This is a genomic window from Bradyrhizobium sp. SZCCHNRI3052 (assembly GCF_032484895.1).
Lineage (GTDB): Bacteria > Pseudomonadota > Alphaproteobacteria > Rhizobiales > Xanthobacteraceae > Bradyrhizobium.
The window spans coordinates 1-114,933 of record NZ_JAUETW010000016.1 but is presented as its reverse complement, the minus strand read 5'-3'; the positions used below and the strand labels follow the sequence as shown (position 1 = coordinate 114,933).

Here is a 114,933-nt window from a genome sequence, read left to right as displayed (position 1 = left end):
GTCCGGTTGTCACGCGGCGTACCCGCGCCCCGCAACAGCTGGCTTAGCTCTCGCGTCAGGCTCTCCAGCTCGGTCCGGAGGGTCGTCGGGTCGATGGCCATGTTTTGTCCTTGCGTCAAAATCACTGTAGAACGTAGCTCGGCACGATGCTTGATTTCGCTCAACCCGTTGCGCTGACGGGATTGACGCAGATCAAGCGAGGCAGATCGGCGCGATTTAGGAACGGGTGTGCCTCGGCACGCCGACTGAGGGAGACATCCAATTGCGTGCTCATCCGGGACTGACCGCGGCGACGACGGAGGATGTGCTCGAGCTTCGTCCGAGCGGATCATGGGTGTCCCTGAACGTGGCAGAGCTCGAGAGCTTGACCAGCTCTGTCGGCAACAGCATCAACAGCGCGACCGCCGTGAAGCTCGATCTTGGGGCCGTCAGCGAAATCGATACCGTCGGTGCTTGGTTGCTTGAGAAGCTCGGCCGCCGGGCTGCTGCGGGCGATCGTCGGGTCGAGATGATCGGGGTAGCAGAAAACTACATCGGCCTCGTCGAGGAGGTCCGGCAGGTCAATCGACGAGTCGTCGAGCCGGCACCGAGACTGAACCCGATCCTCGCCAAACTCACCGACCTCGGTCGTTCGAGTCTGGGGGCCGCCCAGGACATCAAGGTGTTTCTGGACATGTTGGCCGCGCTGTTCTTTGCGCTGCTGCGCACGCTGCGCCGGCCTCAATCTCTGCGCGTGACCTCCCTCGTCTATCAGATGTACCGCATCGGGTGGCAGGCCATTCCAATCGTGGTGTTGATCACATTCCTGATCGGCGCCATCATCGCCCAGCAGGGGATCTTCCATTTTCGACGTTTCGGTGCCGAGTCTTACGTCGTCGACATGGTCGGAATTCTGGTCCTGCGCGAGCTTGGCGTTCTGATCGTCGCGATCATGGTGGCAGGGCGGTCGGGAAGCGCCTACACGGCCGAGCTTGGATCGATGAAGATGCGCGAGGAGATCGACGCGCTGGTGACGATGGGACTTGATCCTGTCGAGGTGCTGATTCTGCCCCGTATCGTTGCGTTGATCTTGACCTTGCCAATTCTCGCCTTCATCGGCTCGATGGCTGGCCTGTATGGAGGAGGGCTGGTGGCCCAGCTCTATGGCGGCATGGGACCGGCAATCTTCATCGCCCGGCTACACGATGCCATCTCGGTGACGCACTTCGAAGTGGGAATATTGAAGGCGCCGTTCATGGCCCTGGTGATCGGCATTGTTGCCTGCAGTGAGGGACTTCGTGTGAAAGGTAGTGCCGAATCGCTGGGGCAACAGACTACGACATCCGTGGTGAAATCCATTTTCCTGGTCATCGTGCTCGATGGTCTTTTCGCCGTGTTTTTTGCGTCCATTGGAATGTAGCGATGGATGATCTTGGCGTGTCCAGCGCGATCCGCGTGACCGATCTCGTTGTCGGGTTCGGCCGGCAGCTCGTTCTGAACAATCTTTCGCTCGACGTTCGTCGCGGTGAGATTCTCGGGTTGGTTGGCGCGTCGGGCGGCGGAAAATCCGTCCTGATGCGGACGATCATCGGACTCATTCCTCGGCGCAGCGGGACCATTGAGGTCATGGGGACAACCGTTGGGGGCGCCGAGGAGCGGACGACGCAGGCTGCAGCGAAGCGCTGGGGAATTCTGTTCCAGCAGGGTGCTCTGTTCTCGTCACTGACGGTCAAACAGAACGTACAGTTTCCGCTGCGCGAGAGCCTGCAGATGTCGCAGGAGTTGATGGATGAGATCGCGATAGCCAAGCTCGAAATGGTCGGCCTTCGCGCAGAGGACGGTGATAAATTCCCAGCCGAGCTATCCGGCGGCATGACGAAGCGCGCCGCGCTGGCGCGCGCCCTCGCTCTCGATCCGGCGATCGTATTTCTTGATGAGCCGACCTCCGGCCTCGATCCGATCTCCGCCGGCGACTTCGACGCCCTGATCAAGACGCTCCAGCTGACGTTGGGATTGACGGTGTTCATGGTGACCCATGACCTCGCCAGCCTCAACACGGTCTGCGACCGTGTCGCTGCGTTGGCCGATGGCAGGATCGTGGCGATTGGTCCTATGAGCGACCTCCTCCGATCAGAACATCCATGGGTCAAAGCCTATTTTCACGGCAAGCGATCCCAGATGCTGCAACCAAAAGCGAGTTGAAAGATGGAAACCCGTGCGCCCTTCGCTGTCATCGGCGGCTTCGTGCTGGCGGCCATCGTCGCGATCTTTGGCTTCGTTTACTGGCTCAACAACACCGGAGGACTCGGGCCTCGCACGACCTATCACGTGCAGTTCGAGGGCTCGGTGCCCGGCCTGCTGGTCGGGGCTGCCGTTCTGTTCAACGGAATCCGGGTCGGCGAGGTGACTGAGCTCGGTCTGGCGCCGAACGATCCGCGTCGGGTCAACGCAACGATTTCCGTGGCGTCGACGACCCCGGTGCGCGCCGACACCAAAGTAGGGTTGGAATTTCAGGGGCTGACCGGAGTGCCGGTGATCGCGCTGGAGGGCGGCGCGTCTGCAGGAGCGGCGAGTGCCGTATCGACCTTGATTGCAGAACCAGGCGCCGGACAAAGCATGACGCAGGCCGCCCGGGACGCCCTGCGGCGTGTCGACGCAGTTCTTGCGGAGAATGCCGGGCCGCTCAAAGATACGATCGCCAACCTCAAGACATTCTCGGACGGCCTCGCGCGGAATACCGGCAAGCTCGATGGAATCGTCTCGGGTCTGGAGAAAATGACGGGAGGCGGTGCTCCAGCACAGAAAGTCACCTATGATCTGAGCGCGCCAAGAGAACTGGGGCCGGTCAACAAGACCATCAAGGGTCAGCTCTCGATACCTGAGCCCACGGCCGTGGCGATGCTGCAGACTCAGCGCATGCTGTTCACGCCCACAAAGGACTACCCCGGGTTCGGTGATTTCCTGTGGGCTGACAGCATCCCCAAGTTGTTGCAATCACGTCTGATCGATGCCTTCGAGAACTACGATGTGGCCCACGCTCCGCTGCGGACATCCGATCTGGGCCAGCCGGATTTTCAGCTGCTGATCGATGTCCGCCGTTTCCGGATCAATGGCGATACCGCCGCGGTGGAAATTGGCCTGTCGGCTCGCCTCGTCGACAAGAACGGCAAGGCCATCGCGTCTCGGCTGTTTGACGAAAGCCAGCCCGTTGCCCGGCTTGATCCTGCTGATGCCGTGTCCGCCTTCGATGAGGCCTTCGGCCGGATTGCCAAATCGATTCTGACCTGGACGATACAGGCGCTCTGAATCGATCGGGCTATTCCAAGCTCTTCAAATACGAGAGCAGATCGTGGATCTGCGGCGGCGCAAGCTGGAATTGGGGCATGGCCGGGTGACCAGTCATGATCCCCTCCGCGAGCGCTTCGCCCAAAGATTCGATCGGGTAGCGGAGATGGAGGCTTCGGAACGGAGGAGCCGGTTCGAACGGGCTATCTCCCGTTCGACCAATGGCGTGGCATCGTGCGCAGTGGGCCTTCGCGAAAGCCTGTCCGCGTTGCTGCGCCGTCGACGCCGCGTATGACGGGGTCGCTAACGCAATCGCGGCGAGAAGGTGGCACAGAACAAGCCGCTGCATTCACGATATCCATTGGTTGGGAGTGGCGGCCACGATAGGGCCCGGATTGTTGGTTCGTTTGATTTGAATCAATCGGAACTTCGAGCGTCCGTTAGAATGCAATCATTCTCTTTGCGCTTGGCCCACCGGAGCCCCCGTATGAAGACGTCTCTTGTTGCAATCGATTTCCACGGGCAGGCCTGTGCCGATTGTGCCGTGCGGGGATTCAGTGTCTGTGCGTCGCTCGACCAGTTCGAAATGCGCGAATTCGAGCACCTCAGCCGCCGAGCGCATTTTGCGACCTGCGAGACGGTTTTCGCGCAGGAAGACACATCGTCCTGCTTCTACAATTTATTGGATGGGGTCATGAGGCTCTACAAGCTTCTCCCCGACGGACGCAGGCAGATCGTCGGATTTGCGCTCCCCGGTGACTTCGTCGGCATGACGACGGAGGAACGGCACGGATTTTCGGCTGACGCGATCGGTCCCGTCACCGTCTGCCAGTTCGCGAAGGGACCGTTCGGACGCTTTGCCGAGGACAAGCCGAATCTGCTGCGCCGGATGAACGAACTGGCCGTGCAGGAGCTGAATCAGGCGCGTGATCACATGGTACTTCTTGGGCGCCGATCAGCCGAGGAGAAGGTCGCGACATTCCTCGTTGGCTGGAGGGATCGGCTGGTGGAGCTTCGGGGACCCTCTAACATGGTACCGTTGCCGATGAGTCGGCAGGATATCGCCGACTATCTCGGGCTCACCATCGAGACCGTCAGTCGAACGTTCACGAAGCTCGAACGGGAGGGCATCATCGCGATCCTGCCCGGGGGCGTCTCGCTTCGGGACTCGGCACGAGCCGAAGCAATGGCTGCTGCCTGACATCGTTGGCGAAATCCGCATTGCATTGATCTGGATCAAGGACTGTCGCGCAGCCGGTAGGGAACTGTATCTCAAACTCGAACAGGGGAGAGAGACATGCCGCTCGACGCTATGTTGGTCAGCTTTGCAGTTGTGGGGGTCTTTGTCGGGTTCGCCGCGGTCCTGCTTTGGGCTGATTCACAGACAAGGCATCGGGTGTGAGGTACAGGCTACCCTTGGACTGCGGCATCTTGCGCTCAGAAGAGTAGCGCTGCTGGTCCGACGGGGCGGCTGGACGATTCCCACGCGCTGCACAATGTATGCCGGGCCCGTATCGGCGGCGGAAACGCCTCCGGCGTCGATTGGCACATGGCTTCGCCGTTGAGCGTTCGCCGCATTTTCCTGGACAATCCGCCGATCTGCCGTATTCCGAGGTGCAATGAAATCGAGGATCGGTGGTCGCAAGTCTGAGGGATCGTCTTTGCTGGTGGCTGTAGGCGTGTCCATAGTCCCCTGACATTCGCGGGGCTTTGGCCACCGGCTTTGGACCTCTCCCTTGGGCGGCGGTATTCGGACGCCTGGGAGATGCGGTGTGGCTGAGGAAAAGCGGGCGAGCGTCCGACCTACCAACAACGGCAAGCTGTCGGTGCTGCGTCAGCATCCGATTTTTCGTGAACTCGAGGCTGATGCGGTCGATCAGCTCTGCCGCTACGCCAAGCCGACATCGCTCAAGCGCGGTGCAACCATCTTCTCAAAAGGCGATCCCGGCTCGAGCTTGTATGCCGTGATCAGTGGCACCGTCAAAATCAGTGTCTCGTCGCCCGACGGCCGCAATGCTATCCTGAACCTGATCAGCGCCGGCGAGATATTCGGCGAAGTCGCCGTGCTCGACGGACGAGAACGTACAGCCGATGCAACGGCCAATACGAACTGCGAGATCCTGGTCATCGATCGGCGCGAATTCCTGCCGTTCGTAAAGAGCCAGCCGGTGCTGGCAATGAAGTTCATCGAGCTGCTTTGCGATCGGCTGCGCTGGACCAGCGACCAGGTCGAGCAGGTCATCCTTCAGGATCTTCCCCGCCGCCTTGCCAGTGCGCTGCTCGGCCTGACCGACAAGCGCAAGCTGGATGCCGCGAGCCGCACCATTGCCATCACGCAGCAAGAGATCAGCGAAATGGTCGGCATGACGCGGGAGAGCATCAACAAGCAGTTGCGTGCATGGGCGGCGCGGGACTGGGTCCGCCTCGAGCACGGGGCGATCGTGCTTCTGAACCCCGAGCCGCTACGCGGATTGGCGGAGGCTGGTCAAGACGAAGACGAGTAGGGGCGGCGAGGCATTTTCCGGCGTCCTACCTAGCCGATGATGGCCGTATCTCGCCGGCGGCGAGCTGGATTTCGGGGGCGGCGGACGACCAAATCCTTGGCCGGACCCGCTGGCCGTGGGGGATGGCCCTCGCGATAGGCGATCACGATGCAGAGCAGGATCAGCGAGAAGCCGAGCAGCGGCCCCGGGAATACACCCGCCATGAACAGCGCGCTGATCGAGATCGTCCCGCCGGTCGCGAGCGCGTGAAGGACGGCGTTAGGGCTTGGTGGCACCAGCACAACAGGACGGCCATCGCCTCGGGCCAGGAAGCGGCGCCGTTCAGGACGTAGCGGGTGAAGACCGCCCAAGGGATGACGGCTGAGATCAGCACGAGCGCCGTTACGCCCACGATGACGCAAGCGGGATACAGTGCATCCATCGCCCGGCGATAGAGTCCGGCCATCGTAAGCCTCCTGATCGTCCGAACCGAGCGTGCGGTCTATGCGATGTCCTGAATGCGCTTGATCATTTCTTGGTACTTCGGACCGTATTTGTCCCAGACCGGCTTCACGGCCTTCTGGAACGGCGCCTTGTTGGCGATTTCGACGATCTCGGAGCCACCGGCCTTGGCCTTCTCAATCGCTTCCCGCTCGTAGGCCTTCCAGAGTTCGCGCTCCTCCATCTGCGCTTCGCGCGCGAACTTCTTGATCAAGGTCTGGTCGTCGGTCGACAGGTTTGCCCAGGACCGCTTCGAGAACACGAGGATTTCCGGAATGACGAGATGCTGGGTGAGCGAATAGTACTTCGCGGCCGTGCAATGATTGCTGGAGACGTAGCTCGGCGGATTGTTTTCGGCCCCGTCGATCACGCCGGTCTGCAGCGCGCTGAAGACCTGATCGTAGCCCATCGCGACGCCGTTGCCGCCGAGCGCGTTCATCATGTCGATGAAGATGGGATTGCCGATCACGCGGATCTTCAGCCCCTTGACGTCCTCGACCGTCCTGATGGGCTTCTTGGTGTTGTAGATGCTGCGCGCGCCAGAATTCATCCAGCAGAGTGCGACGAGATTTGCGCTGGCATTGGCGCTGACGCGGTCCAGAAGGTCCTGACCGATCGGACCGTCCATCATCTTTTCAGAATGTTCGATGCTCTTGAACAGGAAGGGCATGTTGACGACGTTGACGTCGTCGACGATCGGGCCGAGCGCGCCGGCGCTGACCCGCAGTATCTGGATCGCCCCGATCTGGGTCTGCTCGATAGTCTCTTTCTCGCCGCCGAGCTGAGCGGAGGGATACATCTGGATCAACAGCCTGCCGTTGGTTGCCGCTGCAAGCTTCTTGCCGAGGTTTTCTGTTGCTGCAACCGTCGGATAACCCGGCGGCTGAACGTCGGATGCCTTGAACACCGCCTTCGATTGCGCAAGGGCGGCCGAGATCGGCGGCAGCGTTGCAACGCCCGCAAAGCCCACGCTCAGTCTGATGAAATCGCGTCTTTTCATGGCGTCTCTCCGACGGAATGATCGTGTCGCCGCAAGGTTCGATGCGATCATCTCGTTAGCCTGGTTGATCGAAATACTCTGGATTCTTGGTCTGAATTTCAGAGATGTCGTCGAGCAGGCGTTCCAGATGACTCGCCATGGCAGCCCTGGCACGATCCGGATCGCGCCGTTCGATGGCCTGGAGAATTGGTTCGTGCTCTGCGATCACTTCGGCCATCCGTCCGATCTGCGGCAGGGTCAGTCGACGATAGCGGTCGACGTGAACCTTGACCTGAACGATCAGCTTCCAGATCCCGGGATAGCCGGCGACCTCGGCGATGCCAGCGTGAAACATCTCGTCCGCCTGGTGGAAGGCTTCGCGATCCTTTGCGGCGCAGGCCTCGCGCTGACGTTCGAGGGTCGCATGCAGGTTGAGCAACTGGCTCGATGTCGCATGCTCGGCCGCCATCCGTGCGGTCGTCTCTTCGAGAGACTTTCGGATGATGATGGTCTCGGGGAGTGCTGCGACCGGAATGCGCGAGACGAAGATGCCGGACTGCGGAAAGATCTCGACCAGCCCTTCGTCCGCGAGTTTCAGAATGGCCTCGCGGACCGGTGTCCTGCTGACGCCATAGGCCGTCGCGATCTGCGCTTCCGAAATCGGTTCGCCCGGCAGGCGCACGAGCGACACGAGTTCGGACCTGAGATCGGTGTAGATGCGTGACGCTGCTGTCGCGCCGCGGGGGCGACCATTGCGGCGCATGCGGGCGACCACGGGCCGTGGCGCTGCGGCCAATTTCCTCGGGGGTCGACCGGACATCTTCGTTTCCTCAGCTGATATATTAATATATGAAACTGGCTTTGCAATCGAAATTGCCGTCAGCTGAGGACTCGTGATGGTGCACTGCGCTGTACGCAGGCAGCAACCACGAGCACGCAACAGAGCCTATCGTCTTTTCTTGCCGTCTTCATCTCGCCCCTAACGCCGGATCGGCCGTTGTCGGCGGCGACTTGTCCACATCCAGAAGCAAATCTGCGGTGGAGCAGACACGCACGAATCTCGTTCGTGCGAATGCCTCGCGAATGCTCTCGGCGGATGCATTCTTTGATGCTACCAATCGGGCATGAACCAGCAGACTCGGGTCGATATCCGCCATTCTACCTGCCCGCACGATTGTCCGTCGGCCTGCGCGCTCGACGTCGAAGTGCTCGATCGGAAGACGATCGGCCGCGTTCGCGGCTCGAAACGGCAGACCTATACGGCTGGCGTGGTTTGCGCCAAGGTCGCGAGATATGCCGAGCGGATTCATCATCCTGAAAGGCTGATGCATCCGATGCGTCGCATCGGTCCGAAGGGCTCAGGGCAATTCGCACGCATGTCCTGGGACGAGGCATTGGACGAGATCGCGGAGCGATTTCTCCAGGCGGAGCGCGACTTTGGCGCTCAGTCGGTCTGGCCGTATTATTACGCGGGCACGATGGGGCTCGTGATGCGCGATGGCCTCAATCGTCTCACCCATGTGAAGAAGTATTCGCGGTTCTACTCGACGATCTGCGCCAATGTCGCGCGTATCGGCTTTGCCATCGGCACTGGGAAGATCGCCGGCGTCGATCCGCGGGAGATGGCGCTCTCGGACCTGGTCGTGATTTGGGGCACGAACCCGGTGAACACGCAGGTCAATGTCATGACTCATGCCGCGCGCGCCCGAAAAGAGCGGGCCGCCAAGATCGCGGCGATCGATGTCTACGACAATGAGACGATGAAGCAGGCCGACATCAAGATCATCCTGCGCCCGGGCACAGACGGCGCCTTTGCCTGCGGCGTGATGCACGTGCTGTTTCGCGATGGCTTTGCCGACCGCGCCTATATGGAGAAGTACACGGACTGCCCTGCGGAACTCGAAGCGCATCTGCAGACGCGGACGCCGCAATGGGCATCGCAAATCTCTGGCGTTCCCGTGGCCGAGATCGAGGCGTTCGCCCGTCTGGTCGGAGAGACGAAGCGGACCTTCTTCCGACTGGGTTATGGCTTCACCCGCAGCAGGAACGGCGCGACGCAGATGCATGCGGCATCCTGCATTCCCGCCGTGACGGGCGCCTGGCAATACGAAGGAGGCGGTGCCTTCTTCAACAACGCGGCGCTGTGGCATTTCGACGAGTCCATCATCGAGGGCCACGACGCCGTGGATCATTCCACTCGCTTTCTCGATCAGTCCCAGATCGGGCGCATCCTAACGGGAGACGCGGTGGCCCTCTGTGGCGGCCCGCCAGTCAAGGCGATGCTGATCCAGAACACCAATCCGATGACGGTGGCACCCGAGCAGGAGCTGGTTCGCAACGGATTTGCGCGCGAAGACCTTTTCGTCGCCGTCCACGAGCAGTTCATGACCGAGACGGCGCAGATGGCGGACATCGTGCTGCCCGCCACGATGTTCATGGAGCATGACGATCTCTATTACGGCGGCGGCCATCAGCACATTTCGGTCGGACCGAAGCTGATCGACCCGCCCGGCGAGTGCCGGTCCAATCATGAGGTGCTGCAGGGCCTAGCGCGCCGGTTGCGGGCGGTGCATCCGGGCTTCGAGATGTCGCCGCGCGAGCTGATCGATGCGACGTTGAAGAAGAGCGGCCATGGCGATATCGCCGGGCTCGAGGCCGATGTCTGGCGTGACCTTCAGCCGGACTTTCGCACCTCGCACTATCTCGACGGTTTCGCGCACAGGGACGGTAAATTCCACTTCAAGGCCGACTGGGCTCATCCGCCATTCGGCCGCGTCATGGGCAATCCGGAGCGCATGCCGTCATTGCCCGACCATTGGGCGGTGACCGAAGAGGTCGATCAGCAGCATCCGTTCCGGCTTGCGACAAGTCCGGCTCGCTCGTTCCTCAACACCTCCTTCAACGAGACGCCATCGTCGCAGGCGCGGGAAGGGGGCCCCTCCGTCATGATCCATCCGCTGGATGCAGCCCCGCTCGGCATTGTCGACGGCGACATCGTCACGCTCGGCAATGAGCGCGGACAGACCTCGCTTGCCGCCCGGCTGTTCGACGGAGTTCAACGCGGGGTGCTGATCGCCGAATCGATCCATCCCAATCGCGCCCATATCAGTGGACGGGGCATCAACGTGCTCACCGCAGCCGACACCGTCGCTCCGATCGGGGGCGCTGCCTTCCACGACAACAAGGTCTGGCTGCGCAAATCGGCGGGCTGACCAGCTCGGCAAAGCCGAGTTATCAACATCCCTTTTGCTTCCAAGGCGTTATTCACCTCTCACGCCTAGGACGGGCCGTTCATAGGATTATTTTACCTTTATCTGGCCTCTTGCATTCTCCGCTTGAGCGTCGCTCAAATTTGTTGTAAGTATTTTTGAGCAACGCTCAAAAATATGGAGAAGTCCCATGCAGGTTCTCAGCTCTCGCGCTCCGCAACTTTTTTCGATCAATCCCATGGTGATGCTGAACGGTCTGGCCCGGTCCGCGTCTCACCTTTTGACGGCGCGTGTCGAGCGCATCGCAAATGCCTGTGATGTTGCCGGTCTGCTCGCTGCGCGACGAACGAGGCGGCTGGCCGGACAACGTCTTTTTCGTGCCGCCGGGCGCGAAGGGCACCGGCTTCGCCGTGGCGGCCTATTCGGCTGCTTCCGTTACCTGAGCGAACTGACCTGACCTCGTCTCGAATCACCATCTCAGGCGCAACGAAGCGGTCACCATGTCCTTGCGTTCCATACATCCCCTCCAGCTCCCACAGGTCTGGATAAGCCTTTTGCACACGACCTTCGCGCTACTCTTCGTGCTGGTCGGCGACCAACAGAGAACGCGAAAACGCATGACCGCGTCTAACGGGATGCATCACCGGCACCACCTCATTTCATCACCAACCAAGGCTCTTGCGGTCCTTGCGGCCAAGCCGCTGCAGCACACCAGGAATCGATCGTGATCAAGCAGTTGATGTCGTCGCGTCGTTTTGCCCCGCTGTTCTGGGCCCAATTCTCCTCGGCGCTGAACGACAACGTTCTGAAGAATGCGCTGGTCATCATGCTGCTCTACGGCGCCGTGGCAACGCATGGCGACGCGCTTGTGACCGTGGCGGGCGCCGTCTTCATCTTCCCATTCTTCATCTTGTCCGGGCTCGGCGGCGAGCTGGCGGATCGATACGTCAAGGGAATCGTGGCGCGCCGGCTCAAGTTCGCGGAAATCTTTGCCGCAGGCTTCGCGGCGCTGGGCTTCTTTCTGCATTCGATCCCGCTTCTGTTCGTCGCCCTCGGCATGTTCGGTGTCATCGCCGCGCTGTTCGGCCCCGTGAAATACGCGATGCTGCCGGATCAACTGACGGTCGGTGAACTCGCTACTGGCAACGCGCTGGTAGAAGGTGCGACCTTCATGGCCATCCTGATCGGCACCATCGCCGGCGGCCAGCTCGTCTCCGGCTCGTCGCATATGGGATGGGTCGCTCTCGCCGTCATCGGTCTCGCGGTGATCTCCTGGGCTTCGGCGTCGCGCATTCCGCACACTTCGCCGTCGGCACCGGATCTGCGCATCACGGCCAACCCTTGGACATCGACCTCGCACCTTCTGAAGTCGTTGCATGCCATGCCCCGGCTGTGGGACGGCATGGTGATCGTGTCGTGGTTCTGGCTGGTCGGCGCCGTCGTGCTGTCGCTGCTGCCCGCGCTGGTCAAGGATGTCGTCGGCGGCACCGAGGGTGTGGTCACCTTGTGCCTCGCCGTCTTCGCGATCGGCATCGCCATCGGCTCGCTGTTCGCGGCGCATCTCAGCCACGTCAGGCCGAATCTCGCGCTGGTGCCGATCGGCGCAATCCTCATGGGCGTGCTCGGTCTCGATCTGTCCTGGACGATCGGGACGACAGCGACCGCGAAGGACCTCTCGCCGCTCGCCTTCGTCGGCTCCTGGGCGGGAGCGCGCATGCTGATTGATTTCGCGGTGTTCGCCTTTGGTGGCGGCCTGTTCGTGGTTCCTGCCTTCGCCGCGGTGCAGGCCTGGTCGGAGCCGACTGAGCGCGCCCGGGTCATCGCTGCCGGCAACGTGCTGCAGGCCGCCTTCATGGTGGTCGGCTCGCTGGGCGTGGCCGGTCTGCAGGCCGCAGGCCTCTCGATCGCCTGGATCTTCTTCGGTCTGGCTTTGGCGAGCTTCGGCGCCGTTTGGTTCGTGCTCAACAAATGGGGCAGGGAGGGCGTGCGCGACTTCGGCGCGATGCTGTTCCGCGCGCTGTTCCGCACTGAGGTGCGTGGGCTGGAGAACCTGCCGCCGGCCGGCACCCGCATGCTGATCGCGCCGAACCATGTCAGCCTGATCGACGGTCCGCTGCTCCACGCGGTGCTGCCGATCGATGCCACCTTTGCCGTCGACACCGGGATCTCCAAGGCCTGGTGGGCGAAGGTCTTCCTGAAACTTGTAAGCCACATCACGATCGACCCGACCAAGCCGCTCGGTGCTCGCGATCTGATCAAGCTGGTCGCCAGCCAGGAACCGGTGGTGATCTTCCCAGAGGGCCGCATCACGGTGTCGGGCTCGCTGATGAAGGTCTATGACGGCACCGCGATGATCGCCGACAAGGCCGACGCCGTCGTGGTGCCGGTCCGCATCGAGGGCGCGCAGCGCTCGCATCTCAGCTATCTCAAGGATGGCCAGATCAAGCGCTCGTGGTTTCCCAAGGTGACGGTGACGATCCTGCCGCCGGTGAAGCTCACCATCGATGCGGCTCTCAAGGGCAAGACCCGCCGCAATGCAGCTGGCGCTGCGCTGCAGGACGTGATGATCGAAGCCATGGTGAAGAACGCCATGCTGGATCGAACGCTGTTCGAGGCGCTCGCCCATGCCCATCGCGACCACGACACCGGCAAGGTGATGATCGAGGATCCGCTCGGCACCAAGCTGACCTATCGCAAGCTGCTGCTGGGCTCGCAGGTGCTCAGCCGCAAGCTCGAGCAGGGCACGATGGTGGGCGAGAACATCGGCCTGTTGCTGCCGAACTCCGCCGGCGTCGCCGTGGTCTTCATGGCGCTGCAGTCGATCGGCCGCGTGCCGGCAATGCTGAACTTCTCCGCCGGCCCGGTGAACGTGCTGGCGGCGATGAAGGCGGCGCAGGTCACGACCGTTCTGACGTCGCGGGCCTTCATCGAGAAGGGCAAGCTCGACAAGCTGATCGCGGCGATCGAGGGGCAGGCCCGTCTGGTCTATCTCGAGGACGTCAAGGCCTCGGTCAGCCTGGCCGACAAGATCAAGGGAATGATCGACGGCACCAGGCCGCGCGTCGCCCGCAATGCCGACCACCCCGCCGTGATTCTGTTCACGTCCGGCTCCGAAGGCACGCCAAAGGGCGTCGTCCTGTCCCATCGCAACATTCTCGCGAACGCCGCCCAGGCATTGGCGAGGGTCGATGCCAACGCTAACGATCTTGTGTTCAATGTTTTGCCGGTGTTCCACTCCTTCGGCCTCACCGGCGGCATGATGATGCCCATGTTGGCGGGCATTCCGATCTATATGTACCCGTCGCCGCTGCATTACCGGATCGTGCCCGAACTGATCTATCAGACTGGCGCCACGATCTTGTTCGGCACCGACACCTTCCTGACTGGTTACGCACGCTCCGCTCATGCCTATGATTTCCGCACGCTGTGGCTGGTCATCGCCGGCGCCGAGCCGGTCAAGGATCGGACACGGCAGATCTACATGGAGCGTTATGGCATCCGCCTGCTCGAAGGCTATGGCGTCACCGAGACCGCGCCGGTGCTGGCGATGAACACGCCGATGGCCAACCGGGTCGGCACCGTCGGGCGCCTGTCGCCGCTGATGGAGTACCGGCTCGACAAGGTGCCGGGCATCGAGGAGGGCGGGCGGCTTTCGGTCCGGGGGCCCAATGTCATGCTCGGCTATGTCAGGGCCGAAAATCCCGGCGTGCTCGAGGCGCTGCCGGAGGGCTGGCACGACACCGGCGACATCGTCACCATCGACGCGCAGGGCTTCATCACGATCAAGGGCCGCGCCAAGCGCTTTGCCAAGATCGCCGGTGAGATGGTGTCGCTGACGGTGGTCGAGCAGATCGCCGCGACCTTGTGGCCGCAGGCGGCTTCGGTCGCGGTGTCGATCCCCGATCAGCGCAAAGGCGAGCGCATCGTGCTGATCACGACGCAGAAGGATGCCGAACGCTCCGCGATGCAGCGCCAGGCCAAAGGCCAAGGTGCGCCGGAGCTTGCGGTGCCGGCCGTCGTGATGGTGGTCGACAAGATCCCGCTGCTCGGTTCCGGCAAGACCGACTATGTCGGCGCCAAGGCACTTGCCGAGGCGAGTGCGGCAACCGCTACGACGGAGCGCGAGCCGGAGGAGCGGGAAGTCGCGTGATTGCATCGCTGCGCCGGCGTTCTCAGCACAGTGGCCCCCGCGGCGCGGGGGTTGTGCTGCTGCATGGCATCGCCGGCCGATCATTGATGCTGCGTCCACTGGAAAAGCGGTTGCAGCGCGCAGGTTTTGCGACGCTGAACCTCGACTATGAAAGCCGCAAGAAACCGCTCGAGTTTCTTGCCGACGACATCCGCCCGGCGATCGCCGATTTCACCGCCGGGATCGACGGTCCGATCCACTTCGTGACCCACTCGATGGGCGGGCTGCTGGCACGGGTCGCGATTGCGAAGCATCGGCCGGCGCGGCTCGGCCGTGTCGTCATGTTGGGAACGCCCAATGGCGGCAGCGAGCTTGCCGACCGGCTGCAGAACGTCGGGCTCTATCGCGCTTATTTCGGTCCAGCCGGCCTGCAATTGGTGACCACGAAGGACGTCACGCTCGCCTCTCTGCCACCCGCCGACTACGAGATCGGCGTGATCGCCGGCAACCGCTTCCTCGATCCGATCGCCGGGCTGTTCCTGCTGCCGTGGCCGAACGACGGCCGCGTCTCCGTCGAGAGCTGCAAGCTCGCCGGGATGACGGACCACACCACCATCAAGGCGTCGCACATGGGCCTGCTGGTGCATCCGACGTCGTTCCGGCAGACCATCGCGTTCCTGCGCACTGGCCAGTTCGAGCCGGTGCGTCCGCTGCTGCACGGGGTCATCGCCGAGATCGGCCGCCGCGCGGCCTCTTGACGCAAGTTTTCCTTGCCCGCGGCAGCTATCCCGCGACAATCTCGCATCCGACATCAAGCGACAGGCAAGGCGATGACCGACGACAGCGTGATTCTCGACAAGCGCGGGCAGGCCCTCTGGATCACCATCAATCGTCCGGAGAAGCGCAACGCGCTGAATGGCGACGTGATCGCCGGGATCTCGCGCGGCTATCGCACGGCGCATGACGATCCCGAGGTGCGCGTGATCGTGCTGACCGGCGCAGGAGACAAGGCGTTCTGCGCCGGCGCCGACCTGCAGAACTCCGGCGCGGCCTTCGCGATGGATTTCTCCCGCCCGAATGTCGATTACGCGGACTTGCTCCGGCTGTCGCAGAATTCCACCAAGCCGGCGATTGCGCGCGTCGGCGGCGTCTGTATGGCCGGCGGCATGGGCTTGCTGTGCATGACCGACATGGCGGTCGCAGCCGATCACGTCGTCTTCGGCCTGCCGGAGGTGAAGGTCGGCGTGTTCCCCATGCAGGTCCTGAGCCTCTTGCAGAGTATCGCGCCGCCGCGTCTCGTCAACGAATGGGCGCTCACGGGCGAGCCGTTCGACGCCAAGACTGCACAGGCTGCCGGGCTGCTCAACCATGTCGTTCCCGCCGCCGAGCTCGACGGCAAGATCGACTGGCTGATCGGCCGCATCGTCGACAAGTCGCCGACCGCCATCCGCCGCGGCAAATACGCCATGCGCGCCATCGCCTCGATGTCGTTCGACGAGTCCATCGCCTATCTCGAAAGCCAGATCGCGCTGCTCGCGATGACCGAGGACGCCAAGGAAGGTCTGAAGGCGTTTGTCGAGAAGCGCAAGCCGGTGTGGCCGGGGAAGTAGCTCGCTGCGGGTAGAGTGTGTGACGGCGGCTCTGTTGTTGCCGCTGTCATGCTCCGCGAAGGCGGAGCATCCAGTACGCCGAGGCCTCCCGGTTCGATGACCACGGCCTCTGGAATACTGGATAGCCGGCTTTCGCGGGCGATGACAGTGGAGGGGTGGAAAGGTTCTTTGCTCCAACAATATTTGTCCACATAGGGTGATACATGGATCCGCGATCTCGCGACGCTTCGCGTCCGAGTCTTGCGTCAGATTTCGCCCTCTGAACGAAGAGGGCGCAGGGAAGGCCGGGCGCTCGCCGCCCCCATGCCCGCCTGCAGGAAGAAAAGCAGGCGGCAGTGACCACAGGTTTGGCCGCAACTACCGGCCTTCCCTGCGCGACGGGCTTACGGCTTATACGTGGTCTCCCTGGTGCGCCGGGCTTTCAGACCACCATCCTCGCGCGAAGCAAAGCCTCGTCGCGAGTTGACATCAGCGTCGGGATGTCAGGACCACACGATTTCGCCGTCCGCCACGCCACCAGTCTTGCGCAAACGCGCCTGACGCCGCGACGGCCATCGCATCACCGGCCCAACGCTCGTGACGATCGCGAGGCGCCCCTCTCGTAGGCCGTGACGCCGGGAAATGAGCAGCTGATTTGCCCGACGGCGCAACACCCGTTGGGGTGCGACATAGTAACCCGACGGGTAAAGTCGCGTCAGGAGTGCGGCCGAAGCCGCATCGGCTGCAGCTTATTGTACATCAGGCTGCGCCACAGCCATTCGATGGGGCCGAACTGAAACAGCCTCAGCCAGCACCAGCTCGCGATCACCTGGAGCACATAGACGACCACGCCGATGCCAAGTGCGAGCGAGACGCTGAGCCGGCCGAACAGGCCGAGGCCATAGCCGTAGAACACGACGCCGAAGATGACGGACTGCATGAGATAGTTGGTGAAGGCCATCCGGCCGACGGGAGCCGCCCAGCCGAGCAGGCGGGCGCCCCAGATGGTGCTTGCAGCCGAAAGGATCAGCGCACCATAGGCAAGCGCCAGGCTCACAGTCGCAAGCGATGCGCCGGCGTCGATCGTGACAGCGAGTGCGGCCAGGGCCGTCAGCAGCAGCATGACGCGGTGATGCGGCATATCGCGCAGAAGGCCGGATCGCCAGATGACGATGCCGGCGAGGAAAAGTCCGAGCGTGCGCGGAAAGATCCACAAATGCAGCGGCGCGATGGCGCTGATTTCGGACAGCCGGAACACCAGGATCTGCGAGAAGTTGCCATTGGCATAGATGCGATTGGCATCGACAACATGCTGCATCATCCAGGAGGAGCTTAGTAGCGGCAGCACGGGAATAAGCCAGCTGGTGAAGTACAGCCCGAGCAGGGTGAGGCTGCTCGCGATCACCAGCCAGCTTGGCGCGAACAGGAACGGCAGCACGAGCAGTCCGGCAAGCGCATATTCGGTCAGGATGTCACCATTCCACAGCAGCGTCAGGTGCAAAATGCCGATCGCGAGCAGGACGAGCAGCCGCCGGAGCAGCAGGGGGATACGTCGCTCCGGAGCGATCCGGTCGAACTGCATGGCCAGCCCGATGCCGAACAGCAGCGAGAACAGGGCAAGCGCCTTCATGGAGACGGCGCGCGCGAGACCATCTTCGATGGACCGATTGAAGGGCGAGTCGCCGATGATGGTCCACAACAGATCGATCATCTCTGGCGACAATGAACCTCCGAAGAAGATTGTGCTGGTCTCATGCGTTGTCGTTGCCGGCAGAAATTGCTGGAAGATCGAGATACGGAACTCAAATACGACGTTGATGGCCATTACCCCGAACAAAGCGAGGCCGCGGAGGATGTCGAGGCTGACAAGACGGTCGGTGGTCGCGACGGAGGGAGGCGGACTTTGCGCGATGTCTCTGCTAGGAAGGGCTGTCAAATCGACCTCGGTGATACGACGTCTCATCGGCGCGGCGATGCCGACGGTGAAGCAGGAGCAGTGGAGATGGCCTCAGTCAAGGCTTCGTTGCTGATGCGCGGCTGTGTTCAAGGCATGAGGATGAGGACATGACCTCGTCCCATGCAGCCGACGGCCTCCTCATCCGAACGATGCGGCCTGACGAGATTCCACTAGTCCTCGACTGGGCGGCGGCCGAGGGCTGGAATCCCGGCCTGTCCGATGCCGCGTGCTTTTCCGTGGTCGATCCGCAGGGATTTCTCATCGCCGAACGTGACGGTGTGCCGGTCGCGACGGTGTCCTGCGTCAACTACGACGAACGCTTCGCGTTTCTGGGCTTCTACATCGTACGTCCTGATCTGCGCGGGCATGGCTATGGCCTGCGGCTCTGGCAGGCTGCGATGGCGCATGCGGGATCGCGTGTCGTCGGTCTCGACGGTGTCGTCGCGCAGCAGGACAATTATCGAAAGTCCGGCTTCAAATATGCCTATGCCAATGTCCGCTATGGCGGGAAGGCCGCTACGGTGCTGCCGGCTGCTGCGCGATCGGACTTCGTTGCGCTGAGCGACGTGCCGCTGGCCGGCATCGAGGCCTCCGACGCGGCTGTGTTTCCGGCGTCGCGCCGCGCGTTCCTGCAGGCCTGGATCGGAGCCCCCGGCCATGTCGGCCGCGCTGTCATCCGTGATGGCGCGCTTGCCGCCTGGGGCGTGATCCGGCCGTGCCGCACCGGCTCTAAGATCGGTCCGCTGGTCGCGCACAGCCGGGCCGATGCCGAGGCCATCGTCTCGGCGCTGCTGAGCGAGATCGGCGACTCCGAGGTCTTCCTCGATGTGCCGGCGATCAACCCGGAGGCGGTGGCGCTGGCGGAGAGTCTCGGGCTGAAGCCGGTGTTCGAGACCGCGCGGATGTACACCGGCCCGATCGCGCCACTACGCATCGAGCGGCTGTTCGGCGTCACCACTTTCGAACTCGGCTAGCTCATTTGCCGAGCGGCCGCGCGAAGCTCAATTCGTGACCGTCGGGATCGGTGAGATGGAAGTAGCGCTCGCCCCATTCGGCGTCGCGCGGCGCGGTGGAGGGCGAGAAGCCGGAAGCCAGCGCCTTGGCGTGGACGGCGTCGACGTCCGAGACATGAAAGATGATGCGGCCCCACCAGCTCCACTGCTTGTCCTCCGGCGTGGCGATCAGGTTGAGATAGCCCGCGCCGACTCGGAAGGTCGTGAACGGGGTGTCGGCGCCGCCATACGGGATGTCGTCGAAGCCGAGCGCGCGATAGAAGGCGACCGCGCGGGCCATGTCATGGGTGGCAATGGTGATCGCGCTGATGCTTTCGATGGTCATGCAGGCGCTCCGGACGGGAATGGATAGCGCGGAGCAGAAAAGCGCATCTCGCCGGTGTCACGCAAGCACCGCGTTGCAACGCGCGGCCTAGCGCCTCCCCCGCCGGCTCAGCGCCGCTCCCAGCGCAAAGAAGACAGCGGCCCCGATTGCGACGGTCGCGGCGCGGGCCACATCGCCGGGCACGAGCATCGCGTGCAGGGCCGCGCCACGGCTGAACGAGCCGCGGGTACGGTGCAGGCGTGTAACCGGGTGATCGAGATTGTCGGTGCGGTCGGGCACCAGCGGCACGTCGGTCTGCTGCCCGGCGATCGCCTTGGCGGCGAGGTAGCGGTCGAGCAAAGCCGGGGCGATGGCGTTGCCGAGGATGGTCAGCAGCGTCGGCCAGCCGATCCAATATTCGCGGAAGCTGCCATCGGCAACGCGATAGACGGCGTCAGCGATCACCTCAGGCTCCACCGGCCGGCCCATTGGCCGTGGCGTATGCGCAAGGTGCGCGCGAGCCCAGTCGAATTGCGGTGTGTTCACCGCGGGCAGATCGACGATGCAGAGCGTGATGCCTGAGCGCTCGTGCATCAGCTCGGCCCGCAGCGAGTCGGTGAAGCCCCGGATCGCATGTTTGGCGCCGCAATAGGCCGCCTGCAGCGGAATGCCGCGATAGGCGAGCGCCGAACCGATCTGGATGATGCGGCCTTCGCCGCGTCGGCGCATCGATCGCAGCGCCGCCATCGTGCCGTGCACGAAACCGAGATAGGTCACCTCGGTGACGCGGCGGAATTCCTCCGGCGTGATGTCGGCCACGGTCGAGAACACCGTTTCCATGGCGTCATTGATCCAGATGTCGACCGGACCCAGGCGCTGCTCGAGCCGCTCGGCAGCGTCGAACAGGGCCTGCGCATCGGCGACATCGACGGCCTCGTATTCGGCATGGGCAAACCGCGCCTGTAGCTCGCGCTGGACGTCGCGCAGCGCATGCTCATCGCGCGCGATCAGGCCGATGCGATCGCCGGCCTCGCCGAAGCGGTTCGCGATGGCACGGCCGACGCCGGCGGAGGCGCCAGTGATGATGATGGTGCGAGTTCGTCTGCGAGGCATGTCCGGTTCTCCACGCGCCCCGTCGTACAAACGTGCAGCAGCCGGCAATGTTTCGGGCCGGTCAAGCCGGCCGAATGAATTCTCCGTCAGCCGCGATCTGAGCCGTGGAATTCGACGCATGATCGATCAGGCTTCGAGAGGGCGGCCAGCCCCCTCGAGATTGTGGGACGGAAAAGCTCGCTGAGCTTTGCAGGTGCGACCGGAGCTCAGCCCGGATTGGCCTTGAGGCCGGCGGCCTCGATACCGGCGACGGCGCAGATCTCGTCATTGTCGGAGCTGTCGCCGGAGACGCCGACGGCGCCGACGAGCGTCGTGCCGTCCATGATCAGCACGCCGCCGGGCACCGGGACCATGCGGCCCTGGGCCAGCGTGTTCACGGCGTCGATGAAATAGGCCTGCTCCTGGGCGCGCTGGAACAGGGCGCGGGAGCCGAGGCCGAGCGCCAGCGCGCCATAAGCCTTGCCATGCGCGACCTCGGCCCGCATCAGGCTGGTGCCGTCCTGGGCGGCGGCCGCCTTCAGGCAGCCGCGGGCGTCGAGCACCATCACGGCGAGCGGCTTGAGCTTCTTCTCGATGCCCTTCGCGAGCGTGGCATCCAGAATCTTGCGAGCGGCGTCGAGCTTGAGATCGGCCATGTCGGTGTCCTTTGCGATTTGTGATGAAAAGTCGGCTCTATCATCCGTCATTGCGAGCGAAGCGAAGCAATCCAGGACGAAAGAAAAGGTCTGGATTGCTTCGTCGCTACGCTCCTCGCAATGACGAACATTGAGGTCGCGCTCCGCGGCGTCCGGTCTCTCGTGACCTACGTTGATGCTTGCGCCCGCTCCAGGCTCATCGCCAGGAGCTGCGCGGCGTGAACGGCACCGCGGGCGGCGCCGTCCTGGATCTGGTGGCGGCAGGAGGTGCCGTCGGCAACGATGAACGTTGCGGCGTCGGCGTTGCGCACGGCGGGCAGCAGCGACGCCTCCGCCATCTGCTGCGAGACCTCGTAGGTCTCCGCGCCATAGCCGAACGCGCCGGCCATGCCGCAGCAGGAGGATTCGATGGTCTCGACCGTGAGCTCCGGAATGAGTCGTAGCACCTGCTCGACAGGCTTGAAAGCGGCGAAGGATTTCTGATGGCAATGGCCGTGCAACAAGGCCTTACCGGGCAGGGGGGCGAGCGGCAGCGCCAGCCTGCCGCTCTCGGCCTCGCGCGCCAGAAACTCTTCCAGCAGCAGCGCGTGTGCGCTGATCGTTTTCGCGGTGGCGTCGTTGCGCAGCGACAGCAGTTCGTCGCGCAGCGTCAGCAGACAGCTTGGCTCGAGGCCAATGATCGGCACGCCGCGCGAGGCGAACGGCGCGTAGGTCTCGACCAGGCGCTGCAGCTCGGACTGGGCCTCGTCGACGAGGCCGGCGGAGAGGAAGGTGCGGCCGCAGCACAGGGCGCGGCCGCCATCGGCCGGCTTGGGCACGTAGACGCGATAGCCGCCGGCGATCAGCACGCGCAGCGCGGCGTCGAGATTTTCGCGCTCATAGACGCGGTTGAAGGTGTCGCCGAACAGCACGACCTCGCGGCCATCAGCCGGACCGAACGCGTCGGCGTCGACGCGGAAGGTGTCGGTGCGGAAGGCCGGAAGCTTGCGCTTGGCGCTGATGCCCGCAACGCGCTCCATCAGCACGCGCAGGGGCGCAACATGATTGCGCAGGTTCACGAGCGGCGCGATGCGGGCAGCCATATCGGCATAGCGCGGCAGATAGGCGACGAGCCGGTCGCGCAGCGTGAGGCCATGCGTCGTCGCCCGGGCCGCCAGCACCTCGATCTTCATCTTGGCCATGTCAACGCCGGTCGGGCACTCGCGGCGGCAGGCCTTGCAGGAGACGCAGAGCTTCAAGGTCTCCATCATCTCGTCGGACGACAGCGCGCCGGGACCGAGCTGGCCGGAGATCGCGAGCCGCAAGGTATTGGCACGGCCGCGCGTGACATCCTTCTCGTCGCGGGTGGCGCGATAGGACGGGCACATCACGCCGCCGTCGAGCTTGCGGCAGGCGCCGTTGTTGTTGCACATCTCGACCGCGCCCTGGAAGCCGCCGGCGGCACCCGGATAGGCCGACCAGTCGAGCACCGGCTTGATGTCGTCGACGATGCGGTAGTCCGGCGGATAGCGGAACAGCGAGCGGTCGTCCATCCTGGGTGGATCGACGATGCGGCCAGGATTGAGCACGTTCGCCGGATCGAAGCGCTGCTTGACCTCCTTGAAGTCGGCGACGATGCGGCTGCCGAACATCTGCTCGTGGAATTCCGAGCGCACGATGCCATCGCCATGCTCGCCGGAATGCGAACCCTTGTACTCGCGCACCATGGCGAAAGCTTCCTCGGCGATGGCGCGCATCGCCTTGACGTCCTTCTCCAGCTTCAGGTTCAGCACCGGGCGCACATGCAGGCAGCCCTCGGAGGCGTGCGCGTACATCGTGCCGCGCGTGCCGTGCCTGGCGAACACCTCGTTGAGCCGCGCGGTGTAGTCGGCGAGGTGGGGCAGCGGCACGGCGCAGTCCTCGACGAACGACACCGGCTTGCCGGCCTCCTTCATCGACATCATCACGTTGAGGCCGGCGGCGCGGAAGTCGGCGACGGCGGTCTGAAGCGCAGGGTCTGATATCTCGACGACGCCGCCCCATTTGCAGATCTCGTTGCTCCAGGAGAAGCCGAGATCACCCATCAGCTCGGAGAGCTGCTTCAGCTTGGCGAGGTTCTCGTCCTTCGTCTCCTCCGCGAACTCGACCACCAGGATCGCGTCGGGATCGCCGCGCACCGCCGCCGCGATCACCGGCTGGAACATCGCGATGTCGCGGCCCAGCCCGATCATGGTGCGGTCGACCAGCTCGACCGCGATCGGCTTCAGCTTGACCAGATGCTGGGCCGCATCCATCGCCTGATAGAAGCTGCCGAAATGACAGACGCCGAGCACCTTGGTGCGGATCAGCGGCCACAGCTTGAGCTCGATCCGGGTGGAGAAGGCCAGCGTGCCCTCGGAGCCGACCAGCAGATGCGCCAGGTTGTTGGCGGCGTTGCGCGGCGTCAGTGCGTCGAGATTGTAGCCGCCGACGCGGCGCTGCACCTTGGGAAACCTGTCGGCGATCTCCGCGGCCTCGCGCTCGCCCAGCGCCAGCATGTCGCGAAACAACCTGCGCGCGCTGTCCGGCGCGCTGACGTCACGAAGGTCTCGCGCCACCTCGCCGAAATGCGCCAGCGTGCCGTCGGCCAGCGCGGCGTCGATGGCGATGGTGTTGTCGCGCATCGTGCCGTAGCGCAGCGAGCGGCCGCCGCAGGAATTGTTGCCGGCCATGCCGCCGATCGTGGCGCGGGACGCCGTGGAGACGTCGACCGGAAACCAAAGGCCGTGCTTCTTGAGCTGGCGGTTGAGGTCGTCGAGCACGATGCCCGGCTCGACCACGCAGGTCCGCCCCTCGACATCGAGCGAGACGATGCGGTTCAGGTGCTTGGAGAAGTCGACGACGATCCCCTCGTTGACCGTCTGGCCGCATTGCGAGGTGCCGCCGCCGCGGGGCGTGACGATGCGGCCGTCGTCGCGGGCGATGGCGAGCGCACGCAGCGCCTCGTCCATCGTGCGCGGCACGACCACGCCCGCCGGAATGACTTGGTAGAACGAGGCGTCGGTGGCGTAGCGGCCGCGGTTGAAGCGGTCGAAGAAGACGTCGCCTGTCATCTCGGCGCGGAGCTTCTGTTCGAGCCTGGACGGACCGGCTTTGGCGTTCGGCATGGTGATCCCTGGTGGGGCCCGGCTGTCGTCCGGCGGGCGCTGTTCCGCCCGGTGTCATTCATTTCCGCAAATGCGTCAATCTGATTGCATGCAAATTTGCGCAATCCCCGGCGTTATTCGACCTTGTCTGGCTTGGCTCCCGCCAGCGGCGGCTGGCTCTCGGCGAAGTACGCGATCGCAGCCGCGCCCTTGTTGCGCAGATGCTGGAACAGGATGTCGGACAGCTCGCTTCCGGCGCGCCGGCGCAGGGCATCGAGGATCAGCTCATGCTCGCGCATGGCCTCGCTCCAGCGTTCGCGCTTGCGGGCGAAATTGGCCGAGAAGCGAACCCGGCGGATGCGGCCCGCCAGGCTCTCATAGGTCGCATGAAGGGTGGCGTTGGCGGCGGCGTCGACGATCGCCCGGTGGATCAACTGGTTCATGCGGAAATAGCCCTGCATGTCCTGCCGCATGTAGAATCCGTACATATCATGATGAAATTGCTCGATTTCCGCGATCGCTTCATCTGAAATCTTCTCGCAGGCGAGGCGTCCGGCGAGGCCTTCCAGGCCTCCCATCAGGTCGAACAATTCGTGGATGTCGGCGGCGCTGAGGGGGCGCACCCGGGCGCCGCGATTGGGCAGCAGCTCGACCAGCCCCTCGGCTGCGAGCACCTTGAGCGCTTCGCGCAAGGGGGTGCGGGACACCCCCAGCATTTCGCAAAGCTGCCGCTCGGACAGGCGTCCGCCGTCGGCGACATGGCCCTCGACGATGTAGTCGCGCAGCCGCGCCAGGATCTCGTCATGCAGCGAGGTCTCGTCCCGCGCAGGCACGGATCGACCGCTTGGCCCTGCCAAGGGTGGCGTCTCGATATCGGGAATCGTGGAATTCATCTTACGCATTGTAGCGGTAGTTACAGATGTGGTCGACCTCGTGCGTGCATGCGATTGAGCTCTTGCATGCTGAAGGATTGAATGCAATCATGGGTGCCAGAATGCCGTCGTCGCCCGGAGCTCTGTCGTGACCCGTCCCCAAGGCCGTCATTTCTTGCATATTCCGGGCCCGAGTCCGGTGCCCGAGCGGGTGCTGCGGGCGATGGATATGCCGGTGATCGATCACCGCAGCGCCGAGTTCGCCGAACTCGGCAAGGCCGTGCTCGGCGGCTCGCAGGCGATCTTCAAGACCACGAGCCCGGTGATCATCTATCCGTCTTCGGGCACCGGCGCCTGGGAGGCTGCCATCGTCAACACGTTGTCGCCGGGCGACAAGGTGCTGATGGTCGAGACCGGCCACTTCGCCACGCTGTGGCGGCAGATGGCGGCGCGGTGGGGAATCGAGGTCGACTTCATTCCCGGCGACTGGCGCCGTGGCGTCGACCCTGCCGTCATCGAGGAGACGTTGGTCGCCGACGCCGGTCATCGGCTCAAGGCGGTGATGGTCGTGCACAACGAAACCTCGACCGGCGCGACCAGCCGGATCGGTGAGGTGCGCGCCGCGATGGACCGCGCCAAGCATCCGGCGCTGCTGATGGTTGACACCATCTCCGGTCTCGCCTCGGCCGACTTCCGCTTCGACGAGTGGAAGGTCGATGTCGCCGTGTCCTGCTCGCAGAAGGGCTTCATGCTGCCGCCGGGGCTCGGCTTCAACGCCGTCTCGGACAAGGCGCGCCTTGTTGCCAAGGCCAACAAGATGCCGCGCTCGTTCTGGGATTGGGAGGACATGCTGAAGCTGAACGCGAACGGCTTCTTCCCCTATACCCCGGCGACGAACCTGCTCTATGGCCTGCGCGAAGCGATTGCCATGCTGCTCGAGGAGGGGCTCGACCAGGTGTTCGCGCGCCACCAGCGGCTTGCGGCCGCGACCCGCGCCGCGGTCGAGCATTGGGGTCTCGAGGTGCTGTGCCAGGAGCCGAAGGATTTTTCCCCGGTGCTGACCGCCGTGCTGATGCCGCCGGGCCATGACGCCGATCAGTTCCGCCAGGTCGTGCTCGACAATTACAACATGTCGCTCGGCTCGGGCCTGTCCAAGGTCGCGGGCAAGGTGTTTCGCATCGGCCATCTCGGCGAGTGCAATGCGCTGACCCTGATGGCGGCGCTGAGTGGAGTCGAGATGGGGCTGCGTGCGGTCGGCGTGCCGCATCGCGCGGGCGGTGTCGATGCCGCGATGGTGCTGCTGGATGAGCCATCGCAGGGCAATGCGCCGCGCCAGCTTGCGGCGGTGAAATGAGGCCAAACCGCGTGCAGCAAGCTGGGGCGTCCCGCTATGCCGCACTGCACAGAAGAAGGGGATTTGTGTGCATCTGAGGGATGTCAGCCCGGAGCGATCGGTGCTTGCGTCTTCTTTATTGACGCCAGCGGTCTGGCGGGAGAAAAGCGCGGCCAGCGCGTGGGATGCCACGTCCGCGCACCAACCAAATGACCGGGGATGGACGCCAATGACTGTGCACACGGGACGGCATTTTCTTCAGATTCCGGGACCGACCAACGTGCCCGACCGCGTGCTGCGCGCGATGGACATGCCGACCTTGGACCATCGCGGTCCGGAGTTCGCGGAGCTCGGCTTCGCCGTGCTGGCGGCCAGCCAGCGCATCTTCCGCACCAAGCAGCCGGTGATCATCTATCCGTCGTCGGGCACCGGCGCGTGGGAAGCCGCGATCGTCAACGCGCTCGCGCCCGGCGACAGGGTGCTGATGGTTGAGACCGGCCAGTTCGCTGTGCTGTGGCGGGGCATCGCCGACAAGTTCAAGCTCGACGTCGACTTCATCCCCGGCGACTGGCGTCATGGCGCCGACGTCGCGGCGATCGAGCAGCGTCTGGTCGACGACAAGGCGCACAAGATCAAGGCCGTCTGCGTCGTGCACAACGAGACCTCGACCGGCTGCCTGACGCCGCCGCTCGAGGTGCGCAAGGCGCTCGACCGGTCCGGCCACCCGGCACTCCTGATGGTCGACACCATCTCCGGCCTCGGCTCGATGGAGTATGAGCACGACGCCTGGGGCATCGACGTCTCCGTCGCGGGCTCGCAGAAGGGCCTGATGCTGCCGCCGGGCCTCGGCTTCAACGCCGTCTCGGAGAAGGCGCTCGCCGCCGCCAAGGCCAATCCCGGCATGCGCTCCTACTGGGACTGGCAGGAGATCATCACCTTCAACAAGCTCGGCACCTTCCCGTACACGCCGGCCTGCAATCTGCTGATGGGCCTCAACGAGGCGCTGAAGATGCTGGAGGAGGAGGGGCACGAGAACGTGTTCGCCCGCCACCGCCGCCACAGCCTTGCGACGCGCGCCGCCGTGAAGGCGTGGGGCCTCGACACGCAATGCGCCGATCCGCAGGCGCATTCGCCGGCGCTGACCGGCGTGGTCATGCCCGAAGGCCATGACGCCGATCAGTTCCGAAAGACCGTGCTGGAAAACTTCGACATGTCGCTCGGCACCGGCCTCAACAAGATCAAGGGCAAGGTGTTCCGCATCGGCCACATCGGTCATTTCAACGACCTGATGCTGATGGGGACGCTCGCCGGCGTCGAGATGGGCCTTGCGCTCGCCAATGTGCCGCATCGTGCCGGTGGCGTGCTCGCGGCAATGGACGTCCTGAAGGCGCGCGAGGCGGCGCCAATCCCGAAGGTGGCCTGATGACCGCGCCTGTGACCGGCTCCGACGATCTGATCTATGCCGTCGACGACGGCATCGCCAAGATCACCTTCAACCGGCCGCAGGCGCGCAACGCGATGACCTTCGCGATGTACGACCGGATGGCCTCGATCTGCGAGGCCATCAATGCCGACCGGTCGATCAAGGCGCTGATCCTGACCGGGGCCGGCGACAAGGCGTTTGCCTCCGGCACCGATATCTCGCAATTCCGCGCCTTCAAGACCGCGCAGGATGCGCTCGACTACGAGGCGCGGATCGACCGCGTGCTCGGCACGCTGGAGCTGTGCCGTGTGCCGGTGATCGCGGCGATCGCGGGCGCCTGCACCGGCGGCGGCGCCGGCATCGCCGCCTGCTGCGACATCCGCATCGGCACCGAGACGGCACGTATCGGTTTTCCGATCGCGCGCACGCTCGGCAACTGCCTGTCGATGTCGAACATCTCGCGCGTGGTCTCCTTGATCGGACCGGCGCGCACCAAGGATCTGATCTTCAAGGCACGGTTGGTCGAGGCGCCGGAGGCGCTCGCGCTCGGTCTGCTCAACGAGATCGTGCCTGACGTCGAGACGCTGCAGACACGCGCGCTGGAGACCGCGAGGCTCATCGCCTCGCACGCGCCGATCACCCTCGAGGTGACCAAGGAGGCGGTGCGCCGCATTCGCCGGACCCTGTCGCGGGACGAGGGCGAGGATTTGATCCTGCGCGCCTATATGAGTGAGGATTTCCGCGAGGGCATGGAGGCGTTCCTCAACAAGCGGACGCCGAACTGGAAAGGCAAGTAGTCCAATGCCGTGCTTGCGACCTTATGCCGAGGAACATGAGGCCGCATCATGCTTGTGTTCTTGAACTGACCACAATAAGCCAGCAGTATCCTGGTAGGATGCAAGCTGGCGCTTCGAACGGGGAAGAAAACACGTGCGCAAACTCATCAAGATCGCGGCCGCAACGGCGGCCTTTTTTGCAACTGCGCCCGCCTTTGCCGGCTGGGAGCCGACCAAGCCGGTCGAGATTGTCGTCGCCGCAGGCGCTGGCGGTGCATCAGACCAGATGGCGCGGATGATGCAGGCTGCCATTCAGAAGAACAATCTTCTGAAGCAGCCGGTTGTCGTGTCGCTGAAGGGCGGCGCGTCGGGCGCCGAAGCCCTGATGTACATGAAGTCCAGCGACGGCGATCCGAACAAGATCCTGATCGCCTATTCGCTGATCTACATGCTGCCGCTGTCGGCCAAGCTGCCGTTCGACTGGCACGAGCTGTCGCCGGTCGCGGTGATCGCACTCGATCAGTTCGTGCTGTGGGACAACGTCAACGGCCCCAAGACGGTGAAGGAGTTCATCGAGGCTGCCAAGGCGTCGAGCTCGCCGTTCAAGTTGGGCGGCACCGGCTCCAAGCGCGAAGATCACGTGCTCACGGTCTTCATGGAGAAGAAGACCGGAGCCAAGTTCTCCTATCTGCCCTACAAGTCGGGCGGCGAGGCTGCGACCCAACTGGTCGGCGGGCACACCGAAGCGAACGTCAACAATCCGTCCGAGAATCTCGAAGTCTGGCGCGCCGGCCAGGTGCGTCCGCTCTGCGTGTTCGACAAGGAGCGCATCTCCTACACGACCAAGGTCACGGAGACGCAGTCCTGGAACGACATTCCGACCTGCAAGGAGGAGGGGCTGGACGTGCAATACCTGATGCTGCGCGCGATGTTCCTGCCGGGCAAGGTGACGCAGGAACAGCAGGAGTTCTACGTCGACCTGTTCAGCAAGCTGGTGCAGACACCGGAGTACAAGGACTACATGGAGAAGCAGGCGCTGAAGCCGATCTTCCTCACCGGCAAGGACATGCTGCAGTTCCTCGAAGAGGACGGCTCGCTCAACAAGCAGCTGATGACGGAAGCCGGCTTCGTCGCCAAGTGAGGCTGGGCGGGGCGAGGGGATGAGGAGGATCGATGTCCAACGCTGAGCTCGAGATTGCCGTCGACGATCCGACCGCGCCGGAGGAGAATTCTCCGGCCGTCACCTCCACCCGGACCGTCGACGTCGCGGTCTCGCTGCTGCTGCTCGCGCTCGCGGCCGTACTCGCCTGGGACAATTGGCGGACCGGCGCGTCCTGGGACTCGACCGGTCCGGAGCCCGGCTACTTTCCGTTCTATCTGTCGGTGATCCTCGGCGGCGCCAGCCTTTACGGGATCGGCGCGGCGTTTCTGTCCAGCAAAGAAGCGGTCGAGACTTTCGTGACGCGCGCGCAGCTGCGCCGTGTGATGGCGGTGTTCGTGCCGACGCTGCTGTTCTGCATCGCCATGCAGTTTCTCGGCATCTATGTCGCGAGCTTCCTGCTCATCGCCGGGTTCATGCGTCTCGTCGGCAAGATCGCGATCTGGAAATCGCTGCTCACGGCGTTCCTGTTCAGCGCCGTGATGTTCGTGACGTTCGATGTCGTGTTCGACGTGATCATGCCGAAGGGCCCGCTCGAAGCGGCGTTCGGGTACTGACACCGGTCTCTCCGCCGTCATTGCGAGGAGCAACGCGACGACGCAATCCAGGGCTGCGCACTCGACTCTGGATTGCTTCGCTGTGCTCGCAATGACGAGGAAACAGTTGGAATGAAATCATGGAAGCCTTGGGTCTGCTGCTGCACGGGTTCGCGGTCCTCCTGACCTGGAAGACGCTGCTGCTGATGATGGTTGGGCTCGTGCTCGGCGTCTTCGTCGGCGTGCTGCCAGGGCTGGGGGGGCCCAACGGCGTCGCCATCCTGCTGCCGCTGACCTTCTCGATGGACCCGACCTCGGCCATCGTGATGCTGTCCTGCATCTACTGGGGCGCGCTGTTCGGCGGCGCCATCACCTCGATCCTGTTCAACATTCCCGGCGAGGCGTGGTCGGTGGCGACCACTTTCGACGGCTATCCGATGGCGCAGCAGGGCAAGGCGGCGGAGGCGCTGACGGCCGCCTTCACCTCGTCGTTCATCGGCTCGCTGGTCGCGGTGATGCTGATCACCTTCCTGGCGCCCTGGATCTCGTCGTTTGCGTTGAAGTTCGGTCCGCCTGAATTCTTCGCCGTGTATCTCCTGACCTTCTGCTCATTCGTGGGCTTGGGACGCGAGGACAAGCACAAGACGGTCATTGCGATGGCGCTCGGTCTGCTGCTTGCCGGCGTCGGCATGGACACCGTGTCCGGTCAGTTGCGGATGACCTTCGGCTCGACCGATCTGTTGCGCGGCATCAACTTCCTGGTCGCGGTCATCGGCCTGTTCGGCATCAGCGAGATCCTGCTGACGATGGAGGAACGCCTGGCGCTGCGCGGTCACGCCGCCGCGATCTCCTTGCGCACGGTGCTCGCCGTCTGGAAGGACCTGCCGAAATACTGGATGACCCTGCTGCGTTCCTCGGTGATCGGCTGCTGGCTCGGCATCACGCCGGGCGGCGCGATCGCGGCCTCCTTCATGGGCTACAACCTCGCCAAGCGATTCTCCAAGAATCCGGACAGTTTTGGCAAGGGACGCATCGAGGGCGTGTTCGCGCCTGAGACGGCCGCGCATGCCTCGGGCACCGCGGCGCTGCTGCCGATGCTGGCGCTCGGCATCCCCGGCTCGGGCACCGCGGCGATCCTGCTAGGCGGCCTGATGGTGTGGGGCCTCAATCCCGGCCCGCTGCTGTTCGTGGAGCACAAGGACTTCGTCTGGGGCCTGATCGCGTCGATGTATCTCGGCAATGTCGTCGGCCTCGTGCTCGTGCTTTCCACCGTGCCGATCTTCGCCTCGATCCTGCGCGTGCCGTTCGCGGCCGTGGCGCCGATGATCGTGGTGTCCTGCGCCATCGGCGCCTACGCGATCCAGAACGCGATGTTCGACGTCTGGCTGATGCTCGGCTTCGGCGTCGTCGGTTATGTCTTCAAGAAGATCAAGATCCCGCTGGCGCCGTTCACCTTGGCGCTGGTGCTCGGCAGCCGTGCCGAGGACGCGTTCCGGCAGTCGATGATCATCTCCGGCGGCAACATGAAGGTGTTCTGGGCGAACGGGCTGGTGGGCACCATCACGACGCTGGCGATCGTGCTGCTGTTCTGGCCGCTGATCGATCGTGTGATCGCGACCTTCAGCAAGTCGGGAGCGCCGGCCGCGAAGGCCGAGGCTTAGTACGGTTGTCGCTGATCACCCCTGCCAGCTGGACGCCTGCGCTCGATCGGCTACGCCGCTCCTACCACGAGTAGCGCACGCTGCCCTTGCCGGCATAGGAACGGGTGACGCTCGAGAACTCGCCTTCGAACGTCGCCATGGCGCTCCAGCCGTTCTGCCAGCTCATCTCGACCGAGGTCGTCGTCAGCGCGGAGTCGCGCGCCTGCGCGGCGCCGTTGACGACGAAGCTTGCGCCCTGCAGCGTCTGGAACGTCGCCGCGACCGAACGATCGGGATTGAGGTCGTGCGCCCAGGCGAGGCGGCCGCGCAAGGTGAGGGCGCCGTCTGCCAGCGCGTAGGACTTGTCGGTGCGTAGGCCGAACTCGGTGCGTGTGTCGGTGACGGTCTTGCCGGTGTAGCTCAGTGCGAAGGTCGACGTGCCGGAGATGGCCTGCTCCACATAGGCCGGTAGGCGCAGGCTCGTCACCTGCGCAGCCGCGTAAGGCGTCAGGCCGATGCCGCCTATGGGAGCGACGAAGCGCGTGCCGCCCTCGATGCGGCCGATCCAGGCATTGGCTTGATAGGTCGCGCGCAGCCGGTCGACACCGGAGATGGTGACGGTGCGATCCGCGGTGACGTCCTGCCAGCCATAGGCCAGGGCCGCTCTCAGATAGCTCGGGCCGATATGATGATGCAGATAGGCGCCGGCCTGGAACAGGTCGGAGCGGCCGGAGCCGAGGCCGTTGACGCTGAAGCTGGTGCCGCCGCCGCCGAGCGCGAAGCCCGCAATCGTGCGCGGTGCGATCCGGTAGTCGGCGCCGACGGCGGTGCCGGCGATGCGGCTGGTGGTATCGTTGGAGCCGACGACTGCATTGCCGCTGGTCGTTTGCGAGCCGCCGAAGCCTGCCGCCCAGACATTCCAGCGCTGCGCAAAGTCGGCCGGCCTGTCGTCAGTCAGCATCGCGAAAGCATCGGTGCGCTTGCGGGATGTGTCAGCATAGCTGATCGCGCCCCCGCCGCTGGCTTGACGTTGTGCGAAGGGATCGGTCAGCAGGCTGGCGAACTGGCTCATGGCGTTGAACGTGGTCTGTTGCACGCCGGTGGCGCTCTCGCCGGACGCCTGCGTAAGGCCCGCCTGGTTCAACTTGCCGAACACGACGGGAATATCGCCGGTGCGATCGAAGAACGCCGACAGCGTATCGCCGACCGTCTTCTGATTGCCGTTGAGTCCGCCGGGCACGGCGAAGGCGAGGATCAGATCGAGATAGACGTTGTTGGCGTCGTAGCTCAGGCTGGTCTTGAAGCCGGAGGGCAGGTTGGTCTTCACCACCGATCCGAAGCCGCCCGAGATGCCGCCGCTCGTGGTCAGGATGGTGTAGCGCTTGTCGATATAGCCGCCGCCGGTGCCGAACACGGCGTTGACGGTGGCGCCGCCGAGGGTGGCCGTTCCGGTGACGCTCGCGAATGAGGCCGTGGTCGGATCGAGCTGCACCAGATAGTACGCACCGGACTGGAAGGCGAGATTGCCGACGATGGTCATCGACGAGCCGGCGGTGCCATTGCCCGGCGCCAGCGTGCCGCCGGCATTGATGCCGACCGTCATCGGCGGATCGACGAGACCCGCACCCGTCAGGGTGCCGCCGGCATTCACGGTCACCCCAGAGGTGTTCGTGATCGCACCTTCGACGTCGAGCACGCCGCCGTCGATGGTCGTCGCCCCGGTGTAGCTGCTGGTGCCTGACAAGGTCAGGATGCCTACGCCGACCTTGGTGAGCCCCCCCGTGCCCGAAATCGTCCCGCTGAGTGTCGCGTTGTTGCCGTTGGTATCGAACGTGCCGCCGCCGGCATTGAGGGTCACGGTCCGGCTGGAGCTGAAGCCGGCGAGATATTGCAGCGTGCCGCCACCGAACGACATGCTGCCGGAAGCATCGCCGAGATTGGCATCTGATGACACCGCGAGCGCGCCCTGGTTGATGCTCCACGGCGTAACCGCGGTCGTCGTGCCGGCCAGCGTCCAGGTCGCGGTGCCCGTCTTCACGAAACTCGAGAAGCCCTGGAATTGTGCGGTCGCGCCGATCGTGGAAACGTCGAAGCTGCCGTTCGCGGCGCCACCGAGCCGGAACGTATCGGTGCCGGTGCCGACGACGTTGCCATTGATGATCGAGCTCGCCCAGATCTCCAGCACGTTGCTGCCGCCGGTGAAGCTGATGGCGGCGGGGGCTGCGAACAATCCGAAGCCGTTACCGCGCGAGATCGTGCCGCTGTTGATGATCGCGAGATTGGCGCCGATGACGCCCGCACCGGCCGTTCCAGCCGTGCCGGAGTGACTGGTATCCGTCGCGCCGGCCACGCCTGCGTCGCCGCCGGTGATGGTGCCGGAGTTGATCAGCGTGCCGCCCGCGGCGAAGGCGACGCCGGCGGCACCACTACCACCGTCGCCACTCGCATTCGGTTGGGTGCTGGATGGCGCGTCACCACCATTTCCGCCGCCACCGCCTTTGATGGTGCCGGCGTTGTTCAGCACGACGCTGCTTCCCGTCAGAAAGATACCGTAACCGCCCTGGCCGCCGTTGCCGCCCCAGCCATTCACGACGACATTTAGCGAGGCAGCCGCGCCGCCATTGCCGCCCTTGCCTCCCGTGATGCTGCTGCCATTGCTGTAGGTGAGCCCGTCGCCATCGACGACCACCCCGTATCCGCCGGCGCCGCCGCCGCCACCGCCGAAATCCCCGGTGGTGGCGCCGCCACGTCCACCATTGCCGCCGGACAGCGCTGCGGAGTTGCTCGTGTCCGTGGTTACGACGGCGCCATGTGCGCCACCGCCACCTCCGCCTCCGCTGTGAATCGAGAAGCCGCTTTGACCGCTTAGTCCGTTGGCGCCCGGACCGATCCCGCCGCTGCCACCCGGTGCGGCACCGGTCGAATCGCTGCCGCCGGCCCCGCCGAGTGTGCCGGCGCCGCCACCGCCGCCGCCTCGGGTAGGAATAGGTGCATTGGCGCCGACATTTCCAACGGCCGTGGCCGAGCTGGCACCGCCATTGGCGAAGGTGTCCTGGCTGCTGCCGCCGGCGCCGCCTCTGGTGGCCTGCGCAACGGCTGGCGCCGCCGCAAGCACCGGGGTGACCAGCGCGGCCGCTGACAACCAGCACAACCGCCTCGAGCGCGAGACCGTATGGGAACCGGATCGGTTTGCGATCAGCACGTCAGCCTTTGCATCTTCGCGATTGAATCCATGTCGTGCAGGCGCCGTCAGGCGCCTCCAATCGTGCCAGACGGCATATCGCAGCCAAGATCGCCTCGGCGGGTACTGTGATTTTTTGGGTGGATTTCGAGACGGCCTAAGTTCGTCGCTGCCTGTGACCGTCGTGCAACATTCGATACGAACCAGCCTCCGCGTCCGGTTGTGCGTGGTCGTTCCGCAACCGAATGGCGCGCATGCGGCGGGCTTGTGCAGCATGGGCTGTGGCATCAGCGATCCTGCCTCAAACGCTGCGGATAGACCGCGACGAGCACCTGAATTGCCCAGATTCTCCCTGCGCGTCAGCCTCGCGGACCGAGCAGACCAAACGCGGCGGGTGAACAGGCCACACGCTGAGGCTCCCACGACCATCGGCATCAGTTGCGAGTTTCTGATTGGGACCATGCCGTAATTGGTTCGCGGATTGTGGTGGATAGGACTTGGCTGGGAACACCAAAACAATCGTACCGATGTTCGAAGCCGTCCGGTGCTTCTCCAGAGGTTGTGTCTTTGCGATGACAGCATTTTAGGCAGAGCGGTGATAGGCTCCATTCATGGGCAGATATCGTTCTGCTCACGCGCGGTGCCTGATCTCTGGTCATCGCGCCCTGATGTTTCCTCCCGAGACGATCACCTTGCCCGGCGCGTGCGTCGGGCTTTTTTTTGCGTTCGGTGGATCAGAGTTCGCAGCTCATCCCGTCGCCCTCGAAAAGAAAAAGCCTCCGTCCGGCTTTCGGAACGAAGGCTTCGAGCAAAGATGATGCAGGTCAGCGGGCGCGCGGACCCGAGGCGAGTCAGCCTCAGTGGGCCTTCTCCGCAACCGGCATGTGGTACCAGTCGGACTCGTTGTCGAGCATCGTTTCGTCGAACGGCAGAACGCCGACGTGATTCAGAGCGGCCGCGTTGACGTCGCGCACCATGTCCATCGCCGTCAGAAACTCGTTCAATTCCGTCGCGCTCATGGAAGGCTACTCCTCACACGCGCGGGCCGAAGGGGTCCGCGATCAACTGATGCGAAGAGATTAACGCGGTCTCCCTCTGGCCTCAATCCCGCCCAGGTCGAAGTTCCAACGTGGTGACATCTGGGCCACAGCGGCGGGATGCCGCAGCTTGGTCATATTGCACCTGCTCACACGACGCGGTGCAGCCGGAGATCGGCGATCTCGCCATCGGTGAAGCCGAACTCGGAGAGGATCTCCTCGGTCTGCTCGCCGAACTCCGGCGGCCGTGCCGCCATCCGGCTCGGCGTGCGCGACAAGGTGAAGGGCTGCGCCACCAGCGTGATGTCGCGGCCGTCGTCGCTGGCGACCTGCTGCGCCATGCCGAGATGCTTCACCTGCGGGTCCTCGAACATCTGATCGATCGCGTAGATCGGCCCGCAGGGCACGCCGGCGGCATTGAGCTCGGCGACCCATTGCTCGCTCGTCTTCGCCAGCGTGCGCGCATTGATCTCGGCGTTGAGCGCATCGCGGTTCTTGGAGCGCGCCGGCGCGGTCGCGTAGTCCGGATTGTCGATCCATTCGGGCGCGCCGAGCGTCTGGCACAGCCGCTCCCAGATCCGCCCCCCCGTGGCGGCGATGTTGATGTAGCCGTCGGAAGTCTTGAACACGCCGGTCGGAATGCTGGTCGGATGGTTGTTGCCGGCTTGAGGGGCGACCTCCTTCTCCATCAGCCAGCGTGCGGCCTGGAAGTCGAGCATGAAGATCTGCGCCTGCAACAACGACGTCTGCACCCACTGGCCCTCACCGGAGACCTCGCGCTCGAGCAGCGCGGTGAGGATGCCCATCGCGCAGGACAGGCCTGCGGAGAGATCGGCGATCGGGATGCCCGCGCGCATCGGGCCCTCGCCGGGCGCGCCGGTGATCGACATCAGCCCGCCCATGCCCTGCGCGATCTGATCGAAGCCCGGCCGCTTCGCATAGGGGCCGTCCTGGCCGAAACCGGAGATGCTGCCATAGACGATGCGCGGATTGACGTTGCGCACGGCCTCGTAGTCGATGCCGAGCTTGGTCTTCACATCAGGGCGATAGTTCTCGATGACGACATCGGCCCGCTTGGCCAGCCGCATGAACACCTCGACGCCCTTTGGGTCTTTCAAGTTGAGCGTCATCGCGCGCTTGTTGCGATGCAGGTTCTGGAAGTCGGAACCGCGGCGCGGGCCGCCCAGGGCCTCGCCACCATCCTCCATCATGGCGTCGATCTTGATGACGTTGGCGCCCCAATCGGCGAACTGCCGTGCGCAGGTCGGGCCGGCGCGCACCCGCGTCAAATCGAGGACAGTGAAGCGGGACAGGGCTTTGGACGCGCGCGGAAAGGCCATGCGGACGAACTCCGAGAGAACGTGACATGGCTGTATAGGAGAGCGCGCGGGAGGCGACAATTGCGTGCGGGTGGTGCGGGCCGCCCCGCTCATGCCGCTGGCGCAGGGCTTCCTGCTACGGGAACAACACGAGGAATTCACCGCTCGTCGGCGATCACCTTGCCGTCGTTGGGCAGCGTGCCTGGTGCGATCAGCTCGATGCTGCCGCCGAGCTTGGTGATGTTGCGCAGGCTGGCGGCGAGCGCGTCCTGCAGGCCATCTGATGGCGAGGCGCATTCCGCCTTCAGCGTCATCGCATCGGTCTCGCCGGCGCGGGTGACGACCAGGCGGAGGCGGCCGAGCTCCGGGTGGCGCTTGCCGATCTCGGCGACCTGCTCGGGGCGCACGAACATGCCCTTGATCTTGGTCGTCTGGTCGGCGCGGCCCATCCAGCCCTTGATGCGCATGTTGGTGCGGCCGCAGGCGCTGGTGCCGGGCAGGGCGGCGGTGAGGTCGCCGAGGGCAAGGCGAATCCAGGGATGGTGGGGATCGAGCGAGGTGACGACGATCTCGCCGACATCGCCTGGCGCCACCGGATCGCCGGTGCCGGGGCGGACGATCTCCAAGATCAGGTCCTCGTTGACGACCATGCCGTCGCGCGCTGCGGTCTCATAGGCGACGATGCCGAGATCGGCGGTGCCGAACGCCTGATAGGCATCGATGCCGCGCGCCTTCATCTCGGCCTGCAGTGACGGCGGGAACGCCGCGCCCGACACCAGCGCGCGCTTGAGCGAGGACACGTCGCGGCCGGCGCTGGCGGCGCTGTCGAGCAGGATCTTCAGGAAGTCGGGCGTGCCGCTGTAGCCGATCGGGCGATAGGCCTCGATCAACTCGAACTGCGCCTCGGTGTTGCCGGGGCCAGCCGGGATCACCGCGCAGCCGAGCGCGCGCGCCGAGGCGTCGAAGATGAAGCCGCCGGGCGTGAGGTGATAGCTGAAGGTATTGAGTACGATATCGCCGCTGCGGAAGCCCGAGGCGAACAGGGCGCGGGCGCCGCGCCAGGGATCGCTGTGCGCCGCCTCCGGTTCGAAGATCGGCCCGGGCGACGTGAACAGACGCGAGAACGCGCCGGGCGCCTGCGCGACGAAGCCGCCGAATGGCGGGGCCGCCTTGTGCAGGGCAGGCAGCTCGGATTTGCGCAGCACCGGCAGTTGCGCGAGCGCAGCGCGCGTCGTGATGTCCTGGGGATCGATGTCCTGCAGCAGCGCGGCATAGGCCGGCGCCTTCATCGCCGCGTGCAGCACGTCGGGCAGGCGGCCGAACAGATCCTGCTCGCGGGCTGCGGGATCACGGGTTTCGAGGGCGTCGTAGTGGGTCATCGTACCCAGTCCTTGAATCTTGCGGTCGTCATGCCCGGGCTTGTCCTGGGCATCCACGTCGTTCATCGTTGCGGCTCGTGCGTGGATGGCCGGGTCAAGCCCGGCCATGACGAGGAGAGAGTTCGGCTACAGCCACCGCTTCCGCCGCTTGAAGCTCTTCAGGTTCTTGAAGCTCTTGCGCTGGTCGCCGGCGCCGCCGAGGTAGAATTCCTTGACGTCCTCGTTGTCGCGCAAGCTGTCGGCGGTGCCGTCGAGCACCACCTTTCCCTGTTCCATGATGTAGCCGTGGCTGGCCACCGACAGCGCCGCGCGCGCATTCTGCTCGACCAGCAGGATGGTGACGCCGAGATCCCTGTTGATCTCCTTGATGATCGCGAACACTTCCTTCACCAGTAGCGGCGACAGGCCCATCGACGGCTCATCCATCAGGATCATCTTCGGCCGCGCCATCAGCGCCCGTCCGATCGCCAGCATCTGCTGTTCGCCGCCGGAAAGATAACCCGCAAGGCCGGTGCGTTCCTTCAGCCGCGGGAAATAGTTGAACACCATCTCGATGTCACTGTTGACCTCGCGATCGGATCGCGTGAACGCCCCGAGCTTGAGGTTCTCCAGCGACGTCATGTCGGAGACGATGCGGCGGCCCTCCATGACCTGGAAGATGCCGCGGCGGACGATCTTCTCCGGATCGATGCCGTCGATGCGCGTGCCGTCGAACATGATCTCGCCGCGCGTGACCTCGCCGTCCTCGGTCTTCAACAGGCCGGAGATCGCCTTCAGCGTCGTCGACTTGCCGGCGCCGTTGGCGCCGAGCAGCGCAACGATCGCGCCCTTGGGCACGTCGAGGCTGAGGCCGCGCAGCACCAGGATGACGTCGTCATAGACGACCTCGATGTTGCGGACGGAGAGCAGGGGGGCTGCGCTCGCGGTCGCATTTGCATTGGGCTTATCGAGGGTCTCAACCATATCCGTTCACCTCACTGTCGTCCCCCGCGGTAGGCGGGGGGCCCAGTATTCCAGAGCCGCCGATGCTCGGTGGAGAAGCCGCGGCGTACCGGATCCCCCGCTTTCGCGGGGGATGACGATGGCGTGCGGAGCGGCTGCTGAGTTGATTCAGCGGCCGCCTGGCAACCTACCAACCCGCCCATTCCGCCTTGCGCGGCAGCTCGATGGTCTTGACCTTCTCGAGCTTGATCGTGCCCTTGGCCATGAGATCGTTGAGGTCGCCATCGGTCGGGCCGGTCACCTTGGCGCGATAGAGGTCGACCTTCATCGTGCCGCGGTGATCCTTGTCGGTCCAGGTCGAGGGGCTGCAGACGCCTTCCATCCCTGCGGGCACCCAGTCCTTCTTCTGGTAGAAGCCCTTGGCGACGTTCTCGCCGGTGGCGCCGCCATTCTTCGCAGCCCACTCGATCGCCTCCTTCATGTAGAGCGACGAGCAGACCGCGGCGACATAGTGCACCGGTCGATAGACCTTGCCGGTCGGGTCGGACATCTTGGAGATCTCCTGCACCGTCTTCATGCCCGGCGCATCGCCGCCCCAGGCCACCGAGGTGCGCAGCGGAAAGACGACGCCGTCGGCGGCATCGCCCGCGGTCTTGGCGGCGTTCTCGTCCATGCCCCAGACGTTGGACAGGAATTGGACGTCGACGCCGGCATTCTTGCAGGCCTTCATCACCGAGATGTTGGAGGCCGCGGTGTTGCCCAGATAGGCGTAGTTGGCGCCGGAGCTCTTCAGGCTCAGGCACTGCGCGCTGTAGTCGCCGGGCGCCAGCGCGAACACCAGCGGCGGCAGCACCTCGAAGCCGAGCTCGGTGGCGAGCGCTTCGCCCGCGGCCTTCGGCGCGTTGGGATAGGGATGGTTGGCGCCCATGTGCACGAATTTCGGCTTGCCGGGCTTGCCCTTCGACTTCCAGTCCTCGGCCGCCCAGGTCAGCTCGGCGCGCAGTGCGTCCGAGTAGCTTGGGCCGTAGAAGAAGTTGTACGGCGCGGCCTTGGCCTTGCCGCTGGTGCCTTCAGGGTCGGTCAGCGCGGCGGCGTAGGAGCCGGACATGTCAGGGATCTTGTCGTTGGCGAGGAAGCCGGTCAGCGCCTCGGTGTCCGCGGTGCCCCAGCCCATGATCGCCGCGACCTTGTTGTCCGGGGCCGACCACTTCTTGTACAGCGCGATCGCGCGCGGCACCTGGTAGCCGTAGTCGTTGCTGTCGACCGCGAGCTGCTTGCCGCCGATGCCGCCGTTCTTGTTGACCCAGGCGAAGGTGTCCATCACGGCCTGGCCATAGGGCGTGCCGACGTCGGACGTGCCGCCCGAGAGATCCTGCAGATGTCCGATTGCGATCTGCTGCGCCTGCGCCGTTGAGGCGAAGGCGCCTGCGAGCAGCGCCAGCGCCGCCGAGCCGAGCAATGATTTCATCGTCATAGTGCTTCCTCCTGTGATGCGTTCGGGCCGGATTGTCGCCGGTCCCTGTTGGTTGAGTTCAATGTGAGAACGGATAGAGCTTCCAGTATGTCTTGATCTGGCGCCAGCGATGCGCCAGCCCGTCGGGCTCGAACATCAGGAAGGCGATGATGATCAGGCCGATCGCGATCTCGCGCAAAAAAGTGATGTTGTTGTTGAGCGCGAGCGCCTTGTCGATCGCGCCGCCCTTGAGGTGGTGGCTCAGCCATTCCATCGATTCCGGCAGCAGAACGACGAATGCTGTCCCCATCAGGGTGCCCATGATCGAACCGGTGCCGCCGATGATGATCATGGCGAGAAACAGGATCGAGCGCTCGATGCCAAAGCCTTCCTGCGAGATCACCAGCTGGTAGTGCGCGTAGAGCGCGCCGGCAATGCCGGCGAAGAACGCGGCGAGGCCGAACGACAGCGTCCGGTACTTCGTCAGGTTGATGCCCATGATCTCGGCCGAGAGATAGTGGTCGCGGATTGCGATCAGCGCGCGGCCGTCGCGGGTGCGCATCAGGTTGGTGACCAGGAGGTAGCACACCACGACATAGGCCAGCACGACGTAGAAATATTGCCGGTCGCCGCGCAGCGTATAGCCGAAGATCGAGAACGGATTGGCGGAGGCCGGCACCGAGCCGCCGGAGAACCACTCGGCGCGAGAGAAGAAGTCGAGCAGGATGTATTGCGCGGCGAGGGTGGCGATGACGAGATAGAGACCCTTCAGCCGCGCCGCCGGAAGTCCGAAAATCAACCCGACGAGTGCTGTGATCACCCCGGCGAGCGGGATCGCGAAGAACACCGGGATCGCGTAGGTGTTGTTGATATAGGCCGAGGTGAAGGCGCCGAGCAGGAAGAAGCCGGCCTGTCCGATCGAGATCTGGCCGGTGAAGCCGACCAGGATGTTGAGGCCTAGCGCGGCGATGGCGAAGATGCCGATCTGGATCGAGACCGACAGCCAGTATTCGGAGAACACCTGCGGCGCGAAGCACAGGAGGATCACGCCGGCGATCGCGAAATTGCGGCTGGTTCTGGTCGGGAAGATCGTGGTATCGGCCGCGTAGGAGGTGCGGAAGTCGCCGGCGGGTATCGTGGAGCGCGCAACCATGATTCAGATCCGCTCGATGTCTTTGGTGCCGAACAGGCCGTAGGGCTTGATCATCAGGATGATGATCAGCACGTAGAATGGCGCGATCTCGTACAGATTGCCCCAGTGCAGATACTGGCTGTCGACATACTGCGCGATGTTCTCGAGGAGGCCGATGATGATGCCGCCGAGCACGGCGCCACCGACCGAGTCGAGGCCGCCGAGGATCGCCGCCGGAAAAACCTTGATGCCGTAGGCCGACAGGCCGGAGGAGACGCCGTTGACCACGGCGACGACAACACCGGCCACGGCCGAGACCGTTGCCGAGATGGCCCAGGCCATCGCGAACACGTTCTTGACGGAGATGCCGAGCGATTGCGCGACCTGCTGGTTGAAGGCGGTCGCCCGCATCGCGAGGCCATATTTGGAGGCCTTGAAGAACCAAGCCATGCCGAGCATCATCAGGATCGATACCACGAGGCTCATGACGTAGACCGTCTGGATTTGAAGTCCGAACAGGTCGACGGACGTGCTGGCGAACACTGGCGGGAACGGCTGGGGGTTGACGCCGAACATCCATTTCAGCGCCGCCTGGAACACGGTCGACAGGCCGATCGTGACCATGATGACGGAGATGATGGGCTCCCCGATCATCGGACGGAGGATCACGACCTGGATCGCGATGCCGAACGCGAACATGAAGACCAGCGTCAGCGGCATGCCGACCCAGAACGGCACCTGATATTTCGTCAGCAATGCCCAGCACACCCAGGCGCCGATCAGCAGCAGCTCGCCTTGCGCGAAATTGACGACCTGGGTCGCCTTGTAGATCAGCACGAACGACATCGCGACCACGCCATAGAGCGTTCCGACGACGAGGCCGTTGACGAGGAGCTGGATGAGGAAGGCGGTGTTCATGACGATGCGCGAGGTGCTAACCTCTCCCCGCTTGCGGGGAGAGGTCGGATTGCATCGAAGATGCAATCCGGGTGAGGGGGACCATCCACATGCGCCCTGGTAATGAGGTCAAGACGGAGCGCGCGAGACGATTGCGGGAAAACTCGACCGACGCGGAAAACGCGCTCTGGTCCCGCCTTCGTGGGCGAAGGCTGGGTGGACATAAGTTCGTTCGGCAAGAACCGATTGGGGTTTATACGGTCGATTTCGTTTGCCGGGAGAGCCGCTTGATCGTCGAAGTCGACGGTGGGCAGCACGCGGAAAGTCAGACGGACGTCGCCCGCGACAATTGGTTTCGCGCTCACAACTATCGAGTGTTGCGCTTCTGGAACAACGACGTGCTCGGTAACATTGGGGGTGTTCTCGAGACGATTGTCAGCGTCCTCGCGGAGGCTCCCCCTCACCCGGAGCGCTGACGCGCTCCGGCCTCTCCCCGCAAGCGGGGCGAGGCGAGGGCCGGCACCATTCTCTCCCACAAGGGGAGAGGGCGTAGTCATGCGCGGCGCAGCTTCGTGAAGCATCCGCATCACTCCGCGGCCTCCGCCATGGCGCCATGTCCACCCAGATCCACCACCTTCAGCGTCGTGCGGATGCGCTGGGTGGTGCCGTCCTGGAAGCGGATGACGGTATCGACGGGGATGGCAGGCTTGCCGCCATAGATGCCGTCGATGATATCGGCGTACTTCTCGTTGATGACGCTGCGACGCACCTTGCGCGTACGTGTGAGCTCGCCGTCGTCGGCGTCGAGCTCCTTGTAGAGCAGGAGGAAGCGGGCGATGCGCTGCGCCGGCGGCAGGTGGGCGTTGACGGTCTCGACCTCCTTCTGCAACAGCGCGTAGACCTCGTTGCGCGAGGCGAGATCGGAGTAGGTGGTGAACGCGATGCGGTTCTTCTCCGCCCATTTCGAGATGATCGAGTAGCGGATGCAGATCATCGCGGCGAGATGCTCGCGGCCGGCGCCGAGCACGACGGCCTCGGCAATATACGGCGAGAACTTCAGCTTGTTCTCGATATATTGCGGCGAGAAGCGTTCGCCGCGCGCGGTCTCGGCGAGATCCTTGATGCGGTCGATGACGACGAGCTGCTTCGCCTCGTTGAAATAGCCGGCGTCGCCCGAATGCATCCAGCCGTCCTTGACGTCGGCGGCCGAGGCTTCCGGGGCCTTGTAGTAGCCCAGGAACATGTTCGGATGGCGTACCAGGATCTCGCCGATCCCCTGGCTGTCGGGCTGGTCGATCTTGATCTCGATGTCCTCAGCCATCGGCACGCCCGTCGTGTCCGGATCGACCTCGTCGGCCGGGTGCAGCGTGTAGGCCCCGAGCAGCTCGGTCTGGCCGTAGAGCGTGCGCAAGGGCACGCCCATGGCGCGGAAGAACTTGAACGTGTCGGGCCCGAGCGCGGCGCCGCCGGTGGCGGCCGAGCGCAACCGGGTGAAGCCGAGCCGGTCGCGCAGTGCCCGGAACAGCAGCATGTCGGCAAGGCTCGAATGCTGGCCCCTCTCCAGCGCGGCAAGGCCGGTCGACATGCCCAGATGATACAGCCGCTGCTTCAGCGGCGAGGCGTCCATGACGGCGGCACGGACGTCGGCCGCGATCTGCTCCCACACCCTCGGTGCGAACAGCACGAAGGTCGGCGCGATCTCGCGGAAGTCGTTCATCATCGTATCGGGCTCTTCGACGAAGTTGACCTTCATCCGGCAGAGCAGACCTTTGCCGAGCACATAGACCTGTTCCATGATCCAGGGCAGCGGCAGCACCGAGACGTATTCGTCCTCCGGTCCCTTGGGATCGAAGGCGAGATAGGTGGCGCAATGCTTGAGCACGCGCGCGGCCGAGAGCATCGCGAGCTTTGGATGCGAGGTCGTGCCCGAGGTGGTGCAGAGGATGGCGACGTCGTCGCCGACGGTTGCATCGACCATGCGGTCGTAGAGATCGGGCTCGCGCGCCGCCCGGTTGCGGCCGAGCTCGGCGAGCTTGTCCGCCGGCAGCAGCCTGGGATCGTCATATTTGCGCATGCCGCGCGGATCGGAATAGACGATGTGCTTGAGCGCCGGCACGCGCTCGGCGAGGTTGAGCAGCTTGTCGACCTGCTCCTCATCCTCAGCGAACACCAGTCGCGCCTCGCCGTAATTGAGCAGGTAGGCGGCCTCGTCGTCGAGCACGTCCCGATAGAGCCCGAGGCTCATGGCCCGGATCGCATGCGTCGCGACCTCCGCGGCAACCCAGTCCGGCCGGTTGTCGCCGATGATGCCGATCACGTCGTCCTTGCCGAGGCCGAGCTCCACCATGCCGAGCGCGAAATCGCACACGCGCGCCTGGTAGTCGGCCCAGGTGAAGGTGTGCCACAGCCCGAGATTCTTCTCGCGCAGCGCGATCTCCGTCCCGTGCTCTTTCGCGTTCAGCCGTAGCAGCTTCGGATAGGTGTCGGCCTGCTTGACGCGACCCGCATAGTCCATCATGCCGCGTCCTCCGCGATGGACGGCGCCTCGTCGGGATCGACCAGCAGTTCGTCCTCCTCGCCGAGATAGGCACGCTTGACGTGAGGATCGGCGAGCACGGCGGCCGGGTCGCCCTCGGCGATCTTGCGGCCGAAATCGAGCACCATGACGCGATGGGAGATGTCCATGACCACGCCCATGTCGTGCTCGATCATCACGACCGTCATGCCGAATTCCTCGTTGAGGTCGACGATGTAGCGCGCCATGTCCTCCTTCTCCTCGAAGTTCATGCCGGCCATCGGCTCGTCGAGGAGGATCAGATGCGGCTCCAGCGCCATGGCGCGCGCCAGTTCGACGCGCTTGCGCAAACCGTAGGAGAGGGTGCCGGCGGGCGCCTTGCGCACCGACTGCAGGTCGAGGAAGTCGATGATCTGCTCGACCTTCTCGCGATGCTTCAGCTCCTCGCGCCGCGCGCCGGTGAGCCAATACAGAGAGCCGGTGAGGAAATTGTTCTTCAGCAGGTGATGGCGCCCGACCATGATATTGTCGAGCACGCTCATGTGGTGGAACAGCGCGAGGTTCTGGAAGGTGCGGCCGATGCCGATGTTGGCGCGCGCGCTCGGTGGCAGGCCGGTGATGTCGCGGCCGCGATGGAACAGGCGGCCCTCGGTCGGCTTGTAGCGGCCGGAGATGCAGTTGACGATCGAGGTCTTGCCGGCGCCGTTCGGGCCGATGATCGAGAACAACTCGCCCTCGCGCACGCCGAAGCTGACGTCGGTCAGGGCTCGCACCCCACCGAAACGCAGCGACACTCCGCGCGCTTCCAACGTATAGTCCAAGTCGTCCTCCCGAACTGTCTTCGGCGCTTGGCGCGCTCTTCAAGGCATCGTGTCGCGCGACGTTGAGTTCGTCGCATTGGGTGCAATCCTATCCCGGGCATCGGTTCCGCGCCATCCGACGAATGACGGGCCACCCGGGCGGGCGCATTTTGCCGCATCTCGATGCGCCTCGTCCGTGTCCAGAGGCGCGAGTCGAAGACGGTGGTCCTCGATAGGGGAAAGCGCTATCAGGAATTGTCTTGCGCCTGACAATTCCCAGGCAATATTCACTGCAGGATTGTTGCGATGCAATATGGTCGCCGCGAGCTTCGACGAGACGAGATGCCGGCTTGATCTCTCCCGATACCCTTCTGCGCATCGCGCCCTGGTCCCGCCATCTGAAGCCCGAGGAAATCGACACGGCTGCGGCCGGCATCGTCGAGCGGTCGTTTGCGGCCAACGAGCACATCTTCCTTCGCGGCGATCAATTCGACTACTGGACCGGGATCGTCACCGGTCTTGCGCGGATGAGCACGGTGTCGCGCGGCGGCAAGGCGACGACATTCGCCGGCATGTCGGCGGGCGCCTGGTTCGGCGAGGGCAGCGTGCTGAAGAACGAGCTGCGCCGCTATGACGTCGTGGCGCTGCGCGATACGCGCGTCGCGCTGATGGAGCGGCCGACCTTCATGCGGCTGTTCGAGAACAGCGTCGGCTTCAACCGCTTCCTCGTCACCCAGCTCAACGAGCGGCTCGGCCAGTTCATTGGCCTCGTCGAGGTCGGCCGCACGCTGGATGCGACGGCGCGGCTCGCCCGCAGCATTGCCTCGCTGTTCAATCCGATCCTCTACCCGAATACGACCCGCCATCTGGAGATCACCCAGGAGGAGATCGGCGCGCTGTCGGGCCTGTCGCGGCAGAACGCCAATCAGTGTCTCAAGACGCTGGAGCGCGAGGGCCTGCTGCGGGTGGAGTACGGCGGGGTGACGGTGCTCGATCTCGACCGCCTGCGCTGCTATGGGGATTAGGTCCTGCTTTTCGTTGCGCCGATACGGGATTGATCCAACGCCTGTTTTCCGTCGAGCTTGACCGGCGGCTTCGGCTGTGGACTGCTCGCCGGGAACTTCGGCCCGAGGGGGCGCGACGGTGTTGGAGTGAGCATGGCGGGGAAGGACTGCAGCGGCCGCGTGGCGCTGATCACGGGCGTCACGGGCCAGGACGGCGCGTATCTGGCCGAATATCTGCTCGGTCTCGGCTACACGGTGCACGGGATCAAGCGGCGGTCATCGTCCTTCAATACCGCGCGGATCGACCATCTCTACCAGGATCCGCACGAAGGCAACGTGCCGTTCCTGCTGCACTACGGCGACATGACCGATTCCACCAACCTGATCCGGCTGGTGCAGCAGATCCGCCCCGACGAGATCTACAATCTCGCCGCCCAGAGCCATGTCGGCGTCAGCTTCGAGAGTCCGGAATACACCGCCAATGCCGACGCGCTCGGGGTTCTGCGCTTGTTGGAAGCCGTTCGCATTCTCGGCATGGAGAAGCAGACGCGCTTCTACCAGGCCTCGACCTCGGAGCTGTACGGCCTGGTCCAGGAGATTCCGCAACGGGAGACCACGCCGTTCTATCCGCGCTCGCCCTACGGCTGCGCCAAGCTCTACGGCTACTGGATCACGGTGAACTATCGCGAGGCTTACGGGATGTTCGCCTGCAACGGCATCCTGTTCAACCACGAGAGCCCGATCCGTGGCGAGACCTTCGTGACCCGCAAGATCACCCGCGGCGTCGCCCGCATCGAAACCGGCCTGGAGGAGACGATCTATCTCGGCAATCTCGAGGCCAAGCGCGACTGGGGCCATGCGCGCGACTATGTCGAGGGCATGCATCGCATCCTGCAGGCCGATACGCCCGACGATTTCGTGCTGGCGACCGGTGAGACCCATTCGGTGCGCGAACTGGTCGAGCTCGCCTTCGCCGAGGTCGGTCGCCGCATCGAATGGCGCGGCGAGGGGGTCGAGGAGACCGGGATCGACGCTAAATCCGGCAAGGCGGTGGTGCGGATCGACCCGACCTATTTCCGCCCGACCGAGGTCGACCTCTTGATCGGCGATTGCAGCAAGGCGCGCGACAAGCTCGGATGGAAACCAAGGACGAGCTTCGCCCAACTGGTCAAGGAGATGGTCGCCAGCGATCTGTGCGCCGCGCGGCGGGAGGCGAGCAGTGGCCACGCCGTTTGATCTCCGCGGCAAGCGTGTCTTCGTCGCCGGCCATCGCGGGATGGTCGGCAGCGCGCTGGTGCGGCGGTTGGCGAGCGAAGGCGTCGAGTTGCTCACGGTGCCGCGTGGCGAGGTCGATCTGCGCGACCAGGCGGCGGTGTTCGCATGGTTCGCGCGCGCCAGGCCGCAGGTCGTGTTCCTTGCTGCGGCGAAGGTCGGCGGCATCGTCGCCAACAACACGCTGCGCGCCGAGTTCATCTACGACAACATTGCCATTGCTGCCAATGTCATCCACGCCGCGCATGTGAATGGCGCCGAGAAGCTGATGTTTCTCGGTTCCTCCTGCATCTATCCGAAGCTTGCCGCGCAGCCACTGCGCGAGGACGCCATGCTGACCGGGCCGCTGGAGCCGACCAACGAGCCCTATGCGATCGCCAAGATCGCCGGCATCAAGATGGTCGAGGCCTATCGCAGCCAGTACGGCGCCGACTTCATCAACGTGATGCCGACCAATCTCTACGGTCCCGGCGACAACTACCATCCTGAATACAGCCACGTCGTCGCGGCGCTGATCCGCCGTTTCCACGAGGCCCGGCTCGCCGATGCGCCCGAGGTGGTCGTCTGGGGCACGGGAACGCCGCGGCGCGAATTCCTCTATGTCGACGACATGGCGGATGCCTGCGTGCACCTGATGAAGACCTATTCCGACGCCGGGCTGGTCAACATCGGCACCGGCGAGGACATCACGATTGCCGATTTCGCCCGTGTGGTCGCGGCAACGGTCGGCTATCAGGGACGGATCAGCTTCGACACCTCGCGGCCAGACGGCACGCCGCGCAAGCTGCTCGACGTGTCGCGCCTCGCCGCGCTCGGCTGGCGCGCGACGACGTCGCTGAAGGACGGCATCGCGCGCGCGTATCAAGCGTTCCTGCAGGAGAGGGGGCACGCGCAAGCGTAACCCTCCGCTGTCGTCCCGGCCTTGAGCCGCGACCCATAACCACCGAATGCTGTGAGACGCGCGGAATGTGCCGTTTGCCCATGTCAGACATCACGCGGTACGGGTCCCGGCGTTCGCCGGGACGACACCATTAGTTTGGTGAAGCGCGTGGCACTTTCACGCCCAGCGCCGTGGCCATCGCCGAAATCAGCGGCTTCATGAAATAGGCCTCGCCCGCCGGCGTGATCGACGGCGCCAGCCCATGCGCAGCCAGCTCCTCCGTCACCACGGGCCCGACCGAGGCGATCTGCGTGCGTGCCAGCCCCTCGCGCAGGCGTGCCTCGACGCCGTGCGCCCTGGCCACGTCGAACAGCCGCCGCGGCTGGCCGGAGCTCGTCAGCGCGATCGCATCGACCTTGCCGGCGATCATCTCGTCGATCGCGGTGAGGATGTTCGCATCCGCCGCCTTGGCGTCATAGACGTAGGGCAGCACGGGATCGACCTCGGCGCCCGCGGCCTTGATGGCGCCGATCAGTGCCGAATGGTCCTTGTCGGGATAGAGCTGCAGGCCGAGCCGATGACCCTGGAGATCGTAGCGCGACAGCAGCTCAGCCACGCCTTCGGATGTCGGCTTCTCGGTCGTGACCTGCGGCTCGAGCCCGAGCTCGCGCAAAGCGCGACCCGGCTTCGGGCCACGGGTGAACTTGCGTGTTTTGCCGAGCGCGGCGATGAACTCCGCTTGGAGGCCGATCCGGCGCACCACGGTCATCAGCCGCCGCAGGCCTTCGCCGGTCATCAGCACCACGTCATCGAACGGCCGCTCGATGCAGCGGCGGATCCAGGCCTCGATCGGCACCGGGTCCGGCGCATCCTCGATCGTGAACATCGGACATTGCAGCACGTCGGCGCCCTGCTCGGCGAGCAGTCGCGAGAACTGCGCCTCCTCGCGGGTTTCCAGGATCAGGATGCGGTTGCCGGTCAGCCTGTCAGCCATGGCGATGCTCGAAGTTTGAGAGTTGATGTTTTGTTCATCCTGCCCCCGCGCCGGGCGTTGGCGCAAGCGCGCGGAGGGTGGTAGAGCAGGGCCCGAACGGGCGCCAAGCCTGCCGCATCATTCCCCTCATATCATCCGCCCGGTACGTCATCGCCATGTCCGACCACCAATATGTCCTGACCCTGTCCTGCCCGGATCGTCCCGGGATCGTCTCGGCCGTTTCGACCTTCCTCGCCCACAATGGCCAGAACATTCTCGATGCCCAGCAGTTCGGCGACTTCGAGACGGGTCACTTCTTCATGCGGGTGGTGTTCACGGCCGCCGATCTCGCCGTCAACCTGCCGGCGCTGCAGACCGGCTTCGCCGCGATCGCCGAGCGCTTTGCGATGGACTGGCAGATGCGCGACCGCGCCGGGCAGCGCCGGGTGATGCTGCTGGTGTCGAAGTTCGACCATTGTCTGGTCGACATCCTCTATCGCTGGCGCACCCGCGACCTCGCGATGATTCCGACCGCCATCGTCTCCAACCATCCGCGCGAGACCTATGCCGGGCTCGATTTCGGCGACATCCCGTTCCACCACATGCCGGTGACCAAGGACACCAAGCGCGACCAGGAACAGGCGATCCTGAAGCTGGTCGATGAGACGAAGACCGATCTCGTCGTGCTGGCGCGCTATATGCAGATCCTGTCGGACGAGATGTCGGCGAGCCTGTCGGGCCGCTGCATCAACATCCATCATTCGTTCCTGCCGGGCTTCAAGGGCGCAAAACCCTATCACCAGGCCTATGAGCGCGGCGTCAAGCTGATCGGCGCCACAGCTCATTACGTGACCCGGGATCTCGACGAGGGTCCGATCATCGACCAGGATGTCGAGCGCATCAGCCATCGCGACACGCCGGAGGACCTCGTGCGCAAGGGCCGCGACATCGAGCGGCGCGTGCTGGCGCGGGCGATCCGTTATCACCTCGAGGATCGCGTCATCCTCAACGGGCGCAAGACCGTCGTCTTCATGGATTGATGTCGCGACCGCCCGTCAGCGGCCGGGGACGGTCGCCTGCGCGTTGGCGTTCGACTGCGTCTCCTTGTCGCGTTCGGCGGCCGGCATCTGCCGCTGCCGCTCGCGCTCCTGCATGAAACGGTCGTATTCCGGGGTTCCTGGACGGGGCGGCGCACCGGCCGGCAGGCCGCCGGCCCATTGCGGCATCAGGTCGCCCATCCCCGCGCCGACCTTCTCATTGATCGACGAGCAGCCGGCGAGGATCGGCCCAGCCATGGCCAGAAGCATCATCGCGGCCGGAAACAGTCTGGTCCGGTGGGGGTGTCTGGCCGGCATTGACGGGGGACCTTTCGTGCTGCGGGAGATCCGCGGCCCGGACCCTAACGACTTGCCATCAATTGGCAAAATTTGGCCGTTCGATGATTGGGGTATTAATATACCTATCACGGATTGGTGGTCCGTTGCGGAAACCTACCGTTCACGAAGCCTCCCATGATCGCCATTGACAACGGGGTCCCGAGTCCGCAGCGATGCGCCCGCGATATCGCGAACGAGATCGCACGGTTAAGACAACAATGGCCGGGGGCTGCGGTCCTGATCCGACCAGGGAGGTAGTTTCAATGTTCGTGCGAAACAAGACACTGACGCTCGCCAGTGCGGCTCTTGCCGCGGCTGCGCTCGCGTCGGGTGCGGCGCGGGCCGAAGACGTGTTCAAGATCGGCCTGATCGTGCCGATGACCGGCGGCCAGGCGTCGACCGGCAAGCAGATCGACAATGCGATCAAGCTGTACATGCAGCAGAACGGCGACACCGTCGCCGGCAAGAAGATCCAGGTCATCCTCAAGGACGACGCGGCGCTGCCCGACAACACCAAGCGTCTGGCGCAGGAGCTGATCGTCAACGACAAGGTCAACGTGATCGCCGGCTTTGGCGTGACGCCGGCGGCCTTCGCCGCCGCGCCGCTCGCCACCCAGGGCAAGATCCCGGAAGTCGTCATGGCGGCCGGCACCTCCATCATCACCGAGAAGTCGCCCTACATCGTCCGCACCAGCTTCACGCTGCCGCAGTCCTCCACCATCATCGGCGACTGGGCGGTCAAGAACGGCATCAAGAAGGTCGCCACGCTGACCTCGGACTACGCGCCCGGCAACGACGCGCTGGCCTCGTTCAAGGAGCATTTCACCGCTGGCGGTGGCGAGATCGTCGAGGAAATCAAGGTTCCGCTGGCGAACCCCGACTTCGCTCCCTTCCTGCAGCGCATGAAGGACGCCAAGCCGGACGCCATGTTCGTGTTCGTGCCGGCCGGCCAGGGCGGCAACTTCATGAAACAATATGCCGAGCGCGGCCTCGACAAGAGCGGCATCAAGGTGATCGGACCGGGTGACGTCACCGACGACGACCTGCTCAACGACATGGGCGACGCCGTGCTCGGCGCCGTCACCGCGCACATCTATTCGGCGGCGCATCCGTCGGCGAAGAACAAGGAGTTCGTCGCGGCCTACAAGAAGGCGTTCAACAGCCGTCCAGGCTTCATGGCGGTCGGCGGCTATGACGGCATCCATCTGATCTACGAGGCGCTGAAGAAGACCGGTGGCAAGACCGACGGCGATTCCCTGATTGCTGCGATGAAGGGCATGGCGTGGGAGAGCCCGCGCGGTCCCATCTCGATCGATCCGGAGACGCGCGACATCGTTCAGAACGTCTACATCCGCAAGGTCGAGAAGGTCGACGGCGAGCTCTACAACGTCGAGTTCCAGACCTTCGACGCCGTCAAGGATCCGGGCAAGGCCAAGAAGTGACGCGATAGGCGTCATCGAGGGACGCGCGGCACGACAGGTGCCGCTCCCTCTCCCGCTTGCGGGGGAGGGCTGGGGTGGGGGCGCCCCACGGCGCGCTGGTCGTGTGCAGAGAGATCCTCCACCCGGATCGCATCTTCGATGCGATCCGACCTCCCCCGCACGCGGGGGAGGCGCAGACCGAGCGAAGCGTGACATGTGTGCCCTTCCCTGGAAGGGATAGGACCGGGGACCGACGTACACTTCAATGACCGCCATCCTCACCAACCTGTTCGACGGCGTCGCCTACGGCATGCTGCTGTTCGTGCTGGCCTGCGGGCTCGCCGTGACGCTCGGCCTGATGAACTTCGTCAACCTCGCCCATGGCGCCTTCGCCATGGCCGGCGGCTATGTCTGCGCCGTGCTCGTCAACCGGATGGGATGGCCGTTCTTCGCGGCGCTGCCGCTGGCCTTTGTCGCGAGCGCCATGATCGGCGCGCTGCTGGAGCGGACGCTCTATCAGCATCTCTATGCGCGCAGCCATCTCGACCAGGTGCTGTTCTCGATCGGGCTCGTCTTCATGACGGTGGCCGCGGTCGACTACATCATGGGCTCCTCGCGAATCTTCATCAATCTGCCCGACGTGCTGCAGGGCCAGTTCGACGTCTTCGGCGTTGGCATCGGCCGCTATCGGCTGATGATCATCGTGATCTGCGGGCTGCTCACGGTGGGGCTGCAGCTGGTGCTCTCCAAGACTCGGTTCGGCAGTCGACTGCGCGCCGCCGTCGATGATCCCCGCGCGGCGAGCGGCCTCGGCATCAACGTGCCGCAGGTGTTCGCCTTCACCTTCGCGTTCGGCTGCGGGCTCGCTGGCCTGGGCGGCGCGCTCAGCGCCGAGATCCTCGGCCTCGATCCGTACTTCCCGCTGAAGTTCATGATCTACTTCCTGATCGTGGTCACCGTGGGCGGCTCGTCCTCGATCACCGGGCCGTTCCTGGCCTCGCTGCTGCTCGGCATCGGCGACGTCGCCGGCAAATACTACGTGCCGAAGCTCGGCCCCTTCGTCATCTACACCATCATGATCGTGATCCTGATCTGGCGTCCGAACGGCCTGTTCGGTCGCACGGCGACGCGGTGAGGATCGCATGACCACGAACGCACAAACCGAGGTCGGATTTCACGCCAGGCAGCATGGCCGCTGGCACTGGAGCGAGTTCGCCTTCTGGATCGTCGTGCTGGCGGTCGGACTGGCGTTTCCCTCGCGCTACCTGATCATGACCGAGATCCTGCGGCTGGCGCTGTTCGCGCTCTCGCTCGACCTGATCCTCGGCTATGCCGGCATCGTCTCGCTCGGCCACGCCGCCTTCTTCGGCGTCGGGGCCTATTGCGCGGGCCTGCTCTCGGTGCACGGCATCATCAACGAGCCGGTGCTGGCGCTGATCGTGGCCGGCCTCGCCGCCACCGTGCTTGGCTTCGCCACCAGCTTCCTGGTCATCCGCGGCGTCGACCTGACGCGGCTGATGGTGACGCTCGGCATCGCGCTGTTGATGGAGGCGCTGGCGGAGCGCTTCTCCAACATCACCGGCGGTACCGACGGTCTCCAGGGCATCGACATCCAGCCGATCTTCGGCGTGTTCGCCTTCGACATGTTCGGCAGGACCGGCTTCTTCTATTCGCTTGCGGTGCTGTTCGTGCTGTTCCTGCTGGCGCGGACCATCGTCCACTCGCCGTTCGGCCTGTCGCTGCGCGCGATCAAGAACAATCCGTTGCGCGCCGCCGCCGTCGGCATTCCCGTCAACAAGCGCCTGATCGCGATCTACACCGTAGCCGCGTTCTATGCCGGCATTGCCGGGGCGCTGTTCACCCAGACCACGGCACTGGCCTCGCTCGACGTGTTCTCGTTCGAGCGCTCCGCCGATCTGGTTCTGATGCTGGTCATCGGCGGCTCCGGCTATCTCTATGGCGGGCTGATCGGCGCGGCGGTGTTCCGGATGTTGCAGGAACTGTTCCAGTGGATCACGCCACAATATTGGATGTTCTGGATCGGCCTGGTGCTGGTCGTCATCGTGCTGGTCGGCCGCCACCGCATCCACGCCTATGCGCTGTGGCTGCCCAACCTCGTCCTGCGCCAGATCGCCGGCCGCAAGGCCGCGGTGGCCCTCACCGATAACGAGGCGCCATGACCTACGCATTGGAAACCCGCGGCCTCGACAAGCATTTCGGCGGCCTTCACGTCACCCGCGACCTGTCGCTGCAGATCGCGCCCGGCGCGCGCCACGCGCTGATCGGTCCGAACGGCGCCGGCAAGACCACGGTCATCAATCAGCTCACCGGCGTGCTGGAGCCGAGCGCGGGCCGCATCCTGCTCGAAGGCCAGGACATCACCGATCTGCCGGTGCACAAGCGCGTGCTGCGTGGCCTGTCGCGCACCTTCCAGATCAACCAGCTGTATCCCGACCTGACGCCGTTGGAGACCATCGGGCTTGCGGTCTCCGAGCGGCTCGGCGGCGGCGGCAATTGGTGGCGGCGCATGGGCACGCGCGACGACATCAATGCCGAGATCGCCGAGACGCTCGAGCGCTTCCGGCTGCTCGACGTGATGAACGACCGTACCTCGACCTTGCCCTATGGCAAGCAGCGCCTGCTGGAGATCGCGGTTGCGATCGCCGCGCGCCCGCGCGTGCTGCTGCTCGACGAGCCCGCCGCCGGCGTGCCCGAGGGCGAGCGCAAGGACATCCTCGCCGCGGTCGCCGCGCTGCCGCGCGACGTCACGGTGCTGCTGATCGAGCACGACATGGACCTCGTCTTCTCCTTTGCCGACCGCATCTCGGTCCTGGTCTCCGGCGCTCTGCTGGTTGAAGGCACGCCCGACGAGGTTGCGCGTGATCCGCAGGTCAAGGCGGTCTACCTCGGCGAGGCTGCGTGATGACCGATCTGCTCGCGATTGAAAATCTTCGCGCCGGCTACGGCCAGGCGGTCGTGCTGCCGAACATGTCGCTCAAGCTGCCCGAGGGCCAGGTGCTGGCGCTGCTCGGCCGCAACGGCACTGGCAAGACCACGTTGATCAACTCCATCGTCGGCGTCACCCGCCGCTTCTCCGGCAAGCTTGCGCTCGCCGGCACCGACATCACGGCTCTTCGCGCCGACCAGCGCGCCCGCGCCGGCATCGGCTGGGTGCCGCAGGAGCGCAACATCTTCCGCTCGCTCACGGTGGAGGAGAACATGACGGCGGTGGCGCAGCCGGGACCCTGGTCGATCGAGCGCGTCTACCAGATGTTTCCGCGGCTCAAGGAGCGACGCAACAATTTCGGCAATCAGCTCTCCGGCGGCGAGCAGCAGATGCTGGCGATCGGCCGCGCGCTCACCCTGAATCCCAAGGTGCTGCTGCTCGACGAGCCGACCGAGGGCCTCGCGCCGATCATCGTCGAGGAGCTGCTGGCCGCGATCGGCACCATCAGCCGCGCCGGCGGCCTGTGCTCCGTGATCGTCGAGCAGCACGCGCAGAAGCTGCTCGCGCTGGCTGACCGCGTCGTCATCCTGGAGCGTGGCACCATCGTGCATGACGCGCCGTCGAGCGCCTTGAAGGCCGATCCGGCGCCATTGGAGCGGCACCTCGGCGTCGCGAGCGCGGCCGCGCATTGACCTGATCGTCGGGCTTGAACGCTACAGGGCGAAGCGTCATCCTTGGTTGCAGGGACGGTGTGGCTCGCGCAGTCAGCGTGAAGGCCATGCCGGAAGATCCGGCGGTATGGTGCGGCCGCCGTGGACACCGGTATGCAGGATCCGGTCGTTACAGCAGGAAGGCTGGCCAGCGCCGTTGTCGCGATGGCACTTCACCTGGAGGCGGATTTGATGGGTTCACCTCAGGATGCCCCATTGAACGAGGTCAGGGTAGGTCAGCCCATTGCTCGGGCCATGGATTGCGCCATGCCCCTCCACGATCTCTCCTCGATAGAATTGTATACCGACCGGATACGGGGTAGGGGATGGACCCAGTCCATCACGCTTTGCCCAGGTAACCAGCCAGGACAGATCGCAGCCGGTCCAACAACCCTATCCAACGAATCGACGCCTTCCAAGGAGTGAGCACATGCAACGCACCAAGCCCCCATTCCGCGCCGACGAAGTCGGCAGCCTCTTGCGGCCGCAGAAGATCAAGGAAGCCCGCGCCAAGCTCGAGAAGGGCGAGATCTCGGCCGACGATCTCCGAAAGATCGAGGACATGGAGATTGAGAAGGTCGTGCATCGCCAGGCCTCGACCGGTCTCAAGCTCGCCACCGACGGAGAGTTCCGTCGCTCCTGGTGGCACTTCGACTTTCTCGCCAAGCTGACCGGATGCGAGCTGTTTCACCCGGACACCGGCATCCAGTTCACCGGCGTGCAGACTCGTCATGACGCGGTGCGCGTGATCGGCAAGCTCGACTTCCCGGATAGTCATCCGATGCTCGACCACTTCCGCTTCCTCAAGAAGCACGCCGACACCGCGCATGTCACGGCGAAGATGACGATCCCGTCACCGGCGGTGCTGCACTTCCGTGGCGGCCGCAAGTCGATCTCCAAGGACGTCTATCCCGATCTCGACGCCTTCTACGAGGATCTCGGCAAGACCTATCGCAAGGCCGTGAAGGCCTTCTACGACGCCGGCTGCCGCTACCTGCAGTTCGACGATACGGTCTGGGCTTATCTGTGCTCGCAGGACGAGCTCAAGAAGGCGCGCGAGCGCGGCGACAATCCCGACGGTCTGCAGCAGATCTATTCGCGCATCATCAACTACGCGATCGCCGAGCGGCCCGCCGACATGACGATCACCACGCATGTCTGCCGCGGCAATTTCCGTTCGACCTGGATCTCCTCGGGCGGCTACGAGCCGGTCGCCGAGACCATGCTCGCCAATACCAATTACGACGGCTATTTCCTGGAGTATGACAGCGAGCGCGCCGGCGGCTTCGAGCCGCTGCGCTTCCTGCCCAAGGGCAACAAGGTCGTCGTCGTCGGTCTCGTGACCTCGAAGGTCGGCGAGCTCGAGAAGAAGGACGACATCAAGCGCCGCCTGGAAGAGGCCTCGAAGTTCGCCCCGCTCGACCAGCTCGCGCTGTCGCCGCAATGCGGCTTCGCCTCGACCGAGGAAGGCAACATCCTCTCCGAGGAAGAGCAGTGGGCCAAGCTGCGCCTCTGCGTCGAGCTTGCCGAGGAGATCTGGGGGAAGTAAGCGCGCCGTGAACACTGCACGCCTCGACATGGGGCGTGCTGATCAGTGATGCGGAAGCGGGGCCGGAGCAATCCGCTCCGCTTCTTTTTTGCGCAGCAGCGCGCGGCGGATCAGCCGCTGTGCCGGGGCCTCGAACCCGGAATAGGTGAGATACGCCGCGGTCAGGGTCAGCCCCATGAAGCCGACCCAGAACGAGGGGCTGCCGTAGGGGATCGCTCGTCCAAGCGCGCCGAAAGCCAGCGCGATCGTGAGCTGGATCGGGAAGTGCAACAGGTAGCACGAATAAGTCATGTTGCCGGCGGCCTGCAGCAGGACTTCGGTGCGCCGCGGCAGCGTGATGGGCGTCGCGCAGACGAACAAGAGGATGGGTGTATAAACGAGCAGGAGCGCTGCGGAGCGCTCGGCAAGCTCAACGCCGGAGAGCCAGAGGGCCGGCGGAATTGTAACGACGGCGCACGCGGCGAACGCTTCCAGCCGCGCGCGGTACGGGGCATCGGCGACGCTCTGCCGCACCATGGCGGCCAGTCCGCCGGCATAGAAGAACACGAAACACTTGCCGACCAGTGTCCCGCTCGCGATGCCGGCCAGGATCATCGCCAGGTTCAACAGCGGCGATGTGGTGACGAAACGCAGCGCCAGGAAGAAGGCCGCATAGACCAGAACCTCGATCGAGACCGACCAGATCGGGCCGTTGAAGCTGACCCCGGTCGGCGGCAGCCAGTCGCTCGCCATGAAAAGCTGGGCGACGAAATGAGCGAGATCGTTGCTCTGGTAGACGAAGAAGACGCCGTGCTGCGCGGCATAGAGGGCCTGCAGCCCCGCGACCAGCAGCAGCGTTGCGAGATGCAGCGGATAGAGCCGCGACACCCGGTTGACGAAGAAGGTCCAGCCATCGACCGTGCCATCCGGGATGATCGCGCTGTACTTCCAGAAGAAGATGAAGCCCGAGATGCACCAGAAGATCACCACGCCGTATTCGCCGAGCTCATAGAACGGAAACAGGACATTGTAGAACGGCAGCTCGCTGCGGACGAGATCGACAGGGGCATCGGCGATGTAGGCGAAGTGCGGGTAGTGCCACAGCAGCACCGAGATCGTGGCGAGGAAACGCAGCAGCTCCAGTCCGAGCAGCTTGTGAGTCCCAGGCGATGTCGATGTGTGAAGCGGGGCCATGCGGTGATCGTTAACCGTCTCGACGGGATGTGCGCCCCCATCCTAGCCGGCGCGAAGTGAAGGATTGTTTTCGCAGCCTGCGGGATCAGCGGCAGGCGAGCTCGGTTCCCTGCAGGATCGCCTGGTCCCAGGACCGATAGCCCATGGCATTCAGGTGGATGCCTTCGAGCGTGAACGGCGATTCCATCGGCGGCAGGGGCAGGAAGGTCGCGCCGGTGCGCCTCGCGAGGTCCGGCAGCATGGCGCGATAGCCGGTGATGTTCGCCATGGCGGCCTTCTCCATGGCCGGCGTGAATGGCCCGCGCGCCTCGACGGAGGGAAACTCGGTGACGAAGATGCGCGTGGTGAGGTTTGACAGCTCGCGCAGCAGGGCCTCGTAGCGCCCGGCGAAGGCCTCGCCGGAGTCGGACTTGGCGGTCAGCGCATCGTTCACGCCGAGGGAGACGATGATCGCGAACGGCCGTTTCGGGCCGAGTGCGGGCTTGAGCCAGCCGGCCAGGTCGCTGCGCGTCCCGGCGCCGGCGAGACCGGCGTTGACGATCGGATGTCCGCAGGCGCTGGCCGGCAGCGTCGCCGCCTCGACGATGCTGTCGCCGAGCACGACGATCGGGTCATCGGAGCGCGCCATCAGGTTGTAGTGGACGATGAGCTGGCGAACCGTGCGGTGGTCGCTGCCCGACGGCGTCGCGGAGCGGCGCGCCAGCACGAACGTCGCGGCTGCTGCGGCAATCACCGCAAACAGCACGAATCCCAGCCGCGCCTGCGTCTTTGCTGCCATATGGACGATCGATGCCTTGATGCGACCCGACCGTAGTCTGAATTCGCAAACGGAGCTCTAATTCGCCCGCGTCCAGGTCGAGGAACGGCAGATGACGCCGCCAAAGGCGCAACCGGCGGTCGTCAGGGTGCCGCCGGTGAGCGTCATCTTGGCATCATAGGTCTTGCCGTCATCGGGATTGCTGTAGCTGCCGGCCCAGGCATTGGGGCCGGTCGGCTTCATCCCGGAGAACAGCCGCTGTCCGACCTTGGCGGGAGTGTCGGTGCCTTCCTTGATCCAGACCAGCGTGCCGCAGACGGCGCCGCCGCAGGGCGCGAATTTGACCTTGGAGGCGCCGCTTTCGCGCAGCCAGACGCCGGTGACATCGTCGGCGAGCGCCGGGCCTGCGGCCAGCACGACTGACAGACCAAGTCCAACAACGAAACGACCGATCATGCGAGCCTCCCTGATCCTTCGAGACGAGCTTGTTGCCGGCGGATCGTGTCGGCGATTGGGCGGGCCGACGGCGATACGCTTCGTCTCCATTGTGCGGCAGCATATCAGGATTCGGGCATGCTGCACCTGACTCCCCGAGGGCCGTGACGGTCGGGCTGGAGCAGCGCCTGCCCAGCCGCAGGTCTATCTCGCCGCCAGATAGACCTCACCGAGCAGCGAGGAGTTCGACCACGGCACCTGCTTGTTCTTGGTGCCGGCCACGACCTCGGCGCGAACGCGCGTCAGCATCTGCTGCACCTCGAGACCGGGCGTGCCGATGTGGCGGGTCAGCGCCGCCGAGAACGGGCTGTTGTCGCCGTCGCCGTCGAGCGCGACCTTGCCCGGCGCCGTCGCGAACGCGATCAGCGTGCCGGCCCCGGACGTTGCGCCGGTACCGAGCGAGGTTGGTGCGGCGAGCCCGCTGGCGCTGAGACCCCGGCCGGGGCCGGCGCCTGCCGTCTCCGGCGGGGCGAACGGATTGTTGCGGCAGGCATCGAGGATCAGGATGTTGGTGCGGACCTGGTCGTCGAGCCCGGCCAGGATCTGGTCCATGTCGACCATCGCCGTGACCACGTCGCTGCCTGCAGACGGCGCAATGTCGGTGGGGACGAGATAGTTGCGGCCGTCGATCTGCACGCCGTGGCCGGCATAGAACACCACGGCGACCTGCGCCCGCGCCGCCTCGCGCAGGAAGTCGCGCGTCTTCGCCTGCATCGCCGCGCGGTCGAGATCGAGGCCCTCCGTCACCGTGAAGCCGATGTCGCGCAGGCTCCTGGCGATGGCTCGCGCGTCGCGCGGCGGATTGGGCAGCGGCTGCACGTGCGTGTAGGCGCCGTTGCCGATGACCAGCGCCATGCGCTGCCCGGTCGGCACCGCTGCGGCCGAGGAGGGGGCCGGGGATTCCGGCCGCTGCTGGGGGCGCGCCGCCGGCTCCGACAGCAGCGACAGCCGCACCCTGGCGGTGGCCTGGCTGGCCTTGCTGCCGGCATCGGATGCGGTGGGCTTCAGCGCCGCGGCGTAATCCGCCTTGGCCGCATCGAACTCGCCCTTGGCCTCATAGGCCAGCGCGCGATGCACGTGGGCTGAGATGACGACGCTGCCCGGCGGTGTCATCACGTTGGCCGGCGGATTCTGCGCCAGCCGGACCGCCTCGGAGGCGTCGGCAACGGCGCGGTCGAGATGGCCCTTGGCGCGCCAGATCACGCTGCGGTTGATCAGCGGCGAGGCCAGCGCCGGATCGAGCCGGATCGCCTCGTTGATGTCGCCGAGCGCGCCGTCGAGGTCGCCGGTCGCTTCCTTGGAGATGCCGCGATTCTGCCAGGACAGCGCGGATTTCGGCGTCAGCCTGATCGCCTGGTCATAGTCGGCAATCGCCCTGGCGTAGTCGCCGGTGCCGCGATAGGCGTTGCCGCGGTTGTGGAAGAGCGTGCCGCTCGGCGCGCCGCTCTTGATGGCGTCGTTGAAGTCGGCGATCGCGATCTCGTACTCGCCCTTGTCGTAATAGGCCGAGCCGCGCAGATTGTAGATCGCCTGCGCCGGCTGCAGCCGCAGCGCCTCGGTGGCATCGGCGATGACGTGGGTGTAGTCGCCCTTCTTGTTCCAGCCGACCGCGCGCCAGAAATAGATCGTGGCGAGCTGGCTGCCGGAGAACACCTTCAGCGCGATGATCTTGGTGCAGGCGGCGATCATCTGGTCGGCCGGCGTCGTCTCGGTGGTACAGAGGGGGCCAAGCTGGGACTTCGACTGGGCGAGGCCGGGAGACGCCCAGAGGGTAGCCAGCAGCGGTATCAGCAGCAGGAGGGAGCGGCGCATCGGCACGGACCGTGGGGGACGAGAGGCGGGAACCTATCCGGTTTGTTGCGTCCGGAAGGTTCCGGGTTCAGGCTCTTTCCAATGGTGGGCAGATGGTGCTAGGAGGTTGGGCCAAGGGCGCGTTGCCCACTCCTATTTCCCACCCGTCGGGCCGAATGAAGAACGACCAGCTGCTCGCCCAGATCACGGAGTTCTGCCGCCAGTCGGACATGGCGGAATCGACGTTCGGCCGGCGCGCCGTGAACGACGGCAAGCTCGTGCAGCGGCTGCGCGAGGGCAAGCGCATCACCATCGACACGCTGGATCGCATCCAGGCCTATATCGCGGCCTCGACTGGCACGCTGCCGCCGCCGCGGCTCGACGTCGTGCCCGAAAAGCGCGATCCCAAGAGCAATTTCCGCTTCTTCGAGAACCGTCAGAAATACCTGCTGTTCGTGCACACCTGCAGCGAGAAGCGGGTGGTGGCCGAGCGCGTCGGCCTCGAGCTCGCCAGCATCCATCCGCGGCCGCCGGCGCTGCGGCTGTTCGACGCCGGCGTCGGCGACGGCACCGTGCTGTCGAAGGTCCTGCGCACCATGCACGGCCGTTTTCCACACATTCCGTTCTATGTGGCCGGCAAGGAGCTGAGCCTCGAGGATGTCAGGCTGACACTGGAGAAGGTCCCGGACCGGCTGTTCGAGCATCCGGCCAGCGTGTTCGTGTTCACCAACATGAACTATGCCGAGGCGCCCTGGCTGACGCCGGCGTCGCCTTCGGTAGCCGCCTCGATGATCTGGCACGAGGTCGTGCTGCAGGGCGATTCGTCCGGGGATTTCGAGGCCCAGATCACGGCGCTGAAGCCGTTTCTGGAGCAGAACTGGCGCGCCAACGTCTCCCAGCGCACCGGCATGCCGGTCTATGAGCGGCCGATCGCCCTGGTGCTGTATCGCGAGGATCACCGCTTCCTGCTCGACGGCATCATCCCGCGGGCCGGTCGGGTCGAGGCCAATTTCGACCTGATCATCGCCTCGCAGCCCTACCGGGCCCGGTCCTCGGTCAATTTCCGCGCCAAGCGCATCATCGCACCGCTGGCGCGGGCGCTGAAGCCGGGCGGCCGGCTGATCGGAATCCACTCCCACGGCCAGGATCCGGGCCTGGACATCATCCAGGCGGTCTGGCCGGGAGAAAATCCTTTCTCGGTGAGCCGCCATGAGCTATTGCGCGCCGTGAAATACGAGCTCGGCTCCAGTGGGCGGGACTTAAATTTTAACGCCTATGCGGACAATCGCTCGATTTTCAGGTATGAGATGGAGGCTCTGCCCAACGAGGTCACCGGTGCGATCGGAACCTCGACGGCCTTTGCAGCCTGGAACGCGGCGGTGTATGTCGCGCAGATCGAGGAAGACCGCCTGACCGAGGTGGCCCACTCGTCCCGCGCGCTCGACGCCGCCAGAGAGGTTCTGCGAAAGCACAACGGGCTGTGGTTCTACGATGAATCCTACGTCATCTCGCGGCGTCGCGACTGACATTCCTTAGGGATCAATACAAACGACCGCCGTGGGCGGCGAAGAAGGGGTTGCTTGATGCGCGCGTCATATCTGTTCACCTCGGAGTCGGTGTCCGAAGGCCACCCGGACAAGGTCTGCGACCGTATTTCCGACGAGATCGTCGACCTGTTCTACCGTGAAGGGCCGAAGGCCGGCATCGACCCCTGGCAGATCCGCGCCGCCTGCGAGACGCTCGCCACCACCAACAAGGTCGTGATCGCCGGTGAGACCCGCGGCCCGGCTTCGGTCACCAACGAGCACATCGAGCACGTCGTCCGCGAGGCCATCAAGGACATCGGCTACGAGCAGGAAGGTTTTCACTGGAAGACCTGCGATATCGAGATCCTGCTGCATCCGCAGTCGGCCGACATCGCCCAGGGCGTCGACGCGCTGCAGCCCGGCGAAGTCAAGGAAGAGGGCGCCGGCGACCAGGGCATCATGTTCGGTTACGCGACCAATGAAACGCCGGATTTGATGCCGGCGCCGATCTTCTATGCCCACAAGATCCTGCGGCTGATCTCGGAAGCCCGCCACGCCGGTGTCGAGAAGGTGCTCGGTCCGGATTCCAAGAGCCAGGTCACCGTGCAGTATGAGAACGGCAAGCCGGTCGGCGTGCGCGAGATCGTGGTGTCGCACCAGCATCTGGTCGAGGACATGACCTCGGCGCAGGTCCGCGAGCGCGTCGAGCCTTATGTGCGCAAGGCGCTGCCGGAAGGCTGGATCACGTCGAAGACGATCTGGCACATCAACCCGACCGGCAAGTTCTACATCGGCGGTCCCGATGGCGATGCTGGTCTGACCGGCCGGAAGATCATCGTCGATACCTATGGCGGTGCGGCCCCGCATGGCGGCGGCGCGTTCTCCGGCAAGGATCCGACCAAGGTCGACCGCTCCGCCGCCTATGCCGCGCGCTACGTCGCCAAGAACATCGTCGCCGCCGGTCTCGCCGACCGCTGCACCCTGCAGCTCGCCTATGCGATCGGCGTGGCGCGGCCGCTGTCGATCTATATCGACACCCACGGCACCGGCAAGGTGCCGGAGGAGGTGCTCGAGAAGGCGGCCGCTCAGGCGATGGACCTGACGCCGCGCGGCATTCGCACCCACCTCGACCTCAATCGCCCGATCTATGCGCGCACCTCGTCCTACGGCCATTTCGGCCGTACGCCGGACAATGAGGGCGGCTTCTCCTGGGAGAAGACCGACCTCGTCGAGGCGCTCAAGCGTGCGGTGTAGCTCTTAGTGCCGTCATTCCGGGGCCGCGCGACAGCGCTGAACCCGGAATCTCGAAGTGATGGATTCCGGGTTCGCGCTGACGCGCGCCCGGAATGACGCCTTTTACAGACAGGAACCCCACATGACCGCCAAGCCAGGTTTCAACGACTACATCGTCAAGGACATTTCGCTCGCCGAGTTCGGACGCAAGGAGATCTCGCTCGCTGAGACCGAGATGCCCGGCCTGATGGCGACGCGCGAGGAGTATGGCCCGAAGCAGCCGCTGAAGGGCGCGCGCATCGCAGGCTCGCTGCACATGACCATCCAGACCGCGGTGCTGATCGAGACGCTGAAGGCGCTCGGCGCCGACATCCGCTGGGTCTCCTGCAACATCTATTCGACCCAGGACCACGCCGCCGCCGCGATCGCCGCCGCCGGCATTCCGGTGTTCGCCGTCAAGGGCGAGACGCTGGTCGACTATTGGGACTACACCGCCAAGCTGTTCGATTGGCACGGCGGCGGCCATCCCAACATGATCCTCGATGACGGCGGCGACGCCACCATGTACGTCCATCTCGGCCTGCGCGCCGAGAACGGCGACACGGCGTTCCTCGACAAGCCGGCGTCCGAGGAAGAGGAGGTGTTCTTCGCGCTGCTGAAGAAGCAGCTCAAGGAGAAGCCGAAGGGCTACTTCGCCGAGATCGCCAAGTCGATCAAGGGCGTCTCGGAAGAGACCACCACGGGCGTGCATCGTCTCTACGACATGCAGAAGGCCGGCACGCTGCTGTGGCCCGCGATCAACGTCAACGACAGCGTCACCAAGTCGAAGTTCGACAACCTCTATGGCTGCCGCGAGTCGCTGGTCGACGGCATCCGCCGCGGTACCGACGTGATGATGTCGGGCAAGGTCGCGATGGTCGCCGGCTTCGGCGACGTCGGCAAGGGCTCGGCCGCCTCGCTGCGCCAGGCCGGCTGCCGCGTCATGGTGTCCGAGATCGACCCGATCTGTGCGCTGCAGGCGGCGATGGAGGGCTATGAGGTCGTCACGATGGAGGACGCCGCGCCGCGCGCCGACATCTTCGTGACCGCCACCGGCAACAAGGACATCATCACCATCGAGCACATGCGCGCGATGAAGGATCGCGCCATCGTCTGCAACATCGGCCACTTCGACAACGAGATCCAGGTCGCCTCGCTAAAGAACCTGAAGTGGACCAACATCAAGCCGCAGGTCGACGAGATCACCTTCCCTGACGGCAAGCGCATGATCCTGCTGTCCGAAGGCCGCCTCGTGAACCTCGGCAATGCGATGGGCCACCCGTCCTTCGTGATGTCGGCGTCCTTCACCAACCAGACCTTGGCCCAGATCGAGCTCTACGCCAACAACAAGGACGGCAAGTACAAGAAGGAAGTCTACGTGCTGCCGAAGTCGCTGGACGAGAAGGTGGCGATGCTGCATCTCGCCAAGATCGGCGTGAATCTCACCAAGCTGCGCCCCGACCAGGCCTCCTACATCGGCGTCAAGCCGGAAGGCCCGTTCAAGTCGGACCACTACCGCTACTGATATCCGGCGCACCGCGCGGCGAAACGACGAAGGCCGGGGCATTGCCCCGGCCTTTTGCTTGCTTTGGCGTAGTTGTGAGTTGAATCTGCGCCTGCCTCCGATCGGCATTGCGAGCCACCTTGTCCCCGCGGGTGCGCGGCCCGATGACAAGCTCCGCGAAGCAATCCAGAGTCGTGGACGGGACTCTGGATTGCTTCGTCGCTTTGCTCCTCGCAATGACGGAGATCGCGGCGCGCTCTATGAAATCAGCGGAACGCCGCGACCTGCGGTGAACGTGACAATCAGCTCGTTCGCCGCGAGGCCAGCGCCGACGCGCGGATCGCCTTCGTACGCTTCGCCGCATGATGCTCAGGCCGTGCCGCGATCCGCTTGTGCTTCTTCGTCTCCGCCGCTGCCACCTTCACGGCCGGCGCGCGATGCTTGGCATATTCCTCGCCGTCGACCGGGCCGACATGCGGCGGGTCGTGATCGAGATAGGGCCGGCCGATGCCGAACGTCTTGCCGTTGGCATCGACCCATTTCCACAGCGCCTCGGTCGCCACCCAGCGCTGTGCGCGCGTCGCGCCGTTGACGCTGACGATGTCGGCCGCGAGTCCGTGGCCGTAGCCGCCGCGCAGGCTGCCGCCGTGATAGGAGCGGTTGCTGGCGGCCTTCAGGCCGCTCGCGATCTCCTGCCGGTAGTCGTCGCGGAAGCCGCTGGTGATGCCGGGCGCGAGCCCTGCGGCCTCGGCGGCATGCAAGGTGTGAAACAGCTTCAGCTTGAAGCCGCGGTCCATGCCGCCGATCACATACTCCATCATGCTGCGGCCGACGCGCTCGGCCGCCTTCGGATCCTTCCAGGTGAAGTCATTGTCGACGAGCTTGGTGAAGCTGCGCGTCACCTTCACCATGCGCCCCTTGCGCTTGACCGTGACGACGCGGCGCTCGGTCTCGCGGATCTTGTCGAGCTTCGGCGCGCGCTCGTACAGCGCCCACAGATAGCGGTCGATGCAGGCATCGATGTTGGGGCACTCGTCGAGGATCTCGATGCGGTCGGCGCTGGCGACAGTGGGCCGGGGCGGTTCGGTCGCCGCGCCGGGCGCGGCCTGTTCGTCCGCCGGCAGAACAGCCGATGGAGTGATCGACGCGGTCGTCAGCGCAGTCTCGGCTGCGGTCGGCTGCGGCGACGTCGCGATCGGCTCCGCGGCGACGGGCGGCGTCGCTGCCTCGATCTCGGCGGCGGCCGCGGGCCATGCCGCCGCACAAGCTACCAGGACAACGGACCGACACAACGCACGCGCCAAAAGCTGCTGCGAGCTCATCATCCGGCCTCCCCAAAATCCGAGCCCCTGCTGGTGAGGGGCGGTCAGGCATCCGATACCTGCGATTGTTCGGCGCAAGACGGCCCGGCGCAATAACGCATCTCCGCGCCCGCGCAGCTTTTGCGAGAACTGTGGCCTGCGTGCAACGCTCGTGAGTTCCGTGTGTGGCGCGATTCGCCGCGAACGATCGTTCGGCGATGACAGATGCTGGAGACCGCAGGGCCTCTGGCTGACGCTCGGTTGCCACCGCCAGCCGCGCCGCGTACTCTCTTGAAACTGGTTCGTGGAGCTGACGTCATGAGCACCATCGAGATCATCGTCGGCGGCACGAGGTTGATCCGGGACTACGCGCCCGAGGACTCGATCTGGTCGCTGCCCGAGGAAAAGCGCGAACGCAAGGCGCTGGCCGATGCGCAGCGCGATCTCGCCATGGGCGCCGACCATCTGGCGCAGACGCCCTACGCCGTGCGCGGCTGAGCCGCCCGGTCAGCGCGAGCCGCGCCGCAGCAGCTTGCGCCCCGTCAGCATGGCGCGGGCGAGATTCTCGCGCTGCAGGCGGCTCACCAGCACGACGCCGGCGACATGCAGCACCACCAGCGGGATCAGGAGATATGACGTCACCTCGTGGGTGTCCTCGACCCACCAGATGCCGAAGAAGCGCACGGTCACCTGCATCGCGCCGGTCATCGCGGAGACGATGAGCAGAAGCAGCAGTGCGAGCTGCATCGCCGTGCCCGCGGGATTCAGCCCGAGATAGCGCCCGGTCTTGCCGCGCCGCAGATTCCACAGGTAGGCCGGCGTCGCGCGCAGCCGGAGCTTGAGACTGCGGAAGCGCGAATGGCGGGTACCGATGATGCCCCAGATCAGGCGAAAGGCGAGCAAGCCGAGGATCGCGTAGCCCGCGATCCGGTGCAGGCCGTCATGGACGTTCGGCGTCACCCAGGCGATGAGCACCAGCACGGCCAGCATCCAGTGCCACAGCCGCAGCGGCAGGTCCCAGACCTGCACGGTGTCGGCGGTGTCCTGGCGTTTCAGGCCGGCTCGGGGGGCTGTGCCGTGCATGGCTCTCACGTCACGTCGTCCAGCACGCTGGCCGACGCCTGCGCCAACTACTTGGCGATCGTGTGCTTCAGGCTGAGATCCTCCGGGCTGTAGAACAGCTCATGGAGCTTGCCGCCCTTGACGCCGTAGACCTCGTAGCAGGAGCCTTCGACCTTCGAGCGGCGCACCTCGTAGCCCGCTTCCTTGGCCTTGGCTTCCGCCTCGGCGGCCGGCTTCCACTGGGCCTTGTCGAGCTTGGTGCAGTCCTTGTAGCCGTCGGCCAGAGCCGGCGAGATGGCGAAGCCGGCGAGTGCGGCACCGATCACGGCCGCGATGGTCAGTCTCATCAATCCCTCCAATGAGAAAATTCAAATACGATGCATCGTGGGATCAGTGGAGACGGCAACCGCCCCGATGTGTCAACGGAGCGGCGGCTGGAATCGCTCTTAGAGCTTTTCCAAGTTCGTGAGAGCGGCGATTTTGACCGAGAATCGCAGACGGCGTGATGCGCGACGTTACGTCTCGCTCGTGCCGCTCGTCGCGACGCCGTGTCGTCTGGCTCCCGCTCTCGCCCTGTCCCGCTGGCGGGACAGGGCGAGATGCGAATGCCGGCGTCAGAATTCCAGGTTCGCACCCAGATAGAACGAACGTCCGGGGCCGGGAACGGCGGTGCCCCACATCGTCGCGGTGCCCGATACGCCGCCGCCGGTGGCAGCGACGGTGCCGGCCTCCTTGTTGAACGACATCGATGCGCCCTCGCCGATATAGGCGCCGCCGAGCGGTAGGTAGTAGAGCTTGTTGAACAGGTTCTCGACGCCGAAGCTGATGCGCAGCCTCTGCCAGGTGTAGTTGCTGCGCAGGTTCACCAGGCTGTAGCCCGGGGTCTTGAGCTCGTTGCGCGCGACGGAGACGTCGGACTTGCGGCCTACCATCACCAGCTCGAGGCCGCTGTCCCAGCCGTCGAGCCGGTGCGTGAGCGTCAGCTTGCCATTGATCGGCATGATGTTGTAGAGGCCGCTTCCGGTGTCGAGATTCCGGCCGTTGGTATAGCTCAACACTCCTTTCAGGCCGAAATCGCCGATCGACGTCGTGCCCAGCGGCGCTTTGCCGGACAGATCGAACCCGTACAGCCGCGCCTGCTGGTTCATGTATTTCATGATCACGAACTGGTTGGCGACGGCAGGCACGGGGGCGGTGTTGGTGGCGGCCTTCCACTGCACCGCATCGATGTAGTCGCGTACATGGGTGTAGTAGGGCGTGAGCCGGATCTCGGCCTCATGGTCGGCGCTGTGCCAGGCGCCGGTGAAGCTCACGGTATGGGCGACCTCGGGTCTCAGATTGGGGTTTCCGAGATAGCCGTTGCCGTCGCCGACGAAGTTGTTCATCTCCAGCGCCATGGTGTTGCGCGACCAGGAATAACGCTCGTAGAGATTCGGCGACCGGGTCTTCTGCATCGCGCCGAACTCGAAGGTGAGATGGGCGCTCGGCGTGTTCCGGAACAGCGCCGTCAGATCGACATTGTTGTCCTTTCGCGAGCGATCCATGGCGTTGAACGCCGCGCGGGAGCCGACCGAACTCGTCTCGTACATGCCGGACATGAACCCCGATGTCAGCGGCGTGGTGCTGGTGTTGTAGCCGACGACCGGTCCGGTGTCGGTCTCGACGCGTTCGAACCGCACGCCCAGCAGCGACAGCCAGGACGGGCTCCACTTCGCCTCCCACTCGCTGAACACGCCGGCCCGGTCGCGCTTGCCGCCGTTGATGTTCCAGAACGTCAGTGGCGCCATGCCGCCGATGCAGTTGCCGACGCCGCAATCGGGGGCCGGCGGCCACCAGTCGTCGAGACGGTAGGTCTGCAGGTCGACGCCGACGCGGACCACGTCGCGGGACGACAGCGTGATGTCGGCCTTGGAGGTCAGGCCGTTGGTCTTGGTGTGCGTATACATCGGCATGCCGTTGACCGGATAGCGCGCACCCGTCGTGTTCGGCGGGCTGAGTGTGCCATACGAGAACAGCCGATCGCCGCCGAAGTCCATGTAGTGATCGACGGACTGGTGATAGAGGCGGGTGTCCAGATCTCCCCAGTCGAACCGGCCGAGATGGTGCAGGTTGAAGCTGTAGGCATCGTTGCCCAGCATGTCCATGCGCTGGTTCGGGTAGAGCTGATAGGGGACCTCCTGCACTCCCGCCTTCAGCTCGATGAGCTGGCCGTCCTTGTTCCAGGCGATGCCCATCAGATGATTCCTGGTCTCGTAGGCGGACGAGCCGACCTGATCGAGGGGAAGCACCGGCGTGATCGAACTCCTCAGGGTGAAGTTCTTGAAGTTGCCGCCGGCCGTATAGTTGTCGGCCTTGACCGCAGCGCCGCTGTAGCTGACGCTGTAGTTCTCGGTGGCCATGGTGGCCGACAGGTTGACGCCGCGCACGTTGCCGTTGCTGCGGTAGAACGTGCCGATGCTGCCTTTGGTCAGCAGGCTCTGCCCCGGCGCCGCGAACAGGGCCGCCGGCGAGCTGACGGCGACGGTGCCGCCGATCGAGTCGCCGCCGACGCTCACGGGCGTGATGCCCGCCCAGACCTTGGCCGCGGCGACCTGGGCCGGATCGATATAGGACAGCGCCGGGTTCATGTGATTGGGACACGAGGCGATGGTGTCCATGCCGTCGACCTTGATGCGCAGGCGGTCGTCGGCGAGGCCATGGATCGCCGGCAGGCTGGAGACCCCGCCGGCCGAATAGAGGCTGACGCCGGGGACATCGGCAAACAGCGCAGCCGTGTCGTTCGTGGTGGCCCGCTTCGCCAGGATGTCATCCGGTGCAACCGAAGTGGCGCCGGGAGGCGCGGCGACGCCGTCGGATGAGGCCGCCTGCGGCGGTGGTGCGCTTGCGGGATTGGTCGTCGCCGCATGTGCGCCCCTGCGGCGGACTGCCGTTCGGGCGGCCGGGCGGGGCTTCGGGACAGCGACCGTCACCTGCGGCAGCGTGGCGGCGGAGCGAGCCTGCGATGGGTCCTGCGCGAGCACGGGACTCGAAAGGGCGAATGCCAGCAGCGCCGGCGATGTGAGCACGGTGGTTGAGCGGAGCAACCGCCGCCGGACGGGTGTCGAACAATGGTCCATGAGGGGATCTCGGAATAGGAATGGGAGAGGCGCCCGGCTGCGAGCGCGCCGTGGCCTCGTGAACATGTCGCGACGAGGCGGCTCCGGGCACGGCTGCGGCGACCGCCGGACGGCAGCCCACAGCGCGCGCGGACGAGACCGGCCGCATCGTGACGGGATGAGATGTCTGGAGTATCGGCCTAGAGGGCCGCCGGTGGTCCGCGAGCGACCGGCAGTTCGAGCGCAGGCAGAGGCGCCGCAACGAGGTCTGTCCGCTCGATCAGGATCGCCACGACCACCGGCATCGGCCGCGCCACGGCGGGGACGTGCGGGACAGTGACGCCGCGCCCGAGCGCACAGAACGGACAACTCGCGCATTGCTTGGCCGCAGTGCCGATGTCGTCCGACGTTGGATCGTCGGCGGAGCTCTGACAGATGATGGCGACGGCATCGGGGGTCGCAACCGCAGCGCTCATCGCGGAGAGCGCCAGCGCGGACTGGAAGATCAGGGCCCATGCCGCGAACCAGACGAGAGCGCCGCCGAGCCGCGACAGCGCTGCGCGCCGCCGCGCCGAGCGCATGCGCGCCTCACGTCGTGCTGATGCGATGCCTTGTAGTTGACGCCCTTGACGAGCCACCGACTGACGCCCCCGTCCCTCGCAACTACCTACAGGAGCGGACATCCGGTTGGCAATGGACGACACGCGGCCGGCTCGACTCCCGTCGCAGTGGATCAATTCGGCCACAGTGAAGTGACTTCAACTCATTCGCGAGCGGCCGGTGCGACTGAAATGCGCGCGGGCCATTCTTGCGAGTCGAACTCAATCGCGGTGCGGTCTCGCAACGGATGACGGCCGGGCCTGGACGCCGTCAGCGACATCTGTCAAATATATCCTCATGACCTTCCGCATTCGCATCGCAGGCGCTGCCGTCAGCAGCCGAATTACCGACCCGGCCTGATCCGTCGGGCCGGGCGCTTCCGCCTGCGAGAATTGCCTGTGAATGCTCTTGGCGCCCGAAGCGGCGCCGTATGCGAGGTCTGTATCCGTGTCTCCCAACCAACCGACGCTGCACCTCGTGTGCGGCAAGATCGCTGCCGGCAAATCGACGCTCACCGCGGAGCTCGGCCATCGCCCGGCCACCGTCGTGGTCGCCGAGGACGACTGGCTGTCGCGGCTCTATCCCGGCGAGCAGAGCAGCCTGGCGGACTACGTGCGCAATTCGTCACGGCTGCGCAGCGTGATGGGGCCGCACGTCGTCGCGCTGTTGCGGGCCGGCGTTTCGGTCGTGCTCGACTTCCCCGCCAACACGCCGGCGAGCCGCGCCTGGATGCGCGGTCTGTTCGAAGCCGCCGGCGTGCCGCACCAGTTGCACCATCTCGACGTGCCCGACGAGGTCTGCAAGGCGCGGCTGCGCGCCCGCAACGCGGAAGGCCGCCACGCCTTCACCGTGACCGACGAGGAGTTCGACCTGTTCACTTCATACTTCGTGGCGCCGACCCCGGAGGAAGGATTCGACGTGATCTTGCATCGGCCGTGACCTTGCGGCGGCGACTGGGACTGCTGTCGTCCCGCTGGCTTGTTGGCGGCAATCCTGGCGGTGCGCGTCGCCGCGCAACCGTCAGCCGTGCCGCGGCGATCACCGCCTGGTCTCAGAAGATTGCGTCCAGCGCGCTTTCGGCAGCGGAGATGAGCGCGCGCACCTTTGCGCTCTCAGACAGTAGCGCGGCGAATGACGGGTCCGCGCCGATGTGCTGATCCAACTCATCCAAGGCGTTGCGCCACTGCTGCAACTCTTGCTGGAGGCGTTCGGTCTGGGGACGCAGGAGTGCCCGACAAGCCGCCACGGCGTGCTGTTCGACGAATCGCGAGGAATCGGGAGCAGGAAAATGAATGATGTCGGCCACGGTCTTCTCGTCAGCGCCTTCTTGTGAACGCCCCCATTCGATCGCTTATGGGGCGGCGGCCCGCCGGGCTCCGCCGCCCTGGTCGCGCGCAGCTAAGCCGCGGTCCGGGCGGCCAAGGCCTGAGCTTCGGCTGCGGCGCGGGCCATGCTGGACGACATCTCGTTCGTCACCGTGCTCTGCTCTTCCACCGCCGCCGCCGTCGAGGTGACGTATTCGCTGACGCTGTTGATCGCCTGCTTGATCGAGTTGAGCGCCGTCACGACGTCGCCCGAGATGCCGTTGAGGTTCTCGATTTCCTGGGCGATCTTGTCGGTGGCCTGCTTGGCCTGGTTGGCGAGGTTCTTGACCTCGGCGGCGACGACCGCAAAGCCACGCCCGGCTTCGCCGGCGCGGGCGGATTCGATGGTGGCGTTGAGCGCGAGCAGGTTGATCTGCCCGGTGATGTTGTTGATCATCTCGACGATGCCGCTCATCGCCTGCGTGGCTTCGGACAGCCGTTGCGCCTGGCCGTCGGCGGATGCCACCTGACCGACGGCGCCCATCGCCGTCTCGCGGGACTTGGTCATGGCTTCGGAAATCTCCCGCACAGACGCGTTCAACTCCTCGGAGCCCGCTGCGACGGATTCCATCATCGCACGGACGCGCTCGTTGCCTATGCGCACCAGCACCTGCCTGGTGACGTCGGTCGCATACTTCACGACCTTGAACGGCTTGCCGTTGAGATCGAGGATCGGATTGTACGAGGCCTGGATGTAGACCTCCTTGCCGCCCTTGCCGATGCGTTTGTATTCCGCCGCCTGATACTGCCCCCGGTTCAGGTCGGCCCAAAACTCGCGATATGCGGCACCATCGCGCTCCGAAGGCTCGACGAACATGCTATGATGTTTGCCTTTGACCTCGGCCAGGGTGTAGCCGAGCACATGCAGGAAATTGTCATTCGCGGTGATGATCGTGCCGTCCATGTTGAACTCGATCACAGCCTGCGACTTGCCGATGGCATCGATCTGGCCGGCCAGATCCGCGTTCCTGAGCTTCTGCGCGGTGACGTCGGTCGCGAACTTGACCACGCCGAACGGCTTGCCGGCGGTATCGAGCATGGGATTGTAGGTGGCGAGAATCCAGACCTCCTTGCCTCCCTTGCCGATGCGCTTGTATTCGCCGCCTTGATATTCGCCGCGATTGAGGGCCGTCCAGAACTCGCGATACGCCGCGCTGTCGCGCTGTGACGGCTCGACGAACATGCTGTGATGCCGGCCCTGGATCTCGTCGAGCCGATAACCCAGAACGTCGCAAAAGTTCTTGTTCGCCGTCACGACCGTTCCGTCCAGCTTGAACTCGATCACGGCCTGGGCGCGATCGATGGCAGCGATCTTGGAGCCGTCCGCCATGCTGCGCAGCTTTTTCGCGGTAATGTCGGTCGCGAACTTCACCACCTTCACCGGTCGGCGGTTGCCGTCGAGAACCGGATTGTAGGACGCCTCGATCCAGACCTCGCCGCCGCCTTTGGTGATCCGCTTGAATTCTGCGGCCTGGAATTCGCCGCGGTTGAGAGCCGCCCAGAATTCGCGATAGGCCGCGCTGTCCCGCTCGGCCGGCGCCACGAACATGCTGTGATGCTTGCCCTGGATCTCATCCAGCCGGTATCCGAGCGTATCGAGGAAGTTCTTGTTTGCCGTGATGATCGTGCCGTCCATGTTGAACTCGATCACGGCCTGCGAGCGGCTGATCGCGTCGAGCATGGCCTGTGCGTCACCCTTGGCGTGTCTGCGGCCGAACATTCTCTTTCCTCTCTAGGTCTGCTCTGCCGGGGTTTCGGCACATGCACGTCTGTCGATTTCCAGGACCTTGGTTCGCTGGGGCCAAACGCCGCCGCGAGGCCCGACTCTGGTCCAGAGTGAGCGGATCGTAGTTGAATCGAATTATCCAAGTATTTGTCCGATCCCCGACAGATCGGCCGTATGCTGCCGCTCCGATGACCCCGATACCCATCGCATTTGGCCGCTTGGTACGCCGTTGTTCCGAGCGAGCCATTGGACGACCCGGCGCAGACCACGGCCAGCCCCGCGAGGCAGCATTCTGTCCGTAACAATACGGGGTGTTCGGTTATCACCGCGAAAATCGTACGCCCCCTCGCGCCGGGACGTTGTCCGAACTGTGGAACTGAACGAAATTCGTGCTTGCCACGTGTCCTAACGCACGGCCTTGTGCTCACGCGCCTGACGATTGCACGAGGGTTGACCAGGTGGTGATGCCGATCGGGCGGAGGAGCTGTTTGGGTCAAATCTCATATCTCGATCGATATCCGCTGTTTCGCTCGCGTGATCGCGAGTTCGCGCGCGATCGCTTGTTCAGCATCTACGCCGTCGATCGTTTCGACAGCTCCGACTCCAGCTTCGGCATCGAGGCCAATCTTGCGCGGCTCAGCACCGCGGGGCTGGCGTTCTGCTCATATGCGGGCGCGGCGTCGGTGTCGTTTCCGGAATCGACGATCTACAGACAGTTCTTCTCGATCCAGGGCACTGCCGGATACAGGACTGCGCGAGGCCACCAGGCGATCGTCGCCTGGAGTCCCCTGATATCCGGGGATTCAAGACTGGATCTCGAATTTCCTGCCGGCTACTGCCAACTGGTGGTCAGGGTCGAAAGCGCGCCTTTGCACCAGCTGTTGAGAGCCATGCTCGGCGATGACAGAGATACGAATCTGACCTTTGACGAAGGCCCAACCGATCCTGCTGTCATGGCTCTCGTCCGCCAGGACGTTTTCAGGCTTGCCGGTGAGTTGCAGATGTTCGGAGCGGACTACTCGCCGATAGCCATCGCAGAGCTCGAGCGGAGCTTGATGATCCGGCTCCTGCTTGCAAATCGGCACAGCTTTAGCAGCCGCCTGCTGAATGCGCCCCAGCGAGTCAACCGTATGGTTGTCGATACCGTCGAGTCCTATATCGAGGCACATTGGGACGAGCCTCTGGACCTCGAGAAGATTGCCGCGATCGCGGGGGTCAGCGTCCGGTCGATTTTCCGCGAGTTCTCGGAGTCGGGACGCGGATCACCCGGCCAGTTTGCCAAGCGCGTCCGACTTCAGCGGGCATCCGAACTTCTGCGACGGCCCGATGCCAACACAAGCGTCGTGTCGGTCGCCTTCAAATGCGGCTTTGGCAATCTGGGCCGCTTTGCCAGCGAGTACCGTCAGATGATGGGTGAGTTGCCCTCGGAGACGTTGCGGAACGCAAGGAAGACGTGAGCTTCCATGGGATCACGGACGCGCCTGCGTTACAATCGTATCGGACGTCGAGCGATGATATACGCGTTTGACAATGTGCATTGCGACGCCGGCCGTTTCATCGCGAGCCGCGCGATTCTCAAGCCGTGACGAATCCGATCCTCAACCGCCGGTTCTGCCGGCCCTTGTTGTCGACCTTGAGAATGCGGATGCGCCGCGCCTGCGCCGTCGAGACCAGGTGCGTGCCGCCGCAGGCCTGGCGGTCGAGGCCGTCGATGTCGACGATGCGGATCAGGCCGTCGGCCTGGCGCGGCGGGGCGACCGATTTGGCGCGAAACAGTCCCGCGGTCGCCTGCGCGTCGTCATAGGGCATGTCGAAGGCACGCACCGGACGATCGTCCGAAATCGCGGCATTCACCGCATCCTCCACCGCGCGCAGTTGCTCCGGCGCCACCTTGGGCAGATCGAAATCGACGCTGAACTCGTCGGTCTCGGTCATGCGGACGCCGGTCAGCAGCGCGCCGTCGAACAGGGTGTAGACGGCGCTGTTGACGAGATGCGCCACCGTGTGCTGCTCGCTCATGCGCTGCCGGAACGCCGGATCGACGCGCAGCTCGATCGCCCCGTCGGGGATGGCGTCATCACCGATCAGGTGCCAGATGCCGTCGGCGGTCGGCTCGAACCCGGTGACGACGCGGACGATCCCGTTCCACGCGATCGTGCCGCGGTCCGGCAACTGGCCGCCGCCGCCGGGATAGAACGGCGAGCGCGCCACCAGCACCGCGCCGGGGCGCGCGTCGAGCGCGGTGATGTCGAGCTCCAGCACGTCGGGACGATCGACAGCGAAAGGGCGGGGCAGGAAGTCGGTCATGCAGAACGGCTCGCAATCGCATCGCCCGGATGAGCGGAGCGAGGTCCGGGTTCATCGAGACGGCGCGTGAGGCCCCGCATATCGCTGCGCTCATGCGGGCCACGAAGCTACGACGATACGCAGCATCGCCGCGCTGCGCAAATGGCCGTTCCTGTCTCGGCCGCAGCGCCGGGTCTCAACGGCATGCGGCCACCGTGAACCACGCCATGCGAAACGCGCCATCGCCCAGGCGCAGGCACACGGTGTCGCCCGGCTGCAACCTTTCGTACAGCGCCTGCGCAACATGGGCATCGGTGGCTCGCGCGAACGGGCCCCACGGCTCGAGCGTCACCTGATGCGTGGCGAGCCGGCTGTGGCCGAGATGCTTGGCGAGCACGCGGCTGCGCAGCAGCGCCGGCGCCGAGTGGTCGAGCGCGGTGTTGAACTGGCCAAGCGTCCCGAACGCATAGGCAGCGACGAAGAGAGCGGCGAGCAGCAGCCGCCAGCCGCGGCGGCGGAGCTGGGTTTCGAACCGCGCGGCGACGATGAGGAAAATGATCGCGACCGCGGTCGCGAAGGCTGTCAGCGGCAGCCAGTCGACGAGATTGATGTCCGACAGCGTGCGCGCGGCAAGCGTGCCGGCCGCCACGATGCAACCGGTGCCGAGATTGGCGCCGTAGCCGGAGCCGAGGCCGATGCGGAACCGCCCGGGAAAGCGCAAGGTGAGGATGAGCGCCACCAGCGGGATGACGGTGACGACCGCGATCAGCTGGCCGGCCGGAAAGCTCGGGAAGAGCGACCAGGCTGCGAGCCCGATTGCGAACAGCGAAAAGCCCAGGGCGATGCGCTGCGACGGCGCACCACTGCCGTCCCGGCTGTCGCTGTCGCCGGGCCTGTCGTCGCGCGGGTGGGGAGCGTTCATCACCAGATCCGTATCGAGGGTGTTTCCCGCTGATAGCGGAGGAGGGTTGACCGACGACGAATGCGCCGGCGATTTGACAGCGACGAGCCGGGTTGCGACTGTCCGCAGCCAGAGCAAGAAAGCCGCACCAGGAAACGCCAGGAGCACCTCATGTCAACAGAGCATGTCGACGTGCTGATCGTCGGCGCCGGGCTGTCCGGCATCGCCGCCGCCTATCATCTGCAGCACAAGTGCCCAAGCAAGCGCTTCGCGATCCTGGAGGGGCGGGGCGCGATCGGCGGCACATGGGACCTGTTCCGCTATCCCGGCATCCGCTCCGACAGCGACATGTACACGCTCGGCTATTCGTTCAAGCCGTGGACCGATCCGAAGGCGATCGCCGACGGGCCGCAGATCCTGAAATACGTCCAGGACACCGCGACCGATAACGGCATCGACCGCCACATCCGGTTCAACCATCGGGTCATCAGCGCGTCGTGGTCGAGCGCGGACGCACGCTGGACCGTCGAGGCCGAGCGCCGGACGGTGCAGGGCACGGTCGAGACCGTGCGGATGACCTGCGGCTTCCTGTTCATGTGCTCCGGCTACTACCGCTACGAGTCGGGCTATCTGCCGGACTTCAAGGGCATGGCCGATTTCAAGGGCCGCATCGTGCATCCGCAGGCCTGGCCTGAGGATCTCGACTATGCCGGCAAGCGCGTCGTGGTGATCGGCTCCGGCGCGACCGCGGTCACATTGGTGCCGGCGATGGCCAAGTCCGCCGCGCATGTGACGATGCTGCAGCGCTCACCGACCTATGTGGTGTCGCGCCCGGCGCAGGACGCGCTCGCCAACAAGCTGCGCCGGCATCTGCCCGCTGGCCTCGCCTATCACCTGATCCGCTGGCGCAACGTGCTGTTCGGGATGTACTTCTTCCAGCTCAGCCGGCGTAAGCCGCAGCGGGTCAAGCAGCTGATCCTGGGCGGGGTGCGCGCCGCGCTGGGTCCCGATTACGACGTCGCCACCCATTTCACGCCGCGCTACAACCCGTGGGACCAGCGGTTGTGCCTGGTGCCGGATGGCGACCTGTTCAAGACCATTCGCGAGCAGCGCGCCTCGGTGGTGACGGCCGGGATCGAGACCTTCACCGAGCGCGGCCTGCGCCTCGCCGACGGCCGCGAAATCGAGGCCGATATCGTGGTCACCGCGACCGGGCTGGTGCTGCAGGTGCTCGGCGGCATCGAGGTCGTCGTGGATGGCCGCACCGTCGATTTCGCCAAGACGCTCAACTACAAGGGCATGATGTATTCCGACGTGCCGAATCTGGCGGCGACGCTCGGCTACACCAACGCGTCGTGGACGCTGAAATGCGACCTCACCTGCGAATATGTCTGCCGGCTCCTGAACTACATGGACCGGCACGGCTATCGCCAATGCGTGCCGCACAATGACGATTCCACCGTTACGCCGCTGCCGTCGCTGAGCTTCAGCTCCGGCTATGTGCAGCGCGCGGTCGCCGACCTGCCGAAACAGGGCTCGAAGCGGCCGTGGCGGCTGTACCAGAACTACGCGCTGGATATCGTCTCGCTGCGCTTCGGCAAGGTCGATGACGGCGTGATGCGGTATTCGTGAGGGCAGGGGGAATCGGCAACGTGGTGTGAGTCTGCGTCGAGATCTCTCCACGGCGTCATGGCCGGGCTCGTCTCGCCCATCCATGCCGACATCCCGGCAAGCACGACGTGGATGTCCGGGACAAGCCCGGCCATGAGCAACTAGATGGCAGTTCGCCTCGGGGGGAAAGGCACTTTCGGCGTGCCCCCCCCCACGTCCGAATGCAATGCCCTCCATCACCGCTCCGCCGCCCCCTCCCGCAGCGGCGCGCGGCTGAGATCGTTGCCGGCGGCGATCGCCTTCTGCATGAGGCGGATCAACTCCTTCGCCTCGGCCTCGCTGAGGCCGCGCACCATCAGCCGCTGCGCTGCCTCGACCGCCGGCGTGGTCGCCTCCAGCGTCCTTCCCCCCTCATCGGTGATCAACAGCTCCCGTGACCGGCGGTCGCGCGCGCTCGCACGGCGGACGACGAGGCCCTTCTGTGCGAGCCGGTCGATCACGCCGGTGATCGTGGTGCGGTCATAGGCGATCAGGCCGGCGAGCGTGATCTGGTCGATGGCCGGGTTGGCCGCGATCGCCGCCAGCGCCGCATATTGCACCGGCGTCAGGTCGAAGCCGGCCGCTTCCACCTCCGCCAGGAACACCGCCACGGCGATCTGCTGAAACCGGCGCGCCAGGTGCCCCGGCATGTCCCGCATCTCGGTCAATTCGAATCTCCTGTCACCAGCTTGACAAGCATACTGATGATCAGCATACTGATCAATAAGGAACAGCGAGGGAGGATGGTCACGTGCAGTTTCATCTCAACGGCTTCCAGCCCGGCGATCCCGAGATCTTCGACGCGGCCGAACGTGTCGCGAGCGCCGGCGCGACCGGCCCGCTGCCGCCCGAGGCCGATGTCCTCATCGTCGGCTGTGGCCCGGCCGGGTTGAACCTCGCTGCCCAGCTTTCCGCTTTTCCGGACATCAGGACCTGCATCGTCGAGCAGAAGCCGGGCCGGCTGCTGCTCGGTCAGGCTGACGGCATCGCCTGCCGCACCATGGAGATGTTCCAGGCCTATGGTTTTGCCGAGAAAGTGCTGAGGGAAGCGTGCTGGATCAACGAGACCACGTTCTGGAAGCCGAGCGACCAAGACAGCAAGCATATCGCGCGCAGCGGTCGCGTGCAGGACGTCGAGGACGGCCTGTCGGAGATGCCGCATGTCGTGCTCAACCAGGCTCGGGTCCACGATTTCTTCCTGGACGTGATGCGCCGTTCGGCCGCGAAGCTCGAGCCGCACTACGCGCGGCGACTGCGTGATCTGCGGATCGATCCGGCCGCAGGCGTCGACGCACACGGCGTGACCGTCAGCTTCGATCGCATTGATCCGGAGCATGAAGGCCAGGTGGAGACGGTGCGCGCGCGCTACGTCGTCGGCTGTGATGGCGCGCGCAGCGTCGTGCGCAAGGCGATCGGCCGCGAGCTGCACGGGGATTCCGCCAACCACGCCTGGGGCGTCATGGACGTGCTCGCCGTGACCGATTTTCCCGACATCCGCTTCAAATCGCTGATCCAGTCCGCCAAGGACGGCAGCCTGCTGGTGATCCCGCGCGAGGGCGGCTATCTCGTCCGGCTGTATGTCGAGCTTGCCAAGCTCGAGGTCGGCGAGCGCGTGGCCGGGCGCAACATCACCGTCGACGAGGTGATCGCCAAGGCACAGCGCATTCTCGCGCCTTATACGCTTCAGGTGAAGGAGGTCGCGTGGTGGTCGGTCTACGAGATCGGCCAGCGCATCACCGACAAGTTCGACGACGTGCCGGAGGCCGAGGTCGCAACGCGGCTGCCGCGCGTCTTCATCGCCGGTGACGCCTGCCACACCCACAGCCCGAAGGCGGGGCAGGGCATGAACGTGTCGATGCAGGACACGTTCAATCTCGGCTGGAAGCTCGCCGCCGTGCTGGGCAGGCGTTGCGCGCCGCAGCTCCTGCACAGCTATTCGGCCGAACGGCGGGCCATCGCCCAGGAGCTGATCGATTTCGATCGCGAATGGTCGGGAATTCTTGCCTCCGCCGCCAAGCAGGGCGGCGCCGACGCGGCCAGGACGCAGGACTATTTCGTCCGTCACGGCCGCTACACGGCGGGCACCGCCACGCACTATCGCCCCTCCGTCCTCACCGGCGACGACACCTTCCAGCCGCTCGCCACGGGCTTCGTCATCGGCAAGCGCTTTCACTCGGCGCCGGTCATCCGGCTCGGCGACGCCAAGCCGGCGCAGCTCGGTCACGTCGTCCAGGCCGACGGCCGCTTCCGCATCTTCGCTTTCGCGGCCGCGGAGGATCCGGCCGCGCCGGGGTCCGCGATCCGCCGCCTGTGCACATTCCTCAGCGAGGATTCGGCCTCACCCGTGCGCCGCCACACCCAGGTGGGCGCCGACATCGACTCCGTGATCGATCTGCGCGCGGTGTTCCAGCAGGGGCATCGCGAGCTCGCGCTCGAACGAATGCCGGAGCTGCTGCTGCCGCGGAAGGGCCGTTACGGTCTCATCGACTACGAGAAGATGTTCTGTGCCGATCTGAAGAGCGGCCAGGACATCTTCGCGATGCGCGGCATCGATCGCGCCGCGGGCTGCATCGTGATCGTGCGGCCCGATCAGTATGTCGCCGACGTCCTGCCGCTCGACGACGTCGGGAGGCTGTCGGCGTATTTCGACGGCGTGCTGCTGCCGGTCCGCTGAGGGATGCAGAGGGTAAACGAAACCCAAATCCGGTCGCCGGATTTCCGGGCTTGGCGCTAGCCAGATCCCAAGGTTTCCTCGCTACAAACGAGGTCTCCGGATTGGACGATTGAGTGGGTGAGACGTCGAAATGTTGATGTTGGCGAACCGTCGCAAGAGTGAACGTCGGCTGTGCAGGAGGATCGCGAAGATTCACTATGGCAACGGCAGCCTGCCGCGGGACTGCACGGTCACGGATATTTCCGACGGCGGCGTCAAGGTGATCGCCGAATTCGTCGAGATTCCCCCGCAGTTCACCATCGTCTTCGCGCCCGACCACCAGCGCAAGTGCCGGCTGGCCTGGCGCATCGGCTGCGAGTTCGGCGCCGAATTCATCGATTGAGGCGGGCCGGCCGCGCCCGCTTAACGGGACCTTAGGGTTAATCTGCCAGCGTGCAGATCATCTGGTCCCGAAGTAGTTCAGTTGCATGCGTACGCGGCCCCTTCGCTCTCTCCCTCTGCTCCGGCCGGCCGCGTTCGCGCTGTCGTTCACGGCCGTGCTGCTCGGTCTCGGCGCCTGCCAGACCACCGATCTCAGCGAGGTCACGGGGGCACTGGGCGGCAATCCCGAAAAGAGCCGCGCGGCCGCCGCCGACCCGCGCGCCGAGATCGACCAGCTCCGCGAGCGCTTCCGCGCCAATCCCAACGATCCCGAGGTGGCGCTGCGCTATGGCAGCGCCCTGCGCGGCACCGGCCAGCGCTCGCAGGCGGTCGCCGTGCTCGAGCAGGCGACGATCGCCAATCCCGGCAACAAGGCGCTGCTGGCGGCCTTTGGCCGCGCGCTTGCCGACAACGGCAATTTCCAGCAGGCGTTCGACGTGCTCAGCCGCGCGCATTCGCCCGAGGATCCCGACTGGCGCATCCTGTCGGCGCAGGGCGCCACGCTCGACCAGATGGGGCGCAACGAGGAGGCCCGGCAATACTACATGACGGCGCTGAAGATCGCCCCTGACGATCCTTCCGTGCTGTCCAATCTCGGTCTCTCCTATGCGCTCTCGAACGAACTGCCGAAGGCCGAGGAGCAGTTGCGCAAGGCCAGCGCGCACCCCGATGCCAGCCCGCGGGTCCGGACCAATCTCGCCGTCATCGTCGGCCTGCAGGGCCGGATGAGCGAGGCCGAGAGCATCGCGCGTTCGGGGCTGCCGCCGGAGCAGGCCAGCGCCAGCGTCGCCTATGTCAAGCGCATCCTGGAGCGCCGCAAGATCGCGCAGCGCGAGCTGTCGCCGCGCCGCGACCGTCCGGTGGCCGGCGAGCCCGACAAGGCGCTGGCGCGGGCACTCAGCCGGTCCGACGACTAAGGCGCTATTTCGCGCCGAGCAGTTTCGCGATCGGCGCCAGCAGCGAGCCGCGCTGCGGCTTGTGATCGATCCGTCCCGTGAGCCGGTTGGCGATGTCCTGGAACAGTTTTGGCGTGCGGCTCAGCCCCGATATCTCCGCGATCATCTGGCCGTTGTTGGCGGCGGTGCCGAACAGCTTGCAGTCGAACGGGATGACCGCGACCGGCTCGGCCTCGACGGTCTTGGCGAAGCGCTTCAGGTCGATCTCCGGCCGCTTGGGCATGCCGACCTGGTTCAGGCAGTACAGCGGCGGCCGGTCGTTGGGACGCGAGGCCTTGAGCACGCCGAGCAGGTTCTTGGCGTTGCGCAGGTTCGCCAGATCGGGCTCGGCGACCACCAGGATGTCGTCGGCATTGATCAGCGCATGCCGCGTCCAGGCCGACCATTGGTGCGGCACGTCGAGCACGATGCATTGCTGGGTCATGCGCAGGGTGTCGAAGATCGCGTCGAACGCATCGGCGCCGAAATCATAGACGCGGTCGAGCGTCGCGGGCGCGGCGAGCAGGTTGAGATTTTCGGTGCATTTGGCGAGCAGGCGCTCCATCAGCGCCGTATCCGGCCGGTCCGGCTGGAACACGGCGTTGGCGATGCCCTGCAGCGGATCCTGGTTGTAGTCCAGCCCCGCGGTGCCGAACGCCATGTCGAGATCGATCACGACCGAATCCAGCGTCAGGTCGCGCGCCATGCTCCAGGCGACGTTGTGGGCGACGGTGGAGGCGCCGACGCCGCCCTTGGCGCCGACCACGGCGATGATGCGGCCGGTGATGACGGCCTCCGAGGCCGAGAACAGGCTGCAGACCGAGCGGATTACGTCGATGGTCTCGACCGGGCCGATCACGTAGTCGTTGACGCCGCGCCGGACGAGTTCGCGATAGGCGACGCCGTCGGACGGGCTGCCGATCAGCACCACGCGGGTGCCGGGATCGCAGACGCTGGCGAGATCGTCGAGGCCGCCGAGAATGTCGCCGCCGGGCCTGGTCTCGATCACGATGACGTTCGGCGTCGGCTGCGAATGATAGGTCTCGATGGCGCGCGGCATGCCGCCCGCCTTGATGGTGATGTGCGCCTTGCCGAGCCGGCGGTCCTGGCTCGCGGCGAGGATCGCGGCCGAGGTCTGGTCGGTTTCGCAGAATGCCTGCACCGAGACGCGCGGCACCGGCGCGATGTGATCGTCGAGGGCCGGGCCGGTGGGGCCGGGCTGCTCATCCTGGCTCTGACGGGACGCGTTGATCATTTGCCTGTATCGCTGAGCTTGGCCTTGTCGGACTCCGGATACGCCACCGCCGTCGATTCGCCCTTGCGGTACTTCTCGAACAGCGCGGAACGGCGCGGCGTGTAGGCGGCCATCTCCGAGCGCGGCTGCTCGAGATCGGCCGGGTTGTCGATCATCGCGGCGAGGTTGCGCTGCGTGGCGCAGCCGAAATTCTGATAGTGCTGGTTGCTGCTGTAGCCGCGATTGTCGAGGTTCGGCCCGAGATCCTCCGGCCACAGCCCGCAGGGGCCGGCGACGGCGGCGATCTTCGGATAGCTCAGCCGGATGACGGCGAGCTGCCGCGGATCATCGGGCATGGTGTTGCGCAGTGTGATCGCGTGCGCGGGAACGCCGCCGGCGGTCAGCACGGCGCGGATCTCGCGATAGGCGTCGGCCGCGGCGCGCGCGTTCGACGTGCCCGTCGGCACCTCCGCCATGATTCCGCCGGTGCCTTCGCGCAGCCATGAGCGCGCAAGACCCGCGACGTCGACGCGCTGCTGGTAGGTCAGGCCGCCGCGGCCGCTGCCGATAAAGACGACGGTCGACTGCCGGCCTTCCTCGATCGCGATCGGATGGCGGATCCTGTAGTCGTCCGGGATCGTCGCGACGACCTCGCCGGTGGTGGCGTTGCAGGCGCCGAGCGTGAGCGCCAGCCCCGCGATGGCGCCCATCCGGCGCAGCGTGCGTCTGCCGTCTGGTGTGGATGTTGCCGACATGATCGTTCCCCCGTGCCCCGTCGTCCCGCAATCTCAGTCGATGATGAAGCCGAAGCCGGCCGGCTGCCCCGTGGCCGCGTCGACCCTGGCGGCGATGCCGTACAGCCGGTTCATGCGGCCGAGCAGCGCCGACTCCGAGTCGGTGGCCGGCGCGAAGCCGTCGTCCGGGCGCGACAGCTCCTTCTGCGCAACGGCGCGCACGACATAGGGCGTCACCATCACCATCAGCTCGGTCTCGTTGTTGACGTAGTCCTGGCTGCGGAACAGCTGGCCGAGCACCGGTAGCTGATTGAGCCCGGGCAGGCCGTTGATCGCCTGCTTGGTCTGGTTCTGGATCAGGCCGGCCATCGCCATCGAGCCACCGGAGGGGATCTCGACCGTGGTCTCGGCGCGGCGGGTGCGGATCGCGGGGATCGTCACCGACGAGGTCGAGGCCGAGGTCAGCGCATAGGAGACCGTGATCGCGTTGTCGTTCGACAGCTCCGACACCTCCGTCATCACCCGGAGGCTGATGCGGCCTTCGCCGAGCACGACGGGCGTGAAGTTGAGCGAGATGCCGAACTTCTTGTAGGTGATCGACGTGCTGCAGACCCGCGTGGTCGGATCGCAGGAATAGCCGCCGGGAATCGGGAATTCGCCGCCCGCGATGAAGGTCGCGGATTCGCCGGAGATCGCGGTCAGGTTGGGCTCGGCGAGCGTCTTGACGACACCGGCCGTCTCCATGGCGCGCAGCGTCGCCGACACCGACGACAAGCCGCCGCCGGTGGCGGACAGGCCGTTGGTCCCGACCAGCGACTTGCCATAGGCGGTGAACGGGTTGGTGTTGTTGAAGTTCACCACTGCGGTGCCGTAGTTCAGGCTGGCGCTGAGATCGATGCCGAGCTGCTTGACGATCTCGCGCCGGACCTCCGACACGTTGACCTTCAGCATCACCTGATCGCGGCCGCGCACGACGATCGAGTTGACCACCTTGTCGGCACCGCCGACGAGGCGTGCGGCGATCTCGCCGGCCTGCTGCGCCTCGACCGGGCTCGACACCGATCCGGTCAGGATCACGCCTTCGCCGACGCCGTCGATCTTGACGCCGGGAATGCTCTGGCTCAGCGCCTGGCGCACGCCGTTGAGGTCGCGCTTGATCGCGATGTCATAGGCCGCGACCTGCTGTCCCTCGCCGTCGAAGAACACGACGTTGGTCTGGCCGACCGCCGAGCCGATGATGTAGGCGCGCCGGGCCGAACGGACGACCGCGTTGGCGATCTTGGGATCAGCGACCAGCACGTCCTTGACGTCCTGCGGGAAGTCGACGACCACGGACTTGCCGATGCCGAGCGAGAGGAAACGCACCTTCGACGAGCCGACCGACACCACCGGCGTCTCCAGCCTGTCGTCAGCCGCCTTCACCGGCGTCAGCGCCGGATTGAGCGCCAGCCCGATCACGGCCGATGTCGATAGCGCGCGGACGACCCACGTCCCGAATTTCGCGCGTTGATGCCCACCCATCATCTTCCACGTCCTTTCGATCACTTCTGCGCCGTGAGCGAGCTTGTGATCCCATAGCGAATGATCTCGATGGCGCTGCCCCGTCGCGCCATCTGCTGCTGCTGTTGCTGTGCCTCGGTCTTGTTGCCGTCGGCTGCGTTCACGTCGGCGATGCTGCGCAGCGCCAGCGCCAGCGAGCCGGCCTGGCGCGCGCGCGCCAGGGTCTCGGCCTGCTCGGGCCTGAGCTCGAGCGTCACCGTCTTGCCGACGACGGTGTTCTGGCCTTCCTTCTCCTTCGGCGCCTGATCGATCGCGAGCACGCGGACGTTGGAGAGAATGATCTCGGAGCTGACGAAGTCGGCGGCGCCGGGCTTGTCAGGGTTCTTGTCGCGCTTCGACAGGATGACGTCGACGCGGTCGTTCGGCAGGATGAAGCCGCCGGCGCCGGTCTCGGGCGAGATCTCGGTGGAGATCGCGCGCATGCCCGCGGGCAGGATCGCCGCCATGAAGCCGGAGCCGTCCGCCTTCACCAGCTTCTGCTCGCGGATCGGCTCGCCGATCACGAACGGCGAGCGGGCGATGGTGCCGACGAGCTGATTGGCCGCCTCGGGACGGTCGCCGCGCCGGATGAAGATGTTGCTCGCGGCCTCGGGCCATGTCTGCCAGATCAGGTCGCCGGGCTTGATCGCCTGTCCGAGCCCGATGTCGGTCTTGGCGACCAGCACCTCGACCGTCGGCAACTGCACGACCGGCGCCACCGGCGCCTGCCGCTGGCCGTCGGAATTGCTGACCAGATAGGCCGCAACGCCGCCCGCGCCGAGAGCGATGGTTAACACCACGATGCGTGCGGTCATCATACGCGGAACTACTCTCTTACTCATACACCGGGAGCAAACACGCTGACGACTGACAGCCGTTCTCCCTCACTAACGACTAAGCGCCAATGGTATAAGCAGACTTGAACGCGGCGGGCCGCGGCACCTGCCTCAAGCACCGATTGCGCAAGTGGTGAACAGGTTGTTAGCGTGCAAATAGTGAAACGCCGCCAATGTGTTAGCTATTTGCGCACGGCGCGCCTGCACGCATCCGTCGGCTCGCGCGCGACAGAATGAGATCATGAGTTGCAGCCGCGCCTCAGTGGGAATCTCGTTAAGCTGAATCGTTTGCTAACAACACGAGCGTAGGAACGCGACCCCGTCGACGAGGTTGTGCCGTCGCGCGAGGCAGCGCGGATCGGCCGATCACGACTTGCCTCTGCGCCACGCGAAGCATTCGCGCTGAACTCTCCATGGGGGCGACGATGCCGACACTGCATGCCGTGCTGCACCGTAATCAGACGGGGCCGCATCTTCAGAAAGCCGAAACGGGTTGGACATACGATTCCGTTGAGCGGGATTTCCGTCTCGACATTCAGATTTCCTCAACAATTTGCGCGCACGGTCCGGGCACGGCGGTCATGCCCAATTCGATTTAGTACGACCTAAAATGCACGCAGAAATTGTAACCAGCGCATCGTGCCGCGGCGGGGGCCGCGCCGTCATCGTCGGGGATATCCTGGGTTGGAGGGGAGACGCGCAATGTCGGTTGCTCGATTCCTGAAGCAGCGCGCGGTCAGGATTCAGACGGTCGGGTCCTACACGCTGCCGAACTGGTATTCCCCTGAAGGACGGCTGCGGTCCTTCGCCTGCCGCACCACGCGGGTGTCGCCGTTTCGCGCGCTGCTCGAGGTGCCCGTCGTCGGCAAGGTCGGCGATCGCCTGACCTCGTATTTCCGCGATTTCGGCAAGTTCGAAGGCGAGATCAGCGACACCGTGCATGGCGGCTTCCTGCTCGAGCTGGAGATGACGCGCGCCGAGCGCGCCAAGCTCGCCGAGAAGCTGGTCTGGCTGGAGAAGAAGCAGAAGGATCCGTCGATCCGCGATTCCCGCCGCGATGCGCGCTTCGTGCCGAACTCGCCGCATTCGGCGCTGACGCTCGCCGACGGCAGCATCATCCCGTGCTTCGTGATCGATGCCTCGATGTCGGGCGCGGCGGTCTCGGCGGAGATCCAGCCGGAGATCGGCACGCCGCTGGCGGTGGGCAGTTGCATCGGCCGCGTCATCCGGCATTTCCCCGACGGCTTCGCCGTCCGCTTCGTCGACCAGTTGCCAGGCGCCAACGAGCTCGAGCGGCGGGTCATCACGCCGCCGGCGCGCCCGGTGCGGCGGACGCTCGCGGCCCACGGCGATGACCGCCTGATCGGGGCGCCGGAGGACTTCTTCCTGGTGTGACGGCAGCGCTCCTGCGGTGCCCGACGGCGGCCGCTCCGGCCTGCGCGGTTTCGCGTATGGAGCGGCGGCAGGAATCGCGGCATGGCAACGGGCGGCCGTCCGCACGGTTAACGCGATGTTAATCGGCATCGTGACAGCCTGCGCGTGCCGGGTGCATTGCCAGGAGGACCAGTCCCATGGAGGCCCAGAAGACCGCGGTGGATGCCATCGTTGTCCTGACCGGCTGCGACCGCGACGCGGTCGCCGCCTTCGTCCGGCGCATCTATCTCGCCGGCATCCGCGACCCCAAGCGGCTGACCTTCAAGGGCCTGCAGGAGCTGACGCGGGTCTAGCGTGATCGCGAGCCGGGGCTGGCGGCTGTTGCAGCCGGGTCACGCCGCAGAACTTTCAACCCCGATTCCCGTTCACAACCCTCGTGCGAAGGGATGCGGCCGGTCGCGCTTGCGGCTAAATTGAGGCCCTTGGCCGGCATCAGAGCACCCCTTCGATCTCGCCCAGAAGGCGACACATCTGCGCAACACGCTCTGAGCGGCCGGATCATGGGTCCCGGACATGCTCAGACAGCTCTTCGCGCCACAGCTCATCGGCCTCTACATCCTGATCGGGGCCACCCTCTACGTCCACTTCCGCGGCAAGCAGCGGCTGCGCTTCGCCCGCCAGCTCGGCGACCACTCCACCTATCTCGCCCCCTACAATGTGCTGATGTATGCCGGCTCGGCTGTGCCCAACACGCCGGTGATCCCGGTGGAGCAGTTTCCCGAGTTGAAGAAGCTCACCGATAACTGGCAGACCATCCGCGAGGAGGCGGTACGGCTGTTCGACGAGGGCTTCATCCGCGCCGCCGCCGCCAACAACGACTGGGGCTTCTACTCGTTCTTCAAGAGCGGCTGGAAGCGCTTCTATCTGAAATGGTACGACGACTTCCTGCCGTCGGCGCGCACGCTGTGTCCGAAGACGGTCGAGCTGCTGAACTCCATCCCGAACGTGCACGGCGCGATGTTCGCGATGCTGCCGCCCGGCGGCAAGCTCGGCGCCCACCGCGATCCCTTCGCCGGCTCGCTGCGCTATCATCTGGGGCTCGTCACCCCGAACTCCGACAAGTGCCGCATCCTGGTCGACGGCGTGCCCTGCGTTTGGCGCGACGGCGAGGCCTTCATGTTCGACGAGACCTTCATCCACAGCGCCGAGAACGCCACGGACGTCAACCGCATCATCCTGTTCTGCGACGTCGAGCGCCCGATGAAGCTCGGCTTCATCGCCGCCATCAACCGCTGGGTCAGCCACCACATCGTCAAGGCCTCGGCGACCCAGAACGTCGACGGCGAGCACGTGGGCGTTCTGAACAAGGTGTTCGGCAAGCTGTACGAGTTTCACTTGGCCACGCGCAAGGTGAAGGCGTGGAACAGGACGGTGTACTACGCGGCGAAGTACACGCTGACGGTGGCGATCGTCGGCGCCATCGTGGTGTCGGCGTTTCGGTGATGGACGGAGTAGGGCGGATTGGCGGAGCGTAATCCGCCGCTTCTTCTCCGCGGAGGGACGGCGGATTACGCCTTCGGCTAATCCGCCATATGCAGCTGGGCCGCTTGGAGCGGCAACGCGACGGAAGATCAACCCGGCGTTCAACCGCGGGAAATCACTTTGCAGCGGTCCGCGACGTCATCGGTCGCAACGTCAGCGATCAACAGCTCCGCTCGGACGCGCATATCAAACAAGTCTGCACGATCGCGAGCGATGCTCTCATCATCCTTCATCTGCATCGGCACTGATTGTGCAGTGCATTTGGCTCATTTTTGTGGATAGGGTCTGTTGACATGAGTTTCGTTCTCGATATGATGCAACCTTAAGAGATATTTTTTGAATTTTTCAATCAATAGAGTTCTGGTGCCATGCTTCATGCGCTGGGCAATATTGGTGATCCGCTCGCTGGCGTCCGCGACGGCCTGAAGAATGTCTATCCAGGTATCCCGGACGTTCTCATCGGCGTCGTCGATGGAATGCCCGATCTCTCGCATCCTTCCTTGCAACGCGCGAACATCGAGTGTCTGGATGCGATGATACCCGGCTCGGCCGGAGCGCCCGATAGCCATGGGACTGGGATCTGCAGCATCATCTTTGGCCAAACCCCAGAACTGCGCGGAATTGCTCCGGGATGCTCCGGGTTGGTGCTCCCCATCTTCTTCGGTGAAACGAACGACGCCCGCACCAGACCTGCATCGCAGCTCGATCTGGCCCGAGCTCTCGCGTTTGGGATTGAAAGAGGCGCGTCCATCATCAACGTCAGCGCCGGGCAGCGAAGCTTCAGCACGGAAGCGGAGGCTCATCTTCAGCAGGTCTTGAAGAACTGCGTGGAGCGGCGGGTGCTCGTCGTCGCAGCTGCGGGAAACGATGGCTGCGACTGCATCCACATTCCTGCCGCGTCAGACTGTGTTCTTGCCGTAGGCGCCGTTGCTCACGATGGCTCTCCGCTGGAGACGAGCAACTGGGGGCGTCCCTATCGGCTGAACGGACTCCTCGCGCCGGGCAAGGACATTCCGGTCGCCTTGACCGGCAATCGCTTTGGCCGGGCCAGCGGAACGAGCTACGCTGCCGCCGTCGTCTCCGGGGTGGCGGCGCTGCTGCTCTCGTTGGCCCGTTCGGCAGGGTACGCGATCGATGCTTTCGATATCCGCACGATTTTGATTGATAGCGCGAAGCGTTGCGAATTGGCGAAAGAAGGCGCATGCGATCGCTATCTGGCCGGGTCCCTGGATCCGGCAGGGGCGCTGAAGTTGCTTCATCAGATCGGAAGCTCCCGGAAGCCGCCCGCAAACAGCGCGTTAAAAACAGAAGTTCGTCAAGAGCTCGTCCGTCCTGACCATGCATCACCGTCGATGGGGAGGCCTGAAATGCTGCAATCTGATATTGCGCCAAGTGAAACATTGTCGTTCGAGCGTTCCGGACTGGAAGCATCGGCCTGCGCTTGTCAAACCAAGGCCAAGGAGCAGGATGACGAACAGGCCATCAGGCCGCAGGCCAAGTCGCCTTCTGTGACATCGGCGCTCAACAAGAGCGGTGACGGAGATACCGGCGTCAGCCAATCGGCTTGTTCGTGCGGTGGCGGGCGCCCGCCGCAGATCGTTTATGCGCTTGGTTCGCTATGGTTCGATTTCGGTACCGAGGCGCGCTACGATGCGATCGTCCAGCAACTGGGAGGTGATCCTGCTCGCGCGGCGAATCCCCACGAGTTGATCGGCTTTTTGCGCGCTCAACCGCGGTTTGCGACCGGCCTCACCTTCATACTGTTGCAAGACCAGATTCCGCTCTATGCGATTGTGCCGTCAGGGCCGTTCGCAGCCGACACCTACAAGGACATGCTCGACGCGATCGAGGCATCGATCGGCGATCACGGCCGCTTGCAGAGGGTATCTCTGCCCGGATTTATCGGAGGCTCGACGCGCCTGATGAACGGCATGAGCGTGCCGATCGTGTTCGCCGATCCACGCGGCATGTTCAGATGGCGTCCGCATGAGTTGCTGGAAGCGACGAAGTCGTTCTTGCTGAACCCGCCGTCGCCGCCGGAAGACGCGGCCATCTTGGACTTCCTCAACCGGGTCTATTACGAGCTTCGCAATCTCGGCGTTACGCCCCAGGAGCGCGCCATGAACTTCGCGGCGACCAACGCCTACCAGGCGCGCCAGGTCTTCGCCGAGGCGACGGCGCGCAACTACGCGCTCGACTCCATCGAGGTGGTCAAGAGCCCAATTTGCCGCCCGGACTCCGATTGCTGGGACGTCAAGCTGCAGATGTTCGACCCCGAAAACGAGCGTCGCGCGGGCCGTGTCTATCGCTACACCGTGGATGTCAGCGAGGTGCTGCCCGTGACCGTCGGTCCGGTGCGGAATTGGGCGGTCCGGCTCGGCGCTTGAGGGCCTGGCGGTCTCGAGCGAGAGGATCTGTCGTCGTGCGTAGCTTTCAAGATTGTACTGCGGGAGTACGTCCTCTCGGTACGACCGCGAGGTGTCGATCCCGGCTCGTCGTCCCGGGACGGGCTGACAAGAGCGAGGGAATGCCATGAGAATGCCAGTACAAGCGAAGCCGGCCGAGCGGGGTGCCAACTGGGATCAAGTGAGACAAGACGGCCGTGTCGTGCAGTCCGATTGTTGCGGTCCGGGCAAGTGCTGCGTCGGAGCATGTATTCCATTTTTGAACACATGCGCCGGCGTTTGTGTCCCCAACGTCGGGCAGTGCTGAATTCACCGCGACTTGTTTCTGATCAGTCACCAGATCACCCGTCGGCTCCCATCCGGCGGGTGATCAGCCACAGCGGTTGGCGGTCGTTAGGCCGGACATTCGCTAATTCGGAAAAATGTCAATATCTTCGGAAAAAGATAATTGACTTTAATTGGACCCAAATCAGCATTATTGTCCCGCCCATCCCGTTGCACGGTAGGGGACGGTTCGCGGTCGTCACGGACGTTGGCAGCGGGGAGCGGTGGACGCGGGGTGGCGGCGTGTGATGAGCACGGACGAACGTTTGCCTCGCGGACGGTGAAGGCGTGTGGTTCTGACACTCCGAAGCCAGTGTCAACGTTGCGACAAAGCTTCGCTTTGCGCAGCGGATGGTGGCCAGAAAGCCCGGTGCACCAGGAAGAGCGCGCTATAGCCTGTTAAAGCCATCGCGCGGGGAAGGCCGGGTGTGTTCGGCCAGACCTGTGGTGACTGCCGCCTGCTTTTTTTCTGCAGGCGGGCCACGGGCGCGGCCAGCGCCCGGCCTTCCCTGCGCCCTCCACTTGGAGAGGGCGGGAGTTAAGGGCATAGCTCGGGCGCGGAATGCGCCGCGAGAGCGCGGATGCTCATCTCTGACGGAGCCTTATGCCTGACTCAGCCCTGCATGCTGTTTGAGATTGTGGATCAGACGATGCCGCGAGCGCGGTGCTCACCCTCCCCTGGAGGGGGAGGGTCGATCGCGCGCGAAGCGGGCGAGCGGGGTGGGGTGATCTCTCCGCGGGCGCCGGTGCGAGTGGAGAGATCACCCCACCCCGCCTCACGTGTCGCTTCGCTCTCCGTGAGGCGACCCTCCCCCTCCAGGGGAGGGTGATCCCGGTGCTTGGCTGCGATCGGGCGCCAGACCGAAAAAAGCCGCGCAGAGCGCGGCTTTTTGAAAGTGTTGCGAGGACCGTGGGCGCGTCGGCTTACGCCGCCGCCGGCCCGATCGACACCTTCAGCGTGCCCACGCCATCGACGCCGCATTCGATCTTGTCGCCGGGGACGATCGCGGCGACGCCGGCGGGCGTGCCGGTCATGATGATGTCGCCGGCGGCGAGTTCGACCTGCTGGGAGAGCTTCCAGATGATCTCCGGCACGTTCCAGATCAGCTCGGAGAGGTCGCCGGTCTGCCGCTCGGTGCCGTTGACCGACAGCCAGATCTTGCCCTTCGACGGGTGGCCGATCTTGGACGCGGGCTGGATCGCGGAGCAGGGCGCGGAATGGTCGAACGACTTGCCGACCTCCCAGGGGCGCTGCATCTTGCGGGAGGCGAGCTGCAGGTCGCGGCGGGTGAGGTCGATGCCGACGGCGTAGCCGTAGACGTGGTCGAGCGCCTTGTCGGTCGGAATGTTGAGGCCGCCGCTCTTCAGCGCGACCACCAGCTCGACCTCGTGATGCATGTCCGTGGTCAGCGGCGGGTAGGGGATTACGGCGCCCTCGGGCGCCAGCATGTCGGCGTGCTTCGCAAAGAAGAACGGCGGGTCGCGCTCGTCATTGCCCATCTCGCGGATGTGCTCGAGATAGTTGCGGCCGACGCACCAGATGCGGCGGACCGGGAAGACACCGGCTTCGCCGACGACAGGAAGAGAAGGCTGCGGGAAGGCCGGGATGACGGTGGAGGCGCTCATGAAATGTCTCGATGCGGTGAAATGGGAGGATCAGGACGTCGCGGTCATGGGGATGACGTTCGGCCCCATGTCGCGCTGTTGCAGGCGGAAGAACGAAGCATAGCGGCCGCCACGGCGCAACAGATCGTCATGCCGGCCGCGCTCGACGATCTCGCCGGCCTCGACCACCAGAATGGCGTCGGCGTTCATGATGGTGTGCAGGCGATGCGCGATGACGATGGTGGTGCGGTTCTGGCAGAGATGCTCGATCGCCTCCTGCACCTGGCGCTCGGATTCGGAATCCAGCGCCGCGGTGGCCTCATCGAGCAGGATGATCGGCGCGTTGCGGATCAGCGCGCGGGCGACCGCGATGCGCTGGCGCTGGCCGCCGGAGAGCTGGGTTCCGTGCTCGCCGACCGGCGTGTCGTAGCCGAGCGGGAAGCTCATGATGAAGTCGTGCGCGCAAGCCGCCTTCGCCGCCTCGATGATCTCGGCCTCGGTGGCATCAGGCTTGCCGAAGGCGATGTTGGCGCGGATGCTATCGCGGAACAGGTAGACGTCCTGGCCGACATAGGCGGCCTGCTCGCGCAAGCTGCGGCGCGACACCTGCGCGATCGACTGGCCGTCGATCAGGATGTCGCCCTCGGTCGCCTCGTAAAACCGCAGCAGCAGCGCCAGCACCGTCGACTTGCCGCCGCCGGACGGGCCGACCAGCGCGGTGACCTTGCCGGGCTCGGCCACGAAGCTCATGCGCCGGAGCACCGGATCGTTGTCGCGATAGGCGAAGGAGACGTCGCGCAGCTCGATCTTGGCGTCGCTGAGCTTCAGCGCCGGCTTGTCGTCGTCGGGCCGCTCGCTGGCCGGACTGTCGACCACCTCCAGCAGCATACGGGCGCCGACGAGCTGGCTGTTGAGGTCGATGTTGAGCCGCGCCAGCCGCTTCGCCGGCTCGGTCGCCATCAGGAAGGCGATCATGAACGAGAAGAACTGGCCCGGCGTGGCGTTGAGCGCGACCACCGAGTAGCCGGCATACATCAGGCAGCCGGCGACGGCGAAGCCGCCGAGCATCTCCATCAGCGGGTTGGAGCGGTTGGAGACGCGGGCCATCTTGTTGGCGTTGCGCTCGACGACGGCGATGTTCTCGTCGATGCGCGCGCGCATCGTGTCCTCGAGCGTGAACGCCTTGACGGTGCGGATGCCCTGCAGCGATTCCTGCATCGTCTCGAGGATGTCGGCGGTGCCGGTGAACTGGTTGTAGGCGAGGCCCTTGATGCGCTTGACGAGCTTGCGCAGCACCAGCATCGCCGGCGGCACCACGAGCAGGCCGAGCAGCGACATCCAGGGATCCTGCATGACCATCACGCCGATCATGGCGATCAGGGTCACGAGATCGCGCCCGATGGCGTTGATCAGCATGTTGAGGATGTCGGTGATCGACTTGGCCCCGGAAGTGAGCCGCGCCAGGAACTCGGAAGAATGGCGCTCGGAGAAGAAGCCGACGCTCTCGTTCATCAGCTTGGCGAACAGCTGCCGCTGATTGTTGGCGAGGATGGCGTTGGAGATCTTCGACAGGATGACGGCATAGCCGTAGGTGGTCACGCCCTTGACGAACAGCAGCAGCACCGTGACGCCGGAGAGCAGGACGATGCCGGGGATGCTCTTCTCGACATAGGCCTTGTTGATGACCTGGCCGAGAACGTAGGTCGCCGCGGCGCTCGCTCCGGCGGCCACCGCCATCAGCGCGAAGGCGGTGAGATAGCGACGCCAGTAGAGGATGCCCTGTTCCATCACGAGGCGGCGGATCAGGATCGCGGCGCCATAGGGATCGTCGGTGATCTTCTTCGGAAATTCGGCCATTCTGGTCCCTGGCCGCCGGGACAAATCGCCGGGCGGACAGCAGTGCTTGCCCGCTCGGGGCGGCTTTTTCAAGCCCCCCGCATCCCGCTTAAGTCGTTGATTCTAGGCCGAGGCCCGCTGCAGCGCGCCGCTGTGGCGTTCCAGGAACAGTTTCTCCTCCCAGGCCAGCGCATGGGCGGCGATCGTTTCCAGATTGTCATAGATCGGCGTCCAGTCGAGCAGCGCCTTCAGACGGCTGGTGTCGGCGACCATGCTCATGATGTCGCCGGGGCGCCGCGGTGCGTATTGGACGGGAATGGCGCGGCCGGAGACGCGCCGGACGGCCTCGATGGTCTCGAGCACGGAATAGCCGCGGCCGTACCCACAATTCAGCGTGACCGAGCTGCCGCCGGCGCGCAGATAGGCCAGCGCGGAGCGGTGCACCTGGGCGAGATCGCAGACATGGATGAAATCGCGGATGCAGGTGCCGTCGGGGGTCGGATAATCCGTGCCGTAGACGTCGATCTTGGCGCGCTGGCCGGTGGCGACCTCCATCGCGATCTTCATCAGGTGCGTCGCGCCGACGGTGGCAAGCCCGGCTCGTCCGAACGGATCGGCGCCGGCGACGTTGAAGTAGCGCAGCACCGCGTAGTTGAGGTCATGTGCCGAGGCCACGTCGTGCAGTATGATTTCGGCCATCAGCTTCGAGGTGCCGTAGGGCGAGGTCGGACGGGTCGGCGCGCTCTCGGGCACCGGCACCTCGTCCGGATTGCCGTAGACGGCCGCGGTCGAGGAGAACACGAAGCGGCTGACGCCGCGCGCGACTGCCGCGTTCAACAGGCTGCGCGTGGTCATGGTGTTGTTGCGGTAGTAGAGCAGCGGATCGCGCACCGATTCCGGCACCACGACCGAGCCCGCCAGATGGATGATGCTGTCGACGCCGTGCTGGCTGATGACGCCGTCGACGAGGTTTTCATCGCCGGCATCGCCGATGAACAGCGGCACGCCGTCGGGCACGAAGGCGGAAAAGCCGCTCGAAAGGTTGTCGATCACCACGACGCTTTCGCCGGCTTCCGCCAGCGCGAGCACCATGTGGCTGCCGATATAGCCGGCGCCGCCGGTCACGAGCACGGTCATTGTTTGACGCGATCCCTGTTTGTTTTGCTGCAGACTAACGCCCGCGAAATGAAGGACCTGTTGCGTGCATAGCGAACTGGCGGCGATGCTTAATGTTGCGTATAGGGAACCGCTGCAATTGGAGTTGAGTGTGCAAGCCGAGCCGTTTTCCGCCGCAGATCTCGACGTGATCGTGCCCAACCTGCACCGGCGCTATTCCGGCGTGACCGCGACCAACCGGATGGTGGCGCCGAAGCTGGCGAGGCTGGTGCGCGCGGCGTGGCTCGGCTCCTACGCGCCCGAAGGGATCGCGCGGATGCGCGCGAGCGATCTGTTCAAATTGTGGGGCCGGCGGCGGCCGCTGATCTGGCATGCCCGCCGCAACGACGAGATGATCGTCGGCGTGATCATGCGGGCGCTCGGCTGGCCGTTGAAGCTGGTGTTCACCTCGGCCGCGCAGCGCCATCACAGCTGGACCACGCGCTGGCTGATCCGCCGCATGGATGCGATCATCGCGACCAGCGACATCTCGGCGTCCTATCTGAAGCGCGAAGCGACGGTGGTGACGCATGGCGTCGACACCGACGTGTATTCCCCGCCGGCGGATCGCGCCGCGGCCTTCGCCGAGAGCGGACTGCCGGGCAAATATGCCATCGGCTGCTTCGGCCGCGTCCGCGCGCAGAAGGGCAGCGACGTGTTCGTCGCCGCCATGTGCCGGCTGCTGCCGCGTTTTCCGGAGTTTTCCGCGGTGCTGGTCGGCGCCGTGACGCCGGAGCAGATGCCGTTCGCGAGCGAGCTGAAGAAGCAGATCGCCGCCGCGGGCCTGGAGCAGCGCATCGTCATCACCGGCGAGCTTGACATCGCCGACGTGCAGCGCTGGTACCAGCGCCTGACGATCTACGCCTTCACCTCGCGCAACGAAGGCTTTGGTCTCACGCTGATCGAGGCGATGGCGGCAGGAGCGGCGCTGGTCGCGGCGCGCGCCGGCGCGGCGGAGATCGTGGTCGAGAATGGCGTCACAGGCGTGCTGGTCCCGCCCGGCGACGTCGATGCGCTGGTCGCTGCGCTCGAACCGTTGATGCGCGATCCGGATGCGGCGTGGGCGATGGGCGAGCGGGCGCGGCAGCGCGTGGTGGAGAGGTTCAGCCTCGAGGCCGAGGCCGACAAGATCGCCGCCGTCTATCGGCGACTGGTCTGAGCGATGATGTCGGCGACGAACGCATCGAGATCGCCGCCGGCGAACAGGAAGCCGGGCAGGCCGGCGGCTTCGGCCGCCGCGATGTCCGAGGCGCGGTCGCCGATCACGAAGCTGCCCTCGCGCCTGATGGGCCAGTGCTGCATCAGGTCGAGGATCATGCCGGGCGCCGGCTTGCGCCAGGGATGCTCGCGCAGATAGCGCTCGACGGAGCCTTCGGTGTGGTAGGGGCAGTAGCGGACGTCGTCGATGACAGCCCCCTGCGCCGCGAGCTCGGCCCGCATCCAGTCGTGCAGGTCCGTGACGTCATCCTCCGAGAACAGCCCGCGCGCCACGCCGGACTGGTTGGTGAACAGGAAGACGTGATAGCCGGAGTCATTGAGCCGCCGGATCGCCTGCGCCACGTTCGGCATCCAGCGGATGCGCTCCGGTGAGCCGATGTAGTTGTCGTCGTGATTGATGACGCCGTCGCGGTCGAGAAACGCCGCCGGCTTGAGCTGAGCGGTCGTCATCTAGCCCTCGTCCTGCATCAGCGCCGCTTCGATCATCTCGCAGATGCCATGCGCCGTCGCGAGATGGATCTGCTGGATCAGCGGCGTGTCGTCGCTCGGCGCCACCAGCATCTCGTCGCACAATTCGCCCATCGCGAGGCCCTTGGCGCCGGTGAAGCCGACCGTGACCAGTCCGCGCTCGCGCGCCTTGCGCAGCGCGTTGAGGATGCTCGGCGATCGGCCGGAGGTCGAGATCGCCAGCAGCACGTCGCCAGGTGTACCGAGCCCTTCGACCTGGCGGGCGAAGACGTGATCGAAGCCGTAATCGTTGCCGATCGCGGTCAGCGCCGAGGTGTCGGTGGTCAGCGCGATCGCGGCATAGGCGGGCCGCTCCTGCCTGTAGCGGCCGACGATCTCGGCGGCGATGTGCTGCGCGTCCGCCGCGCTGCCGCCATTGCCGACGATCAGCAGCTTGTGGCCGCCGCGCAGCGCAGAGATGATTTTCGTTGCGATCCGCCCGGCACTGGCGAGCATCGCGGCATCGTTGGCCGCGCGCTCCATGGCGGCGCGGGAGCGGGCGAGATGGCTGGCGATCGGGTCGAGGGCGCGGGTCACGTGGCGGCTCAGGTTACGTCAGGGCCGGTGTACGGGGCGCGGTGTCGCTTCGCAAGCTAGGGCGCGACCGGTATTGCCGCGTCGGCAAGGACCTGCTGGGCGATGGCGGCGACATCGGTCGCCGGAATGTCGCGCATGCAGCGGTGGTCGTTCATCCGGCAGACCGGCCGGTGGCAGGGCTGGCAGGGGACCTGTGTCCTGGTCTGGACCGTCGCCGCGAGGCCGTTCAGCGGCGCCCAATGGTATGGGCTGGTCGGACCGAAGATGCCCATGGTCGGCGTCCCCAGCGCCGCGGCGATGTGCATGAGCCCCGAATCATTGGAGATGGCGACGCTGGCGGCCGCCATGGCCAGGATGCCGTTGCGCAGGTCGGTTCCGGTGAGGTCGCGGACGTCCGGGCCGCCAGCGGCGACGATCTCGGCGGCGAGCGCCTTCTCGCCGGGGCCGCCGACCACCCAGACGTCGAGGCCGGCCCCGCGCAGCAGCCGGGCCGCCTCGCCGTAATAGGGCCAGCGCTTGGCGGCACCGACCGATCCCGGTGCCAGCGCCACGGCCGGGCGGGTCCCCAGGCCATTGGCCTCGCGCCAGCGCGCGACGTCCTCCGGCGGCACCCGCAGCTGCGGGACCGGCCATTCCGGCGGCAGCGGCGCCCCGTCGGGCAGCGCCAGCGCGGCATTCTTGTCGATGAAGCGGGGCAGCGCCTTCTCGCCCCAGCGCCAGCGGTTGAGCAGGCCGAAGCGGACCTCGCCGACGAAGCCCACCCGCTCGGGGATGCCGGCCAGCGCCGGTGCCAGCGCCGATTTCCAGGTCCGCGGCATCACCAGGGCGGTCCGATAGCGACGTTCGCGCAACATCGCGGCGAGCTGCCATTGTCGGCCGAGCGCCAGCCGGCTGCGCGGCAGGTCCCAGACGATGCCGGAGCGGACCCCGGGCATGTAATCGACCAGCGGCGCGCACAGCGACGTCACCAGCAGGTCGACCGGCCGATTCGGCCAGCGCTCCTTGAGCACCCGCACCACGGTGTGGCCGCGCACGAAATCGCCGATCCACATATAGGGGATGATCAGGATCGGGCTGGTGTCCGCCGCGTCCACCTCGACCTTGGCCGAATTCGAATTCATTCTTTGTCTGCCTAGCTCAGGCGCGCTGGTAGCCGCTCGGCCGCCGCAGGTAAAGTGGGCCGAGCGGGCCGTCACCAAAGCGCTTACACTTTGCCGCCGCATGCGCTACGCGAGGGCCGGGGTTTTCGGGATCAGGACGGGTTGCGGAATGTTGCTGGTGACCGGCGGCGCCGGGTTTATCGGATCGAATCTGGTCGCGGCGCTGAACGACGCCGGTCGGACCGATGTCGTGGTTTGTGACACGCTCGGCAGCGAGGGCAAGTGGCGCAACCTGGCCAAGCGGCAGCTGGCCGACGTCGTGCCGCCTTCCGATCTGGACGCCTGGCTGAAGGGTCGCCGGCTCGAGGCCGTCCTGCACATGGGCGCGATCTCCGCGACCACGGTGGTCGACGGCGATCTCGTGATGGAGCGCAACTTCCGCAGTTCCTTGCGCCTGCTCGACTGGTGTACGGCCAACACCACGCCGTTCATCTACGCCTCGTCGGCGGCGACCTATGGCGACGGCACGCAGGGCTTCGTCGATGAGCCGTCGCTGGCGGCGCTGAAGACGTTGCGGCCGATGAATCTCTATGGCTGGAGCAAGCATCTGTTCGACATGGCGGTGGCTGCGCGCGCCGAGCGCGGCGAGAGGCTGCCGCCGCAATATGCCGGGTTGAAGTTCTTCAACGTGTTCGGTCCCAACGAGTACCACAAGGGATCGATGATGAGCGTGCTGACCCGCCGCTTCGACGACATCAGGGCCGGACACACCCTGCAACTGTTCAAGTCGCACCGCGAAGGCATCGCCGATGGCGACCAGCGCCGCGACTTCATCCATGTCGACGACGTCGTCCGCGTGATGCTGTGGCTGTTGGCCTCTCCCTCCGTCTCGGGCCTGTTCAACGTCGGCACGGGCCAGGCGCGCAGCTTCAAGGACATGATGCTGGCGGCCTATGCTACGCTCGGTGCGACTCCGCGGATCGAGTACATCGACATGCCCCAAGCGATTCGCGGCAGCTACCAGTATTTCACCCAGAGCAAGGTCGACCGGCTGTTGGCGGCCGGCTACAACGGCGGCTTCACGTCGCTCGAGGATGCGGTCGCTGGCTATATCCGGGACTATCTCGATTCCGCCGACCGCTTCCGCTAGACGATCTGGTTCCGACCATTGCACCGAGACTGCCGCTGATGTTCGACTTTGACGATCTCTCGCAAGCGATCGCCCGCCAGACGGTGCTGTGCATCGGCGACCTGATGCTGGACGAGTTCGTCTATGGCGAGGTGTCCCGGATTTCCCCCGAGGCGCCGGCGCCGGTCATCGCGGTCCAGCGAAGCGAGACCAATATCGGCGGTGCCGGCAACGTCGCGCGCAACATCGCCGCGCTCGGCGCCAGCTGCATCTTCGTCGGTCTCGTCGGGCAGGATGCGGCCGGCGACCAGCTGGAGGCCGAGCTCGCCAAGGAGGGCGGCATCGAGAGCGTGCTTGTCCGTGATCCTTCGCGGCCGACGACGCGCAAGGTGCGCTTCGTCTCCGAGCATTTCTCCACCCACATGCTCCGCGCCGACTGGGAGCGCGCCGCACCGGCGGCCGGCGAGATCGAGCAGAAGCTGATCGAGGCCATCCTGCCGCTGATCGCGCGGGCCGATATCGTGCTGTTGTCGGACTACGCCAAGGGCGTGCTCACGGCGCGCGTGTTGCGCAACGTGATCGACGCGACGCGCAAGGCCGGCAAGCGCGTCATCGTCGATCCCAAGAGCGCGAATCTCGCGATCTATCGCGGCGCGAGCGTGCTGACGCCGAACCGCAAGGAGTTTTCGGAAGCGACCCGCAGCCGCGCCGAGACCGAACAGGAGATCGCCGCGGCCGCGCAGGACGCGATCTATCTCGCGGACTGCGAGGCGATCCTGGTGACGCAGAGCGAGCGCGGCATGACGCTGGTCCCGCGCGAGGGCGATCCGATTCACGTGCCGGCCTATCCCGTGAAGGTGCGCGACGTCTCCGGCGCCGGCGACACGGTTGTTGCCGTGCTTGCCGCGACGCTCGCGGCGGGCGCCGCCTGGGCGGATGCGTTGCGGATGGCGAGCGCCGCGGCGGCGGTGGCCGTCAGCAAGCACGGCACCGCCAGCGTGACATCGGCCGAGCTGCGCCGAAAGATCCTGCCGCATGCCTATCGTGCCGCTGAGGAGAAGATCATCGAGAGCGATGACGAGCTCGCCGCCCGCGTCGAGGTCTGGCGGGGAGAGGGCCTGCGCGTGGGCTTTACCAATGGCTGCTTCGACATTCTGCATCCCGGCCACGTCAAGGTGCTGACCGCGGCGCGCGCCGCCTGCGACCGGCTCGTGGTCGGGCTGAACAGCGATGCCTCCGTCAAGCGGCTGAAGGGCGAAAGCCGGCCCGTGCAGGACGAGCGCGCGCGCGCCGAGGTCCTGGCCGCGCTCGAGGCGGTGGACCTCGTCGCCATCTTCGCCGAGGACACGCCGCTCCGCTTGATCGAGCTGGTCCGGCCGAGCGTCCTGGTCAAGGGCGGCGACTATACGCGCGAGCAGGTGGTGGGGCATGAGGTCGTCGAGGCCGGCGGCGGCGAGGTGATCCTGATCGACATCCTGAAAGGGCACAGCACGACCGCGCTGGTCGATCGCGCCCGGAGCGAGGCGCGATGAGCGCGCTGGCAGGTCATCCCGGCCCGGCGCTGCTGGCGCGCCGCTGGCGCGATCCGGCGGCGTGGCGGACGACGGTCGATGTCGTGGCGATTCTGCTGGCGGCCTCGCTGCCGTGGTCGACCTCGCTGGTGTCGATCCTCGGCGTGGTCATGCTGATCACGATGGTGCCGTTTCTCGATGTCGAGCGTCTGCTGCAGGTCCTGAAGCGGCCGATCTCGCTGGCGCCGATCGCGCTGTTCCTGCTGGCACTCGTGGGAACGCTGTGGTCGGACGTGGCATGGGGCTCGCGGTTCTACGCGGTGGGACCTGCGGCCAAGCTTCTGGTGCTGCCCGCGCTGCTCTACCATTTCCAACGGTCGGAGCGCGGCCTGTGGGTCTTCACCGCGTTTCTCGCCTCCTGCGTGCTGATGGTCGTGGTGTCGACCGCGGTCGCATTCAATCCTGCGCTCGCGCTCAAGGCCAATGCCGATCGCGGCATCTTCGTGAAGAACTACATCGACCAGGGCCAGGAGTTTTCGCTCTGCGCCGTGGCGCTGGCCTATCCGATCGCCCAGTTGCTGCGCGCCCGCCGCTTCCTTCCGGCCGGCCTGCTCACCGCGATCATGATCGCGTTCCTCGCCAACATGATCTTCATCGTTGTCTCGCGTACCGCGCTGGTGACGATCCCGATCCTACTTGCGGTGTTCGGGCTGATCCACTTGAAATGGCGTGCCAACCTGCTGATCGCGGCCGTTGCCCTTGCGCTGGGCCTCGCGGCATGGACCGTGTCCCCGCAATTGCAGGGCAAGGTGGCGACGTTCACGAGCCAATATCAGGACTACAGGAACGATCGCGCGGTGACGTCGATCGGCGAGCGGCTCGAGTTCTGGCGCAAGTCGTTGCGGTTCCTGGCCGACGCGCCGCTGATCGGACACGGCTCGGGCTCGACGCGTCATCTGTTCGAGCTGGCCGCGAGCGGGTCACGCGACCTCTCCTCGAGCCAGGTCGTCAGCAATCCGCACAATCAGACGCTCTACGTGGCGGTCCAATGGGGGGCGCTCGGGATCGTGATTCTCTACGCGATGTGGGCCGTGCACCTCCTGCTGTTCCGCGGCGACGGGCTGGTGCCCTGGATCGGGTTGCTCGTCGTCGTGCAGAACATCTTCACCTCGCTGTTCAATTCCCACATCTTCGATTTCCACGAGGGGTGGATGTACGTGATCGCCGTCGGCGTGGCCGGCGGAATGGTGTCGCGATCGCTGACGCCGCCTGATGCTAGGCAGGGGACGCTCGAACCATGACGCGTCCGTCTCAACTGACCTACCGGAATATGCTGATCGCCGCGCATGACCTCCTGGTCAGCGTCGTCGCGCTGTTCGCGGCGTTCTATATCCGCTTCGAAGGCGCCAGTACCTTCTGGGAGCGGGTGCCGCTGCTCTTGCAGATCCTGCCGTACTTCATCGCCTTCAGCTTCGTCGTCTTCTACTTCTCGAGCCTTCTGACGACGAAGTGGCGGTTCATCTCGCTGCCGGACGCGCTGAACATCGTCCGCGTCGCGACCGTGCTGACGCTGGCGCTGCTGGTTCTCGACTATATCATCGTTGCGCCGAACGTCCGTGGCACCTTCTTCTTCGGCAAGCTCACGATCATTCTCTACTGGTTCCTGGAGATCTTTGCGCTGAGCGCGCTGCGTTTCGCCTATCGCTACTTCCGCTACACGCGGGTGCGACGGCACGCTCGGTCCGAGGACGCTGCCCCCGCGCTCCTGATCGGCCGTGCTGCCGACGCCGAGGTCGTGCTGCGCGGCATCGAGAGCGGCGCGGTCAAGCGGATCTGGCCGATCGGCATTCTCTCGCCATCGGCCGCCGACCGGGGGCAGCTGATCCGCGGCGTGCCGGTGCTGGGCGGCATCGACGATGTCGAAGATGTCGCGGCCGACTTCGCCCGCCGCGACCGGCCGATCGCGCGCGCCCTGATGATGCCGACGGCGTTCGATCCGGACTGTCATCCGGAGACCTTCCTGATGCGGGCGCGCCGGTTGCGCCTGATCGTGAGCCGCCTGCCGTCGCTGGAGAGCGGCGATGCGCCGAGGCTCGCGCCGGTCGCGGTCGAGGACCTCCTGCTGCGGCCGAGCGAGAAGATCGATTACGGACGTCTCGAAGCGCTGGTGCGTGGCAAGGCGGTGGTCGTCACCGGCGGCGGCGGCTCGATCGGGGCCGAGATCTGCCAGCGCGTCGTGGCATTCGGCGCGGCGCGGCTGCTCATTCTGGAGAATTCCGAGCCGGCGCTCTACGCAATCACCGAGGCGCTCGCGGCCGATCCCGAGGCTGCCGTCGCCGTCGAGGGGCGCATCGCCGACATCCGCGATCGCGACCGGGTGTTCGCGCTGATCGGCGAGTTCAAGCCGGATCTGGTCTTCCATGCCGCCGCCCTGAAGCATGTGCCGATCCTCGAGCGTGACTGGAGCGAGGGCGTCAAGACCAACATCTTCGGCTCGATCAACGTGGCCGATGCCGCGGTGGCCTCAGGGGCCGAGGCCATGGTGATGATCTCGACCGACAAGGCGATCGAGCCGGTGTCGATGCTCGGCCTCACCAAGCGCTTCGCCGAGATGTACTGCCAGGCGCTCGATCGCCAGCTCGCCGACCGGCCGGTGGGACGGCCGCCGATGCGGCTGATCTCGGTGCGCTTCGGCAACGTTTTAGCGTCGAACGGCTCCGTCGTGCCGAAGTTCAAGGCGCAGATCGAGGCGGGCGGTCCTGTCACGGTGACGCACCCGGACATGGTGCGCTATTTCATGACCATCCGCGAGGCCTGCGATCTCGTGATCACCGCGGCCTCGCATGCGCTGGCGCCGCAGCGCCCGGACGTCTCGGTCTATGTGCTGAACATGGGCCAGCCGGTCCGTATCGTTGAACTGGCCGAGCGCATGATTCGCCTGTCCGGCCTGCAGCCGGGCTACGACGTCGAGATCGTGTTCACGGGCATCCGGCCCGGCGAGCGCCTCAACGAGATCCTGTTTGCGAGCGAGGAGCCGCCGGTCGAGATCGGTGTCGCCGGCATCATGGCCGCCAACCCGAACGAGCCGCCGATGCCGACGCTGAAGGCCTGGATCGCGGCGCTCGATCAGGCGATCGCGCGCAATGATCCGGTGACCATCAAGTCGGTGCTGAAGGATGCGGTGCCGGAATTCGGCTCGAGCGCGGCCTGAGCCTTCAATGGCGCCGCCGCGAGAAGCGGCTCAGCACCCAGGTGACGGCGCCGAGACCGAAGACGAGCAGGATGGCGTCGGCCGTCATGGAACGCTGCGCGACCGAGATGGCTGCGAGCGTCGCAAGCACGACATTGAGGATGAACACCTCGCTGACGACGCGCCAGACGGTAAAGCCGTTATCGGTGGCCTGTTGATAGAAATGCGTGCGGTGCGCCGCCCAGAACGGCTCGCGCCGTGCCATCCGCCGCAACAGGGTGAAAGTGGCGTCGATCAGATAATACAGCGGCAGCAGCAGCGCCGCTGCGACGTCGCCCTGCCAGGCAAGATGGAGCAGGCCCCAGCCGAGCAGCAGCCCGATCGGCAGGCTGCCGACATCCCCGAGAAAGACCTTTGCGACGGGACGGTTGAAGGGCGCAAAGCCGAGTATGGCGCCACCCAGCGCCGCAGCGATGGCGGTCGCCGGCCAGGGCAGTTCACCGGAGAGGCCAAACAGGACGAGCGCCGCCGTGATCGGCACTGCCTCGGCCACGGTCATCAAATCGAGCCCGTCCATGAAGTTGACGAGGTTGACGAACCACAGGCCGGCGATCAGCAGCAGCGTGCGCTCGGCCGCCAGCGGGATCGGAAACAGTCTGAGATCGTCAGGCGCGGTGAATACGATGAGGCCGACGGCCAATCCCTGCAGGACCAGGCGCGGCAGCACCGGGATCGGCCTGATGTCGTCGACCAGGCCGACCAGCGCCAGCATCGGCACGGCGATGAACAGCATCAGCAGCGCCGCGAAACCGGCCACGGAGGCGAACGCGCCGCCGACAACGATCGTGGCGCCGATCACGGCAATGCCGGCCCCCTGCGGCGTCGGGATCTTGTGCGACGAGCGCGCATTCGGCCGCGCCAGCGCGTAGCGTTGGAGCACTGGACGCAACAGCACGATCAGGATGGCGCACATCGCGGCCGCGAGCACGGCGATGGCGGCAAGGACTGCGGTGGGATCGGCGATCATCCGCGGACCTCTGCGGCCGAGGTGAGGCGATCATAGAGCGCCACCACCGAACGGCCAATGATCCTGGCCGAGAGCTTGTCCTCGACCAGTTGACGGGCCGCCGCGCCATAACGTGCGCGCATCTCGGGCGACGCCGCCAGCTGCGCCATCGCCTGCGCGAGCGCCGCCGCATCCTCGACCGGCACGGCGAGTCCGGTCTGGTCGTGGATCGCAATCTCGCGGCAGCCGGGTGCATCGGTGGAGATCAGCGGCCGGGCGCAGGCGGCGGCCTCCAGCAGGCTGACCGGAAGTCCTTCGCGATGCGACGGCAGCACCGCGACGTGGCAGCGGCGCCAGAGCTCGGTGATGTCCTTGATCTGGCCGAGCAGGGTGATGCCGGGCTCCTTCCGCCAGGCCTCGACCTCCTCGGCCGAGACCGAGGCAGGATTGGCCGGATCAGGCGAGCCGGCGATCAGCAACTGGTCGTCGCGGCCCTGCTGGCGCAGCACGCGGTGCGCAGCGACCAGGGCGCGGACGCCCTTGTCGGTCAGCAGCCGTCCTGCGAAGCCGAAGGTGATCGGCCCGTCCGGTTCTGGCAGCGGCTGGAAGCGGTCGGTGTCGACGCCCGAGCCCGGGATCAGCGTGATCTTGTCGCCCCGGACGCCCATGGCTTGAAGCGCCTCGCGATCGTCGGGATTCTGGACCAGCACGCAGCTCGGTGTCCGGTTCATGAGCTGCGGCAGCAGCCACAGCAGGCCCTGCTTGAGCAGACGCGAGCGCCAGCTCGCCGATGTGAACACATAGCCGAGGCCAGTCATGGCGTTGACGACCGGAGTGGTGCGTCCAAGCGCGGCGAGCGAGCCGAGCACGCTCGACTGCAATCCGGAATGATGCACCACGTCGGGGTTGATCGCAGCCTCGACGGCGCGGATCGCGCGGATCGTGGGCAGGGCTGATGACGGCGACAGCCCGCCGCGTTGGAACGGGATCGGATGCAGCACGAACCGCTCGGCGGCGATCGCGGCGGCGCCGGCATTGACGTTGGTCGCGACATGCACCTCGTAGCCGGCCTCGCGCGCCGCGCGCGCCATCGGCAGGCGATGCATCAGGAAGGCGTAATCCTCGTTGGCCACGTAGAGCAGGCGGCGCGGCGAAGCGGAGCGGGGCGGGGGCATTCGGCTCACGGTCTTAGGCTGTCAGGGCGCCGTATACGGCAAGCCGACGCCGTCGGCGAGGGGGTAGATGTACGCGAGAAAATGCCTGCGTGTTACCGGCCACGTTCGGCGCCACGGCATCTCAGACACTTCGCCGGTGACAATAAGACCATTGCGGCGGCAGCGAAAACCAGCGATCCCCTCGGCATGCCCGCACGCCGACGAGGAGCTTACTGCGCAGTCTTCGGCCGCGCCGGATTGCTGGTTCCAGAGCACCTTTGTTGGCAATCTTGTGCATTTTGTTCACGCGCTTCATCGACGATGGCCGGCTGTGCATGACCAACAATGTGGTCGAGCGCGAGCTGCGCGCCGTGGCCCTCGGCCGCAAGAATTGGACCTTCGCCGGCTCCGACGAAGGCGGCTGCCGCGCTGCCGCCATCTACATGCTGATCCAGACCGCCCTATGCCGAGGGCGGCATAGGGCGGTTTATGCCGCCCGCCGAACTATGCCGAGTCGGGCCGTTTTCCCCAGATTTCTCGCTGACCGTCGTTTGGTTGGTTCGGCATAGTTCGTTCTGTGCCTCCGCTTTCAACAGCGGAGAACAGGACGATAGAAGTTGAAGAGTACATGGGCAGAAGCCGGCTGTACCGGCGTCTCAGAGGCGGGCCACACGACAGTTCGTCGAGCGCTACGCCGCTCGTCTCGTCGAAGAGAGGCTCGTTCGGCATGGCGCGTGGCGTTGCCTCAACGTGGTTAGCGGGCTCCTGAGTTGGATCGCCGGCCGTCGCTACAAGCTGGTCGATCTTGATGAACAGGTCGTTGAGCGGTACCTCCGACATCGAGGCGGGAGGCAGTCTATCCAACCCGGCGACCGGGCCGCGCTCAAGCGATGGCTGTCGGTGCTGCGCGAGGAAGGCGCGATCTCGCCGTTGGTGCTACCGCCTCTCACTCCGCACGAACGGATCTTCAAGGAGTTCGATGCCTACCTGCGATCAGAGCGCGGCTTGGCCCCGAAGTCCATCGTCCGCCATCTCCCAGTCATCCGCAGGTTCCTGCACGAGGTGTGCTCCGGCGGCGCCCTGAGCAAGATCAGCCAAGAGGACGTGATCCACTACGTTGAGCGCCACGCCCGGGATTGGACCCCGGCAACAGGCAAGGCGATGTGCTGGTCGTTGCGTGCCTTTCTCCGTTATCTCCACCATCGGGGGCTGAACTCGCGCCCGTTGGCGGATTGCGTTCCATCGATACGCAGGTGGAAGCTTGCAACTCTGCCGACCTATCTACCTGCCGCTCAGGTGCGGAAGGCTCTCGACGGTAGCGACCGAGAGACGGTGATGGGAAGGCGCGACTACGCCATTCTGTTGTTGCTGGCCAAGCTCGGCCTGCGAGCCGACGAGGTCGCGACGCTCACCTCGACGATATCGACTGGCGCGCCAGGGAGATACTCGCTCGCGCCAAGGGCCGACAGCGTGCACGGATGCCGATACCGCCAGACGTTGGCGCGGCTATCGTTGCATATCTGCGCAATGGCCGCCCAAAGTCGTCGTGCCGACGGCTGTTCGTCCGCACACTCGCGCCACACGTCGGTTTTGCTTCCGGATGCGCGATCACCATGATCGCCAAGGCCGCTCTCGATCGCGTTGGAATCGAAGGTTGCGCCCACCGCGGCGCCCATATCTTCCGACACAGTCTCGCTACCGAGCTTCTCCGATCTGGCGCGACCTTGTCGGAGATCGGACAGTTGCTGCGGCACGAGAACCACGACACCACCCGGATTTACGCGAAGGTCGACATCGATGCGCTGAGAACATTGAGCCTGCCCTGGCCGTGAGGCGTGCAATGACCAATCTGCGCGCCGCACTCGATAAGTACCTGAGCATGCGCAAGGGGGTTGGCTACAAGTACGAGCACCAGACCCGTCGGCTCGCCGACTTCGTCGCCTTCATGGCGAAGCGCAAAGCCAGGATCATCACGACGAAGCTGGCAATGGAATGGGCAACGCTGCCGCCCTATCGTCATGCATCCTGGGCGCTGCGATTGATCGACGTGCGCGGGTTCGCGCGCCATGTCGCCAACTTCGATCCGAGAACGGAGGTACCGCCTGTCGGCATGCTGCCCCGATGGAAGCGCGCCAAGCCCTACGTCTACAGCGACGCGGAGCTCGATGCGTTGCTGACGGCAGCGCTGGCTCTGCCGCCAGCGGGCGGGCTGCGACGATGGACCTACCATACCCTGTTCGGGCTGATCGCGGTGACGGGCATGCGTATATCCGAGGCGATCGGCCTGGAGCGTGATGACGTCGACCTCGACGCCGGCGTGCTGACGGTCCGGCTGACCAAGTTCGGCAAGTCGCGGCTCATGCCATTGCATCCCACGACGAGAACCGCGTTGCGCGACTACGCCCACCGGCGCGACGCGATGCTCGGATCACGCTGCGGCTCGACGTTCTTCGTTGCCGAACGGGGAGGCCGCTTGCTGCACCAGTACGTTCATCGCGTCTTCTGGCGATTGTCCCGAGAGATCGGGCTGCGGCGCCCAGGTGATCGTACCGGACCACGCGTGCACGACTTCCGTCATCGCTTCGCCATCCGGACGCTGCTCGACTGGTATCGCGAAGGCAAGAACGTCGAGCAGCAACTCCCTGTGCTCTCCACTTACCTTGGCCACGCCTGCGTGCGTGACACCTACTGGTATCTCTCGGCCTGCCCAGAGTTGATGGAAGAAGCGGCGCGGCGTCTCGATCGGCGGTGGGAAGTGACGGCATGAAGCCCACCTGCAATGTCACCACGTTGATTGAGCGCTTCTTCACCGAGCGTCTCATGCGCCAGCGCAATGTGAGCGCCAACACGATCGCCTCCTACAGGGACACGTTCCGGCTGTTGTTCTTGTTCGCACAGGCGCAGCTGCGGAAGCCCCCATCGGCCTTGACGCTCACCGACTTGGACGCAACGTTCATCGGCGCGTTCCTCACCGATCTCGAGGTAAAGCGCGGCGTCAGGGCGAATACGCGTAACCTGCGTCTGACCGCCATCCGATCCTTCTTCAGGTTCGTGTCCTTCGAGGAGCCGGCACACGGTGCGCTGATCCAACGCGTGCTCGCCATACCGAGCAAACGCCACGACAAGCGACAGGTGCGCTGTGCACTTCGTGACGCGGCCCGAGATCGAGGCGGTTCTCGCAGCGCCCGATCGAACGACGTGGCTTGGCCGCCGCGATCCCACCTTGCTGCTGGTCGCGGCTCAGACAGGCTTGCGCCTGTCAGAGCTGACTGGCCTTGACCGGGATGCTGTCCACCTCGGGTCTGGCGCACACGTACGATGCGGTAAAGGGCGGAAGGAGCGGACCACTCCGCTGACCACACTCGCTCGGTCTGCGCTCCAGGCATGGCTCAAGGAACCGTTGCGGAAAGGAGCACCAGCGTTGTTCCCGAACGTGCGCGGGGGTCGGCTCAGTGCCGACAGCGTGCAGTCCCTGCTGGGAAAGCATGTCCGTGCCGCTCACAAGAGTTGCCCGTCCTTGAAGGCCAAGAGCGTGTCACCGCACGTGCTGAGGCAGCGCTGCTATGGAACTGCTGTAAGCCAGTCGTAGCGGCGGGAGCTGGCGCGGAGCTCTCGGCATAGCGCAGCGCCAGATCCCGACGCGGATTGCAGGTGGCGGC

At 65.3% G+C, this 114,933-nt stretch carries 99 protein-coding genes and 2 pseudogenes; 53 read left to right on the top strand and 48 right to left on the bottom strand.

Annotated elements, in window-relative coordinates:
• Positions 1 to 262: 262 nt before the first annotated feature.
• Genes QW887_RS30865 through QW887_RS30855 form a run of 3 tightly spaced genes read left to right on the top strand, consistent with a single transcriptional unit; the run spans position 263 to position 3,285 of the window.
• The gene (locus tag QW887_RS30865) at positions 263 to 1,399 is read left to right on the top strand and encodes an ABC transporter permease (protein ID WP_316169724.1); all 1,137 of its coding nucleotides are present in this window, start codon (positions 263 to 265) and stop codon (positions 1,397 to 1,399) included.
• A 2-nt stretch (positions 1,400 to 1,401) separates the two neighbouring features.
• Positions 1,402 to 2,181: an ABC transporter ATP-binding protein gene (locus QW887_RS30860; RefSeq protein WP_315712944.1), complete on the top strand. Its 780-nt coding sequence runs from the start codon at positions 1,402 to 1,404 to the stop codon at positions 2,179 to 2,181.
• Between the two features lie 3 nt (positions 2,182 to 2,184).
• Positions 2,185 to 3,285, top strand: a complete 1,101-nt coding sequence (locus QW887_RS30855; protein ID WP_315712943.1) for an ABC-type transport auxiliary lipoprotein family protein — start codon at positions 2,185 to 2,187, stop codon at positions 3,283 to 3,285.
• A gap of 10 nt (positions 3,286 to 3,295) precedes the next feature.
• On the opposite strand, the gene QW887_RS30850 is transcribed toward QW887_RS30855, so the two are convergent.
• Positions 3,296 to 3,613, bottom strand: coding sequence for a cytochrome c (locus QW887_RS30850; RefSeq protein WP_315712942.1), 318 nt, complete (start codon positions 3,611 to 3,613; stop codon positions 3,296 to 3,298).
• A gap of 138 nt (positions 3,614 to 3,751) precedes the next feature.
• Here QW887_RS30850 and QW887_RS30845 point away from each other — a divergent pair, with 138 nt between their 5' ends.
• Positions 3,752 to 4,465, top strand: coding sequence for a helix-turn-helix domain-containing protein (locus tag QW887_RS30845; RefSeq protein ID WP_315712941.1), 714 nt, complete (start codon positions 3,752 to 3,754; stop codon positions 4,463 to 4,465).
• 571 nt (positions 4,466 to 5,036) lie between these two features.
• On the top strand, positions 5,037 to 5,768 hold the full coding sequence (locus QW887_RS30840; RefSeq protein WP_315712940.1) for a Crp/Fnr family transcriptional regulator: 732 nt from the start codon (positions 5,037 to 5,039) through the stop codon (positions 5,766 to 5,768).
• A 29-nt stretch (positions 5,769 to 5,797) separates the two neighbouring features.
• On the opposite strand, the gene QW887_RS30835 is transcribed toward QW887_RS30840, so the two are convergent.
• From QW887_RS30835 to QW887_RS30825, 3 genes are all read right to left on the bottom strand, one after another.
• On the bottom strand, positions 5,798 to 6,043 hold the full coding sequence (locus tag QW887_RS30835) for a TRAP transporter large permease subunit (RefSeq protein WP_315712939.1): 246 nt from the start codon (positions 6,041 to 6,043) through the stop codon (positions 5,798 to 5,800).
• A 206-nt stretch (positions 6,044 to 6,249) separates the two neighbouring features.
• A complete protein-coding gene (locus QW887_RS30830; protein WP_315712938.1) occupies positions 6,250 to 7,248 on the bottom strand; it encodes a TRAP transporter substrate-binding protein in 999 nt (332 codons plus the stop codon).
• A 55-nt stretch (positions 7,249 to 7,303) separates the two neighbouring features.
• Positions 7,304 to 7,990 (bottom strand): GntR family transcriptional regulator, encoded by a 687-nt coding sequence (locus QW887_RS30825; RefSeq protein ID WP_315713634.1) that lies wholly within the window; start codon positions 7,988 to 7,990, stop codon positions 7,304 to 7,306.
• A 361-nt stretch (positions 7,991 to 8,351) separates the two neighbouring features.
• Here QW887_RS30825 and QW887_RS30820 point away from each other — a divergent pair, with 361 nt between their 5' ends.
• From QW887_RS30820 to QW887_RS30800, 5 genes are all read left to right on the top strand, one after another.
• Positions 8,352 to 10,439, top strand: coding sequence for a molybdopterin oxidoreductase family protein (locus QW887_RS30820; RefSeq protein WP_315712937.1), 2,088 nt, complete (start codon positions 8,352 to 8,354; stop codon positions 10,437 to 10,439).
• A gap of 187 nt (positions 10,440 to 10,626) precedes the next feature.
• On the top strand, positions 10,627 to 10,893 hold the full coding sequence (locus tag QW887_RS30815; RefSeq protein ID WP_315712936.1) for a hypothetical protein: 267 nt from the start codon (positions 10,627 to 10,629) through the stop codon (positions 10,891 to 10,893).
• 267 nt (positions 10,894 to 11,160) lie between these two features.
• Entirely contained in the window at positions 11,161 to 14,586 is a 3,426-nt protein-coding gene (locus QW887_RS30810) for an acyl-[ACP]--phospholipid O-acyltransferase (protein ID WP_316195795.1), read from the top strand.
• Positions 14,586 to 15,323 (top strand): esterase/lipase family protein, encoded by a 738-nt coding sequence (locus QW887_RS30805; RefSeq protein ID WP_315713633.1) that lies wholly within the window; start codon positions 14,586 to 14,588, stop codon positions 15,321 to 15,323. The genes QW887_RS30810 and QW887_RS30805 overlap by 1 nt, the downstream gene beginning before the upstream one ends.
• A gap of 72 nt (positions 15,324 to 15,395) precedes the next feature.
• A complete protein-coding gene (locus QW887_RS30800) occupies positions 15,396 to 16,175 on the top strand; it encodes an enoyl-CoA hydratase/isomerase family protein (protein ID WP_316195794.1) in 780 nt (259 codons plus the stop codon).
• Positions 16,176 to 16,869: 694 nt separating this feature from the next.
• Here QW887_RS30800 and QW887_RS30795 read toward each other — a convergent pair.
• Entirely contained in the window at positions 16,870 to 17,877 is a 1,008-nt protein-coding gene (locus tag QW887_RS30795; protein WP_316195792.1) for a DUF418 domain-containing protein, read from the bottom strand.
• Between the two features lie 341 nt (positions 17,878 to 18,218).
• Here QW887_RS30795 and QW887_RS30790 point away from each other — a divergent pair, with 341 nt between their 5' ends.
• Positions 18,219 to 19,085, top strand: a complete 867-nt coding sequence (locus QW887_RS30790) for a GNAT family N-acetyltransferase (protein ID WP_316195791.1) — start codon at positions 18,219 to 18,221, stop codon at positions 19,083 to 19,085.
• Between the two features lies 1 nt (position 19,086).
• Here QW887_RS30790 and QW887_RS30785 read toward each other — a convergent pair whose 3' ends face one another.
• From QW887_RS30785 to QW887_RS30765, 5 genes are all read right to left on the bottom strand, one after another.
• Positions 19,087 to 19,449 (bottom strand): VOC family protein, encoded by a 363-nt coding sequence (locus tag QW887_RS30785; protein ID WP_316195789.1) that lies wholly within the window; start codon positions 19,447 to 19,449, stop codon positions 19,087 to 19,089.
• An 87-nt stretch (positions 19,450 to 19,536) separates the two neighbouring features.
• Complete coding sequence (locus tag QW887_RS30780; RefSeq protein ID WP_316195786.1) at positions 19,537 to 20,541, bottom strand: SDR family oxidoreductase; 1,005 nt, start codon at positions 20,539 to 20,541, stop codon at positions 19,537 to 19,539.
• 206 nt (positions 20,542 to 20,747) lie between these two features.
• Positions 20,748 to 21,176, bottom strand: coding sequence for a GlcG/HbpS family heme-binding protein (locus QW887_RS30775; RefSeq protein ID WP_315753544.1), 429 nt, complete (start codon positions 21,174 to 21,176; stop codon positions 20,748 to 20,750).
• A gap of 167 nt (positions 21,177 to 21,343) precedes the next feature.
• Entirely contained in the window at positions 21,344 to 24,301 is a 2,958-nt protein-coding gene (locus QW887_RS30770; RefSeq protein WP_315753546.1) for an FAD-binding and (Fe-S)-binding domain-containing protein, read from the bottom strand.
• Between the two features lie 113 nt (positions 24,302 to 24,414).
• Positions 24,415 to 25,173, bottom strand: a complete 759-nt coding sequence (locus QW887_RS30765; protein WP_316183852.1) for a GntR family transcriptional regulator — start codon at positions 25,171 to 25,173, stop codon at positions 24,415 to 24,417.
• Between the two features lie 127 nt (positions 25,174 to 25,300).
• Between QW887_RS30765 and QW887_RS30760 the strand changes: the two genes are divergently transcribed.
• The 6 genes from QW887_RS30760 to QW887_RS30735 all read left to right on the top strand — a co-directional run bounded on the left by QW887_RS30760 (position 25,301) and on the right by QW887_RS30735 (position 32,040).
• Positions 25,301 to 26,506 (top strand): alanine--glyoxylate aminotransferase family protein, encoded by a 1,206-nt coding sequence (locus QW887_RS30760; RefSeq protein WP_316186986.1) that lies wholly within the window; start codon positions 25,301 to 25,303, stop codon positions 26,504 to 26,506.
• Positions 26,507 to 26,714: 208 nt separating this feature from the next.
• Positions 26,715 to 27,908, top strand: coding sequence for a pyridoxal-phosphate-dependent aminotransferase family protein (locus QW887_RS30755; protein WP_316195783.1), 1,194 nt, complete (start codon positions 26,715 to 26,717; stop codon positions 27,906 to 27,908).
• On the top strand, positions 27,908 to 28,705 hold the full coding sequence (locus tag QW887_RS30750; RefSeq protein ID WP_315753554.1) for an enoyl-CoA hydratase/isomerase family protein: 798 nt from the start codon (positions 27,908 to 27,910) through the stop codon (positions 28,703 to 28,705). Before QW887_RS30755 ends, QW887_RS30750 begins: the two co-directional genes overlap by 1 nt.
• A gap of 133 nt (positions 28,706 to 28,838) precedes the next feature.
• On the top strand, positions 28,839 to 29,825 hold the full coding sequence (locus tag QW887_RS30745) for a tripartite tricarboxylate transporter substrate binding protein (protein ID WP_315825115.1): 987 nt from the start codon (positions 28,839 to 28,841) through the stop codon (positions 29,823 to 29,825).
• Between the two features lie 32 nt (positions 29,826 to 29,857).
• Positions 29,858 to 30,400, top strand: a complete 543-nt coding sequence (locus tag QW887_RS30740) for a tripartite tricarboxylate transporter TctB family protein (RefSeq protein WP_315712922.1) — start codon at positions 29,858 to 29,860, stop codon at positions 30,398 to 30,400.
• A gap of 119 nt (positions 30,401 to 30,519) precedes the next feature.
• Positions 30,520 to 32,040: a tripartite tricarboxylate transporter permease gene (locus tag QW887_RS30735; RefSeq protein WP_315712921.1), complete on the top strand. Its 1,521-nt coding sequence runs from the start codon at positions 30,520 to 30,522 to the stop codon at positions 32,038 to 32,040.
• A 61-nt stretch (positions 32,041 to 32,101) separates the two neighbouring features.
• On the opposite strand, the gene QW887_RS30730 is transcribed toward QW887_RS30735, so the two are convergent.
• From QW887_RS30730 to QW887_RS30695, 8 genes are all read right to left on the bottom strand, one after another.
• Positions 32,102 to 35,161: an autotransporter domain-containing protein gene (locus QW887_RS30730; RefSeq protein WP_316195782.1), complete on the bottom strand. Its 3,060-nt coding sequence runs from the start codon at positions 35,159 to 35,161 to the stop codon at positions 32,102 to 32,104.
• 896 nt (positions 35,162 to 36,057) lie between these two features.
• Entirely contained in the window at positions 36,058 to 36,219 is a 162-nt protein-coding gene (locus QW887_RS30725; protein ID WP_315712919.1) for a hypothetical protein, read from the bottom strand.
• Positions 36,220 to 36,386: 167 nt separating this feature from the next.
• Positions 36,387 to 37,577 carry a CaiB/BaiF CoA-transferase family protein gene (locus tag QW887_RS30720; RefSeq protein ID WP_315753562.1) on the bottom strand — a complete coding sequence of 397 codons (1,191 nt, stop codon included), beginning with the start codon at positions 37,575 to 37,577 and terminating at the stop codon, positions 36,387 to 36,389.
• Between the two features lie 137 nt (positions 37,578 to 37,714).
• Complete coding sequence (locus tag QW887_RS30715; protein ID WP_316195833.1) at positions 37,715 to 38,935, bottom strand: phenylacetate--CoA ligase family protein; 1,221 nt, start codon at positions 38,933 to 38,935, stop codon at positions 37,715 to 37,717.
• Positions 38,936 to 39,061: 126 nt separating this feature from the next.
• Positions 39,062 to 39,898, bottom strand: a complete 837-nt coding sequence (locus QW887_RS30710; protein ID WP_315712917.1) for an ABC transporter ATP-binding protein — start codon at positions 39,896 to 39,898, stop codon at positions 39,062 to 39,064.
• A 166-nt stretch (positions 39,899 to 40,064) separates the two neighbouring features.
• Positions 40,065 to 41,351 carry an ABC transporter substrate-binding protein gene (locus QW887_RS30705; protein ID WP_315753568.1) on the bottom strand — a complete coding sequence of 429 codons (1,287 nt, stop codon included), beginning with the start codon at positions 41,349 to 41,351 and terminating at the stop codon, positions 40,065 to 40,067.
• Positions 41,352 to 41,409: 58 nt separating this feature from the next.
• On the bottom strand, positions 41,410 to 42,483 hold the full coding sequence (locus tag QW887_RS30700) for a branched-chain amino acid ABC transporter permease (RefSeq protein ID WP_315712915.1): 1,074 nt from the start codon (positions 42,481 to 42,483) through the stop codon (positions 41,410 to 41,412).
• 3 nt (positions 42,484 to 42,486) lie between these two features.
• Positions 42,487 to 43,380 (bottom strand): branched-chain amino acid ABC transporter permease, encoded by an 894-nt coding sequence (locus QW887_RS30695; RefSeq protein WP_315712914.1) that lies wholly within the window; start codon positions 43,378 to 43,380, stop codon positions 42,487 to 42,489.
• 89 nt (positions 43,381 to 43,469) lie between these two features.
• On the opposite strand from QW887_RS30695, the gene QW887_RS30690 reads away from it, so the two are divergent.
• Positions 43,470 to 43,835: an endonuclease domain-containing protein gene (locus QW887_RS30690; protein ID WP_316183846.1), complete on the top strand. Its 366-nt coding sequence runs from the start codon at positions 43,470 to 43,472 to the stop codon at positions 43,833 to 43,835.
• Between the two features lie 110 nt (positions 43,836 to 43,945).
• On the opposite strand, the gene QW887_RS30685 is transcribed toward QW887_RS30690, so the two are convergent.
• Entirely contained in the window at positions 43,946 to 45,877 is a 1,932-nt protein-coding gene (locus QW887_RS30685; protein ID WP_315753572.1) for a long-chain fatty acid--CoA ligase, read from the bottom strand.
• Complete coding sequence (locus QW887_RS30680; protein WP_315712912.1) at positions 45,874 to 46,695, bottom strand: ABC transporter ATP-binding protein; 822 nt, start codon at positions 46,693 to 46,695, stop codon at positions 45,874 to 45,876. The genes QW887_RS30685 and QW887_RS30680 overlap by 4 nt, the downstream gene beginning before the upstream one ends.
• Before the next feature lie 329 nt (positions 46,696 to 47,024).
• On the opposite strand from QW887_RS30680, the gene QW887_RS30675 reads away from it, so the two are divergent.
• The 3 genes from QW887_RS30675 to QW887_RS30665 all read left to right on the top strand — a co-directional run bounded on the left by QW887_RS30675 (position 47,025) and on the right by QW887_RS30665 (position 49,851).
• Positions 47,025 to 47,699: a Crp/Fnr family transcriptional regulator gene (locus tag QW887_RS30675; RefSeq protein WP_315753574.1), complete on the top strand. Its 675-nt coding sequence runs from the start codon at positions 47,025 to 47,027 to the stop codon at positions 47,697 to 47,699.
• A 132-nt stretch (positions 47,700 to 47,831) separates the two neighbouring features.
• The gene (gene gmd / locus QW887_RS30670; RefSeq protein WP_315753576.1) at positions 47,832 to 48,914 is read left to right on the top strand and encodes a GDP-mannose 4,6-dehydratase; all 1,083 of its coding nucleotides are present in this window, start codon (positions 47,832 to 47,834) and stop codon (positions 48,912 to 48,914) included.
• Positions 48,898 to 49,851, top strand: a complete 954-nt coding sequence (locus QW887_RS30665; protein ID WP_315753578.1) for a GDP-L-fucose synthase — start codon at positions 48,898 to 48,900, stop codon at positions 49,849 to 49,851. The genes gmd and QW887_RS30665 overlap by 17 nt, the downstream gene beginning before the upstream one ends.
• A gap of 130 nt (positions 49,852 to 49,981) precedes the next feature.
• On the opposite strand, the gene QW887_RS30660 is transcribed toward QW887_RS30665, so the two are convergent.
• Positions 49,982 to 50,824 (bottom strand): uroporphyrinogen-III synthase, encoded by an 843-nt coding sequence (locus QW887_RS30660; protein ID WP_315753580.1) that lies wholly within the window; start codon positions 50,822 to 50,824, stop codon positions 49,982 to 49,984.
• 155 nt (positions 50,825 to 50,979) lie between these two features.
• On the opposite strand from QW887_RS30660, the gene purU reads away from it, so the two are divergent.
• Positions 50,980 to 51,843: a formyltetrahydrofolate deformylase gene (purU, locus tag QW887_RS30655; protein WP_315738990.1), complete on the top strand. Its 864-nt coding sequence runs from the start codon at positions 50,980 to 50,982 to the stop codon at positions 51,841 to 51,843.
• Between the two features lie 15 nt (positions 51,844 to 51,858).
• On the opposite strand, the gene QW887_RS30650 is transcribed toward purU, so the two are convergent.
• Positions 51,859 to 52,098: a hypothetical protein gene (locus tag QW887_RS30650; protein ID WP_315753582.1), complete on the bottom strand. Its 240-nt coding sequence runs from the start codon at positions 52,096 to 52,098 to the stop codon at positions 51,859 to 51,861.
• 344 nt (positions 52,099 to 52,442) lie between these two features.
• On the opposite strand from QW887_RS30650, the gene QW887_RS30645 reads away from it, so the two are divergent.
• The 6 genes from QW887_RS30645 to QW887_RS30620 all read left to right on the top strand — a co-directional run bounded on the left by QW887_RS30645 (position 52,443) and on the right by QW887_RS30620 (position 58,806).
• Positions 52,443 to 53,621, top strand: coding sequence for an ABC transporter substrate-binding protein (locus tag QW887_RS30645; protein ID WP_315753584.1), 1,179 nt, complete (start codon positions 52,443 to 52,445; stop codon positions 53,619 to 53,621).
• 244 nt (positions 53,622 to 53,865) lie between these two features.
• Positions 53,866 to 54,735, top strand: a complete 870-nt coding sequence (locus tag QW887_RS30640; protein ID WP_315712905.1) for a branched-chain amino acid ABC transporter permease — start codon at positions 53,866 to 53,868, stop codon at positions 54,733 to 54,735.
• A 7-nt stretch (positions 54,736 to 54,742) separates the two neighbouring features.
• Positions 54,743 to 55,780, top strand: a complete 1,038-nt coding sequence (locus tag QW887_RS30635; RefSeq protein ID WP_316183844.1) for a branched-chain amino acid ABC transporter permease — start codon at positions 54,743 to 54,745, stop codon at positions 55,778 to 55,780.
• Positions 55,777 to 56,523 (top strand): ABC transporter ATP-binding protein, encoded by a 747-nt coding sequence (locus QW887_RS30630; RefSeq protein WP_315712902.1) that lies wholly within the window; start codon positions 55,777 to 55,779, stop codon positions 56,521 to 56,523. The genes QW887_RS30635 and QW887_RS30630 overlap by 4 nt, the downstream gene beginning before the upstream one ends.
• The gene (locus tag QW887_RS30625; RefSeq protein ID WP_315825106.1) at positions 56,523 to 57,239 is read left to right on the top strand and encodes an ABC transporter ATP-binding protein; all 717 of its coding nucleotides are present in this window, start codon (positions 56,523 to 56,525) and stop codon (positions 57,237 to 57,239) included. Before QW887_RS30630 ends, QW887_RS30625 begins: the two co-directional genes overlap by 1 nt.
• 448 nt (positions 57,240 to 57,687) lie before the next feature.
• A complete protein-coding gene (locus QW887_RS30620; protein WP_315712900.1) occupies positions 57,688 to 58,806 on the top strand; it encodes a cobalamin-independent methionine synthase II family protein in 1,119 nt (372 codons plus the stop codon).
• A gap of 42 nt (positions 58,807 to 58,848) precedes the next feature.
• Here QW887_RS30620 and QW887_RS30615 read toward each other — a convergent pair whose 3' ends face one another.
• The 4 genes from QW887_RS30615 to QW887_RS30600 form a co-directional block, all read right to left on the bottom strand.
• A complete protein-coding gene (locus QW887_RS30615) occupies positions 58,849 to 59,979 on the bottom strand; it encodes an acyltransferase (RefSeq protein ID WP_316195780.1) in 1,131 nt (376 codons plus the stop codon).
• 85 nt (positions 59,980 to 60,064) lie between these two features.
• On the bottom strand, positions 60,065 to 60,757 hold the full coding sequence (locus QW887_RS30610) for an SGNH/GDSL hydrolase family protein (RefSeq protein WP_316191402.1): 693 nt from the start codon (positions 60,755 to 60,757) through the stop codon (positions 60,065 to 60,067).
• A gap of 57 nt (positions 60,758 to 60,814) precedes the next feature.
• A complete protein-coding gene (locus QW887_RS30605; RefSeq protein WP_315712895.1) occupies positions 60,815 to 61,192 on the bottom strand; it encodes a DUF2147 domain-containing protein in 378 nt (125 codons plus the stop codon).
• 183 nt (positions 61,193 to 61,375) lie between these two features.
• On the bottom strand, positions 61,376 to 63,043 hold the full coding sequence (locus tag QW887_RS30600) for a caspase family protein (protein WP_316195778.1): 1,668 nt from the start codon (positions 63,041 to 63,043) through the stop codon (positions 61,376 to 61,378).
• A gap of 155 nt (positions 63,044 to 63,198) precedes the next feature.
• Here QW887_RS30600 and QW887_RS30595 point away from each other — a divergent pair, with 155 nt between their 5' ends.
• The 3 genes from QW887_RS30595 to ahcY all read left to right on the top strand — a co-directional run bounded on the left by QW887_RS30595 (position 63,199) and on the right by ahcY (position 67,345).
• The gene (locus QW887_RS30595) at positions 63,199 to 64,548 is read left to right on the top strand and encodes a hypothetical protein (RefSeq protein WP_172112675.1); all 1,350 of its coding nucleotides are present in this window, start codon (positions 63,199 to 63,201) and stop codon (positions 64,546 to 64,548) included.
• Between the two features lie 57 nt (positions 64,549 to 64,605).
• Positions 64,606 to 65,802 (top strand): methionine adenosyltransferase, encoded by a 1,197-nt coding sequence (gene metK, locus QW887_RS30590; protein WP_316195776.1) that lies wholly within the window; start codon positions 64,606 to 64,608, stop codon positions 65,800 to 65,802.
• 121 nt (positions 65,803 to 65,923) lie between these two features.
• Positions 65,924 to 67,345: an adenosylhomocysteinase gene (gene ahcY, locus QW887_RS30585; RefSeq protein ID WP_315712889.1), complete on the top strand. Its 1,422-nt coding sequence runs from the start codon at positions 65,924 to 65,926 to the stop codon at positions 67,343 to 67,345.
• A gap of 281 nt (positions 67,346 to 67,626) precedes the next feature.
• Here ahcY and QW887_RS30580 read toward each other — a convergent pair whose 3' ends face one another.
• Positions 67,627 to 68,649, bottom strand: a complete 1,023-nt coding sequence (locus tag QW887_RS30580) for a hypothetical protein (protein WP_316195774.1) — start codon at positions 68,647 to 68,649, stop codon at positions 67,627 to 67,629.
• Between the two features lie 294 nt (positions 68,650 to 68,943).
• On the opposite strand from QW887_RS30580, the gene QW887_RS30575 reads away from it, so the two are divergent.
• Positions 68,944 to 69,123, top strand: a complete 180-nt coding sequence (locus tag QW887_RS30575; RefSeq protein WP_316195771.1) for a hypothetical protein — start codon at positions 68,944 to 68,946, stop codon at positions 69,121 to 69,123.
• A gap of 9 nt (positions 69,124 to 69,132) precedes the next feature.
• Here QW887_RS30575 and QW887_RS30570 read toward each other — a convergent pair whose 3' ends face one another.
• From QW887_RS30570 to QW887_RS30555, 4 genes are all read right to left on the bottom strand, one after another.
• Positions 69,133 to 69,708, bottom strand: coding sequence for a cytochrome b/b6 domain-containing protein (locus QW887_RS30570; protein WP_316195769.1), 576 nt, complete (start codon positions 69,706 to 69,708; stop codon positions 69,133 to 69,135).
• Between the two features lie 47 nt (positions 69,709 to 69,755).
• Positions 69,756 to 70,034 carry a PepSY domain-containing protein gene (locus QW887_RS30565; protein WP_316195767.1) on the bottom strand — a complete coding sequence of 93 codons (279 nt, stop codon included), beginning with the start codon at positions 70,032 to 70,034 and terminating at the stop codon, positions 69,756 to 69,758.
• A gap of 267 nt (positions 70,035 to 70,301) precedes the next feature.
• Entirely contained in the window at positions 70,302 to 72,803 is a 2,502-nt protein-coding gene (locus tag QW887_RS30560; RefSeq protein WP_316195765.1) for a TonB-dependent receptor, read from the bottom strand.
• Between the two features lie 179 nt (positions 72,804 to 72,982).
• Positions 72,983 to 73,363, bottom strand: coding sequence for a DUF2946 family protein (locus QW887_RS30555; protein ID WP_316195763.1), 381 nt, complete (start codon positions 73,361 to 73,363; stop codon positions 72,983 to 72,985).
• A gap of 466 nt (positions 73,364 to 73,829) precedes the next feature.
• On the opposite strand from QW887_RS30555, the gene QW887_RS30550 reads away from it, so the two are divergent.
• A complete protein-coding gene (locus QW887_RS30550) occupies positions 73,830 to 74,321 on the top strand; it encodes an ATP-binding protein (protein ID WP_315753608.1) in 492 nt (163 codons plus the stop codon).
• A 112-nt stretch (positions 74,322 to 74,433) separates the two neighbouring features.
• Here the strand turns inward: QW887_RS30550 and QW887_RS30545 are convergent, their stop codons facing one another.
• Both QW887_RS30545 and QW887_RS30540 read right to left on the bottom strand, forming a co-directional pair.
• Entirely contained in the window at positions 74,434 to 74,688 is a 255-nt protein-coding gene (locus QW887_RS30545; RefSeq protein WP_316187620.1) for a hypothetical protein, read from the bottom strand.
• Between the two features lie 92 nt (positions 74,689 to 74,780).
• Positions 74,781 to 76,466 (bottom strand): PAS domain-containing methyl-accepting chemotaxis protein, encoded by a 1,686-nt coding sequence (locus QW887_RS30540; RefSeq protein ID WP_316195761.1) that lies wholly within the window; start codon positions 76,464 to 76,466, stop codon positions 74,781 to 74,783.
• Between the two features lie 470 nt (positions 76,467 to 76,936).
• On the opposite strand from QW887_RS30540, the gene QW887_RS30535 reads away from it, so the two are divergent.
• A complete protein-coding gene (locus QW887_RS30535) occupies positions 76,937 to 77,929 on the top strand; it encodes an AraC family transcriptional regulator (protein ID WP_315753626.1) in 993 nt (330 codons plus the stop codon).
• 118 nt (positions 77,930 to 78,047) lie between these two features.
• On the opposite strand, the gene QW887_RS30530 is transcribed toward QW887_RS30535, so the two are convergent.
• Entirely contained in the window at positions 78,048 to 78,779 is a 732-nt protein-coding gene (locus tag QW887_RS30530; protein ID WP_315753610.1) for an alanyl-tRNA editing protein, read from the bottom strand.
• Positions 78,780 to 78,954: 175 nt separating this feature from the next.
• Positions 78,955 to 79,680: a hypothetical protein gene (locus QW887_RS30525; protein WP_315753612.1), complete on the bottom strand. Its 726-nt coding sequence runs from the start codon at positions 79,678 to 79,680 to the stop codon at positions 78,955 to 78,957.
• A 60-nt stretch (positions 79,681 to 79,740) separates the two neighbouring features.
• Here QW887_RS30525 and QW887_RS30520 point away from each other — a divergent pair, with 60 nt between their 5' ends.
• The gene (locus QW887_RS30520; RefSeq protein ID WP_410052633.1) at positions 79,741 to 81,291 is read left to right on the top strand and encodes a flavin-containing monooxygenase; all 1,551 of its coding nucleotides are present in this window, start codon (positions 79,741 to 79,743) and stop codon (positions 81,289 to 81,291) included.
• Positions 81,292 to 81,506: 215 nt separating this feature from the next.
• Here the strand turns inward: QW887_RS30520 and QW887_RS30515 are convergent, their stop codons facing one another.
• Entirely contained in the window at positions 81,507 to 81,959 is a 453-nt protein-coding gene (locus QW887_RS30515; protein WP_316195831.1) for a MarR family winged helix-turn-helix transcriptional regulator, read from the bottom strand.
• 101 nt (positions 81,960 to 82,060) lie between these two features.
• Here QW887_RS30515 and QW887_RS30510 point away from each other — a divergent pair, with 101 nt between their 5' ends.
• The 3 genes from QW887_RS30510 to QW887_RS30500 all read left to right on the top strand — a co-directional run bounded on the left by QW887_RS30510 (position 82,061) and on the right by QW887_RS30500 (position 85,320).
• Positions 82,061 to 83,983 (top strand): FAD-binding monooxygenase, encoded by a 1,923-nt coding sequence (locus QW887_RS30510; RefSeq protein ID WP_316195759.1) that lies wholly within the window; start codon positions 82,061 to 82,063, stop codon positions 83,981 to 83,983.
• Positions 83,984 to 84,119: 136 nt separating this feature from the next.
• Entirely contained in the window at positions 84,120 to 84,365 is a 246-nt protein-coding gene (locus QW887_RS30505) for a PilZ domain-containing protein (RefSeq protein WP_315712872.1), read from the top strand.
• Positions 84,366 to 84,450: 85 nt separating this feature from the next.
• The gene (locus QW887_RS30500; RefSeq protein ID WP_315712870.1) at positions 84,451 to 85,320 is read left to right on the top strand and encodes a tetratricopeptide repeat protein; all 870 of its coding nucleotides are present in this window, start codon (positions 84,451 to 84,453) and stop codon (positions 85,318 to 85,320) included.
• Positions 85,321 to 85,324: 4 nt separating this feature from the next.
• Here QW887_RS30500 and QW887_RS30495 read toward each other — a convergent pair whose 3' ends face one another.
• The 4 genes from QW887_RS30495 to cpaB are packed head-to-tail and all read right to left on the bottom strand — an operon-like array spanning position 85,325 to position 89,663.
• Positions 85,325 to 86,593, bottom strand: coding sequence for a CpaE family protein (locus QW887_RS30495; RefSeq protein ID WP_316195758.1), 1,269 nt, complete (start codon positions 86,591 to 86,593; stop codon positions 85,325 to 85,327).
• Complete coding sequence (locus QW887_RS30490; protein ID WP_316195756.1) at positions 86,590 to 87,327, bottom strand: CpaD family pilus assembly protein; 738 nt, start codon at positions 87,325 to 87,327, stop codon at positions 86,590 to 86,592. The genes QW887_RS30495 and QW887_RS30490 overlap by 4 nt, the downstream gene beginning before the upstream one ends.
• Positions 87,328 to 87,360: 33 nt before the next feature.
• Positions 87,361 to 88,830: a type II and III secretion system protein family protein gene (locus tag QW887_RS30485; RefSeq protein ID WP_316195755.1), complete on the bottom strand. Its 1,470-nt coding sequence runs from the start codon at positions 88,828 to 88,830 to the stop codon at positions 87,361 to 87,363.
• Positions 88,831 to 88,847: 17 nt separating this feature from the next.
• On the bottom strand, positions 88,848 to 89,663 hold the full coding sequence (gene cpaB / locus QW887_RS30480; protein ID WP_315712864.1) for a Flp pilus assembly protein CpaB: 816 nt from the start codon (positions 89,661 to 89,663) through the stop codon (positions 88,848 to 88,850).
• Between the two features lie 720 nt (positions 89,664 to 90,383).
• Here cpaB and QW887_RS30475 point away from each other — a divergent pair.
• From QW887_RS30475 to QW887_RS30460, 4 genes are all read left to right on the top strand, one after another.
• Positions 90,384 to 91,076, top strand: coding sequence for a PilZ domain-containing protein (locus QW887_RS30475; protein WP_316195753.1), 693 nt, complete (start codon positions 90,384 to 90,386; stop codon positions 91,074 to 91,076).
• A gap of 176 nt (positions 91,077 to 91,252) precedes the next feature.
• Complete coding sequence (locus QW887_RS30470; protein WP_316195751.1) at positions 91,253 to 91,408, top strand: hypothetical protein; 156 nt, start codon at positions 91,253 to 91,255, stop codon at positions 91,406 to 91,408.
• Between the two features lie 220 nt (positions 91,409 to 91,628).
• Positions 91,629 to 92,558: an aspartyl/asparaginyl beta-hydroxylase domain-containing protein gene (locus QW887_RS30465; protein ID WP_316195749.1), complete on the top strand. Its 930-nt coding sequence runs from the start codon at positions 91,629 to 91,631 to the stop codon at positions 92,556 to 92,558.
• 407 nt (positions 92,559 to 92,965) lie between these two features.
• Positions 92,966 to 94,984, top strand: coding sequence for a PatA/PatG family cyanobactin maturation protease (locus tag QW887_RS30460; protein ID WP_316195747.1), 2,019 nt, complete (start codon positions 92,966 to 92,968; stop codon positions 94,982 to 94,984).
• A 1,266-nt stretch (positions 94,985 to 96,250) separates the two neighbouring features.
• Here the strand turns inward: QW887_RS30460 and QW887_RS30455 are convergent.
• The 3 genes from QW887_RS30455 to galE all read right to left on the bottom strand — a co-directional run bounded on the left by QW887_RS30455 (position 96,251) and on the right by galE (position 99,904).
• Positions 96,251 to 96,952: a fumarylacetoacetate hydrolase family protein gene (locus QW887_RS30455; protein WP_316195745.1), complete on the bottom strand. Its 702-nt coding sequence runs from the start codon at positions 96,950 to 96,952 to the stop codon at positions 96,251 to 96,253.
• Between the two features lie 30 nt (positions 96,953 to 96,982).
• On the bottom strand, positions 96,983 to 98,788 hold the full coding sequence (locus QW887_RS30450; RefSeq protein WP_316174060.1) for an ABC transporter ATP-binding protein: 1,806 nt from the start codon (positions 98,786 to 98,788) through the stop codon (positions 96,983 to 96,985).
• 102 nt (positions 98,789 to 98,890) lie between these two features.
• The gene (galE, locus tag QW887_RS30445) at positions 98,891 to 99,904 is read right to left on the bottom strand and encodes a UDP-glucose 4-epimerase GalE (protein WP_316174059.1); all 1,014 of its coding nucleotides are present in this window, start codon (positions 99,902 to 99,904) and stop codon (positions 98,891 to 98,893) included.
• 130 nt (positions 99,905 to 100,034) lie between these two features.
• Here galE and QW887_RS30440 point away from each other — a divergent pair, with 130 nt between their 5' ends.
• The gene (locus QW887_RS30440) at positions 100,035 to 101,081 is read left to right on the top strand and encodes a glycosyltransferase family 4 protein (protein WP_316195742.1); all 1,047 of its coding nucleotides are present in this window, start codon (positions 100,035 to 100,037) and stop codon (positions 101,079 to 101,081) included.
• On the opposite strand, the gene QW887_RS30435 is transcribed toward QW887_RS30440, so the two are convergent.
• From QW887_RS30435 to waaF, 3 genes are read right to left on the bottom strand one after another with little or no spacing between them, the layout of a single operon-like run.
• The gene (locus QW887_RS30435) at positions 101,063 to 101,590 is read right to left on the bottom strand and encodes an HAD family hydrolase (protein WP_316183835.1); all 528 of its coding nucleotides are present in this window, start codon (positions 101,588 to 101,590) and stop codon (positions 101,063 to 101,065) included. The two genes, QW887_RS30440 and QW887_RS30435, sit on opposite strands and share 19 nt — an antisense overlap.
• The gene (locus tag QW887_RS30430) at positions 101,591 to 102,184 is read right to left on the bottom strand and encodes a D-sedoheptulose 7-phosphate isomerase (RefSeq protein ID WP_316183834.1); all 594 of its coding nucleotides are present in this window, start codon (positions 102,182 to 102,184) and stop codon (positions 101,591 to 101,593) included.
• 56 nt (positions 102,185 to 102,240) lie between these two features.
• Positions 102,241 to 103,305 carry a lipopolysaccharide heptosyltransferase II gene (gene waaF, locus QW887_RS30425; RefSeq protein WP_316183833.1) on the bottom strand — a complete coding sequence of 355 codons (1,065 nt, stop codon included), beginning with the start codon at positions 103,303 to 103,305 and terminating at the stop codon, positions 102,241 to 102,243.
• 148 nt (positions 103,306 to 103,453) lie between these two features.
• Here waaF and rfaD point away from each other — a divergent pair, with 148 nt between their 5' ends.
• The 4 genes from rfaD to QW887_RS30405 are packed head-to-tail and all read left to right on the top strand — an operon-like array spanning position 103,454 to position 109,135.
• Entirely contained in the window at positions 103,454 to 104,434 is a 981-nt protein-coding gene (gene rfaD, locus QW887_RS30420; RefSeq protein WP_316174051.1) for an ADP-glyceromanno-heptose 6-epimerase, read from the top strand.
• 38 nt (positions 104,435 to 104,472) lie between these two features.
• Positions 104,473 to 105,945 (top strand): D-glycero-beta-D-manno-heptose-7-phosphate kinase, encoded by a 1,473-nt coding sequence (rfaE1, locus tag QW887_RS30415; protein WP_316174049.1) that lies wholly within the window; start codon positions 104,473 to 104,475, stop codon positions 105,943 to 105,945.
• Positions 105,942 to 107,225 carry an O-antigen ligase family protein gene (locus QW887_RS30410; protein ID WP_316174047.1) on the top strand — a complete coding sequence of 428 codons (1,284 nt, stop codon included), beginning with the start codon at positions 105,942 to 105,944 and terminating at the stop codon, positions 107,223 to 107,225. Before rfaE1 ends, QW887_RS30410 begins: the two co-directional genes overlap by 4 nt.
• Positions 107,222 to 109,135: a nucleoside-diphosphate sugar epimerase/dehydratase gene (locus tag QW887_RS30405; protein ID WP_316174045.1), complete on the top strand. Its 1,914-nt coding sequence runs from the start codon at positions 107,222 to 107,224 to the stop codon at positions 109,133 to 109,135. The genes QW887_RS30410 and QW887_RS30405 overlap by 4 nt, the downstream gene beginning before the upstream one ends.
• Positions 109,136 to 109,139: 4 nt before the next feature.
• Here the strand turns inward: QW887_RS30405 and QW887_RS30400 are convergent, their stop codons facing one another.
• Positions 109,140 to 110,141 (bottom strand): glycosyl transferase, encoded by a 1,002-nt coding sequence (locus QW887_RS30400; RefSeq protein ID WP_316174043.1) that lies wholly within the window; start codon positions 110,139 to 110,141, stop codon positions 109,140 to 109,142.
• On the bottom strand, positions 110,138 to 111,295 hold the full coding sequence (locus QW887_RS30395) for a glycosyltransferase family 4 protein (RefSeq protein WP_316174041.1): 1,158 nt from the start codon (positions 111,293 to 111,295) through the stop codon (positions 110,138 to 110,140). The genes QW887_RS30400 and QW887_RS30395 overlap by 4 nt, the downstream gene beginning before the upstream one ends.
• 281 nt (positions 111,296 to 111,576) lie before the next feature.
• On the opposite strand from QW887_RS30395, the pseudogene QW887_RS30390 reads away from it, so the two are divergent.
• The 6 genes and pseudogenes from QW887_RS30390 to QW887_RS30365 all read left to right on the top strand — a co-directional run.
• Positions 111,577 to 111,735, top strand: a pseudogene (locus QW887_RS30390) (transposase); the annotation flags it as partial.
• A 289-nt stretch (positions 111,736 to 112,024) separates the two neighbouring features.
• Positions 112,025 to 112,423 (top strand): annotated as a pseudogene (locus QW887_RS30385) (integrase); the annotation flags it as partial.
• A gap of 272 nt (positions 112,424 to 112,695) precedes the next feature.
• A complete protein-coding gene (locus QW887_RS30380) occupies positions 112,696 to 113,106 on the top strand; it encodes a tyrosine-type recombinase/integrase (protein ID WP_316174364.1) in 411 nt (136 codons plus the stop codon).
• Between the two features lie 8 nt (positions 113,107 to 113,114).
• Positions 113,115 to 114,041 (top strand): tyrosine-type recombinase/integrase, encoded by a 927-nt coding sequence (locus tag QW887_RS30375; protein ID WP_316166176.1) that lies wholly within the window; start codon positions 113,115 to 113,117, stop codon positions 114,039 to 114,041.
• Positions 114,038 to 114,553, top strand: a complete 516-nt coding sequence (locus tag QW887_RS30370; RefSeq protein WP_316166177.1) for a site-specific integrase — start codon at positions 114,038 to 114,040, stop codon at positions 114,551 to 114,553. The genes QW887_RS30375 and QW887_RS30370 overlap by 4 nt, the downstream gene beginning before the upstream one ends.
• Positions 114,438 to 114,863, top strand: a complete 426-nt coding sequence (locus QW887_RS30365; protein WP_316195829.1) for a tyrosine-type recombinase/integrase — start codon at positions 114,438 to 114,440, stop codon at positions 114,861 to 114,863. The genes QW887_RS30370 and QW887_RS30365 overlap by 116 nt, the downstream gene beginning before the upstream one ends.
• The last annotated feature ends 70 nt before the right edge of the window (positions 114,864 to 114,933 follow it).

Excerpts from the sequence above, each read along its gene's own strand:
- QW887_RS30500 (WP_315712870.1), top strand. The coding sequence starts at position 84,451 with ATGCGTACGCGGCCCCTTCGCTCTCTCCCTCTGCTCCGGCCGGCCGCG.
- QW887_RS30740 (WP_315712922.1), top strand. The coding sequence starts at position 29,858 with ATGTCCAACGCTGAGCTCGAGATTGCCGTCGACGATCCGACCGCGCCG.
- QW887_RS30720 (WP_315753562.1), bottom strand. The coding sequence starts at position 37,577 with ATGGCCTTTCCGCGCGCGTCCAAAGCCCTGTCCCGCTTCACTGTCCTC.
- QW887_RS30435 (WP_316183835.1), bottom strand. The coding sequence starts at position 101,590 with ATGACGACCGCTCAGCTCAAGCCGGCGGCGTTTCTCGACCGCGACGGC.
- QW887_RS30525 (WP_315753612.1), bottom strand. The coding sequence starts at position 79,680 with ATGAACGCTCCCCACCCGCGCGACGACAGGCCCGGCGACAGCGACAGC.
- QW887_RS30815 (WP_315712936.1), top strand. The coding sequence starts at position 10,627 with ATGCAGGTTCTCAGCTCTCGCGCTCCGCAACTTTTTTCGATCAATCCC.
- QW887_RS30710 (WP_315712917.1), bottom strand. The coding sequence starts at position 39,898 with ATGGTTGAGACCCTCGATAAGCCCAATGCAAATGCGACCGCGAGCGCA.
- QW887_RS30850 (WP_315712942.1), bottom strand. The coding sequence starts at position 3,613 with ATGCAGCGGCTTGTTCTGTGCCACCTTCTCGCCGCGATTGCGTTAGCG.
- QW887_RS30520 (WP_410052633.1), top strand. The coding sequence starts at position 79,741 with ATGCGCCGGCGATTTGACAGCGACGAGCCGGGTTGCGACTGTCCGCAG.
- QW887_RS30845 (WP_315712941.1), top strand. The coding sequence starts at position 3,752 with ATGAAGACGTCTCTTGTTGCAATCGATTTCCACGGGCAGGCCTGTGCC.
- QW887_RS30755 (WP_316195783.1), top strand. The coding sequence starts at position 26,715 with ATGACTGTGCACACGGGACGGCATTTTCTTCAGATTCCGGGACCGACC.
- QW887_RS30470 (WP_316195751.1), top strand. The coding sequence starts at position 91,253 with ATGGAGGCCCAGAAGACCGCGGTGGATGCCATCGTTGTCCTGACCGGC.
- QW887_RS30410 (WP_316174047.1), top strand. The coding sequence starts at position 105,942 with ATGAGCGCGCTGGCAGGTCATCCCGGCCCGGCGCTGCTGGCGCGCCGC.
- QW887_RS30705 (WP_315753568.1), bottom strand. The coding sequence starts at position 41,351 with ATGACGATGAAATCATTGCTCGGCTCGGCGGCGCTGGCGCTGCTCGCA.
- QW887_RS30790 (WP_316195791.1), top strand. The coding sequence starts at position 18,219 with ATGACCTCGTCCCATGCAGCCGACGGCCTCCTCATCCGAACGATGCGG.
- gmd (WP_315753576.1), top strand. The coding sequence starts at position 47,832 with ATGGCGGGGAAGGACTGCAGCGGCCGCGTGGCGCTGATCACGGGCGTC.
- ahcY (WP_315712889.1), top strand. The coding sequence starts at position 65,924 with ATGACCGCCAAGCCAGGTTTCAACGACTACATCGTCAAGGACATTTCG.
- QW887_RS30780 (WP_316195786.1), bottom strand. The coding sequence starts at position 20,541 with ATGCCTCGCAGACGAACTCGCACCATCATCATCACTGGCGCCTCCGCC.
- QW887_RS30770 (WP_315753546.1), bottom strand. The coding sequence starts at position 24,301 with ATGCCGAACGCCAAAGCCGGTCCGTCCAGGCTCGAACAGAAGCTCCGC.
- QW887_RS30565 (WP_316195767.1), bottom strand. The coding sequence starts at position 70,034 with ATGAGACTGACCATCGCGGCCGTGATCGGTGCCGCACTCGCCGGCTTC.
- QW887_RS30460 (WP_316195747.1), top strand. The coding sequence starts at position 92,966 with ATGCTTCATGCGCTGGGCAATATTGGTGATCCGCTCGCTGGCGTCCGC.
- QW887_RS30725 (WP_315712919.1), bottom strand. The coding sequence starts at position 36,219 with ATGAGCGCGACGGAATTGAACGAGTTTCTGACGGCGATGGACATGGTG.
- QW887_RS30690 (WP_316183846.1), top strand. The coding sequence starts at position 43,470 with ATGCGCCCTGGTAATGAGGTCAAGACGGAGCGCGCGAGACGATTGCGG.
- waaF (WP_316183833.1), bottom strand. The coding sequence starts at position 103,305 with ATGAATTCGAATTCGGCCAAGGTCGAGGTGGACGCGGCGGACACCAGC.
- galE (WP_316174059.1), bottom strand. The coding sequence starts at position 99,904 with ATGACCGTGCTCGTGACCGGCGGCGCCGGCTATATCGGCAGCCACATG.
- QW887_RS30570 (WP_316195769.1), bottom strand. The coding sequence starts at position 69,708 with ATGCACGGCACAGCCCCCCGAGCCGGCCTGAAACGCCAGGACACCGCC.
- QW887_RS30600 (WP_316195778.1), bottom strand. The coding sequence starts at position 63,043 with ATGCGCCGCTCCCTCCTGCTGCTGATACCGCTGCTGGCTACCCTCTGG.
- QW887_RS30765 (WP_316183852.1), bottom strand. The coding sequence starts at position 25,173 with ATGAATTCCACGATTCCCGATATCGAGACGCCACCCTTGGCAGGGCCA.
- QW887_RS30615 (WP_316195780.1), bottom strand. The coding sequence starts at position 59,979 with ATGGCCCCGCTTCACACATCGACATCGCCTGGGACTCACAAGCTGCTC.
- QW887_RS30580 (WP_316195774.1), bottom strand. The coding sequence starts at position 68,649 with ATGATGAGCTCGCAGCAGCTTTTGGCGCGTGCGTTGTGTCGGTCCGTT.
- QW887_RS30635 (WP_316183844.1), top strand. The coding sequence starts at position 54,743 with ATGACCACGAACGCACAAACCGAGGTCGGATTTCACGCCAGGCAGCAT.
- QW887_RS30485 (WP_316195755.1), bottom strand. The coding sequence starts at position 88,830 with ATGATGGGTGGGCATCAACGCGCGAAATTCGGGACGTGGGTCGTCCGC.
- QW887_RS30555 (WP_316195763.1), bottom strand. The coding sequence starts at position 73,363 with ATGCGCTCGGCGCGGCGGCGCGCAGCGCTGTCGCGGCTCGGCGGCGCT.
- QW887_RS30855 (WP_315712943.1), top strand. The coding sequence starts at position 2,185 with ATGGAAACCCGTGCGCCCTTCGCTGTCATCGGCGGCTTCGTGCTGGCG.
- QW887_RS30610 (WP_316191402.1), bottom strand. The coding sequence starts at position 60,757 with ATGGCAGCAAAGACGCAGGCGCGGCTGGGATTCGTGCTGTTTGCGGTG.
- QW887_RS30505 (WP_315712872.1), top strand. The coding sequence starts at position 84,120 with ATGTTGGCGAACCGTCGCAAGAGTGAACGTCGGCTGTGCAGGAGGATC.
- QW887_RS30630 (WP_315712902.1), top strand. The coding sequence starts at position 55,777 with ATGACCTACGCATTGGAAACCCGCGGCCTCGACAAGCATTTCGGCGGC.
- QW887_RS30775 (WP_315753544.1), bottom strand. The coding sequence starts at position 21,176 with ATGGCCGATCTCAAGCTCGACGCCGCTCGCAAGATTCTGGATGCCACG.
- QW887_RS30860 (WP_315712944.1), top strand. The coding sequence starts at position 1,402 with ATGGATGATCTTGGCGTGTCCAGCGCGATCCGCGTGACCGATCTCGTT.
- rfaE1 (WP_316174049.1), top strand. The coding sequence starts at position 104,473 with ATGTTCGACTTTGACGATCTCTCGCAAGCGATCGCCCGCCAGACGGTG.
- QW887_RS30660 (WP_315753580.1), bottom strand. The coding sequence starts at position 50,824 with ATGGCTGACAGGCTGACCGGCAACCGCATCCTGATCCTGGAAACCCGC.
- QW887_RS30620 (WP_315712900.1), top strand. The coding sequence starts at position 57,688 with ATGCAACGCACCAAGCCCCCATTCCGCGCCGACGAAGTCGGCAGCCTC.
- QW887_RS30455 (WP_316195745.1), bottom strand. The coding sequence starts at position 96,952 with ATGAGCGCCTCCACCGTCATCCCGGCCTTCCCGCAGCCTTCTCTTCCT.
- QW887_RS30540 (WP_316195761.1), bottom strand. The coding sequence starts at position 76,466 with ATGTTCGGCCGCAGACACGCCAAGGGTGACGCACAGGCCATGCTCGAC.
- QW887_RS30695 (WP_315712914.1), bottom strand. The coding sequence starts at position 43,380 with ATGAACACCGCCTTCCTCATCCAGCTCCTCGTCAACGGCCTCGTCGTC.
- QW887_RS30475 (WP_316195753.1), top strand. The coding sequence starts at position 90,384 with ATGTCGGTTGCTCGATTCCTGAAGCAGCGCGCGGTCAGGATTCAGACG.
- purU (WP_315738990.1), top strand. The coding sequence starts at position 50,980 with ATGTCCGACCACCAATATGTCCTGACCCTGTCCTGCCCGGATCGTCCC.
- rfaD (WP_316174051.1), top strand. The coding sequence starts at position 103,454 with ATGTTGCTGGTGACCGGCGGCGCCGGGTTTATCGGATCGAATCTGGTC.
- QW887_RS30625 (WP_315825106.1), top strand. The coding sequence starts at position 56,523 with ATGACCGATCTGCTCGCGATTGAAAATCTTCGCGCCGGCTACGGCCAG.
- QW887_RS30715 (WP_316195833.1), bottom strand. The coding sequence starts at position 38,935 with ATGACCCACTACGACGCCCTCGAAACCCGTGATCCCGCAGCCCGCGAG.
- QW887_RS30575 (WP_316195771.1), top strand. The coding sequence starts at position 68,944 with ATGAGCACCATCGAGATCATCGTCGGCGGCACGAGGTTGATCCGGGAC.
- QW887_RS30800 (WP_316195794.1), top strand. The coding sequence starts at position 15,396 with ATGACCGACGACAGCGTGATTCTCGACAAGCGCGGGCAGGCCCTCTGG.
- QW887_RS30595 (WP_172112675.1), top strand. The coding sequence starts at position 63,199 with ATGAAGAACGACCAGCTGCTCGCCCAGATCACGGAGTTCTGCCGCCAG.
- QW887_RS30685 (WP_315753572.1), bottom strand. The coding sequence starts at position 45,877 with ATGATGGACTATGCGGGTCGCGTCAAGCAGGCCGACACCTATCCGAAG.
- QW887_RS30490 (WP_316195756.1), bottom strand. The coding sequence starts at position 87,327 with ATGTCGGCAACATCCACACCAGACGGCAGACGCACGCTGCGCCGGATG.
- QW887_RS30605 (WP_315712895.1), bottom strand. The coding sequence starts at position 61,192 with ATGATCGGTCGTTTCGTTGTTGGACTTGGTCTGTCAGTCGTGCTGGCC.
- QW887_RS30820 (WP_315712937.1), top strand. The coding sequence starts at position 8,352 with ATGAACCAGCAGACTCGGGTCGATATCCGCCATTCTACCTGCCCGCAC.
- QW887_RS30785 (WP_316195789.1), bottom strand. The coding sequence starts at position 19,449 with ATGACCATCGAAAGCATCAGCGCGATCACCATTGCCACCCATGACATG.
- QW887_RS30450 (WP_316174060.1), bottom strand. The coding sequence starts at position 98,788 with ATGGCCGAATTTCCGAAGAAGATCACCGACGATCCCTATGGCGCCGCG.
- QW887_RS30560 (WP_316195765.1), bottom strand. The coding sequence starts at position 72,803 with ATGGACCATTGTTCGACACCCGTCCGGCGGCGGTTGCTCCGCTCAACC.
- QW887_RS30370 (WP_316166177.1), top strand. The coding sequence starts at position 114,038 with ATGAAGCCCACCTGCAATGTCACCACGTTGATTGAGCGCTTCTTCACC.
- QW887_RS30495 (WP_316195758.1), bottom strand. The coding sequence starts at position 86,593 with ATGATCAACGCGTCCCGTCAGAGCCAGGATGAGCAGCCCGGCCCCACC.
- metK (WP_316195776.1), top strand. The coding sequence starts at position 64,606 with ATGCGCGCGTCATATCTGTTCACCTCGGAGTCGGTGTCCGAAGGCCAC.
- QW887_RS30735 (WP_315712921.1), top strand. The coding sequence starts at position 30,520 with ATGGAAGCCTTGGGTCTGCTGCTGCACGGGTTCGCGGTCCTCCTGACC.
- QW887_RS30825 (WP_315713634.1), bottom strand. The coding sequence starts at position 7,990 with ATGCGCCGCAATGGTCGCCCCCGCGGCGCGACAGCAGCGTCACGCATC.
- QW887_RS30375 (WP_316166176.1), top strand. The coding sequence starts at position 113,115 with ATGACCAATCTGCGCGCCGCACTCGATAAGTACCTGAGCATGCGCAAG.
- QW887_RS30650 (WP_315753582.1), bottom strand. The coding sequence starts at position 52,098 with ATGGCTGGGCCGATCCTCGCCGGCTGCTCGTCGATCAATGAGAAGGTC.
- QW887_RS30645 (WP_315753584.1), top strand. The coding sequence starts at position 52,443 with ATGTTCGTGCGAAACAAGACACTGACGCTCGCCAGTGCGGCTCTTGCC.
- QW887_RS30405 (WP_316174045.1), top strand. The coding sequence starts at position 107,222 with ATGACGCGTCCGTCTCAACTGACCTACCGGAATATGCTGATCGCCGCG.
- QW887_RS30530 (WP_315753610.1), bottom strand. The coding sequence starts at position 78,779 with ATGACCGACTTCCTGCCCCGCCCTTTCGCTGTCGATCGTCCCGACGTG.
- QW887_RS30395 (WP_316174041.1), bottom strand. The coding sequence starts at position 111,295 with ATGCCCCCGCCCCGCTCCGCTTCGCCGCGCCGCCTGCTCTACGTGGCC.
- QW887_RS30515 (WP_316195831.1), bottom strand. The coding sequence starts at position 81,959 with ATGCCGGGGCACCTGGCGCGCCGGTTTCAGCAGATCGCCGTGGCGGTG.
- QW887_RS30535 (WP_315753626.1), top strand. The coding sequence starts at position 76,937 with ATGCCGATCGGGCGGAGGAGCTGTTTGGGTCAAATCTCATATCTCGAT.
- QW887_RS30830 (WP_315712938.1), bottom strand. The coding sequence starts at position 7,248 with ATGAAAAGACGCGATTTCATCAGACTGAGCGTGGGCTTTGCGGGCGTT.
- QW887_RS30700 (WP_315712915.1), bottom strand. The coding sequence starts at position 42,483 with ATGGTTGCGCGCTCCACGATACCCGCCGGCGACTTCCGCACCTCCTAC.
- QW887_RS30400 (WP_316174043.1), bottom strand. The coding sequence starts at position 110,141 with ATGATCGCCGATCCCACCGCAGTCCTTGCCGCCATCGCCGTGCTCGCG.
- QW887_RS30465 (WP_316195749.1), top strand. The coding sequence starts at position 91,629 with ATGCTCAGACAGCTCTTCGCGCCACAGCTCATCGGCCTCTACATCCTG.
- QW887_RS30750 (WP_315753554.1), top strand. The coding sequence starts at position 27,908 with ATGACCGCGCCTGTGACCGGCTCCGACGATCTGATCTATGCCGTCGAC.
- QW887_RS30640 (WP_315712905.1), top strand. The coding sequence starts at position 53,866 with ATGACCGCCATCCTCACCAACCTGTTCGACGGCGTCGCCTACGGCATG.
- cpaB (WP_315712864.1), bottom strand. The coding sequence starts at position 89,663 with ATGATGACCGCACGCATCGTGGTGTTAACCATCGCTCTCGGCGCGGGC.